Below are 113,867 nucleotides of genomic sequence, written 5' to 3' on the forward strand. Positions count from 1 at the left end.
GTAATGGAGTGTAAGGACTTTAAGCTTGATTTAAGCTTTGGTAAGAGATTTCGCAGGTCTTATTATGAATGTATAGATATGGAGGTAAAGTGAATGAGAGTATTTGTAACAGGGGGAACGGGTTTCGTAGGTAGGTATGTGGTCAGGTATCTGATGGAGAGAGGGCATAAGGTTGTCCTGGGTGTAAGGAGTCCAGAAAAGGCAAGGGCTCTCTTCGGTGATAAGGCTGAAGTGTACAGCGTTGACTTCTCCGATAAAGCTTCTCTGAGAGAAGTCCTGAGCCTTTCAAAGATAGAGGCAGTGGTTCATCTTATAGGGATACTTTTTGAAAACAAGAGAAGGGGTTTAACCTTTGAAAAGGTGCATTACCTTTACTCCTTAAACCTTTACCAGACCATGAAAGAGCTTGGCATAGAGAGAGCCGTTCATATGAGTGCTTTGGGAACTCATGATGAAGCACCCTCTCGTTACCACCAGACTAAGAGGTGGGCTGAAAAGCACCTCATGGAGAGCGGGATTAGATACACAATCTTTAGACCGTCTTTGATACTTGGACCTGAACAGAAGCTCTTTTATGACATGGACAGCATAACCAGAGTGATCCCCATAGTTGCGTTGCCTGGGGGAGGCAACTACAGATTCCAACCAGTTGATGTGAGAGATGTAGCACAGTGTTTCGTTGCTTCCCTTGAGAAGCCGGAAACGGAAAACAGTATATACGAACTGTGTGGAACGAAGCAGGTTAGCTTTAGGGAACTTCTACAAGATATATTCTCCCGCTGGAACAGAAGGGTTCTTATGGTTCCACTGCCCAAGTTTTTGATGTACTATATGGGAAAGGTTGTTGAGCTCTTCGTTCAGCCACCGCCCTTTTCCTCAGACCAGATACTCATGATGTGGAAAGACAACGTGTGTGGAATTCTGGGAGATGCCCAGTCAGATGGGGTCCAGAAGGTGCTTGAAAAGGAACCGGTGCCCTATGAGGAATCCCTATCCTGGGCTCTTGAGGAGTATAAAAAAATTATCTCTTCTTGAGAATCACGTTCTTTATTAGGTAGTTCTGTCCTATGTTCAGTATGTTGTTTACGGTCCAGTAAAGGACAAGTCCGGAGGGGAAGTTGGCAAACAGAAAGGTGAAGGCAACAGCTGATATGTACATTATCAGGTTTTGTTTTGGGTCAGGATTGGGAGTGAACTTCTGCTGTAGTATCATCGTGAGTCCCATAATCACAGGTAGTATATAGAAGGGGTCTTTGTCTGCAAGGGAGTGTATCCACAGCATTCCCGAAAGCTTAAGGTCAACGGTGATTATGAGGACCTTGTAAAGGGCAAAAAATACAGGTATCTGGACAAGTATAGGTAAACAGCCACTCATAGGGTTGAACCCTATTTCTGAGTAGAGTTTCATCATCTCCTGTTGCATCTTTACAGGGTCATCCTTGTATTTCTTCTTTATTTTTTCAAGCTGAGGAGCAGCCTCTTGAAGTTTCATCATAGAGGTTGTGCTCTTGTAGTTTAATGGGAAGAAGACAAGCCTCAGAAGGAAAGTGAGTATAACAATGGACAACACCCAGCTTCCTGTGTGTTCGTATACCCAGTACATAAAGATGAAAAGAGGTTTAACGGCAACCTTGAGCATCCCCCAGTCCAGCAGGTCTGATAGTTCCAGCTCCCTAAGACGGGAGTAATACTTTGCTCCCATATAGAGTGTTAGAGGTTCGTCGTATCCAACGTATGTGAAGGTTATCTCCTTTTCCTTCTCCTCACCCTCAGGTTTGTAGCTCACCTTGTTTATCACAACGTGGCTTATCTTTCCCTTGAAACCCTTAAAGAAGTATCTGCTCTCCTCACCTGCAAACTCAATATTTCCCTCTATAAACTCTCTTGCCTTTATGTCATCCTTGTCAATCCTGAGGACCTCACCACCAAGTTTTAAAACCGGACCCTCATGGGTGTAAAAGGAAGCCTCAAAGGGATGGGTGCCCACAAGGACATAGACCTTCCTATTCAGGTTGCTTTTGACTGTAAGCTTTACGTAAAAGTCTTTGAATTCAAGCTCCTTTGTTAGCTCCTTTCCCCCTTTTTTGAAGGTGAGTATGAGTTTATCCTCTCTTTTTTCTATTTTGTATTCTCCGAAGTTAAGGTCGTAGTCAATATCAGGGTTTCCAGTATAAACCTCAAGGGGGTACACATTGAGCTTCTTCTCAGCTTCAGTTATCAGGTCAAAACCGAACTGCTTGTCCACAAAGCTTACAATTCTCCCTCCTTCGGGAGAAACCTCTATGCTGAAACTTCCTACATCGTATTTTAGTGTCTTTACAGGTTTCTTCTTCTCCCTGGTTGTTCCAAGCATAAGCTGTGGTGCGGAGGCTTTTTCTTCGGGCTCAGTTTTCTTAACCTCCTTTGCTGTTTGCTCTTGTTGAGGTGGAGGCGTTTGTTGAGGGGCGGGTCTTAGGAAGTAAGAGGAGAAAAGTTCATAGCCTAAAAGGAAAAAGGCTATAAGGGTCATGGCTATAAAGATTCTCTTAGGGTCTGGACCCTGCTGTTGCGGCATCAAGGTATATCCACACCTCCTTTAGACCAGGGATTGCACCTTAAAATCCTCCAAAAAGCTTTAAGCGAGCCTTTCAAAGCTCCATGTTTTTCTATAGCAAGGGCTGCGTACTCTGAACAGGTAGGGTGGTATTTACAGCTTGGCGGATAGAGGGGAGACACAAAGAGCTGCCAAAACCTAAGCAGTTTTATCAAAAACCAACTCATCTAAGGTGCCAGCCTCTTTCTCCCCTTTTGCCTTCTCCTCTTGATTACCTTCCTGCCAGCCCTGCTCTTCATCCTGGCGAGGAAACCACTTTTCCTCTTTTTCTTTCTGTTGGAGATGTGCGGCTTTAAAGCCTCAGGCATAGGTTAAACCTCCTCTCTTAGAAGGAAGGCGGAGCCTTCAGAAGCCCGCCTTTCCGGTAAATATACCTGTAAATACGAATACTATAGAGAAAAGTAGAGCGTAAAGAGCAAGAGTTTCAATAAATGCCAAGCCTATGAACATTATGGTTTGGAGCCTTCCACCGACGTTGGGGTTCCTGGCTATGCCTTCCTGAGTTCCCCTGACGGCGTGCCCCATTCCTATACCAGTTCCCAGCGCTGCCAGACCTATGGCTAAACCTGCTGCGAGAGCGAGAAGTCCGTAAAAGAGTGCTCTGTCTGAAGAACCACCTGCAGCTCCTTCTGCGGCAAAGGTGAGTGCCGGTGTAAGGGCAGTTAAAATTGCGAGCGCCTTGCCTTTCATTGCTTACCTCCTTTTACTTTATTATCACAGATGGAATATCTAACTCATCAATAATTCTACACATTAACGGAGTTGGCTGACAGCCCCATAGGACCATATCGGGCTTCTTGTCTTTCACAAACTTTGGCACTTCCTCCTGTAAGTCACCCGCAACACTCTCTATGATAATCTTTGCTTCCTCACTACCTTTTACGTGTTTCCAGGTGTGGGTTACTTTATTCCTTACTCTTTCCTTCGCGTTCTTAACCGTGTCTGGGGGTAGAGGTACTCCAAGGGAGACACTTGCCTTCTCAAGTCTATATAAGTCTTCAAGGACGACAAAAACGCTCACTTCGGCAGAAAATAACTCTTCATACCTCGCAAGCATATCAAGAGCCTTTTTACACTCTGGTGCCCCATCTGTAAGAATTAATACTATTCTCATATCAGTGCTCCTCGTGGGCTACAGCTCCTGCCAAATAAACTACGGAAAGAATCATAAAGACATAGGTCTGTATAAATATGGCCAAGAACTTTATCGCTACTATAAATACCAAGGCTACCGGAGATACAGCCATCGTAAGGGGATTCTTAATGGCTATACCAACCAGGGCTAAGAGGAGTATAGCACCACCTTTCATGTTTGCGAACAACCTCAAGGACAGGGTTATAGGTCTTGCTATGTGGGATATTATCTCCACTACAACGAAAAAAGGTGCTAAAAACTTTATGGGTCCAAGAAAGTGTTTGAAGTAAGCCAGACCGTTAACCCTTATACCTTCAAAGTTATAAAATAGAAACACTGTCAGAGCCATAGCCAGGTTCGTATTCATATTTCCCGTTGGCGCATCAAGTCCGGGCACCATTCCCAAAAGGTTTGAGAAGAAGATAAATAATCCCATAGCGGCTATGAGCGGTGTGTACCTTAGCCCTTCATCCCCTATGTTGTCTTTCAGCATCCCCCTTACGAATCTTAGATAGCCCTCAAGGAGAGCCTGATACTTTGTCGGCTTTATGGAGGGCTTACCACCCAGAAGTATGAGGGTTAGGGATATTCCCATTGCAACGAGACCAAGTATCACGTGATTCAGGCTTACCCCTTCCATTCCTTCAGCTCCTTTCTTTTCGGCTGGAAAATTATATCATAACAGCCTTCTGATTATGGGCTAAAGGTTTATCTCGGCTCTGAGTATGTCATGGAGATGGATTATCCCCTCCGGCTTTCCCTCGCCGTTGACAACTATGAGTACTGTTATCTTGTGTTCTTCCATTCTTCTCAACGCTTCCAGAGCCATCTCCTCCGCCCTTGTAGTTTTTGGATTCGGAGTCATGACATCTCTTGCAAGGCTTGAGTTTAAGTCTCCCCCTCGCTTTACGAACCTTCTTAGGTCACCATCGGTTATTATCCCTGTAAGCCTTCCCGAACTGTCAACTACCGCTGTTGCTCCAAAACCCTTTGAAGTTATCTCAAGGACAACCTCCTTCATAGGGGTATCCTCCCTGACAACGGGGAGTTCCTCCCCTGTGTGGTAAAGGTCTCTTACAAGTCTCAGTTTCCTTCCTAATGTCCCGCCGGGATGTCTGAGGGCAAAATCCCTTTCAGTAAACCCCTTGAGTTCAAGTAGGGTCATCGCAAGGGCATCTCCGAGGACCAGGGTAGCTGTGGATGATGTGGTGGGTGCAAGCTGGAGTGGACAGGCTTCCTTATCCACGTTAAGGTACAGGTGAACATCACTGTACTTGGCTAAGGTTGAATCTCTGCGGTTTGTTATAGCTATAAGGGGGTTGCCAAGCATCTTTATGTAAGGTAAAAGCTGGACGACCTCTGCGGATTCCCCACTGTTGGATATGGCGATAACAACATCTCCTTTGTCTATAACACCGAGGTCTCCGTGAAGAGCTTCGGAAGGGTGGAGGAAGTGGGCTGGCGTCCCAGTACTTGCAAGGGTTGAAGCTATCTTCCGTGCCACATGCCCTGACTTGCCTATACCTGTAACGATAACCTTGCCTTTACAGTTCAGTATAAGTTCAACAGCCCTAACAAAGTTTTCGTCCAGACCTGTTTTTAATCTCTCTAAACCCTCTATCTCCTCTTTTATTACCCTCTTTGCCCTGCTCAGTACATCTTCTGGGTTCATTTCTTCGCCTTATAGTTATCTATACCTTTCTTGATCTCTTCTATGGCGCTCTGGATTCCCTTGAAACTTTCCACCTTAACCCACTTGCCGGGTTCAAGCTCCTTATAGTGTTCAAAGAAGTGTTTTATCTTGTCTCGGAGAACCTGAGGAAGGTCATCAACGGTCTTCACGTTTTCGTACGTCGGGTCAAGCTTTGAGTGGGGTACGGCTATAAGCTTGGTGTCCACACCTTCCTCGTCCCGCATCTCAAGCATACCTACAGGTCTGCACCTTATAACTGAGCCAGGGACAACAGGCTCCCTTGATATTACCAAGACATCAACCGGGTCCCCATCGTCTGCAAGGGTCTGGGGAATGAAACCGTAGTTAAAGGGATAGTACATGGCGGTGAAGAGAAACCTGTCAACGAAGACTGCACCCGTCTCCTTATCCACCTCGTACTTTATACCGCTTCCCTGGGGTATCTCAACGACCACGTATATGTCCTCGGGAGGGTTTTTGCCTGCAGGGATATCCTTCAGTCCCATCTCTTCACACCTCCTTCATCTCATAATCAAACGTAGTATATCGTTTATAACAACGAATGCCATAAGAGATATTATCAAAGCAAATCCTACCTTCTGCCAATACTCCTTGAACTTTTCTGGCAGGGGCTTTCTCCTCAACGTTTCTATGAGGAACAGGAGTATCAACCCTCCGTCTAAGACCGGAAGGGGTAGGAGGTTGAATATCCCCAACTGTAGGGATATGAAAGCCATTGACGATAGGTAGGGGATTATTCCGCTTTCGGCAGCCTGCCCTGCAAACTGGGCTATAGCTATGGGACCCCCAAGGGTCTTTACAGATATAGCTCCGGTAACGAGACCTCCAAGAACTTTGAAGGTTAACACTACAAGCTCTTTGGTTCTTGTAATAGCCAGACTGAGGGATTCACCTAAAGGGTGAGCTTCCTTTAAACTCTCCATATGGGGAGCTATCCCCAAAACGGGTTGCTTTGTCTGGGGATGCATAGCAGGTATAACCTCTTTAGTTAGTATCTTTCCGTCCCTTTCCACCGTGAGTTTTATTGAGTTTCCGTTGCTTTCTCTTATGAGCTTAACAGCCTGATACCAGCTATTTACAGGTATACCGTTAACCTTTAAGATTCTGTCCCCCTCCTTTAGTCCTATCTGCTTGGCAGGAGAAGGTCCTATCCCCGGTAGTTCATCAAACACCCTGCCTATCACCGGTGGAATGTGTGGGTTTATACCAAGACTCTCCTGTCCAGTTTCAATCTCTGGCGCCTTTGCCGTTAGGGTAAGAGTTTTACCGTCTCTCTCAACTACAATTATTAGCTCTTCTTTCTTCCCAAGGGCGTTCTCTACTATGGCTCTCCTTATGTCCTCCCACTTTTCAATCTTTACACTTCCTATCTGGATTATCTTGTCTCCCTGTTTTATACCCGAACTTTGCGCCCATGAGTTCTCCTCAACGTAACCTACCAGTGCCGGCTCTTTCATGTACTTAGGTACGTCAACCCCAACCCAGAATACAACCGTGAACAGGGCTATAGTAAGTATTATGTTGAAGAAGGGACCTCCAAAGGCTATGAGTATCTTCTGCCAGTTGGGTTTTGCGGAGAATGCCCTTTTATCTTCAACCTTTTCCTCTTCACCGTAGAGCTTTACATAACCACCAAGAGGTATAACCGCTATCTGATAAAGGGTTTCTCCAAACCTTTTGGCAAGTATAGGTGGTCCGAAACCAACGGAGAAGACTTCAACTTTAACACCGAACAGCTTAGCCATCAGAAAGTGGCCAAGCTCATGAAACCATATAAGGAATCCAACTAAGACTAAAAAGGCAAGTAAGGTTTCCATTACTCCTCCTTGATTATTTTGAGAACAACCTTTCTCTCACGGGGACCGTCAAATTCTGCAAGGAATATAGCCTCCCATGTACCCAGCGTCAAGCCTCCATCAATTATTGGTATCACCCTTGAATTGCCTATTATCGCACTCCTTATGTGAGCAGCCGAGTTTCCCTCACCGTGTTCATAGTTGGGGTCGTTCCATGGGACTATCCTTTCTAACATGTAGACCATGTCTTTGACCACGTCAGGGTCTGCCCCTTCGTTTATGAGGACGCAGGCTGTTGTGTGGGGAACGTAAACTATACATATACCTTCCCTTACCCCTGAACGCTTCACCGCATCTTTGACCTGCTGGGTTATGTTAACTATGCTGGTATGTTTGGTTGTCCTAACTTTGAATACTTCCGTCATGGAGAGTATTTTAACCTTCTCCCCCAAAATCCTGAAGTCTTTTGCGTATAAACTCCCAGCTCCATGCCTTCTGCTGCGTTAAGGGAAGCTGTTTACCTATGTGTTCCTCATACCCTTCAACCCACACGTATTCTCCATCGGTAAGCAGCTTAAAGTTGTTGGTTCTGCTTGCCCACGTCCAGTAATTGTGGGGTGTTATTCCCATTCCCTTTTTGAAGGTTTCAAGTTCATGGGGGAGAAGGGGTCTTGCCACCTTCTCCTCTTCCTGAGCAACCTCCTGAACCGTCTCCTGTACTTCTTTATCTTCCTTTTGGGAAACCTCTTTCTTCTCCTCTTCTCTCTTTCCAAAGAGTCTTCTTAACTTGTTTAACACGTCTTTATTGTAAGGTTAAACACCACTGCCCGAAAAGGATTTAGCTCATACTTCCAGCGGTTATAATCTTCTTTCATGAAGAACGACCTCCTTTTGAGGGCTATAAGGAAGGAGCCTATAGAGCGTTTTCCTGTTTGGCTGATGCGTCAGGCGGGCAGGTACATGAGAGAGTACAGAGACCTCAGAGCCCGCGAGGAGAACTTCCTAAGCTTCTGCAAGAATGTTGAGCTTGCAGTAAAGGTTTCCCTTTTACCTCTGGAACTCCTCGGAGTTGATGCGATAATAATCTTCTCGGATATACTCGTGCCCTTAGAGTCAATAGGTGTGAAGGTTGATTTTGTTGAGGGGGAGGGTCCAAGGTTAGAGTGGAGCGGGAAGGTCTCAGAGCTTAAAAGGTACAACCCAGAGGATAACGCCTTCGTTTATGAGATTATCAGGAATGTCAAAGAGGCTCAGGATGAGGTTCCCGTTATAGGCTTTGCAGGAGCACCCTTTACCCTTGCAAGTTATGTGATAGAGGGAAGCTCAAGCAGAGATTTCAGAAAAACCAAACTCTTTATGTGGGAGAGGGAGTATGACTTCAAGAAGCTTATGGAGATTCTCAGCGAGACCCTGTACAGGTATATACTAAAGCAGATAGAAGCCGGAGCGGACGTTGTTCAACTATTTGATAGCTGGACGAATTACTTGAGCAGGAACGATTATGAGGAGTATGTATTTCCCTACGTGCGGGAGCTGATAAACAGGATAAAGTCTAAGACGGATACACCACTTATTTACTTTTTTAAGGGCTCATCCTCTTTTATAGACCTTGCGAAGCAGACCCAAGCTGATGTTCTCTCCGTTGACTGGAGTGTTGACCTGTCCTTAGAAGCGGTCAGGAATGATAAAGTTTTGCAGGGCAACCTTGAGCCGAGCGTCCTTTACGCAAAGGAAGAGACCATAAAATTTAAGACTCTTGAACTTCTGAACGGAATCCCCCGTAAGACTGGATACATATTTAACCTTGGACATGGGCTCGCTCCCGATATGGAGTTTGATAAGGTTAAGTTCCTTGTTGATACTGTTAAAGGTTTTAGAATTAATTGAGGTATGCTTAAGCTCAACTTTAACGAGGAAGGTCTTATACCCGTGATAGCCCAGGACTACAGAACCGGAGAGGTACGTATGCTTGCCTGGGCAAACGAGGAGGCGGTCAGGAAAACCCTTGAAACAGGCTACGCCCATTACTATTCAAGGAGCAGAAAGGAGTTGTGGAAGAAGGGTGAGAGTTCCGGGGAGCTCCAAAGGGTATTGGAAATAAGGGTTGATTGTGATGAGGATGCTCTTATATACATAGTAGAGCAGGAAAAGAACAGGGCGTGCCACACCGGTGAAAGGAACTGCTTTTTTAGGAACATTCAAGGTGAAAGGATAGAAAAACCCCTCCCCTTTGAGGCGCTTCCAAGGTTGCAGGAGATTATCCAGAGGCGCCTTGAGGAGAAGCCCGAAGGTTCATACACGGTTAAGCTAGCCAGCGAAGGACTGGACAAAGTCATTCAAAAATTTGGTGAAGAGGCTGTGGAAACTCTGATAGCCCTGAAAAACCGTGAGAAAGGGGAGATACTTTATGAGACGGCGGATATGCTTTACATGCTCTCCTTGGCTCTTACCCTCAACGATATAGATGTGAAGGAAGTAATGGAAGAGCTTATAAAAAGGATGAAGTGACTCTAACCAACCTTTATGGGCTCTCCAATCCTAACGAGACCAGTCTCGGTTATCTCTAAGAAATGGGTTTTTGTATCGTGTCCGCAGAGTCTGCACCCGTCTATCCTGAAAAGCCTTACTATATCGCCTATCGGTCTCTTGTAGAGGGATTCTTGTGCCCTTGTCATTATCAGCTCCTTAGCGAGGACCATAGTGCAGTCAACTATGTGGCTAACAGCGTATCCTCCGGCAGCCTCTGCAGAAAGCTCTTCATGTCCGCTCCTCTTTTGGGAGACAAATAAAGCCGTTTGATACCACTTCTTCATGAAGTTGAATAGCTGCCTAACCACAGTTCTTGCAAGCATCTCCTTGGCTTCGTATAAGCCCGTGACCGAATCTATAACCGTGTGTCTGACTTTGTAGTTCTTTATCGCAAAGGCAAGGGTTGCAAGCAGGTTGGGTATGTTGTCTCTCAAGCTCGTGTGGCTGGCAGCGTCTATCAGAATTATCCTGTCCTGGATGCTATCAAAATCAATGCCCATGGCGGTAGCTCTCTCTTTAAGTCCCATGGTTACAAAGGGAGCGGGACTCTCAACGGTTATGAAGGCAACGACGTCTCCCCTCTCTGCTTGTTTCACTGTGTATTGTTCAGCCATAAGAGACTTTCCTGTGTCTGATACCCCTGTCAAGTTTACTACGGCGTACTCAGGTATCCCTCCGAGGGGCTTCTTTACCACCTTGCCCTTTTCAAGTTCCGTGTGAAAGAAGAGCTCATCAAGCCCCTCTATTCCCGTTGGGATACCTCTGAGCCTGGGAGCCTTCTTTATGGCTTCTCCCGCCACCCATATACCTTCTTCAATAACTCTCGGCTTTTCGTACTCCTCCTCTTTACGAAAACCTTTTTCTTCCTTGTCCATTTTCCCCTCCAACAGGATAAACTATATCATTAAATGTAATTCCGGAGGTCTGAATATGAAAGTCAGCGTTTATAAAGGAGAGCTCAGAGACTTAAAGATAAAATCTGCGGTAGCTTTCGTTTATGAGGACGAGTTACGCACGCTATCCAAGCTTGGCAGGGGTGTATCAACGAAAGTCAAGAAAGCCCTTTCCATAGAAGATTACAAAGGAAAGGAAGGGGAGATTGAGAAGGTCCTTTTACCGGGTCAGAGGATAGAGGTAGTGTATGTGATAGGTCTGGGGAAGAAGTCCGAAGCTGATACAGATACCTTCAGGAGGGCAAGTGCGGTTGCCGTAAAGAGGCTCAAGAAAGATAAGATGGAAGAGTCGGTATTCCTACTGCCCGGTAGGGCTGGTGGCAAACTTTCCCAGGCGGTGGCTGAGGGGATTATCCTTGGTGATTACAGCTTTGATAAGTACAAATCAAAAAAGGAAGAAAACGAGTTTGAAGTAAAGGAGATACGGATTTACGAGGGAGATGAGGAGGCTGTAAAGAAGGGCTTGCTGCTTGCCGAGGCTCAAAACTACGCCAGAAACCTTGTGAACGAGCCCGGGAACGTGATAAATCCCATCACCCTTGCAGAGGAGGCACAGAAACTTGCCAGGGAGCACAACCTAAAATGTAAGGTTTATGACGAAAAGGACATACAGAAAATGGGTATGCTCGCCCTGTGGAGTGTGGGTAAAGGCTCCGCCACACCTCCAAGATTCATACACCTGACCTACGAACCTAAGGGCAAGGCGAAGGACAGGATAGTTATAGTGGGGAAAGGGCTGACCTTTGATAGCGGTGGTCTGAATATAAAAACTGGAGACTATATGAGAACCATGAAGATGGATAAATCGGGAGCCTGCGCAGTGCTCGGTATAATGAAAGCCATAGCTCAGCTTAAGCCAAGCGTTGAGGTACACGGTATAATCGGTGCTGCGGAGAATATGCCCTCTGGGACAGCCTACAGACCAGATGACATAATAAGGGCAAAGAACGGTAAGTATATAGAGATAGACAACACCGATGCGGAGGGTAGGGTGACCCTTGCCGATGCCCTGTCTTATGCCTCGGAACTGAAACCCTCAAAGATAATAGATATGGCTACTCTGACCGGAGCTTGTATGGTAGCCCTTGGCGAGTACACAGCCGGTCTATTTACGAACTCTGGGAGGTTCGCACAGGAGATAAAGGAGGTTGCCAGGGAGACCGGAGAGAGGGTATGGGAACTACCTATGGACGACAAGAGGCTCAGGAAGAAGATAAAGAAGGGACCCGCTGACGTGGTGAATACAGGGGGAAGGTACGGTGGTGCTATAACTGCAGCTATGTTTCTGGAGGAGTTTGTCGGCGAGGGTATAGAATGGGTTCACCTTGATATAGCCGGTCCTGCCTGGTCCAGGGAGAGCTACGGATACTACGTAGAGGGAGGAACAGGTTTTGGAGTCAGAACGTGCCTTGAGTACATCCTGAGGCTTGATAAGAGATGAGAGTCGTAGTGGTTGGAAACGGACCGGCTGCTGCCAGCGCAATTGAGGCTTTCAGAAAAGTAGATAAGGATAGTGAGCTTATAGTCCTTTCCGATGAAGAGTATCCTACGTACGCTCCCAACTGCATGGAGAATGTTATAAGGGACGATATACTCCCGGAGGCTCTCTTTTATAAGGGAGGGGAGAAGTTTTATGAAAGGTACAGGGTGGACTTCAGACCCAAGAAGGAGGTTGTAAGGCTAGACAACAGGAGGAAGGTGGTTGTTACCAAAGATGGAGATGAAATTAGATACGACAGGTGTCTCCTCGCGGCTGGAGCTTACGCCTTTGTTCCTCCCATACAGGGCATTGAACTGGAAGGTATCACAACCGCGAAAACCCTCAAGGATGCTTATCAGATAAGGGAGTGGGTAGTCTCAGGCAGGGTTAAGAGGGCGGTTATAGTGGGTGCCGGTCCCATAGGCATAGAAGATGCTGAGACATTGAGGCATATGGGTGTTGATGTTTCTGTGGTTGAGATTTTTGATAGGGTTCTTCCACGTATGCTTGATAGGGAGATGGGGAAGATTTACGGGGATACCCTCCAGAAGGAAACCGGTATAAAGGTTTACCTTGAGCACCAGGTTGTCGCATTTCACGGAAGCGGATGGGTTGAAGCGGTGGAGATAAAACCTCGTGGCTCAGACAGCAGCCTTTTCATTGAAACCGACATGGTTATAGTGTCAACAGGGGTTAGACCGAGAACCTACCTGGTGGAGGGGACAGACATAGCCATACATATAGATAAAAAGCTCAACCGTCCCATAGGAGGTATTTTAACGAACGAGTATCAGCAATCTTCAGACCCTGACGTGTTCGCCGCGGGGGATATAGCTTCAGGTGTGGACGTCTGGGGTAATCACAGGTGGATAGCTCTCTTCCCTCCTGCCCAACAGGCAGGCTACGTGGCAGGCTTCAACCTTGCGGGGAAAAGGGTGAAGAATCCTGGTCTTGTGGACTACAACGCCGTTAAGACGCGCTCAGTGACTGCTGGTTCAGGGGGACTCTTTGAAGATGCGGAAGAGGAGTTCTTTGTAGAGAGCGGGAATTACCTTGTAAAGGTTTTTCTCCTGGAAGGTAAGGTTAGAGGCTATCAGTTTGTTGGGATTCCGAGAAAACCCACCCTAAACCCCCACAACAAGCTCCTTAAGGCGTTTAACGGGAAAATCAAGACCTGGGAGGAGAAGGTCCTCTCCGATAAGGGTTTCGGTCTTGAAGCTTCTGGAGTTATATTCCACTGCTTTTTGAAGCTTCACAGAGAGCTAAGGGGTTTTACAAAAACCGCTGTTGAGAATATGCTGATAAGGGCTCTGGCTAACCCTGCCCTTGACCTTCCTCTTTATATTTAAAGACAACTACCCTGTCTTTACCTTCCCTCTTTGCCTCGTAGAGTGCTGAGTCCGCCTTCTTTATTAGAGTTTCCAGGTCGTCTCCCTCTTCAAGGATAGATATCCCCAGACTTACCGTTGTCCATATCTCCTTTCCGTTTACCTTCACGCTTGAGTTTCTAAAATCCTTTCTTATTCTCTCAGCAACCATAAAAGCTCCCCTGTCGTCCGTCTTGGGGAGTAAAACTATGAACTCCTCTCCGCCGAACCTTGCGGATATGTCTGAGCTCCTCAGGTTTTTCCTTATAACTTCTGCAAGTTGTTTCAAGACAAGGTCTCCAACGTCATGCCCGTACTCGTCGTTTATCCTCTTGAAGTTGTCTATATCCATCAGTATTAGGGACAGAGGCTCTTTATACCTCTTGCTGAGGTCAATCAAAGCTTTTGCCTCTTCCTCAAAGAATCTCCTGTTATTTAACCCGGTTAACGGGTCTCTGTAAGCGAGCTCTTCAAACTTCTCCTTTTCACTTTTGAGCTGGTTTATGTGGACTTCAAGCTCCTGAGCCATAGTCAAAACTGAGCGCTTAAGGGTAAAGAGCTCGTCCCTCGTCTTCTCCTTCCTGAGATGCTCGTTCAGTTTAGGTATGTCCGAAAAGTCAAGTTCCTTGAACCTATAAGCCATATTCTTGAGCATGGTTATGTCACTTACAAGCCTGTTGAACATAAGGAACAGTACCGTGGAGAGAGCCACTACAAGTATGAAGGTGTAGAACAGGAATACAAGCGGGGTGAATATTAGCTCCCTGAGGGTCTCGGAAAAGTCCTTTACAAACACTACCCTCCCTACGGGTATGGAGTTGTCAACAACTATCGGCACGTCTATAACCAGAGTTTTAAAGCCGTTGATTAACCTATAACCTGTTGAGATTTGTAGGCTCTGTAATACATCAGGGCTGTACTTTCCCTCAATTACAGAATCGTCAAGAACGGTCTTTCCTGCTATGAACCTGTCAAAAAACTCGGGTTCTTTCTCTCCAAGCCTCTCAAGGACGTATCTATCGTAGATTATCAACCAGTTGAGCTCCTTTACGCTTACGGTAAAATCAAGGACTTTTAAAAAGTCGGTACCGTAAAATTTGCAGTTTTCAACCCTTCCCACCAGAAGCCTGTTCCCAAAGAAGGTAATGTAAGTGCTTGCCCTCCTCACACTGCACTCAGGGAGTTCAAAACTTACATCTCCCGCACTCTTTGCAACAGCCTTTTGGGCAAAGGTGTAAGTCTTCAAGACCTCACCGTATATCTGCTCAACGTTTTTATCCATGTGATGTTTCACGATTAGAGTGAAAATCAGTATGGTCACGAGGAAGAGGGAAAGGGATACCGATACGGTCGTAAGTATTAACCTATTTCTCAGAGACATTATCCATATAATATTCAAGCATGTTTATCCTTTTTGGAGGAAGCTTTGACCCTGTCCATATAGGGCACCTTATAGTGGCAAGGGATGTAAGGGAGAAGCTACAGGCTGATAAGGTCGTTTTCCTCCCGGCTTACCGTGCACCCCTGAAGGAGGAACACAGGGCAAGCCCTGAAGACAGACTTAACATGCTCAAGTTAGCTATTGAAGGGGAGGAGGGTTTTGATATAGAGGACTACGAGCTTAAGAAGGGTGGCATATCCTACACAGTTGAAACCCTTGAATACCTGTACCCAAAGGTAGGTGAAAAGCCTTTCCTAATCCTGGGTGCCGATAGCGTCCTGAAGTTCCATCTCTGGAAGGAACCTGAAAGGGTTCTGGAGTTATCAAAGATTATAGTTGTGGACAGAGAAGGTAAGATCGGAGAGGTTAGGGATTACATAGGAGAGAACTTCCCGTGGCTTTCTGAAGGGGAAGACTTCCTCATGCTTAGCGTGAGGAGGATAGACGTGTCCGCTACGGAGATAAGAAGCAGGGTGAGGGAAGGGAAGAGCATATACTGCCTGGTTCCCGATAGGGTCAGGAGATACATAGAGGAAAGGGGTCTGTACAGATAGTTAAAGGGGGAGCTCCCGTATCCTCTTAAATATATCAATTATCAGGGAAACATTCCTCTTTGTGGCTGATTCACCTATGCCAAGCTCCTCTATAATCTCCTCTACCACCTCTCTGCTGACCCCTGTCGCGCCGCTTATGAGGTCTATTAGGTAATTGAGCTGTTTCTCGGTGGGTAGTTCACCTTCTGGGACTTCCTCACCAATATACTTCCTCAACTTCTGGTAAAGCTGGGCTAAAGCTATGCTGTCCTTAAGGTTATAAAGGGCTATGGTATCGTAGTTACCTTTGTAAAACTCCTCCGGGACCTTGCTACCGTCAAGTATATCTTTGGGAGTATATATTCCAAACTTCCTGCAAATGAAATCAAGCTTATACCTCTTCTCCCTTTCCCCGTTTGAGAGGAAACGTAGAAGGTCAAAGTGAAACTCCCTGTCCCTCAGGAATCTCTCAGGTATGTCAATCCCATGTATCATAGACCTTAACTTCAAGACGTAGCCGTCAAAGCTATAACCGTTGAAACTCACAAGTCTATCCGCTGTACTTGCCTCCTCCCAGAACCTTGCTATCAACTCCTCCTCAAGCTCATAAAGCTTACCCTCAACGAAGTCAGCCCTAAAGGGTAAATACCTTACCCTTGTGGAACGTCCCTCGGCATAAAATACCTCTTCCTCTCTCTCCTCCGATGAAAGGTCTGACATGTAAAAAACAAAACTCTCACCGATATCCCCGTCGTGTATGTAAGTTCCCGCAACGGACACTATAAATAGAGTGAAAGGGTTCAGGGAGAACTCCTTTGTTACTTCCTCTTCGCTTCTCTCCCTTGCCCCTCTTGAGCGGAGGTACTGGTAATCTCTGTAGTTCAGCCCATTCAAGTCTGGAACCGTTTCAATATCAAAGGCTAATACCCTCAAAACTACCCCTCCTTTAATATAATTTAACGGGATGCAAGATAGTATTCTGACTATCAATGAAAACTCCTTTATATCAGGAAAGCTATGGCTTATGAGGCTGAAAGCTCCCCAACTTGCCGGCAGGGTTAAAGGTGGTCATTTCGTTATGATTGAGGTCTCCCCAACCTACGACCCGATGGGGCGCAGAGCTTTTGCCATTGGCGACGTACGAGGAGATGAGATTCTGATATTTTACGATGTGGTTGGGAGGGGAACATACCTCTTGTCTACTATGAAGAAGGGTGATAAGGTCAGGGTTTTTGGTCCTCTGGGGAAGAGGCTCTTCAGTTATGAAGGGGAGAAGCACCTGCTTATTGGAGGAGGTGTTGGGCTTGCAGGGCTATCACTTTACGGGAAAGAGCTCAGGGCTATGGGAAAGGAGGTTGTGTTCGTTTACGGAGCGAGGTCTGCGGAGCATCTCGGTATGCTTGACTGGTTAAGGGATGAGAGCTTTGAGTATGTGATATTTACAGACGACGGGAGCGCAGGTAGGAAGGGGCTTGTAACTGATATCTTGCGAGAGTTTGATAGGGAATGGGTAGTTTCAGCCTGCGGACCGAAGCCCATGCTTAAAGCCCTTTCTAAACTTTCTCAGGAGACCGGACATAGAGTCTTCATGTCCCTTGAGGAGCGTATGGCTTGTGGGTGGGGAGTGTGCTTAGGGTGTGTGGTTAAAAACCCACAAGGTGCATATCAGAGGGTGTGTTATGAAGGTCCTGTATTTGAAGCCAGTGAGGTAGTGTTCTGATGTTTACAGGACTGGTTGAAGAGCTTGGTGAGGTCTTTTCCATAAGTAAAGGTCAAAGAGGTGGAGCTCTTGAGGTAAAGAGTTCCTTTACCGATGTCAGGCTTGGAGACAGTGTGGCTGTGAACGGAGCTTGCCTCACGGTTGTCAAGCTTGGAAAGGGCACCCTTACCTTTGAGCTTTCTCCAGAAACCCTTGATAGAACAAACCTGAAATTTTTGAAAAAGGGTGACCTGGTTAATCTGGAGAGAGCGCTTCGGGCAGACTCAAGACTTGGTGGACACTTCGTCTTGGGGCATGTGGACTTTACGGCAAGGGTGTTGAGCTTTAAAAACTTAGGCAGGCACAGGGAACTCTTAGTTGAAGTTCCTCCTCAGCAGAGGAAGTTCTTCGTTGAAAAGGGCTCAGTGGCGATAGACGGGATTAGCCTAACGGTCAATTACGTCGGGGATAGCTCTATATCAATAAACGTCATACCCCACACCTATGAGAACACAAACCTTAAAACCCGAAAACCCGGAGACATTGTGAACGTTGAGGTAGATATACTCGGGAAGTACGTGTTGAACTACCTGGATTTGAACAGGGGAAATATCGGACAGAAGCTGGAGAAGCTTTTTTAAACCATCATCTCTTCCACAAAGCCTATGTGGTGTCTGCCTTCCTTGAATTCCTTAGTTTTCAGAACGCGCTTGTGAAACTCTATGTTTGTCTTTAAGCCTTCACCGGATATTATGAACTCACCCAGTGCCCTGAGCCCACGTTTTATAGCCTCTTCCCTGGTGTTCCCCCAAACTATAACCTTTGCGAGAAGAGAGTCGTAATAGGGAGGAATTTTATAACCTGTGTATATGTGGGTATCAACCCTCACACCTACACCACCCGGCAAGATTAACTCTTCTATCTTTCCTGGCGATGGAAGAAAGCTATCTGGGTCCTCCGCATTTATCCTGAACTCAATGGCGAAGCCGTTCCTTTTTACCTCTGGGAGTTTTAACTTCTGTCCACTTGCAACTCTAAATTGCCACTTTACTATGTCTACGCCCGTCACAACTTCCGTAACTGGATGCTCCACCTGTATCCTGCCGTTCATTTCCATAAAGTAGAAGTTTCCATCCTCGTCCATGAGGAACTCTACCGTTCCTGCGCCCTCGTACCCTATCTCCCTGCAGAACTCAATTACCGCTTCCTCTATCTCCTTTTTCTTACTTTCATCAACGGACACGCTCGGTGCTTCCTCTATGAGCTTCTGATGCCTTCTCTGGATTGAACACTCCCTCTCTCCGAGGACTACAACGTTTCCGTGGGAATCGGCGAGAACCTGGAATTCAATATGTTTTGGGTTTATTATGAACTTCTCAACGTAAACCCTCCCGTCGCCAAAGGAGACTTCAGCCTCTTGAACGGCAACGGGAAACTTCTCCCTTAACTCCTTCTCGTTCATGACAATCCTTATTCCTCTCCCGCCTCCTCCGGCAGATGCCTTCAATACAACCGGATACCCTATCTCGCTGGCTATCTCTAAAGCTTTCTCCAGGTCTGTAGCTCCAGAGCTCCCCGGTACAAGAGGTATCCCTACTTTCCCCGCTATCTCCTTAGTCTTTATCTTGTCTCCTATAAGGTCAAGGGTTACAGGAGAAGGTCCTATAAACTTTACACCGCTCTTTGAGACTATCTCGGCAAACTTTGGGTTCTCTGCGAGGAACCCGTACCCAGGATAGACCGCATCAGCCTTTGATACTTCAACAGCTGACATTATCGTGGGAACGTCAAGGTAGCTCTTGGCAGGTTCCGGAGGTCCTATGCGGATAGCTTCATCCGCAAGCCTTACATGTAGAGAATTTTCATCTGCCTCTGAATACACAGCGACGGTTTTTATCCCGAGTTCTTTACAAGCCCTTATAGCCCTAACAGCTATCTCTCCCCTGTTAGCGATTAATACCTTCTTAAACATCCGTCAGACTATCTTACCAGAAGAAACCGAGTTTAAGAGAGTACCTATGATGAGTTCAACCTCCTGGTCTTTAAGGTATGGGTGAACAGGTATGGAAAACACCTCCCTTCGGAATCTTTCCGCGTTGGGCGTCGGTAAGTGCTCGGCGTTTCTGAGTTCATGGAGTAGGTAGGTGTAATATACCCTTGCGTCTATCTCCCTATTACCTAACTCCTCAACCACTCTCTCCCTTTCAGGATGCATCAAGGTATAGAGATGATATACATGATAGGAGTGGGGTCGCTCCTTTGGGGTTTTGAAGTGCTCAGAGAGAAGCTCCGTATATTTCTTGGCTATAGCCCTACGTCTTTCATTCCTCTCCTTTAACTTTCTCAGCTGCAAGGTTCCTATGGCAGCCTGGAACTCTGTTATCCTCACATTGAAGGCAGGATGCTCTCCGAAATCTATCCACTGCTTTATCTTCCTGGCTATCTCCGGGTCATCGGTAGTGAGCGCTCCACCTTCTCCCATGGGGACGTTCTTGGATGCATAAAAGCTGAAAGCTCCTATGTGTCCCCAGGCTCCTGCTTTCTTATCTTTCAGCTGTGCACCGTGAGCCTGGGCAGAGTCCTCAACCACATAAAAACCGTACCTGTCCGCCAAGAACATTATGTTTTCCATATCAGCCATGCCCCCGTAGAGGTGCACAGGCATAACAACTTTTGGGCTGTATCTCTTCACTGCGTCTTCAAGCTGATTCAGGTCCATTGTAAAGTATTCGTCCACATCAACAACAACAGGCTCACCACACGCTAAGTAAACGGAGTCTATGGTTGCCATAAAGCTCATAGCCGGAACTATAACCCTGTCACCCTTATCAACACCAAGAGCCTTAAGGGCTATAAAGAGGGCTACGGTTCCCGAGCATACTGTAAAGCAGTGCTCTACTCCCAGAAATCTGGCAAACTCTTCCTGAAAAGTTTGGGTCCACCTGCCTCTGGTTATCTGGTGGCTTTCAATTATCTCTAAAACTGCCCTTTTTTCCTCTTCTGAAAATGTGGGTTCTACAATCCTTATCATGGCTATAAGGGAGATATTATATCAGGGAAGTTCACCTCCCTCCTGCTCCACCACCACCAAAACCCCCTCCACCACCGAATCCCCCTCCAGAACCTATACCGCTGGAGGAGGAAGACACGACAACAGCCTTGTAAGCACTTCCAAGGTCTTGGTATACGTTCCCCAACATCAATCTCATGTACCTTCTCTCCCACAACTCCGGTATCTTGACCTTCAGCTTGTCCATAGCTTCCTCAACCTTATCGGCTACACCTAAAGCCACTGCGTATATCAACCATTCCTTCCAAAGGTTAACGTCCTCAGGGGCGTACTTCTGAAGCATTGCCATATCTGAAAGGAAGTTCCTGAAGGCTTCCCACTCAAGCTTCTCTTTATAGTAGTTTTCTTTCCATCTGCCGAAGACCTGAGGTGGCATTAAGACCCACGGAAGGTTAGACACCAAAATCCCCCCGATAGCAAGGATAACAAGGTCATATACGTAAACGCTTTCCTTCCTGAATAGGGTTAAAAGCACAGCCACAAGAAGAGCGAGGAGAAAGGCTGTAGCTATCCCGAGCCTTTTAACTATGCTGTGTCCTCTAGTGCTGAGGAAGGTTTTAACAAATTTCGGACTGCTGAACTCAAACACCTCCTTGAAGTCGCCCATCAGCCTCTGCAATCCGTATTTGTTCTTCTGGTTCTGGTAAGCACTTATAAGCTTCTTCATTTCCTTTGAGGAAAACTCACCGTTGCCGTACACAGAGTATCTTTCTATAAAAGAAAGAAGTTTCATTTCGTAAAGGTCGCTGGATACCTTGCCCAAGTTTTTTATCCTTATGTCATCACCTTCAAACCTTATCTGAAGGAAACCCCTCTTTTCAAGGTCAAGGAGTGTGGCATAGAAAGCGTTCTCGTCCGCATGTGTAGAATTACCGTGGAATAACATGTTAACCAGCCAGGGTTTCCTTTCTGGGTTAGGCACGTAGCTTAGGAACTCTGGAACCGTAAAGTTTTTCTCTGAGCCGAACTTCCAGTAGAGCACCAGTAAGGAGAAAGGGACGCTGAGCACGTAGATAACCAGAAAGGTTTTAAGGGTACCCCTCACGCCATGGAGAAACCCGTAAAGCCTATTCGCTCCTTCCGTTCTCGCTTCCACACCGGTTACATATCTTGGAAACCCTTCTATATCAATAGGCTTTAGGAGCATCTCTACCTCAACGAGTCCATCTGTGGGAGCTTTTCCCTCTATCAGCCAAAGCCCATCAAGCTTTTTGACCGAAAACTCCGGCAGGTGAGGGTATAACCTCTCAACGGCGTTTAACCTATCCTCTACCCTTATCTCAACCCTTTCGTAGTATATGTGTCTGTCTGCGAGTTTCAGGTTCAGGTGCCTTTTGAAACTATCAAACTCAACTGGCGGAAAGAGCTCATACTCAAAAACCGCCGTGTAGGAGCCAGGTTTGAAGGTATTTAGGTTGACTATTCCCGCTTCATTTTTCAGAGCCTTTGACAGGACTATTTCATAAACCTCCGGGTTTTCCTCACTTAGATAAACCTCCCCCTTGTAATCCTTCACGTAGGGCACTCCGTTACCTTTAAAGCTCCTGATTTTTATAAAAGGGTGTTCCAGTTCCCCATCAACCAGAAGTGGGGCTCTCCATACGCGGTAGAGCATCCTAAACCTGCTTTCATCTTTAACCTTGAACACGTACGTTTCTCTAAGGCTCAATCGTTGGGAAATCTCAAGCTCTGCCCTGTAAGTTGCAGTAAGTCCCCCAAATACAGTTCTTAGGTCAAACTCTGACAGAACAACCAGCAGGATGGCAAGCAGGAGAGAGAGAACAATCAGTCTGAAGAGCTTCTTATCCTCGCCCATTAAAGGCTCCAGCTCACGTCAGGCTTCTCCTTCACTTCCTCTTCAAACTCAAGGTATTCCATCTTCTTAAAACCAAAGTTTCTCGCTATCAGGTTGGAGGGAAAGGTATCCGTTTTGGTATTGAACTCCTGAACTATGTTGTTGTATGTATATCTGTGTCTTGCAAGCTCGTCCTCTATAGACTTTATAGAGGAGGTCAACTCCTTTACGACCTCAGAGGTTTTCAGCTCAGGGTAAGCCTCAACCGTAAGAAGGAGGTTTCCAAGGAGGCTTCTTGATTCCCTCTCTATACTGCCCAGTTCGGAGGGTGTTGGGGGTTTGAGTACGGAAGACCTGAGCTCTGTGACCTTTTCAAGGGTTTCTCTTTCAAACTTAGCATAGCTCTTCACAGAGTCAACAAGTTGGGAAATCATGTCAAGACGTTTCTTTAGAGCTACCTGAACCTGTCCAAGGGTGGCTTCGGCCCCGTTCTTTAGAGTCTGGAAACGGTTATAGGTGCTGATTACATAAAAACCTGCAAGAGCAAGAACCACAAGTACGACTATGGTAGCTATCTCCATCTTTCCCTCCTCAGGAGCCCTTCAACTCCTTTAAAATTTCAAATTGCCTCTCCATAATGTAATCGCTGATTATATCCTCCTTCTTTAGGTCAAGCTCATAGCTTATACCAACCCTGAAGACACCTTCCCGTTCCTCTATATGCCTAACTGTTGCCCTGGTTTCAATGTCTCCCTTTGGCAACTTTAGGTAAAGGTCTATGGTATCACCGCTAACCAGTTCCCCTTTATCCTTGAGGTAAACACCGACACCACCCACGGATATGTCCCCCACTATTCCCAGAGTTTCCCAGCTCCCTTTCCTGAGCCTGACCTTCATGGGCTCCCTTGGAGTTACCCTTACGTATCCTCTCCTCTCCTGGGGAAGGTCAACAAAACCGATTAGCTCAACCTCCATGACCTCGTTCCTGTTATCTATATCCCTTATCACTGCGGCAACCGTCTTGGGCAGGTTAGGGTGTTTTATGTATACCTCTTCATCTATATTGAACACCTTTAAGTCACAAAGCTTCACTGTTAGCAATCCCTCCTCCATGTCCAGTATCCTGGAACGACAGACAACGGGGACTTCCTTGTAGAAGGTTATTAACTCTATGCTCCTGTTCTTCCTGTTAAACTGGTTTTCAAAGAACTCAATTATCAGCCCCCGCTCACCCTCAACCTTTGGCTTTTCCCTCCTCTCCGTAATTTTGCCCAGCTCGTTCGCATACTTCGTGTAAGCCCCTTCAACTTCAGACATGTACAGTTCTATCAGGGATAGGAAGACCTTGACACTTTTATGACTTGCGTGTGTGTTTATCACGTGGTCCGTGTAATCCTTTAGCATTTCCAGGAGAGTTTTTGATAATGCGGTTCTTAGGTCTATATCGTAACTTGCGAGCTGATAGGATAGCTCTCCAATCTCCCTTAAGGGATTTCTGTTAAAGGAGAACATCAGTAGGTACAACTTGTCTATAAGCGTGTTCATTCCCTGGGCGCTCAACAGCTTCGGCTCGTCTCTACCGATATTATTGGAGAACACCTCCTGAAACTTCTGCTTGTATCTTACAAAGAACTCCCTGTCTGGAAAGAGTCTCTCAACTATATCTCTGAACTCCCTCTGGGATTCCATTGATTAAATTATATGTTCTCTGAAATTTATGGCTTACCTTATGTAACTCTCAAACTCTTCAGGGGGAACGGGCTTCCCAAAGTAGTAACCCTGGGCGTAATCGCATCCAAGTTCCTTTAAAATCTCAGCCTGCTCTCTCGTTTCAACCCCTTCCGCCACAGTTTTAAGACCAAAGCTCTTCGCGATATTCACGGTGGCTTTCACTATCTCAAGGTTGTCTTCGTCTTGGGGTATACCCTTTACGAACTCCCTGTCTATCTTTAGAGCGTAAACGGGGAGTTTTTTCAGGTACGCGAGGGAGGAGTAACCTGTCCCGAAGTCATCTATGTACGTCCTTATACCCCTCACCGTAAGGATTTTGAGTATCTCTATCATCCTCTCTACGTCCTCCATGACAGCGGATTCTGTTATCTCAACCTCTATACTCCCAGAACCTTCTCCACACCCAAATATGAGCATCATGAAGCTCTCCGCAAAGAGGGGAACCTTCATCTGCAGAGGGGAAACGTTCACGGCTATGGATAGCTCTATTCCCTTTGACCTCCACTCCTGTGCCTGTCTGCAGGCTTCCCTTACCACCCACTCCCCAACCTCATGTATGAGCTCACTCTCCTCCAGGAGAGGTATGAACTTTATGGGGGGGACTATCTCTCCACCTCTGTTCCACCTGAGGAGAGCTTCGGCACCAACCACCTTCTCCGTTCTCAGCTCAACCTTAGGCTGGTAGTAGAGGAGGAACTCCTCCCTCTCCAATGCTCTTCTGAGTTCTGTCCTGAGCTTGACCTTCTCAAAAACCTCCCTCTCAGCGGTTTCTGAGTAGTAAACGGTCCTGTTCCCACCAAACTCCTTAGCCCTCTGGAGTGCTGAGAGGGCTTTTGAATAAAGCTCTTCTATCTCCTCCGGAAAGGAGGATACACCTGCGGAGAGGGTTATAAAGAGCTCGTTTGAGTTTATCTTGAAGGGTTTTCTAAGCCTGTTTCTTATCCTCCTGAGAAGCTTTTCCGCAGCTTCCCCTGCGTCCTCGGCAAGGAGTATTATGCCGAACTCATCAGCACCAACCCTGCCGATAAGGTCAGACCCTCTTATCTCCTTCTTTAACCTGGTGGCTATCTCTTTGAGTAGTCTGTCAACCTTTTTGTGTCCAAAGGCTTCATTAAGCTCCGAAAAGTTATCTATATCAAGGAGAAGGAAGGCAACCTCCTTCTTATCCCTCTTTGCCCTCTCAAGGACTGTTGGTAGCTTGCTCAGGAGTGAGGTTCTGTTCAGGAGACCCGTCAGGGGGTCATAAACTTCAAGGGCTTTGAGTTTCTCTTTAGTCCTTAAATTCCTCAGACTGAAGGATATGTCATGGGCAACCTCTCTGAGGAGCTCAATCTCTTCCTTAGTGAAGTCCTCCTCAAACCACCTTGATATGAGCAGGTAAAGACCGTTCTCCTCCATAGGCACGCAGGCTGAGGTGTCGCTTTCCAGGAACGTCCCCTCCTCCGCTATGGCTTTGTCCTCCCCTTTTCTAAAAATACCCACGTATCTGAAACCTCCCTCCCTAATTATGCTTACGGCTGAGCTAAAAAGCTCCTCCTCTGAACCTGCCGTTGTGGTAATGAAGTTTATCCGGCTGAGGGTCTCATAAAGCCTGTTTAACCGCCTTATAGCTTCTTCTCTCCTTAGTCTCTCCCTTATGTCTCTGAATACTCCCACAACGTAAGTTCTTTCCTCGTGTTCAAAGGTTCCGTAGCCTATCTCAACGGGTATCCATTCTCCCGTTCTCTTGTTCTCTACGTACTCAACTTCGGTAATCCCTGCTCCCTTCTCTATGTACCTACTGAACTTCTCTCCAACGGTGTGCCTTACCTCCTCCGGGTGGACCCAGAGGGCGTCCCTCCCTATAGCTTCCCTTTCGTTCTCAAGACCGAGGAGTTCAAGGGCAGAGGCATTCAGGTCAGCTATCCTACGCGTTTCAAGGTCAACCACTATTATCGCGTCTCTTACAGAGTTCAGTATAACCCTGTACCTCTCAGCCTCAACCTTTATGATCTTTGAAAAGAGGTAAGCGTCAAGGGAGAGGGTCAGGTCAAGGATGACCACCTTAAAGAGCGCAAGGAGTGTGGACAGGAGCTTATCTTTTTCCGTTTTTTCTTCTATTACGGGCAGGACAGACTCAACCCATTTGGCAAAGGCTCCTGTGTAATACTTTGGCTCAACACCGGCTTTCTCATGAACCTGTCCCACCTTCAGCCTTGAGAGGGCGTAGTCAAGGCTGTATTCCCCTTCAAGGAGTTCCCTGAAGTACTTAGCCTGAGCTTTCTTCAGTCTTTCAATGAGGCCCTCCTCCCTCTCAAGTATCTTTCTCATCTCCTCAAAGGATAATAGGTGTCTGTAAAACTCTCCAAAGAGTTCTGCTATCTTCTCCTCACTAACCTTACCAGATAGCTCTCTCAGGAGCCCTATATCTTCCTCGGACAGGCTTACGTAAGAGAGTCTTCTCTTTATTTCCTCTTCACTGAGTTTAAGGAGTTTGGCTATCCTCTCTATCACAACCTCCAATATACAGAATTTTACAGAAAAAACCAACTGGTTTCCGTCATACAGTGAAACTTCTTGAGGAGTAAAGTAAAAGAGGGGTGGTGCAGTTTGAAAAAGAAAACTTACGTATTTGACAACGCCACGCTTGAAGTGCTCCAAACTCTTAGGGAAGAGCTGGGGAAGAAGGAGACGCAGATAATCCGTGAGGCTCTCAGGCTTTACTTAGACAACCACAGAACCAACGGTGAAGTTATGAACTCTCTTAACAAGCTTGTAGAGAGGATAGAAAACGTTGTAGAGCGAGTATCGGAACTTTCCTACAAACTCGGAAGGTGCGAGGAGAGAACAAAAAGGCTTGAAGAGGAGATAAGAAAGCTTAGAGGGGAAAGGTGATATCATAACTCTATGGCGGATATTGAGAAGGTGGTTATCATAGGTGGGGCTCCGGCTGGTCTTACGGCTGCAGTTTACACCTCAAGGGCTATGCTTGAACCCCTCGTCTTCGGTGGTCACATGTTCGGTGGTCAGCTCATGCTCACGACCGATGTTGAGAACTATCCAGGCTTCCCAGAGGGCATTCAGGGTCCAGAGCTTATAGACAGGATGAGACAGCAAGCTGAGAAGTTCGGAGCGAGGATAATTTACGAGAACGTTGTTAAGGTGGATTTCAAGACAAAACCCTTCAGGTTATGGGCTGGGGAGAAGGAATACCTCGCTGAGAGTGTTATAGTGGCAACTGGTGCGAGACCAAGGATGCTGGGACTTGAATCGGAAGCCCTCCTGATGGGGAAGGGAGTATCTTACTGCGCTGTCTGTGACGGAGCCTTTTTCAAGGATATGGACGTCGTTGTGGTTGGTGGAGGGGATTCGGCTATGGAGGAGGCTCTCCACCTTACCCAGCATGCCCGGAGCGTGACGGTTATCCACAGGAGGGACAAGCTGAGAGCTTCAAAGATAATGCAGGATAGGGCTTTTTCTAACCCGAAGATAAAGTTCGTTTGGAACAGCGTTGTGGAGGAGGTATACGACGTCAATAAGGGGAAAGTCACAGGGGTTCTCGTAAAGGACGTAAAGACCAATGAGCTCAGGGAGATTAAGTGTGAGGGTGTTTTCATAGCCATAGGGCACATTCCGAACACTGACATTTTCACAGGGCAGTTAGAGCTGGACTCCCAGGGATACATAAAGACCCACGACTTCGTAAAGACCTCCGTTGAAGGTGTTTTTGCAGCAGGGGACGTTCACGATAAGAGGTACAGGCAGGCTATAACGGCTGCAGCCTTTGGATGCATGGCAGCCCTTGAGTGCGAAAGATACTTAGCTGAGAAAGGTATCATTTAGGCAACGACCTCCCCGTCTTTAAGGCTTACTATCCTGTGGAAGAAAGGTTTTAAGTCTGGGTTATGGGTGGCTACTATGAAGGTGATACCCTCCTCCTCGTTCAATTTCTTGAAGAGTTCAAATATCTTCCTTCCCTCCTCCCAGTCTATGTTTCCCGTCGGCTCGTCGGCAAGTATCAGCGCAGGTTCACTTATCAAAGCCCTCCCTATAGCGACCCTCTGTTGCTCTCCGCCTGAGAGCTGGTAGGGTTTGTGCTTTAGCCTGTGGGAGAGTCTCAGAAAGTCTAAAATCCTAAGAGCTTTCTCCTCTGTGTCCTTTATATCAAGGAGCTCTCCAATTATCAGAAGGTTTTCAAGTACGTTGAAATCCTCCAGAAGATAGTAAAACTGGAAGATGTAGGCTACCTTTCTCTTTCTAAACTGGGCAAGCTCATCCTCTCCCATACCGCTCAGGGATTTCCCGAACAGGAGAACCTCACCCTCTGTGGGTTTGTCCAGTCCACCCACGAGGTGAAGGAGGGTACTCTTTCCCGAGCCCGAAGGACCCATGACACCCACGAACTCGCCCTTGCCTACCGAGAAACTTACCCCTCTCAAAGCTTTAGTGCCATCAGGATAGACCTTCCATAGGTTTTCCGCTCTGACTATCTCTTTCATGTTACTCATTCCTCAGTATATTGACCACATTCTCCTTTGCCGCTCTGAAGGCAGGAAGAAGGGAAGAGAAGAAAGATAGAAGCAAGGTTCCCATAAAGGTTGCAACGAGGTCAAGGGTCTTTATATGAACGGGTATGTAACTCATCATGTAAACCTCTTCAGGCACCCTTATAAGCCTGTATTCGTTTATAAAGTATGCGAGTACAAAGGATACGATAACACCTAATGTGGCGCCTACAAAGCCTATACTCAATCCTACGGAGATGAATATTCTGAGGATACCCCTACTTTCCATACCGAAGGTCTTTAAGACAGCTATGTCCCTTACCTTTTCCTTAGATTTTACAAACAGGAGGCTCGTTATGTTGAAGGAGGCTACCAAAACCATGAGAAGCAGTATCAGGAACAGGGCTAACTTCTCAAGCTGAAGAGCATTGAAGAGGGGTTTATTCAGGTCTATCCAAGAGCGGACAAGCACAAGCTCGTTGCTTATCAGCTTTTCTATGTTCTCTTTAACCTCCTGAGCCCTGTAAGGATCATGTATGTAAATCTCAATTCCTTCAAAACGCATACCCCTCTTAAAGAAAGCTCTGGCTTCCTTTTCATCCATGTAGGCTATGACGAAGTCTTTATCGTAAGCACCGGTCTGGAATATACCACCTATGTAAACTTCCTTAGTCTTGGGTATAAATCCTGTGGGTGTCCTTATACCTGTGGGAAATATAAGGACAGCTGAACCTCCCGGAGATACACCCAGAACATCTGCAATACCCTTTCCTATAACAACGTCTTTAAGCTCACCCCTTATCAGGTGGCTACCTACAAGCTCCCTAAAAGCTTTTTCCCTGTAGTTTACAGCCTTAACTGTAACAGGTTGAAGTCTATCTTCCCTGCCGAGTATGGCGCTGTACAGTGTAAAGGGAAGAGTGTCTTTAACACCGGGTACATTCTCAATTTTCCTCCTTATACCTTCTAAATCTGCCTCTCCTATGACGCTTACGATTACGTGGGGTGCTGTTGAGAGTATCTTTTCCTTTAACGAGTCCTGGAATCCTGTGAACACACCAAGCGTGAGCAATATTGCGCAGACACTCAGGAAGACCCCCAGAAAGGATATCAACGTTATAAGAAGAGTGCTGCCTTTAACTGACAGCAGGTACCTGAGTGCGAGCTTGAATGTGAGACTCATTCAATAAACCTCAGAGCCTGTATTATCTCCTTCTGTCTGTTAATTACGTACCTCCTTATCTTTGTAAGCTCCTCTTTTGGAAAATCAACCTCAAAACCAAGACGGACGTAAATGTCTTTACCCAAGCCAACCACATTCTTCAATCTACCTTTGCCAACTGCGGTACCGTTTTCTGGCAGGTGTATCTTTAGGGGAAACTCTACCGATTCGTCTTCTTTCAGCTCCTCTATACTATCCTGCAAAAACTTTACAAACTCTTTGTTCTCGTCAATTTTCAAGGACAATCCTATGCCCCTTTCACTTATATCCTTTACCGGGAGTTCAAACTTGTGTCCATCAAAGGTCAGCTCAACAATCACAGGTCTGTTGTCGTCAGGTTCAACACGAACGGAGTGTCTTTTGATGAACTCCGGAGGTTCAACGAAGTTTTCCAACGTAAGAACAAGCTCTTTGCCAAGGTTGCTAAAGACCTGTGTTTGAGCGTACTCCTTTGAAGATAGTCTTATGTAAACCGGGTCAAGGGTTGAGAAGGCTGCCCTTATGTGGGTCTTTCCCCAATCAAATCCCAAGAGCCTCCCCTCGTTGTCAACCCATTTTAATCTCAGTTGGACCTTTACAGGAATCTCTTTGTATTTGGTCACTATGTCATACTGGTCCCCAACTTTAAATATCTCCGAAACCTTCAGCTTATCCATAGGATTTCAATAGTATAATCAAGATTTAATATGCTTGACACAAAGAAGCCAGGTGCTTATAATACTCCTCTGTCTTTATAGGCTGCCCCCATCGTCTAGCCTGGCCTAGGACGCCGGCCTTTCACGCCGGAAACGCGGGTTCAAATCCCGCTGGGGGTGCCATTCACTTTCAAATTATGAACTGTCCAACCTTCAAGCTGAAATAAAACTTCCTGTCAGCCCTGAAGGGTATATCTTTATCTTGTATGAAGACCGTCCCCGGAAGATTTGAATTGAAGACCAAGCTCAAGCCTGCAGGAGACCAGCCAAGGGCAATAGAGGAGCTACTGGATAACCTTGAGAGGGGTGTAAGGGAACAGGTTCTCCTTGGAGCCACGGGTACAGGGAAAACATACACTATAGCCAACGTAATAGCTAACTACAATAAGCCTACCCTTGTGGTGGTTCACAACAAGATACTTGCGGCGCAACTTTACAGAGAGTTCAAAGAACTCTTCCCGGACAACGCAGTGGAGTTCTTCATATCCTACTACGACTACTACCAGCCGGAGGCTTACATACCCGAGAAAGACCTGTACATTGAGAAGGATGCAAGCATAAACGAAGTTCTTGAAAGATACAGACACTCAGCAACTATATCTGTCTTAGAGAGAAGGGACGTTATAGTGGTTGCTTCCGTTTCCTGCATATACGGTCTTGGCTCACCAGAACATTATGAGAGTATGAGGATAAGGGTCAGTAAAGGTTCCGCTTTGAATCTTACCAAATTTGTGAGGAAACTTGTAGAGCTGGGGTACGAGAGGAACGATTATGCCTACAAGAGAGCCACCTTCTCTGTTAAGGGCGATGCGGTAGAGGTAATACCCTCGGAGGCTGAGGACTACACGGTCAGAATAGAGCTCTGGGACGATGAGGTTGAGAGGATAGTCCTACTGGACACCCTAAACAGACATCAGATAAAGGAACTTAACGAGGTCTCTTTCTTCCCGGCGTCTCACTATATAGCCCCCAGACCTACGGTTGAGAAAGCCCTTGAGGAGATAGAGAGAGACCTGAGGGAGAGGGTTGACTGGTTCAGGAGACAGGGTAAGCATGTTGAGGCTCAGAGGCTCTATCAGAGAACCATGTACGACATAGAGATGATAAGGGAACTTGGACACTGCAAAGGTATAGAGAACTACTCAAGGTATTTTGACGGACGTCAACCCGGAGAGCCACCCTTTACGCTACTGGATTACTTCCCAGAGGATTTTCTCCTCGTCGTTGATGAGTCCCATATGACTGTACCCCAGATAAGGGCGATGTACAACGGTGACAGGTCTCGTAAGGAAAAGCTTGTTGAGTACGGTTGGAGACTCCCCTCAGCCCTTGACAACAGACCTTTGAAGTTTGAAGAGTTCCTTGAGAGGATAAACCAGGTGATATACGTGTCTGCAACTCCTGGAGACTGGGAGATAGAGAGAAGTCACGGGGTTATAGTTGAGCAGATAGTCCGTCCTACAGGTCTTGTTGACCCAGAGGTTGAAGTGAGACCGACCAAGAACCAGCTGGAAGACCTCGTCAAGGAGATACAGGATAGGGTTAGGAGGAACGAGCGTGCCCTCGTACTCACGACCACAAAAAGGCTCGCCGAGGAAGTGGCTGACTATTTAACCGAAAGAAGAATTAAAGCCACCTATATGCACTCTGAGCTTGACGCTATAGAGAGGGCAAGGATAGTGAAGGAACTTCGGGAGGGCTCCGTTCATGTGGTTGTTGGTGTAAACCTCCTCAGAGAGGGACTTGACCTTCCGGAGGTATCTCTGGTTGCTATACTGGAGGCTGATAAGGAGGGTTTCCTTAGGAGCTACACCTCGCTTATACAGACCATCGGCAGGGCTGCGAGGAATATAAATGGAAAGGCTATCCTTTACGCTGACAGAATTACAAGGTCAATAGAAAAAGCCATAGAGGAAACAAACAGGAGAAGAAGCAAGCAACAGAGATATAACCAGGAGCATGGCATAACCCCCAGGAGCATAGTGAAACCCATAAAGGAGCTGCTTGCTCTTGAGGAACTTGATTACGTCAAGCTTCCCATAAAGCTTCCGAGAGGTATAAAAACTGAAGAAGACCTTATAAAGAGAATTGAGAAACTTGAAAAGGAGATGTGGGAGGCGGCAAAGAACTGGGAGTTTGAAAGGGCTGCAAAACTTAGGGATGAGATAAAGAGTTTACGGGGTTACCTTAACCTCAATTGAGGTTACTCCATAAATATCTGACCTTCTATGGGCTGAACGCTTATACCCCTTTCCTCAATGAACTTTATAGCTTTCTCTATCTCTTCAGCTTCACCGTCCATTTCCACTGTAAGTATGCCTGTATCCTGGGTAACCTTCGCTGTCCTTATGTTTAAAACCACATCAAAGTTTTTACATACCATACAGAGAACGGGCTCCTTAACAAGCTCCTCCGGGTATATCAGCTGAAGCCTTACCATATTCATGATACCTTATGATTATAAGCTATAATACAGCTCTCATGAAAGTCTTGGTTACAGGTAGCGCCGGTTTTATAGGCTGGAAGGTCTGCGAGGTTCTTCTGGATACTGGATACGAGGTTGTGGGTGTTGACAATCTCAATGACTATTATGACCCGAGTGTAAAACTCTGGAGGTTAAGACAGCTTGAGAATAGAGAGGGTTTTAAGTTTTATGAGTTAGACATAGAGGACTACAAAGCGCTTGAAAGACTCTTTTCTTGCGAAAGGTTTGATGCGGTTATAAACGAAGCTGCCAGAGCAGGAGTAAGGTACTCTATGGAAAACCCGCACGTTTACATAAGCACCAACGTTGCAGGCACCCTTAACCTCCTTGAGCTCATGAAAAAACAGGGCATAAAAAAATTTGTTCTCGCTTCAACCTCATCCCTTTATGCGGGACAGCCGATGCCTTTTAAGGAAGAGCTACCCGTAAACACACCCATATCACCTTACGCAGCTTCAAAGAAAGCTGCCGAAGTTCTCTCCTATACCTACCACTACCTCTACGGTATAGATGTGGCTGTACTCAGGTACTTTACCGTTTACGGTCCTGCGGGCAGACCAGATATGAGTCCTTTCAGATTTATATACTGGGTTATGAAAGGGGAACCCATACAACTTTACGGGGACGGTTCACAGGTAAGAGACTTTACCTACGTGGATGACATTGCCAATGGTACTGTAAAAGCTTTAAGCGTAAAGGGCTATGAAATAATAAATCTGGGAAATAATACTCCTCATAAGCTCACGTATATGATAGAGCTTATAGAGAGGTTCACAGGTAGGAAAGCGAAGATAAATTTTGGAGAGTTTCACAAGGCTGACATGAAAGAAACATGGGCGGACATAACAAAAGCGAAAAATATATTGGGCTGGGAGCCAAAAACCTCTTTAGAGGAAGGCATTGAGAGAACGGTAAGGTGGTTTGAGGATAACTGGGACTGGATTGAGAGCATCAGGGTATAGGCGGGACGGGACTTGAACCCGTGACCTCCGCCTTGTAAGGGCGGCGCTCTCCCAACTGAGCTACCCGCCTTAATGGGAGTTCTTAATTATAACCCAATTTATCCTCAACGCTCAACGGCTTACGTATTTGATGGTAATTTTCACATATATGATGCACTTATATATCATATAATTTAAATATAAAGACCTAAATTATAGTTAGAGAGGGGGGTAAGTATATGAGACTAGCCCCAAGAATTCCCTTTAAAAGGGTAATCTATGTAAAATGCAGGAATGGGTGGCTTAAAGCTTCTGGGGAGGACATATCTCTATTTGGTGTTAAGTTCAGCCTTGAGAGATGGGAGGAATGTGAAGATAAAGACTGGGTAAAACTTAGGATAAAGTTTAACGGCAGTGAAGCAACCCTAAACGGGAAGATATATAGGAAAGAGAATAGCATTAGGGGTGTGGTTCTTTTCAATGAGGATGATTCCTTCCTTTCTAAGACGGTCGGACGTATAATAACGACCCGCATAAAGGACAGCAGAACCTGTCCGTACTGTAAATCCCAGGTTAATGATGATGATGATGTAGAGTGCCCAAATTGTCATATGCCTCTTGACTTCACAAAAGTTGACCTTATAAAGGCTCTCCGACGTATAAAGTTAGGGGATATACTGTCCGGTAAAGTTCCAGACCTGATAAAGGGACAGATTTGCCAGGAAGAGAAGGTAGAGTTTATAGGTACCTGCGATTGTATGAAGAAGGTCTTTGATCTGATAAGGAAGTATGCCCTTACGGATTATCCTGTTTTGATACTCGGTGAGACGGGAACAGGGAAAGAGCTTACAGCAAAGGCTATTCACGAGAAGAGCCCTCGCCGGAATGGACCCTTTATAGCTATCAACTGTGCAGCTATACCTAAGGAGCTCCTTGAAGCCGAGCTCTTCGGGTACGAGAAGGGAGCCTTTACAGGAGCTGATAAGCAGAAAAGGGGTAAGATAGAGGTTGCGGACGGAGGCACTCTATTCCTAGACGAGGTGGGAGAGCTTCCCCTTGAGCTCCAAGCCAAACTCCTCAGATTTCTGGAAGACCTATCCTTTGAAAGGGTAGGTGGCACTGACAGGATTAGAGCGAACGTTAGGGTAATAGCTGCTACAAACAGAAACCTTGAAGAGCTTGTTGAGAAAGGTCTGTTTAGAGAAGACCTCTACTACAGGCTGAAGGTGTTGACCATTGAACTTCCACCCCTAAGGGAGCGTGGGGACGATGTGATAGTTATGGCAAAGTACTTTCTTGAAAAATTTACAAGAGAGCAGGGTAAAGAGATATTGGGCTTCACCGATGACGCCCTTGAGCTTATAAAGAGTTATCAATGGCCCGGAAATGTAAGAGAACTCATAAACACCATCAGGAAGGCTATAGTCTTAACTGATAAGAAATACATTGATTCTGGAGACCTTGACATAGATGTAGAAAAGCTCTCAAAGGATATAAGCGGTAAAGGTATATTCAACCTGAAGGAGCACGTTGAAAAACTTGAAAGGGAATTGGTTGAAAAGGCTTTCAGGATCACCGGGGGGAATATAAGCAGGATGGCTTCTATGCTTGGTGTGAGCAGACCCACCATCTACAAACTTATGGAAAAGTACGGTCTCCTTTAGAATCCCCAGTAAAGCTCAACTCCTGCGTAGGCACTGTTTCCCTTAGAGCTATTCTTATAACCGCCTCTCAACCCTAAGGACAGACCATAAAACTTTAACTCTACGATAAGTCCGCTTTGAATGGCGCTGTAGTCCTTGTTCCCCTGACCTATGACCTCTCCACCGATATTTAAGCTTCTGTTAAGTTCCTTTTTCAACCTTGCCCTTGACCACAGGTAAGAGGTGGCGGAGCTGTAGCTTGCTATAAAGTCTGCCCCATAGCCTTTTCCAAGGCTACCGTAAGCTTCTATCTGGGCAAGTAAGCTATCCTTCATACCTTTGACCTCAACCCCTGGTATATTCGGGCTTACATCGGTATCCCTTCTCTCCCAGCCTGCCCATAGGGTAAAACTCCATGCGTTGTACCTTCTCTTTACACCTCCTGATAGTTGAAAGGCAGGTGCTTCAGCTCTCACGTTTGTACCGTTTTGCTCAAACTTATAGACCAGATAGTCTCCCCAAAACTTGGCAAGAAGTGACGTTTTTGAGTTAACTGACTTCTCAGCCATTAAACCAACGTAGGAGTATGACTGCCCTTTTGTATCAGCCTCAGAGCCTGATAAAAAACTGAGAGACTGAGCGTAAGAGCATGAAACTAAGAATGCGGTGACGATTATAAAATTTCTCACGATTTACTCTCCTTATCAGGTTGTTACCTGCATATCCTGTACTCCAAAGTCATAGCTTGGTCTTTGCACCAGAACTACTCCGTATCTGTATGCCTTTATGCCGTAAAAATTTATCTCCTTTGACCAGAGAATTTCTCCGTTCACGAGGCTTTCCTCGCCCTCACTGACGACCTTTAGTGAGATATAACGGCTTTCTATAGGTTTGTAGGTCAGTATCCTTAATCCCTGTTCACTTATATCCTCCGTTGTATAGGGAACAAAATCTCCGTTCACAAACACAAGACCCGGTCTATGGATTTCCAGTCTCTTGGTTCTTCTCTTGGGGCGTTTCTCTTTTAGATAGGAGACGACGAGGGATATCGGAGTGTTTGAGGGCTTATCATGTTTTTCCATATACTTCTTAAGCAGAAAGCGGAAGTTAAAGAGATTTATAACCTTTTCCTCCTCTGGGGTTATGTTGTTAAATCTGACACCAAGCTTAAAGAGTCCTGACTCCTCTATCTTCTTTGAATACAGAACCTCCCCTTTGAGATTAAGCTTCCTGTCCTTGAAACTAATTTGTACCTCTATATTCTCACCCCTTTCAAAGCCTATCTGAGATAGGAGCGCTGTGCCTCTTTCGTGGAGGTCCTCAACGGTGACGGCTGTATGAGTGTTCTTGATTCTCGCTATGGCAGGAAAGTTCGCCGGAAACCTGAACCTCTCCCTTTGGTGTCTTTTGTGTAAGGTCCAGAACAGACATGCCCCGGCTATTCCAGTATTCAAAGAAGCCCAGAACATATTTGCCACGTAAAGGTCCTTGTTTGGAAGAACTTTAAAGTTCACGAGGGCGTAGAGAATACCCACTGCTCCAGCGCTGAGAACCCCAAGCTGTGGCAGAACTTCCCTTAAAGGTACTTCCCTTCCGTTTTCCTTACTGGTTACCCTGAATCCTGTCTTCCTTTTTAGGAAGCTAAAGACCGATTTTATAAAGGTAAAGAACCTTGCCATGTTGTACTGTTCAAGGAGCAGAAACTTTCCATGACCCCTTGACATCTCATCAAAAGCCCACAGGGATAGGAGTATGTGGGGCAGGAATACAGGTAGAAACTCTTTCAAGCCGACACTTATGGGAAATATCCCAGTAAGTAAGACGACTGCGGGAGCCGTGTAATATATCGCCTTCTGAAAACCGTCAAAGTAAGTTGTCATAGAGGCAAGGTAGCTTATCCTCTGAGGCAGACTCAATCCCCTTCTAAAAATTGGGTTTTCTTTGCTGAAAAGAATTTGCATAGCACCTTTTCCCCACCTCTCTCTCTGAGTTCTATAGGGAGAGAAAGTTGAGGGTGCCACTCCGTAAGCGAGGGTTTCTGGGTGGTACACCGACTTCCACCCTTTTGCATGAAGCCTTATGGCTGTGTGGATATCCTCCGTCACGGTTCCTGTGGCAAAACCGCCTATGCTTTTAAGAGCCTCTCTCCTTATGACTGCGCAGCTACCGCAAAAGAAGGCTGAATTTATCCTGTCTTTACCCCTAAGTATCACCTTATAGAAGAGCGACTCCTCGTGCCATAACTTTCCTTTTGCAACCCTGTGCTCATAGGAATCTATATTGTAAAAATCCTGAGGGGTTTGAACGAAAGCTACCTTTTCATCCTCAAAGTATCCGAGGGTCTTGTGCAGGAAGTCCGGTTCAGGGACATGGTCGGCATCAAAGATAGCTATGAAGTCTCCTTCAGTGCTCTGAAGTGCGTTGTTAAGGTTGCCGGCTTTCCCTTCCGTATTCTTATCCCTGGCTATGTATTCACATCCCAGCTCCGCGCACAACCTTCTTATCTCCGGTCTGTTCTTGTCATCAAGGACGTAGGTCTTATGAGGGTACTCTATGGCGAGGGCTCCCTGTATGGTCTTTTTGAGTATATCAGGACTTTCGTTGTAGGTTGGTATGTAAACGTCAACCTTTAAACCAGCCTTTGGTGACTTTGGTTCTCTTTTTGGAAACTTCCAAACCATGAAGAAGAACATCAAGCCTGCTAAGAATCCGTAAACCTCAGCTCCGTAAACAAGAAGGGAAAAGAACATGGCATCCTTGTTCAAGGTACCGAGTCTCCAGATAAGGTAGTAAAGGGAAACTCCTACCGATACAACAACTAAGGCTCTTCTCAGGCTATCTATATCCATGCGCATATGTTTTACCTCCTGGTGTTATATGTGCAATTTTCATGCCAGTAGCAAACTGTTGCTAATAAAGGCTTTTCTTTTAGGGCTATTTTTATCATGTGTATAGGATGTTTACACTATTCCGCAAGTGTATGTGTCTGCTTAACGAATCCTGTGTAAACACTCTTTACAGAATGTAAGTCTTCTTTACACAAAGTCAAAACTTTATAGGTATCCTTAGCTCAACCATATAGTCAGGTGCATCCTCTGTAAGTCCTATGTAAACTGCAAAACTTACTGGAACTGAAGGTGACACAGCCATGCCTGCCCCAAACTTGAAGAGAGCCGAGTTTAGCGTTGAGTTCTGAACCCTCTTTTTCCCCGTACCGTTGTCTATGTATGTTGAGAGGGTGTAGTTCTGTATAAACTGGGTTGAGAGGGAGAAGGTGTAGCTTATGGCATAAGCCATACCAAGGCTTAGGTTTATCGTATCCCCTGGGTAAACGTACTTAAGGAAACCGGTTTCCCCTTCATCTTCGGTATCACCGTCACCGTTTAGATCTGATTTAACAGTTTTGTTCACCTTCTCTTTAATGTTGTATATGTATCCTAACCCCCCGAACACCACAACTGGGTCAACGCCCTTTATGAGATTTATACCTGCTCTGACCGAGTAATAACCTGTTCCCGTTGGAACGTCGTTATTCGGGTCTATATCAAAGGGGCTTTTACCGGTCTTCGTCTTTACCCCGAGGTTCAGTATTACCGCCGGTCTGCTTACGGTTTCCTTCACTGGTTGAAAGCTCACACCAAGGGCTACGTCTCCAAACCCGAACCTCTCCATGTGTTTGTCTCCCGTTGACTGCCCTGTACCTGTTGGGACACCTACCATGTCATATCTGTAAACTATCGGCAAACTGACCTCAGCCTGGAAGTTATCCCTTATCCCGTATCTGAGCATGAAGGTGTTTATGAAGATGTTCCTCTTAGCGGTCTGTATACCAAACTTCCCCAGCGTAAGGAAAACGGGGTCAAGTATGGCGAAGCTCTCCAGGAAAATCTGGTTTGCCGAATAGTAAGTGTAGGTGAAGTTTTCTTCAAACTCAAACTGTCCACCCTTTAAAAGTACGTAGTCTCTCTCAAACTGTGTGAGTGCCTGTTCCGGCTTCTGGTTTGCAGTCTCCTGGGTAAAGGAAAACCCTGTCAAAAACAGGGTAAAAAACAATATTCCCCATACTCTTTTCATATCAACCTCCCCCTAAATTTTATAGAACTTTAAAAGTCTGTGCTGTATCTGTAAGTTGGAAGCATCTGATGAACAAGCTCACCTCTCAGATAACCTGCGCTTACCGTCTGCATATCCTTTTCTGTTATTGCGAGTTTGTTGTCAGTTTTCCCCTCTTTAGGCTCTATCACAAGGGCTATGTTTTTGTACCAGATTCTCTCAAATTCTTCTGGTGTGAGAATGGTGTTCCCGAAGGCTGGGTCTGCTATGAACACCCTACCCTTATAGACACCTCTGAACACGACAAAGTGTTTGTAGTTCCCTATGACAACGGTGACAATCGCGGGCTTGTTCAATTTTACAAGTCCCTTTATATCCGTTTTTATGCCGTAAGCCTTAAATCTATAGCTCTCTGCGAATCTTTTCATATCAAGCAGTGAAAAACCTTTCCTTTGAGCTATCTTCTCCTTGTCCCCTATCTCAAACATCCTGTGGGTAACCTTCTCCTCTTCTACGGGGACTCCCAGGTAGTAGTTGAAAATAGTTGCAACCGTGGCAGAACCGCAACTGTAGTCAAGCTTTTGTCTGACAACATTTGTAAACTTAAGCTCCTGCGCAGTTTTTACCTTCACCTTCACAGAAGTGGCTACACCTGTATATGTTCCCAGTGGTAAGTACATACCCGACTTTGGGTCCATGTGGGAGCATCCTATAACAAAAAGAAAGAGAAAGGGGAGCCACCTCATGGCAGCGTGCTCCCGTTTATAGCGTTGAGAACTGTGTTTACGTTGAAGGTTGGGTTGGTCAGTGAGGATTCAATGATTATGAATATGTTGTAGGAGTTGTTTACCGCTGAGTTTGAAGCATTTACCGGATTCCAGGCGTTTGACTGGGCGTTGTCCGATATAAGCACGGAACCGCTCATATCAATGTAGTCTTTTATGTTTATGTTCTGTACAAGGTTCCCCAGCGTGCTGTTGATTATGTCTCCTACAGCGCCGTTTATTATATTAAGCCCCTGGGCATGTACCTCATCAAGCTCTCTGTCGGACAGATACTGAATCTCACCCGCCTTCGGGAAGGATAAAAGCAAGACTGTCAGGAGAGCCGAAAGTAACATCAACTGTCTCATTTTATTTCCTCCTCACGACATCTCCGCAGACCTGATAGATAATCAGCTCCTTCCCAGCAATCTGCCAAGATATCCTCATGTTTATAAGCGCGTTTCCTTTCTTGCTGTACTGCCTCTGGGCGTTTATGGCACTGGACACTATAAGGTCGTTCATAATTTTGGGGAGTCTCTTCTCCTCCTTGGGGTACTTCACCGTATAGACGTAGCAAGTGCTGTCAATGAGCTCGTAAGATTTGAAGCCTCCGTCCCCAAAGGAGACAATAAACTTCTCCTGCGCTGAAGAAATGCCCAAAAATGTCGTTAGTACCAGAAGCAGTGTCGCTGTTGTAATTCTCATCTTCTCCTCCGTTTGAAAAAAAAGGGGGAAGGGGCACCCCCCATGCAAGTATTCAGAATCCTATGGGTATAAAGAGTGACCCTATCTCAGCATTTCCAGCTATAGCTGTGTTGCCCGATGCCTGGTTGGAGAAGTTCACAGATGTCTGGACGTTGGTCTGGGTTACGGAGGAACCTGAGACTACACCGTTCACTACCGCAAGGTTGGTTCCACTGTTGACCGCAGAGGTTGCGGCGTTCACTATCATCCATCCTGAGGCATAGGACTGAGCGTTATCGTTCAGCTGGACAGAGTTCATGTTGTTGTCCTGGTCCGTCTGGGAAAGGTCCGAACAGAAACAGTTCTCAATTATCTGTCTCTGCTTGTTCAAGTTAATTGCAACTGCAAGGGCGTTAGCCGTTGCATAGTTGTTGTGGTTGCTGGCAAACTGCTCGTTGGTTTGGGAAACCGTGCTGTCATCTACATTTCCGTCAACAAATAGAAGGTTGAGACCTGAGTTAACAGCCGACTGAGCCATGTTGGTCATGAAAAGAGCACTTGCTGATGACTGAGCATCATCGTTGAGCTGGACTGAGTTGTTGTTGTTATTTTGATCCCCAATAGTGGCATGGACCGTGTGTACGTACTGACCGGGCTCACCCGCAATCTCAGCGTTGGTGGCAACCGCTATATCTTCTGACTCAGGGTTTCCATTGTAGGTTCTCGCTTCGTTGTCAAAGTTCCTTGCACTCTGATAGTTACCCTGATGAATCTCGGATGTTGACACGGTCGTTGCGGCCATTACGTTCATACCAGTGTTTCCGGCTGAGACCGCCGAGTTGGTCATATCAAGGGCGCTTGCACCGGACTGGGCGCTGTCGTTGAGCTGCACTGAGTTGTTGTTGTTGTCCTGCTCCTCTATGACTCCCAAGCCAACGAAATCGTCAGCTACCGCGTTATGTACGTTCTGAGTCTGCTTGTTGAGGTTGCCTGCCAGAGCTACACCGTTATCAGCTTCCGCACTCGCAACGTTTACATGGCTCTCCGCAGTTTGGGAGTTGTTCTGAGTCATTAGGGAGTTGGAAAGGTTAGCCATAGCCATTACGTTTAGCCCGCTGTTGTAGGCTGAGTTTGCAACATTCAGCATTGAAACGGCGCTTGCACCGGACTGGGCGCTGTCGTTGAGCTGCACTGAGTTGTTGTTGTTGTCCTGGTCGTATATATTGTTGGGCTCGCCTTCTGACTGGTACTGGTTGTTTATGTTCTGGGTAACACCAAGCTCCGCATTACCAGCTACTGCAATGGGTTGATCACCTGCTTGTGCCTCAGCATAGTTGCCCATGTTCTTAGCAACTTGGGTGTTGGTCTGATGTCCTTCCGTTGAATCCACATCACCCGCAACGAAGATGTTCATACCTGTGTTCACCGCAGATATGGCTGCGTTCTCTATCATGAGCCCTGAAGCACCGGACTGAGCGCTGTCGTTGAGCTGCACTGAGTTGTTGTTGTTGTCCTGTTCCCTGATATTTCCGTTGTTATCTATGGACTGGGTTTCCTTGTTGAGGTTTCCTGCTATAGCAAGCTCTTCCTCAGCATCTGCGTTGTTAGCCGTGTTTACGTGATTCATAGCAACCTGAACGTTTGTCTGAGAGAAGTAATAGTTGAAGTATTTGGTATCTCCGTTCTGGGGTGGTGGTTTGGGTCCAGGCTCGGGTCCATCGGCAAGCAAGTTTACTGCTGCGTTAAGGGCTGTCTTGGCAACGTTTATTATTCCTCCAGCCTGAGCCTCAAGCTGAGCATTGTCATTCAGCTGGACAGAGTCAAGGTTGTTATTCTGTCCGTTTATTTCTGCAAATTGCCTGTTGTCGTTTTCAATTACCTGAAGACCCTGTGCTGATACGTCCTCAAGCTCTTCCTCGTTGAGGACCTGCATGTCTCCTGCCAGCGCTCCGGCGCTGAGTACTCCCGCTGAGAATACTGCTGAAAGTAAAAACTTCTTACTCATGATTGACACCTCCTTAAAGTGCTCTTAAATTTTTTTGGTAGAAAGGCTCTCTTAGGCGCTCCGGCGCCTCTTTTATTCTTTTTTTCGTTAGCTACTCGGGTGCCATGTGTTTGCCTCCTCTCCTCATATCTACACCTCCTTAAGGCTTGATTTCAATCTCAATCCTGTCTACCGTCCCTCCTCTCATGCTGTGGTTCTTTGCTTCGTCCCACAGGATTATCTTTGAGTCAGATACGGTATAAACCCTCTGCTCGTACCCTGCAAATACCTCATCAAGTATCGGGTCTCTTACACCTTGCAGGTTTGAGCCTTCACTCGTCCCCTCACCATCGGAACCGAAGGTGATACCAGCTATCAGAAACAGGCTGAGTAGAAAGGCTCTCCTTATCATGCTGAAAATATATGTGCAATTTTTGTGCCAAAACTCTAAGTTATTGGCAGATATAACATTTTAAGCTTTATGGGTTTTTTAAAAACACCCCAGGTTTGTAAAAAATTTTTACATTCGGATACAGGTTTAAAAGAGAAAAGTGCTGAAATTGAACGGTTTGAAGGTAATGTTAAAAAACTTTACACAGTGTCAAAAAAATTTACAGCTCTACAATTAAATTACCGAATTTATCCACCTCAGCGCTTGAACCGGGAGGAAGCACAGTTGTTGAAGAATACTCCACAACTATAGCTGGTCCAAAAATCCTGTTGCCCCACCTGAGGCTTTCCCTTTTGTAAACTTCCGTTTTCACCGTATTGCCTTCAAAGAAGCTGTTAGTACTACCGAGCAGGGCTTCCGGATTCCTTTCTGGAGCTTTCTCCTCAAAACTTGGAATAACAGGCTTTGGGGTAGAAACCTGTGCCCTTAATCTTATGTTCACTATTTCTGTGTCCCTATCGTGGCTGTATCCGTAAAACCTCCTGTGCTCTCTGTGAAAAGTCTCCTCATACCCTTCACTGAAGGGTACAGTGAGCTCATAGGATTGTCCTGTGTACCTCATGTCAAGGTATCTATCAAGGAGCACATCGTTTGCTGTGAAGCCTTCCTTTTCCATATCCTCAATTGCCCTTTCAATTAGGGGCTGAAATAGTTCTTCCAGAGAGAGGTAATTCGTTTCTGAGCCTTTGAGCATAACTGTGAGGGAGTAATCTTTAACGCTGTCTGCCAGAAGCATGCCCATAGCGGAGAATATACCTGGATTGGGCGGTACGATAACCCTCGGTATCCCGAGCAACTTAGCAAGGAAAACCGCGTGCAGTCCTCCGGCTCCTCCAAAACTTACAAGAGAGAAGTTTTCAGGGTTGTAACCCCTCTCAACGGAGACCTTCCTGAGAGCCCTTTCCATGTTTGAGTTTGCAACTTCAATTATTGCATGGGCAAGCTCTATGGGAGAAGTATTTAACATCCCCGCCAAACCCCTTAAAGGCTCATTAACTCTCTCAGGGTGCAGTTTCATCCTACCTCCCAGGAAATAGTCCGGCACAAGCCTTCCTAAAAAGAGGTTTGCGTCCGTGACGGTTATATCCCTCCCTCCTCTTCCGTAGCATACCGGTCCTGGCTCAGCTCCAGCGCTTACGGGTCCAACTCTCAGCAACCCGCCTTCATCTATCCAGGCTATGGAACCCCCGCCCGCTCCTATCGTATGTATATCTATCATTGGAACCTTTACGGGAAGCCCGTTTATCTTTGTCTCCGTGGTTACGGTTGGGGCTTTGTCTATGAGAGAAACGTCCGTTGATGTTCCTCCCATATCAAAGGTTATCAGTCTCTCAAAGCCCGTGAGCTTTCCTATATGAAGCGCACTTATAACCCCTCCTGCCGGACCGGAGAGGACCGTTCTCACGGCTTCTCTTTTTGCAACCTCAGAGGAGATTATCCCTCCGTTGGACTGCATTATGTTCAGGCTGTCCTTTTCCTTCAGGTTCTTCTCTAGGTAAGATATGTATCCTTCCATCTTCGGGGAAACGTAAGCGTTTACCACGGTTGTTGAAGTCCTCTCAAACTCCCTAAACTCAGGGAGTATTTCATGGGATAGGGAGACGTGTATGCCAAGCTCTTCTCTGATAACTCTACCCACTTCCATTTCATGCACTGGGTTCGTATAAGAGTGGAGCAGGCAGACCGCAACGGACTCAGCTCCGGAACTCTTTAACTTTTCCACTATACTTCTTACCTCTGCTTCCTCAAGGTCCTCTAAAATTTCACCCCTGTAATTTATCCTTCCCCCCACCCCAAAACGTAACTCTCTGGGAACGAGGGTTTCAGGCTTCCTGTAATGTAGATCGTATAGTCTTTCCCTGTTCTGCCTCCCTATCTCAATTACATCTTCAAAGCCCTTGTTAGTTATCAGGGCTGTCTTTGCTCCCTTTCTTTCTAAGAGGGCGTTGGTGGCAACGGTAGAGCCGTGAACTATCCTTCTGCCCTCGCCTCCTATCTCTTCAAGACCAATGAGAACAGCCTCTGCTGGGTTCTTAGGTGTGGAAGAGACCTTAAGGACTTTAAACTTCCCCTCTCTGAAGAATATAAAGTCCGTGAAAGTTCCTCCTGTATCCACACCGATAAAGAGCATGGGAATATTTTAAAGGTGGAAGAAGCTGCTCACTATCTCAACACCTTTATAAAAGCTTTAGCCCCCCAGGGGAATAGAAGGGAGGAGAGGGCGGCTCCAAGGAAGAGAACCACTCCCGTTCTCTCGTCTATCAGTCCAGAAAGTCTCGCTATTTCAATACCGGCTATCATCAGGGTGAAAGGATAGGAAAGGAGAACGGAGGAGAGGAAAGCTTCCTTCAGGGAAAAACCTCCCGGTATGAGTAAAAGGGAGGGGAGTAACCTTATAAGGAGCATAACCAGAAGAACCTGTCCAACCTCTTTGAGGAGGTCAAGGTCAAGGTTTGTAAGGTTCATTCCCATGCCTGTTTTTATGAAGAAGATCGGAATCAGGAACCCGTATCCTATGGAAGACAGCTTCTCTTCAAGGTCATGCTTCTTCCTTATGAAGTAGGAAAATACCATGCCTGCTAAAAATGCTCCCAGGACACTTTCAACACCCGCTATGTGGGCAAGAACTGCGGCTGTAAACATAAGGGCAAGGCTCAACCTTATCCCTATGGCACTTGGGTCTTCCTCGTAGGTTAGCTTCCTGACTATCTCGGGAAACCACCATATAAGGAGTCCTACGAGACGAAAAGCCAGGAAGAAGAGCAGGAAGAAAAGGGCTACCACTCCAAGTTCTTTGAAGATGGCAATCCACCCTGAGAAGTGCCCTACCTTTTCCATTAAGGTGAGGGCAAAGAGGCTAACTACTTCCCCTATCACGCCCAGAATGAGAACCCTCTTGGCTAAGGGTGTTTCCAGCATCTTCATATCTTTTAAAGTTGCTACCATCAATCCTACGGAGATGAGAGAAAGTATTATTGCTGTGGGTATTCCCGTCCCCAGTATGTAAGCAAGTATGAGAGCTACAATGAAAATAGAAAACACATAACCTGAATATATAAAAAGGAGTTTAGTTTCTATCCTCTCAATAAGGTTAAAATCCACCTCAAGTCCTGCGAGGAACATAAGGATAAGGAAGCCGAATTCCGAGAGGAACATTAGTATCTCTGGGAGTTCCTGACCAGAGCCCAGGATGTGTCCGAGCAGGAGACCGAATATCAACTCCCCTACAGGAACGGGCATCTTCAGAATGCGGGAAAATAGGGGTGCCGTGAATGCAGCGGCGAATACGGTCAGCAGAAGCATTTCAGCGCTCAAGATACACCTCCGGTATCAACAGGGTTGAAAGTTTTGTCTTCCTTGCAAGAACATGAGGTGTATAGGGAGAAAAGAAGCCTGACTTTCTTCCAGGGGTGTAACCTACAGCAAGAAGGTTAAAGTTACCTTTCAGAAGCTTTAAGGTTTCTCTTACCGGGTTTCCCTCCTTCCTCATAAGTTTTATCTCCACGTTTTCAGTTGCCCGCATCCTCTCAACGAAGTTTTTGAGGCTTTCAAGGAGTTCCTTTTCTTCTTTTGTCATCATCTTTTCAATGCTTGTTACGAAAAGTATGAAAACCTTACTCCCAAAAAGCCTTGCGAAATCAACAGCGTTTGGTAAGAGGAATCCAAGGGCGTCGGTGTTTGCCGATACAAGGATGTTCTCGTAAGGATGTGAACCCCTGAGTATCAACGATGGAGACCTCAGCTCTGTAAACACCCTGTCCACTGTGGACCCACCAAAGAAACTCCTTTCATCCTGCAGGAGGTAAAGACCAACCTCTTCTGAAGCCTTCAACTGGGAGCAATCCTCTTCAATCCATTCCCTTACCTTAACCCTCTCCTTTACATAATCAAACTCTTCGCCCGAAACGCCGCAGGCTATGCCTTTCACACCCCACTTGAGTGGGAAGTTTGGAACACCTTTAGTGACCATATTTATGAAGAGTTCTATCTGAGAGGGTTCGCCTACTATCAAAAGTCTATCGTTGGGTTGAACCCTCAGGTCGGTTCTTGGGAGTATTATGCTACCCTCTCTGTAAATCAGAGCTACCCTCACGTTCCTTAGTCTGAGCTCGCTAAGCCTCATGTATGTCGCAGGTGAGCTTTCTGTTATCAGAACTTCTGCAACCTCCCCCTTCCTCAAACCTATACCTACCGGATACTTTACGACTCCCTGCCCTTTGAGTAGGTTCTTAAGAATATTCCCGAGCACGTCTGGAACGGATACAAGCTCTATCTTCAGCTCCTTGAATTCTTTGCCTTCAGGTCTTTCCTTAGCAACAAATATGAACGTCCCCTTAAAGCCGAAGGCTTTCCTGAGAACCCTTGCAATTGTAAGGGTGTCTTCCTCATTTAAAAAGGATATGACCGCTTCAAGCTCTTCAAGGTTTATCTTATCTTTCCACAGCTCAAGGTCTGTTGCGCTTCCAGGAACAACGCTCAGGTTTTCAATGCCCTTTTCCTTCTCAAGGAAGTTCCTGAGTTTCTCTCCTTCCTTTTCAACCACGATAACGTCTGAAAACTGGGACACTATCTCTGTTATCTCCTCCACATATCTACCCAAACCAAGAAGTGCAATGCTCATATTCCAAGCCTCCTTCCAAGTTCTACCGAAACCTCCCTGAGCTGGTTTACTCCCTCTATATCCTTCTCCTTCATGGGAATCTCAACTATAGGAAACTCTTTGAACTTTTCCCTAATCTCTTTCATATACTCCTTCTCCTGTTCTTTCCTCATGGTAAAGAACTCATCCCTTGTGGCGGGAGGAAGCACCTTGTTAACTATGATAGCCCCCACGTTTACCCTTAATTTCTTAAGGGAGTTTACCATTCTGTAAGTTTCCTCTATCGGCAATCTTTCAGGGTTTAGAACCGGGAAAAAGATGGTTTTCCTGGAAAGGAGGAGCTCAGAGAAGGCAAGGAACCTCTTCCTCCTCTCCTCAAGGATATGAATGGCTCTGTCTTCCTTCTCTTTACCGCTTGCAGACCAGAGCTTTTGGGCTGTTCTCTTCCTTTTAAGCAACTCTTCAAGCCATCTACCGATCCTGCTTGCAGTTTTTAACATTTGGAGGGTATGTCCCGTTGGAGCCGTATCTATGACGAAGTGTTCGTAGTCCCCGAAATGTCCCAGTATTAATTTGGTCAGCTCTTCAAGAGTTGCAGCTTCTTCCGTTCCTGGTGTCTCCTCAATACTATGAAAAGCTTCCTTTATCTGGTCAAACACCTCTGCATTGACCAGAGGCTCTATACTCTCAAGGGCTTTCTTCATATAACCTCTAACAGCCTCATAGGGGTCAATTTCACAAACGTATAGATTGGGTAACGCTTGAAAGATTCCTTCACCTTTAACCCCAAGGATATCCGATAGGGAGTGAGCCGGGTCTGTTGATATAATGAGGGTTTTTCTCCCTCTATCCGCAAGTGCAAGGGCTAAGGCAGAGGAAAGGGTTGTTTTCCCTACGCCCCCCTTTCCACCAAAGAAGAAGAGCTTTCTATCAAGCATTTCTAAAAGTTTAAACGCAGGCATGGAAGCCGGTAAAGGCTTTTATCCTTTCAGTATCCGAACATACTTCCCATATAGGCAAAGACCAGGAACCTCGGCAATCTGCCAATGAAGGCGGCTAATAAAAAGGGAATTCTGGGCATCTCAAATATCCCTGCGAGCCAGCATATAGCTTTGAAAGGAACCGGGGTCAAAGCTCCCAGAAGGACAGCGAAAACGCCGTATCTGTTCATGAAGGCTTCCCCTTTCAGGAAGTTTTTTTCACCTAAAAGCTTTTTAGTGAGAGGTTCTCCAAATATTAACCCCAGTGTATGGGCTGTAAGTCCCCCAAGAACGCTTCCCAGGGTTGCCACTAAGGAGGCGATAAGCGGGTTGAGCCCCAGGGCAGTTCCCCCAGCTATGAAAGGGTCAGGGGGGACCGGCTGAACGATGCTTTCAGAAAAAGATATAAGGAATATACCTATATAACCGTAATGCTCAACGAGGTTCTTTGCCCACAGCTCTAAAGATTCAAACATTTAGGCTAAAATATTAAACCATGTCAGCGATAGTTGGGATTCACGGAAGAGAGGTTCTTGATTCAAGGGGAAATCCAACAGTTGAGGCTGAGGTTGTTTTGGAAAGTGGAGCTGTCGGAAGGGCTATAGTTCCCAGTGGGGCTTCAACAGGAGAAAGAGAAGCTCTTGAGCTAAGGGACGGTGATCCCAAGAGGTTTCACGGGAAGGGCGTTCTTAAGGCTGTTGACAACATAAACAGCGAGATAGCCAAGAGACTGTGCGGTATGGAGTCTCTGGACCAGAGGGAGATAGACCTAACACTGATAGAGCTGGACGGAACGGAGAACAAGAGCAGGCTTGGTGCGAATGCGATTCTGGCTGTTAGTATGGCTGTTGCAAGGGCGAGTGCCCAGGAGCTGGGCGTATCCCTCTATGAATACCTCGGAGGAAAGTTTGGGAGTAGGCTCCCCGTCCCTCTTATGAACGTTATAAACGGTGGGGCTCACGCTGATAACCCTCTTGATATTCAGGAGTTCATGATAGCACCTGTATGCGGAGGCTCTTTTAAGGAGGCTCTCAGGGCTGGAGTTGAGGTGTTTCACACCTTAAAGAAGGTTCTCAAGGATAAAGGATTCTCAACTAACGTGGGTGACGAGGGGGGTTTTGCCCCAAATTTGAGCTCAACGACAGAGGTCCTTGATACTCTCCTACTTGCGATAGAAAAATCCGGTTACAAACCTGGAGAGGACATACTTTTAGCCCTTGACTGTGCCTCTTCGGAGTTCTATGAGAGGGGCAAATACACACTGGAGGGTAAGGAGCTCACCTCCGAAGAACTCATTGACTTTTATGAGGAGCTTATAGATAAGTACCCGATAATTTCCATTGAAGACCCTCTATCGGAAAACGACTGGGACGGGTGGAAGGAGATAACAGAAAGGCTTGGCAGAAGAGTTCAACTGGTTGGGGATGACCTCTTCACCACAAACCCAAAAATACTTAAAGAGGGCATAGGTAGAGGTATAGCCAACTCCATTTTGGTGAAGCTTAATCAGATAGGGACTCTTTCAGAGACACTGGATACTATAATCCTCGCTAAGGAGAACGGTTATACAGCTGTTATATCCCACCGCTCCGGTGAGTCAGAAGACGCTTTCATATCACACCTTGCCGTTGCGACGAACGCAGGACAGATAAAGACTGGTTCTGCTTCTCGTTCGGATAGAATTGCAAAGTATAACGAGCTTCTTAGAATAGAAGAAGAGCTTGGTTATGGAGCAAGGTTCTGGGGTAAAGAGGAATTCAGGAGATTCCTTACTAATTAAGCGTTTAGCTTACGGTTTTCTTATCCTATCTTTGGTTAATACGCTTACAAATCTTGTGTTTTCAGACCTTAACTTGAAGAGGGTGGTCCAGTTAAAGCTCGCCTCCAACAGGCTTACCGAGCTTATTGAGGTGGAGAGGGGCAGAAACCTAATCCTGAATGCTGTCCACTCAAGGGTTAAAAGAAATCCAAAGTTTTACAAGGAAAAATTTGTAAGGGAATATCTCCTTATGTTTAAGGAGGGGGAGAAGGTAGTGCCTCTTCCAAAAGAGCTATGGTACAGGTGATTACCTTTTGACCTCTTCAAGTTTCCTGGCAGCAGCGTAAAGAACTGCCTCGGCAACAACTTGACCATCAACGGTGGCTGTTCCCTTCATCTTGGAGAGGGTTTTCTTTAAAGACAGGGTTTCAAGCTCCATAACGAGCTGGTCTCCAGGGAAAACAGGCCTTTTAAACCTGGCATCATCTATACCTGCGAAAACAACCGCATACTTGCCTATCTCTAAATTGAGAGACTTTATCATAAGTATCCCTCCGACCTGAGCCATGGCTTCAAGGACGTAAACCCCGGGAAAGAGAGGGAATCCTGGGAAGTGTCCCTGAAACACAGGCTCGTTCACCGAAACGTTCTTAATCCCTACTATCCTCTTCCCCTCTTCGTATTCGGTGATTCTGTCAACAAGCAGCAGGGGATACCTGTGGGGCAGTATGTCCATTATCTCAAGTATGTCCATGCAGGTATTATATATCAAAGATTACCTCTGCAACGTATCTCTCTCCTTCTTTGGCTACCTTTAATCTATGGTATGTGGCAGCTTTTATCACAAGTTTGGATGGGTGTTTTTGAGGGTCAAACTTTTCTCCCCTAAGTCTTACCTTTACACTGTCATCTTCCAGCTTCAAAACCTCGCATTCGGAGGCAACAAAACCTTTGCTTTCGTGTAGGACAATCGCTTCATTTATAAGGTCCGCAAGGAGGAAGGGTAGCGGAGAACGGACTTGTATTTCATAGCTTTCCTTTTTCTCAACCGTAGCTATATCCGTCATCTCGTTAAAGGTCGCAAGGAGCGCTTTGCAGAAAACATCCTCCAGTGAGTTCCCCCAGACTCTTATTCCAGCGTCTGCAGTTATATCGTCTATGGTTTCGTAGAACATAGTTTTTATTTAAAACCATCTTCTGTAATCAAGTCTTAAGTTTGTTAGTGTTTCCTTTACGCCACCGGCGTTCTGATTAACATTAAATCCGATTGTAAAGTGATCTCTATCTATCAGGCTTCCGCCCAAACCACCCTCAAGTCCGGCGAGGATTCCGTACCGGCTGTTTACTCCCAGATCTACGCCCAAGAAAGGTCTCCAAACCCTCGTGTAAGTTTCCTTGTTTATGTAACCTATATAGACGCCAACACCGGCTGCCAGATAGTCTTCAGGGAGAACCTGATAAGAAGGGTCAGGTAATACGGAAACGGTATCTCCCAATTTTCCACTCGAGGAGTAGTTTGCTAACTGACCGTATCCCTGTATCCTAATGTCCGGATAGTTAAGCCTTAGCCAGCGTTCCAGATATAAGGTGAAGGAAGCCCCCTTACCGAGCTCCGTTCTATCAGAGGAGAGAAATTTACTCCCCTCCAGTTCCAGAGATAGACCCACCCTGTTCGTGATGTTATGGAAAGCGGACAACCGCAGGAAGTCCTTTACACCCCCAAGGTAAAGATATATGGTCTCGTATGTCTCAGTATTGATACCTGTAGTGAAGGTCACGGAAGTCCTCTTAAGCCAGTTAGTTTCGTAACTACCAATCACAAAGGGATTAGCTTTCAATCTTTTGAACACACCTAATTGCAGGTCAAACCGGCTACGTTCAAACCTCTTTGTAAATTTTGCACTTACCTTAAAACCTTCGGGTGCGTATTTCACCACATCGCTGTCTTTACTGAGGGGAAACATCACATCTGCACCCAATTCTGCTCCCCACCCGAGCTGTAGGTCTCTGAGTATCAGGTGGAACGTCTCTCTTGTTTCCGAATAACCTTTTCTGCTGAGAAAGCCTGCAGAGACTCCCATGTTATTGCCATGTTCCATAGTTAGATCTCTGAGCTGTTTGTAGAGACGATAATCGTAGGGGCTGTGTTCAAGGCTCGCAAAGGCGGTGTTCAACGCTCCCTCATACGCAAACAACCTTCTGTACGCCTCAACCTTATCCCTTCTCGGCAGGATGTCCTTCTTCTCCGAAAGCAAATTTTTAATCCCATACCTTTCCTCGTAGTGAAGCATCCTGTTGAGCTTCATCCACGCCTTTTCTTTATAGCCCCTGAATCTTACCAGCCGGCGTTCCTTATCGTACCTTCCTTTACTCAGAAGGTAGGAGAGGTAGACCTCTCTCCATACATCGGAGGGCAGGGTTCTCTGGGAAGCAAACAGAAGCCTCTCATAAGCGGGTGACTTCAGGAACTCGGAAGCCAGATACAGATAATCCCGCATGAAATCGGAATCTTCAGCAACGACCGGGGATTTTTTTAATACTTCAGTCCTTTTGAGGAACTCTTTATGTCTGATCTTTCTTGCTTCGTCTTCCTTACCGACAGCAGTTAAAATCTCTGCAAGAACAAGCTTGTCGTCCATACCTGCCCTTCTATAGAGATCCATAGCTTTTTTACCGTATTGAAGTTTGATGTAAGCAAATATAAAGGGTTCCGGCAGTAGGGTTGAATACCGCTCAAATTTACGAATGGCGGTCTTCAGTTTCTCAGGGTTATCCATATCAAGAAGGGTGTACAGGTAGAAGGTGAGCAGGTCTGGAGAGAAGCCCTTTTCTAATCTGTCTTCCATAATTTCAAAAGCGGTATCTCTCCTGCCGGTTTTTAATAAGGCGCTCACGTAATAGATCAAAAGGTAATCCTTACTCAGCATTAGTTCTCTTTCACTATCCCCTTCAGCTAAGCTAAGTATGGTGTCCCACATCTCGCTCTTATAGGCTATGTTCAGGGCTGTCTCCAGCAGTGAAGGGATTTTAAACTTTTTCCATCCTTCAAGGCTCAGCCGGAGAGCCCTCTCCGGATCTCTGCGGGAAAGCACGAGGGAAGCTCTTTCGTAATCTTCCGCCCTCCCCTCACCTGTGCTTATAAGATTTAAGGAGGCTTTTAAAGCATCCTCATACTCCTCAAGCATCCATGCGAGGTCCGAGAAGGTTTCCCAAAATTCTCCCTCTTTAGGTTCCTTCTGCGCATGGGCTTTCAAAGTTTTATAGGCCTCCCAGTGTCTTTTTTCGGAGTAAAGGATATTTGCTTTTAGCAAAACGAGCGCTGTATCAACACCGTACCTGTTCTCAATTTCTTCGATAACTTCCAGAGCCTCTTTCTTTTGACCCGTATAAAAAAGTATCTCAGCAAGAAGATGCTTTGCCTCTTTATCCTCCTGTGCTCTTAAGAGCTTTATTATCTTTTCAACTTCACCGAGCCCTTTGTATACTTCAAGGGCTAACTTGTACGAAGGTTTCACCTCATCTATCAACTTTTCAGCTATATCGTATCTCTCCAGAGAAAGGGCTAAGGAAAAGGCTCTTTCCGCATACTTCTTATCTCCCGTCAGATTATAAGCCTTTAGAGTTGGTTCTAGAGCCTCCTTACTCCTGTTATTCCATATAAGTAACGTGGCGTACCTATCCCACCAAAAGGGATCCTGGGGGAAGAGCTGTGTTCCTTTCTTTGCCAGTTTGATTGCCTCTTCCTGCTTTCCAGAGCCTATCAGGGCGGACAGGAGCAGCTTCATAAGATCGTTCATATCACCACCCTTTCCGTAAAGAACTATCCTCTCCGGTTTATAAAGGCATGTTCTCAAGAAGGAATCGCGGAACTCTTTGAAGCGACGGATCTCCTTTAGGAGAGTCCCTGCCCTCTCTTTAGTGTTGAAAAATCCGACCCTTATAGTGTACTTACCCTTTATCAGTTCTATCCTCGCATCGGGGTAGTTTTCCACGAGGGGGAAGACGCTCTTCAGGTCATTAAGGTGTTCAGAGCTGGCGAGCTGAAGGCAGTAATACACCTCTCCGAAAGATACGGTCACCAGTATAAGCACAAGTATCAGCAACCTAACCATTCAACAACCCCATCTTCTTGGCTACTTTTTCGGCTATGTTCCCCGCAAAAGCGGAATCTCCTGTGGCAAGCGCCGACTTGACCATAAAACTGGTGAATTCAATGTCCTCAACGTAAGCGGTCGCATATTTCTTTATGATCCTCTTTGCCAGATTCACATTCTTTCTTCCGAGAGCATAGTTCACTGCCAGTTTTATAAGGGCTTTTCTTTTCTCACCTCTCGCCTCTTCTATTAAAGAAAGCAGTAGAAAACCCACATCCCTCTTAACTTTTACAGATAACCACAGAATGTCGTTTATGTACTTATCCCGCAGATCGGGATACTTCTGTAAAAGCTTTGTAAGAACACCCAGCGCCTCCCCGTAATTTTCTGTCTCTAATAGGGTTCTATACTTGAGCAGAGCCCCTTTCTTACTCTCCTCTCCAAGAATGTCTATAAAGGGAAGTGCTACTGAATACTCACCCATACTGACCGCGAGTTCTACCACTTTTTCTACCCAATTACTATCTCCAGTTTTCTTTGCTATCTTCTGAGCCGCATAGAGGGAAACGCCTGGCAAGTTCATGGAAATACCTTCTCTGTAAACGAACTTAAGTATCTCTATATCTTCACTTTTATTCGCCAAAGTATAGAGGGTTTTCCTTATATCACTCAGGACGGCTCTCCTTTCTTCATCTTCTTTAAGTGCAAAAAAGCTGGTCTTTTTTATTCTGTATATCAGCATAATGGCTTCTATCTCTTTATTTTTGTAGTTTGAAAGTGTTTCAGCTACCCGTATGGCTTTATAATATTCCCCTTTCATCAAGTAACTCTCCGCTAACACCCTGAGAAGATCCGGCTCCTTACTGAACTCTGTAACCCTTTCAAGGTACTTTATACGAAGATCTACGTTCGTTATAGTATCGCTGGAAAGGATTTCTTTCATACGCCACCCCGGAAAGAGAGCCAGCATTACACCTATGAAAACAATCAAAAAAGCTATAAACTCCCTAAAAGGGAATATTTCAGTAATGACAGACCGCTTCAATCTCAGCTCTGTAACCTCCTTTATAGGTTTGCAAGCCCGAGGGTAGCCTCTTCCCATTTATACTTACGTTGCAGGGACCCGTATCCAGTTTGACCTCTAACGGAACGTATGCCCTAATAGCGAGGTGTATCCTTCCGTTCTCTCTCTTTGCGGACTCAACCTGCCCGTTGGTTTCCTCAAGATTGAACCAGTTCACCTTCTCCTTTGTAAACTCCAGATAGTAATTTCCGGTGCCGTCAAGGTTTACGTATATATCGTTGCCCCTTTCATAAAAGCCTATTACGCCTTTACTCTTCCTGAGATCCGGATAGCCCATACTCCTGTCAACCCTGAGCGTCCTCAAATGACCGGAGTTTTTTATCCTGAATCCATTCCCCTCCTTAAGTAAAGCGGTCTCTCTGAAGTCTAAGACCTGAGCGGCAAATTCCGAAAGGAACATCGGATTCGTCCTTTCCGAAAGAGCATACTCGTAAACTCTCTTGAGAGCATTCAGGGAAGCTTGTTTTTGAGCGGAGTAGAAGTGGTAATAAATGGATATGGGCTTAAGCCTGTAAGGTTTATCCGTGAGTTTAAAGGTCTGTATAACGTTCATGTAGCCCCAGAAAGGTCCCGTCCAGAGGTTCGTGTACACGTTCTCGTTCTGAATAGGAGCGTAAACCTGAAAGTAAGGTCCGAAGTTAACTCCCATAGGAGATATGTTTCTAAGGAAAGGCTCGGCTTCGGTTACTGTTGTATCTCCCCCGTTTACGTTGAAAATACCGAGTTTGTAAGTAAGCTCCACTTCCTCCCCATCAGGGTCACAAGACCCGGTCCACTGGAACACTTTTACCTTCTTTCCTGTTTCCTCTAAAAGCTGATTTATAAACTCAACCGAACCTTTTATCTCCCTGACAGGATCAAAACTGTAACCCTTTACAGGCAGGTTATAACCGTATTGGAGCTTCTTTTCCGAATACCTGTCCGTTTGCCACGTGAAGGGATGGGAGAAGGAGTGAGAGGCGGGCTCCACATTGGGTAGGGAGAATATACTTTTAGCTATAGCCCGGAGCTTTTCCGATCTGTCGGGATACAATCCGTAAGGAGCCACATCCGCCTCTATTAGGGAAACGGTGTGAGGAATTCCGTAAGCCTTTATCACTTCATCCCTTATTACCTCACCTAAATTTCTGTTGGGCGAGAACTCCGCGTTGCCAAAGAAGGCATCTCCGTCTATGTGGGCTGTAAGTATCCTCCTGCCGTTCTCCGTCGTAACATCCAGTGCCGGGAAAGGATCCTTTAAAAACACCATCCTGAAAATCTCAAAGGGGTTATAAACCCAGAGCTCTTCATCGTTGAGTAAGGAGCCGTCCACTGCATAACCTCCCCAGTTGGTAAGGGCAAAGGGGACGTGCTCCTGTCCTAAAGAGTTCTGAGCCACCACAAGAGCTTTCCCCGCAATAGGTTTAATCAACCTGTCCGTATACCTGAGTATCAGCGGTACTTCAAATCCTGCACCTTCGTAGAAACTTTTTACCCTGAAACCGGAAGGATCTACGTCCCTGTTTCTCTCAACCTTTAAACCGAAACTCTTAAAAACCTCATCATTAGAAAAGGGAAAGTCCTCTATGAAGAATAACCTGAGACCTTCCTCCTTCGCCTTTAAAAGCCACCTGTCAAGATTAACACTTCTGTGGCTTATACCCATAGATACGACTCCTAAATAGCCCGCTTCGGGATAAACCTCCGGAAGCTCTTCGTTCACATCGTAAATTTCAGGGATAAAGCCGAGATACTCCAAGGGCATTTGAATTAACCTATTAACGTCGGCAACCTGTCTTACTTTAAAAACACTTGAGTCGTAAAGAAGTATCACCCTCCGTGGAATCAAATCACACTCCGAGTGACCTATACGGGATAGCTCTCTATCAGCAACGTACGGGATAAAGCCGAGAGCCTTTATCTTAGAAACCAGCTCCTTAGCGAGTTTTCTATCCTTAGGGTCAGCGTAGTCTATAACAACAACAGGTAGCCCGTAACTCTTTGCCCTGCTTAGATATTTAAGCAGATAACCCCTTTCCTCCTCGGTTACCTCCCCGTATTCCCTTTCCTTACCCAAACCCCGGAAGAGACTCTCCGCCACAACGCCATTTATAAGGTTGTGTACCCTTTCAAGTATCTCTTCACCTCTGTTCAGTATTATCAACTTGTCCGGATACCTTGCCCTCAGATTCTTTATAAGTTCTACTTCCGCTCTCTCAAATTCCACATACTCTTCGGGCTTTACCGCGAGTTTATATGAGTCAAGAGTATCCAAGAAAAAGCCGTCAAACCCGCTATCCGCTATGCGCTTAGCAACAACGTCAAGAATATAGTTCACATAACCTTCTTTACGTAAATCGGCGATGTAGGAATCCCACACGGGATTTTTTCCTATTGCGTACTTCTTAATATCCTCGTAGTAATTCCTGAACTTTTCAATCTCACCAACGCTTATGTAACCTATCAACTTGGAATTTCTCCTTAAATAAAAGCTCTTGTTTTTTATAACTTCCATAATTGGCGAATCGGCATCCAAGATTATCCAGTCGTATGTATGTAGGATCTCCTCCGGAAAAATCTTGTGGTGATATAAGAACAGAACACATTTAGGAGAGTTAGCAAAGCTCAGTGTAAAACTAATCAGCAAGCATAAAAGTCCTGTAATGTACCTCACTTAAGAACCTCCTCACGAGAATCATACCGATTACCGACGAGATCAAAAGGGATAGAGCGTATCCGTAGCCGTAAAAGTAAGGACCGAGAATCTGGCTCAGCACACTGAGTAGAAGGTTACCAGAGGCAAATACACCGCTTATTATGAGGATATCCTTTCTCCTATCAAAGTAGGATAGCAAGGCGAATAGAACCATAAAGGAAAGCTGGAGCAAAGCACCTATAAGAAGGATATTGAACATCGGTATGTAGACCAGAGACAGCTTGAAAAGTTTAAAGACCGCTTCCTCTAAGAGCAGAATTAGAATAACGGCTATGCCTTGTGCCCTGAGAGTCTCATAAAAAGTCGCCTTTGCTCCCTCAATCATCTTATTACCGAGCCTGTAAAGATCTTCAAGTCTGCCCCACTCTCTTACAGCCCGGTAATAGTTGTCATACTCGGCGAAGAATTCAGCCTCGATCTTTAGGAAGAATATAGCAAGTCCGGGTACGAGGGATACGTAAGCAAATATGACAGGAATATCGTAAACCACAGATGATCTTATGTTTGCAAACACAGGGTCTCCTGTGTAGGGACTGAACCAGAAAACTAACTTGTCAGCCCATATACCAAAGTTATAAAAAAAGCCGGAGAGCAGAAGGGAATAATGAGACCTCCCTTTTTTCAAAAAGTCCAATTCAAACAACCTGTCGGAGGTGTAATCCCTCACCACCCTGTAGGTAAGCAGAAACAGCAACAGACACTGACCCAGATAAAAAGATACAAAGGTAGCGAAGAGACTTATTCTTGCGGTAAATATCAACGCCAAACCTGTGAGCAGATAGGATACTGCGAAGGAAATCAGAATATGCTTATAGCTCTTAAGCCCTGTAAGGAGGGCGTTTGTTATCCACAATCCTCCAAGGACCGATACGGTAAAGCTGAAAACGAGATGATAGTAGTAAGGTTCTCCTTTGAACAAGTAAAGGGAAGCCAGCATTGCCATAACCAGTGAGATAAACATGCCCAGGGAGAGAGCACCAAAATAGTTAGGTAGAACTCTATCTACCTCCTTTTCAAACAACCTGTCCGCTACATACCGGGTGAACATCAATTGAATCGGTCCGGAAATTATAAGGCTCAGAGCGACAGTATAAGTTATATAAACCTGATAGATTATCGGTATACTTGGGTCCCGGGCAACCGTACTTGCGATTAAGGAAAATATAAATATGGATGCAACTGCAATTACCCAGTTCCCGGCACTCAGAACCGCAGAGTATCCGGTCGCAGCCAGAAGATTTAAGAGACTTTCCCTCTGTAAAATTTTTTTAAGCTCAATGGAAATCCCTGCCACTTCCTACCCCCAAAAAACTTTCATACACGTTCTGGTAGTTTTTTAAAAAGGTTTCCATAGAGTAGAAGTTTTCAACTCTTCTCACCGCAGCTTCCTGACATCTGAACCACAATTCCTTATCTGTGAGCAATCGCTCATAGGCTTCCGCAAGTTTGCTCACATTACCAACGGAAACGACCTCACCTGCTTTACCTATTCTCTTATCCTCTTCGTTGAGTCCCCCGTATATAAGCTGTCTACACGAACCGACGTCTGTGGTAACACACGGAACACCCGCCGCAAAGGATTCAAGAACCACTATGGGCATACCTTCACTAACGGAGGTCAGGGTGGTCAAACCTATCGTGGGGAAGACCTCTTCAAGCTTTCTGAAACCGAGGAACTTAACCTTACCTTCAAGCCCAAGGGCTTTTACCAGCATACGACACTCTTGGGCATATGAAGGATCTTCGTCTTCCGGTCCCACTATCCATCCCTCCGCTTGAGGAAGCTTATCGGTTAGGAGTTTCATAGCCTTTATAAAGGTTTTCACATCTTTGATTGGTGTAACCCTTCCTATCAGAGCTACTCTTTGAGGAACATCTTCGTCAGGTTTCCTGCGCAAAGGTCTGTACTTTGCTATGTCAACTCCGTTCGGTATAACCTCCGTCTTTTCAGGAGGGCATCCCAGTTCTGTCTGAATGTTGCGGGCTCTTTCAAAAAGAGAGTAAACACGGTCGGCAGATCTGTAAGATATGTAGCCCAGGTTGATAAAGAAGTCTATCCATATCTTTCGAACGATATCTATATCGTATTTGTCCATCAGGAAGTCTCGGGCAGATCTAATTTGTGCGGAACTTAATATGTCTATCTTCCTCTCCCGTGTATATATGCCGTGTTCGGTAACGATATAGGGTATTCCCTTGCTTATCCTCAAGAGAGCTCCGAGGAAACCGGCGTATCCCGTTGAAGGGCTGTGGACAACTCCTATATCTTTATCCCTTAACTTATCAAGGGCATTAACGACCACCCAGAGAGGGGTCAAAATGTTCCTTACCGTCCAGAAAAAGTCTATGAAGGGAATATCTGGATCTAAGTTCTCGTAGAGCTCCTCAAGCATATACCATGTTTCCTTCCCGTAAAGAAAGTCGGAAAAAGAAACCTCCTCCCTGTAAAAGTCGGGATCAGCCAGTTTGGGAGACGGGCTCTTAGAAAAGAGTGTAATCAGTTCCCTTACCTGAGGTTTACCTCTCCTCTCTTCGGGAGGGGGGAGACTCAGCTTTGAAAATAGGAAGAAGCTTTTTAGAAATACGAGGTTATCCGGCAGGTCGTATTTTATACCCTCGTAATCCTCCTCTCTGGAACCCAAAAACAGAACACCGAACTTTATGTCCTGCATTCCGGTTATCAGCTGGTGTATCCAGGTTGACACTCCTCCTCTTATATAGGGATAGGTACCCTCCGCTATGAATAGAACGTCTATCCTCTCACCCTTGTCTATCATAGCTTCACATCCAAACCCTTATAATAGAAGCGGCTTTGGGTTCCGAGGGCATTATTCCCCTGAACTTGTTAACCACCTCAAACATCCTCTTAAAATCACCCCGCTTGTAAAGGACCTCAAGCAGGTAAGGTATCAACCTTTCCTTAGGGAAACCTAATCTTTCGGCTCTTTCTAAATGTTCCGCTGCATTATCATAATCTCCTTTATGCAGGTATATTCTTACAAGCAGGAACTCCATTCGGGGATCTTCCTTAAGCTCCAGAGCCTGAAGGGCATACTTCTCGGCTTCCGCGAGGTAAAACTCCTGCAACTCCCTATCGGCGATATTCAAGTAAACGATCTCCCAGTAAAGCTCAGCTAAGGAAAACAATACGGCGAACCGCTCCCTTTTCCCCTTTACCTTTTCCAAATCTTTCTTAAATAGGTTTATCCTCTCCACTATCTCCGATTCTATACGGGACAGGGTGGCAAAGGCTGTGAGCCTCACCTCATCCTCTTCATCCGCCACGGATTCCTTGAGATAACTTATGGCAACAGGGTTATATGTCTTGCTCATATACAGAACCATAACGGGATTCCTTATCTGTCCCAAAGACTCGCCCAGCTTTCTGCCTCTAAACTCAACCTCGGGGAGTAACTCCGGGCTCACATTATCGTATATCACAGGGCTAACTCTCCTCTTAAGCATCAGGGTTATATAAAGCATTAGTCCTAAAACGTATCCTGCCGGTCCCGACAGAAATATCAGGAAGCTAAACGTCCTGATTGACCCTTTTCTAAACTCTTGCTTAATCAGCAACCTTAAGGCAATTGCTATTAACCATGAAGCCAGCCCGTGAAAAACAAGATAAAGTAATACACTCTGTATATTATGGAATTTTAAGACCAAAAGAAGCCCGGTTATTTCCGTAACTGTAGCTATCGGTATATTTTTAAACATTGTTTCTTACCTCTGTAAGTATGCTTTCAAGAGAGGGCTCTTTTACTTCATGGACCAGAACGAGTTCAAGATTGGTGTGTTTGTCCTGAATCCTTTTAGCAAAGCTCTTAGCGTTTAGGGGAGCTGTGAAGGGCAATAAGAAAATCACCAAGCCTTTAGTAGGGATATAGCACACCAAATCCAGCGAACGTACGGAGTGCTCAATCTCATACAGGTCCTCTTCCGTCAGATTTTGAGAGCTAAAGACCACTATACTGCTTAATACACCGAGCTTTCTTTTCAACTCCGCCATCTTGTAGAGCTCTTTTACAAACTCGTAATCACAGTATCTGCTTTCCTTCTTGTACAGAGGGGCTATATTCTTAGCGAAGGTGATATCCTCCACAATATACTGCATAAGTATTTGGATGTAGGTAAGTACTTCTTCGTTGAGATTGACAAAGAGCATGTCCTTGATCACAAGTAAATACCTATCCCTTTCTGAAGAAGCAACAATAACTGCAAGGTATCTTGATTCTGTATCATCCTCTCCTTCAAGTACCTTTTTAAGGGCTTTAGGAGGAAGATAGTAGCTTTCTTCCGATTCAATAGCCTCCTTTATTGGCGGACTTTCAAGATCAAGGTTTTTTTCCATACCGCCTATACCGGCGATGTAATCTACCTTATCGTCTACGAGTTTAAATACACCCGCTTTGTATACCTGAAAGTTATAACTCAGTATAGATAGGAAAAACTCCACGAGGGCTTTATCCTCTTTATTTATCAACATCTTCTCCCTTAACTCCTTTATCATTCTTCTAAGACTGTAAGGTTTTACTATGTAGTTAAACTCCAGCTGGTCGTGGGACAACTTAAGTAAGAAGAGCTCTTTTTTGAGCCTGTCAATATGCTCCTGTAGATAATCCCTTTCAAACTCGGCAGTTTTTATCCGTCTTGACCAGTAGTACCTGAACTCAGAAGCTATCAGGACTACGATAGTATTCCAAAGTAGTTCCGGAATGGGGAACTTCTCATAAAGTAGTACGGACGCTAAAGAGAGCAAGCCAACAAAAGGCAACCCTCCCCTGAAACCATAGTAAAGAGACAGAACCATAGATATGAGAATTGATGGAGAGAGAAGAGTATTGAAAAAGAAAGGATCTTCCCTTCTCAGAAGGAAGCCAATTATCGTATAAGCGACAGCGAATCCGAGAACTTCCAGAAGTATAAGAAAATTTACCATCCTTTACTGGAAAACTCCTCTTAAAAGTTTCTGTGTTACGGTGCCGAGGGACTCGTGTGCCCATCCCGTTGATGAAAGAGAAGCCCCATAAACCACCTTATCCGTAGAGGTCTCGATAACATATACTGTTATGCTGACTGCCGGTTCTCCGTCTATCCCCGTCTTATACCTGTATTCATTTACGGTTCCGTATATAACATAATCTGCATTATCTTTAGCCTTCTTTAGTATCTCTGAAAGCTCCTCCGATGTTGGGTCTGTAGATTTGTAATTCCATACTCTTTCAGAAACTCTGAATCCTTTGGCTCTTAAGATTCCTTCCACTATGGAGGCAACGCTGTAGCCTGCCAACGGAGTATCGCTGTAGTTTTCAAAGGGCACGACCGCATACGTCTTTGAGCTATCAAAACTACGCCTGCCCGTATCAACAACTTTTGCACACGACAGGATAATTAAGGAGAAAAGAAAGAGAATATAGACACTTCTTCTCATTTAACCTACCCCCCTTTAATCAAAGTATTAAATAATAAACTTGCTTACCCACTCGCCGTGCCCCAAAATTATATACTATGGGTAAGAAATACTTTATAAAGACCTTCGGGTGCCAGATGAACTTCAACGACTCCGAGAGGATAAGGGGGATACTCCGTACACTTGGGTACGAGCCCACCGATAACTGGGAGGAAGCGGATCTTATACTTTTAAACACCTGTACCATAAGGGAGAAGCCTGACCAAAAGGTTCTCTCCCATATAGGGGAATACAGGAAGGTTAAGGAGAAGAATCCCAATGCCCTGATAGCGGTCTCAGGATGTCTTGCCCAGAGGGCTGGATGGGAGCTCGTCCAAAAGGCTCCCGCTATAGACCTGATGTTTTCCTCCTTCAATATGCACCAGTTGCCTGAACTTATAAACCAGGCGCAAGCTGGTTACAAGGCTATTGCTATACTTGACGCACCTCCGGAGGACGAGGATGCTCTTTGGGAATTCCCCACTGAGAGAGATAACCCCTACTGTGCTTACGTAACCGTGATAAAGGGATGTGATAAAAACTGTACCTATTGCGTCGTACCAAGAACACGTGGAAGGGAGCGCTCCAGGTCCCTTGAGAGCATACTTGATGAGGTTAAGAAACTTGTTGATGAAGGTGTCAGGGAGATGCATCTGCTGGGGCAGAACGTAACTGCTTGGGGAAAAGACTTTGAAAATCCACTTCCCTTCTCCGAGCTTCTTTACCAGGTCTCAAAGATAGAGGGTGTTGAGAGGATCCGATTTACCACAGGACACCCGAGAGATTTGACTGACGACATCATAGAAGCCATTGCCGATATACCTCAGGTCTGCAACGCTCTTCATCTGCCTTTTCAAGCTGGTTCTAACAGGATACTTGAGCTTATGGACAGGAAGTACACGAAGGAATTTTATCTTGAAAGAATAAACAGACTGAAGGAGGCTGTACCTGACATAGCCTTGTCTACAGATATAATCGTGGGTTTTCCCTCCGAAACCGATGAGGATTTTGAGCACACCCTTGATGTGGTTAGAGAGGTTGAGTTTGAGCAGATATTCTCCTTCAAGTACTCTCCAAGACCTGGAACACCCGCAGCCGATATGGGTGGGCAGATTCCCGACGAGGTCAAGACGGAAAGGATGGGCAGGTTACTTGAACTCCAGAAGGCTATAATGTCAAGGCTTGCAAAAAGATACGAGGGAACCGTTCAGGAAGTCCTCGTTGAGGAGGAAAAACAGGAAGGCTTGCTTATAGGCAGGACTACTACGAATAAGTGGTCAACCTTCCGAGGAGGAAGGGAGCTTTTAGGAAAGGTTGTCAGGGTGAAGGTGGCAAACGCCTCCCCTTTTAACCTTGAGTGTGAGTTTATGGAGGTGGTGAGATGATAGAGATGGTGGTTCACGGAGTGACTTTAGACCCTGTGTCCCAGATGCCCATAGTTGTCCTAAAGGCAAAGGATAACGAGGAAGTTATACTGCCCATATGGATAGGAGCCTTTGAAGCAAACGGTATAGCGATGAAGCTTCAGGACGTTGAACCTCCCAGACCTATGACCTACGACCTGCTGAGGACGGTGATAACTGAGATGGGAGGGAACGTTGAAAGAATTGTAATAAATGATTTGAAGGATAGCACCTACTACGCTGAGATACATATAGTCCATGGGAACAACACTCTAATAATAGATTCAAGACCGAGTGATGCGATAAATGTTGCCCTCAGGTTTGGAGCTCCTATATTCGTTGCGGAGGAAGTGTTAGAAAAATCTCGTGTTCCTGAACCCGAAGAGGAGGACGAGAAGCAGAGGTTGAGAGAGTGGTTAGAAAATATAAGACCGGAAGACTTTGAGATAGGAGGAGGACACAGTTAAAGGCACTTTCCGCAGAACCTTTCTATTGGGCATATATCACACCTGGGTTTGAGGGGTGTGCATATCCTCTGACCAAAGGCTACGAGTAGCCTGTTTATTACTATCCAGTATTTCTTGGGTAAAACCTTCATAAGCTCCTTCTCCGTTTCTTCCGGTGTTTTGGTTTTTATCAGACACCAGCGGTTCGTTATTCTGTGAACATGCGTATCTACGCAGACCGCGGGTATGCCGTAGCCATCTGCCAGCACCAGGTTTGCCACCTTTCTTCCAACTCCGGGGAGCCTTAGCAGGTCCTCAAGCCTGTCGGGAACGTTTCCACCGAACTCCTCTATCAGAGTTTTTGCAAGTTTTTTGAGCTGCTTTGCCTTATTCCTATAAAAACCTACCGGGTATATGAGCTCCTCAATCTCTCCGATTGGGATGCTGAGTATGTCCTCCGGTTTCTTTACACGTTCAAAGAGCTTTTTACATACCTTCGCCGTTGTCTCATCTCTGGTCCGTGTTGATAGAAGGGCACATATGAGAACCTTGAAGGGGTCATGGGTGTGCTGTGCCACTAAGGTAACCACCGGAGCTTCCCATCTTTCATAGTTGTCTTTAAGTATTTCTATTACCTTTGGAATATCAGACCTTTTCATGAAGGAAGATTTTAAAATACTCCTCATGAGAACACCCTTCTATGAAATCCATAAAGAGCTGGGAGCTCGCTTCACAGACTTTAACGGTTGGGAGATGCCACTTCAGTATTCAGGTATAGTAGAGGAGGTTAGAGCTGTACGTGAAGAGGCAGGGGTTTTTGATATATCCCATATGGGTAGACTCTTGATATCCTCCGGGGACGCGTTTAACGTTCTCCAGCAGCTGACTACGAACAACTTGGAAAAACTTAAACCGGGGAAGGTTCAGTATAACCTGCTGACCAATGAGAGGGGAGGTGTTAAGGACGACATAACCCTTTACATGCTTTCCCAGGATAAGTTCTTTATATGCGTGAACGCCGGCAACAGGGATAAGGTCAAGGAATGGCTCGGAAGATACTTACCTGTTGAAGACCTATCTCAGCAAACGGTTCAGATAGCCCTTCAGGGAAGGCAGAGCCAGAAGCTTCTCAGCGAGTTTTACGAGGTCTCCAATCTTAGGTATTACCACTTTAAAACCTTTGGAGACACGATAATTTCAAGGACAGGTTACACAGGAGAGGACGGCTTTGAGATATACGCACCTGTGGAGGAGGGGCTTAAATTATTCAGGGAACTCGTTCAGAAAGCGAAACCCTGTGGTCTGGGTGCGAGGGACGTTCTTAGGATAGAGGCGGGCTTTCCCCTTTACGGACACGAGATTTCAGAAGACATAACACCCCTTGAAGCTAATCTGGACCGGTTTGTGGACCTTTCCAAGAACTTCGTGGGAAAGGAAGCTATGCTTAAAAGGGATTTAAGAAGGAAACTCTTCGGTCTTGAACTCCTGGAAAGGGGGGTTCCGAGAGAAGGCTATGAGATACTGAAGGACGGAAAAGTCGTAGGTGTGGTCTCAAGCGGAACCTTCTCCCCTACCCTGGATAAGGGTATAGCCCTGTGTTTCGTGGAACTTGATGAGAGGAGAGAGGGTAACGGGGTGCTTCTGAGAGTGAGGAACAGGTCTCTTAGAGGGGTTCTCAGGAACTACCCCTTTATTAAGCGCCCGAAAGGATAAACTATTCCCATGCGTATAGCTACCATAGATATAGGTTCTTACTCGGTCCGTTTAACGGTTGCGGAGCTTGTAAACGGTCAGATAAACTTAATCCGCGAGAAGGGTTACATCACCTCCCTCGGTAGCGGAGTTAAGGACACCGGCAGACTGCAGAGGGATAGGATTGAAGAAACCATACGCGTCCTTGAGGAATACAGTAAAGAGATAAAAGAGCTTGGTGTTGATAAGGTTGTGGCTGTCGCGACAGAAGCTTTAAGGCGGGCTAAAAATTCAGAAGACTTCATAAAATTGGTGAGGGATAGAACAGGTATTGATATAAGGGTTATATCACCTCAGGAGGAAGGGGAGCTCTCCTTCCTTGCAACTGCCTACTCTCTAAAACCAGAGGGGGAATTTCTGGTCGTTGACCAGGGGGGAGGTTCAACGGAGTTCATATTTGGGAAGGGTAGGGAACTAAAGGACATAATCTCCCTCCCTATCGGGATAGTCAGTCTGACTGAGGATTTCCTCAAACATGACCCACCAACTGAAGAGGAGATAAACCGCCTTATGGCTTTCCTTGAAAGGGAAATAACACCCCTTAGAAGGGAGGTTAACGAGGTTGTTGGGCTCGGTGGAACCATAACAACGGTGGCTGCTCTGGAGAAAGATATATACCCCTACGACCCCAAAAAGATTCACGGTACTGAGCTTACCCTTGAAGCCCTGAAGAGGTGGTTCAACACCCTTGCCTCTATACCCTACAAAGAGAGGAGCGTTAGATATAAACAGATAGAGGATAAGAGGGCGGAAGTTATACTTCCAGGAATAGCCATGTTTATAAAGGTCCTTGAGGTTTTTGGGAAGGACAAACTCAGGGTTGGAGACTGGGGAGTTAAGCATGGGCTCATTGTTAAGGAAATGCTTTCCAGCAACTCTTAGCTCTTATAATATTTAGCGGGAATGAGAAACACGACTTACAACCTTATCGGTTTCCTTGTGCTACTCCTTCTGTCTATCTCTGTGGCTGTTTATAAACCCGTAAACCTTGGTCTTGACCTGAAAGGTGGTATCTCCATGGTCCTTGAGCCTGATTACTCCAGGGCTGTTGAGCACGAGTACGAGAGGACAGCCCGATTCATTGATAAAACCCTCAGGGAGAAAAATTTCAGGATTCTTGATGTAACAGCCCACAAAGACAGTATAGAAGTTGAGTATCTGGAGGAGAGGGAACTCCCTTCAATTGCTAATACCCTCAGAGAAACCTTGAAGGAAATCACAGTGGAACAGATGGGAGAGGGGATACTCTCGGTAAAGTTCACCGGTGTTTACCTTGAACAGTTAAAGAAGGATATAGTTGACCAAACCATAGAAGTTCTGCGCAACAGGATAGACAAACTCGGTGTAGCCCAGCCTGTGGTTACAAGACTCGGTAAGGAGAGAATAGTTGTTGAGCTTCCTGGTTTCCTGGATATTGAGAGGGCTAAAAGGATAATTGGTAGCACCGCCTCTCTGGAGCTGAAGCTGGTTGTGGATAGCTCCCCTTTAAGAGAGGAGCTGGAGAAGAAACTAACCAAAAACACGGAGATACTCCCTTCAAGGGATGGAAAAGAGTGGTTTCTGGTTGATAAAGTCCCTGTAGTATCAGGTTCGGACTTAAAAACGGCATATATAACTAAGGACGAGTTTGGGGCACCTGCGGTAGGTTTTGAGCTCAAAAGCGAAGCTGCAAGTAAATTCGGAGAGTTCACCTCCCAGAATATAGGCAAGAGGCTTGCTATCGTGCTTGAGGACAGGGTGGTCTCGGCTCCTGTTATAAGAAGCCGTATATCCGACAGGGGGCAGATAACGGGAAACTTCACCCCTGATGAAGTCAGAGACCTATCCCTTATCCTAAGGACGGGGGCGCTACCTACCAGCCTCAACATACTTCAGGAGAAGGTTGTGGGTCCGTCCCTGGGTAAGGATGCTATAGAGCAGGGGATAAAGGCGGGCATCCTTGGTTTTATACTCCTCCTTGTGATAGTCATAGCCCGCTATAAGAGTGCAGGGGTTTCGGCAACCGTTTCAATTCTCATGAACGGGCTTCTCCTCTGGGCAGGTCTTGCAGGTCTGGGTGCTACTTTAACCCTTCCCGGAATAGCAGGGATAATCCTTAACATGGGTATAGCCGTTGACTCTAACGTCCTGATTTTTGAAAGGGTGAAGGAGGAGCTTAGACTTGGGAACACCCTTAGAAAAGCTATAGAGCTTGGGTACAGGAGGACCCTCAGTGCTGTCTGGGATACCCACATAACCCTACTTGTGGCTTCTCTTATACTATTCCAGTTTGGAAGCGGACCTGTGAAGGGGTTTGCCACTACCCTTGCCATAGGTACAATCGCCAGTTTCCTTTCAAACGTTTATTACGCTAAGGTGTTTCTGGACTTTCTGGCAAAGAGAGGCTGGTTGAAGGTTTAGAACTGTCTACCTATCTGGGATATGAGGTCGTATATCGGTAGAAGCAAGCTTATCATTATTATCGCCATGAAGAGACCAACGGTGATTATTATTACCGGCTCTATAATTTTGGCTATGTTTTGTGTTATGTAATCAAGCTTGTTGTAATAATATCTCGCCAGGTAATTTAACTGCTCGTCTAACCCACCCGCCTCTTCACCGACAGCTATCATCCTTATCATCAAGGAAGGGAAGAGCTTTGTCTCCCTCATGCTGTCACTTATAGAGCTACCGCCCGATATCTTTTCCTTCATAAAGGACATAGCCTTCTTGAACACCCTGTTGTTGAAGGATTCCTGAAGGACAAGCAGTGTATCATACAGGGATACCCCTGCAGAGACCATGAGCCTCATGTATTCAGAAAAGAAAGCGTAGTTGAAGTTGTAAAGAATCATGTTTACTATGGGAAAGTATAAGAGAAGTTTGTCCGTAACGTATCTGAATCTTTCGTTCTTCCTTCTAAAGAACAGGAATAAGAAGGATAGGATAGCTATAAGGACAACTATAAAGACTATGTAGCTCTTAACGAATTCGGATACGGTGAGCACGGCAACGGTTATACCTGGCAGCTCAACGTTTAAACCCTTGAATAATTCTGCCAGCTTGGGAAGCACGTAAACCAGCCAGAACACAAGGGCTATCGTTATGGTCACAAGGGCAAAGGCAGGGTATATGAGAGCCTGTTTCACCTTGCTGACAAAATCTTCAATCCTCGCGTAGTGTTCAGATATGTCCTTGAAGACCCTGTCCAGGCTACCCGTTTCCTCCCCTATCCTTATAAGATTCACGGCTATCGGACCAAGGACGTTTTCATAACGAGCCATGGCATCGGAGATGGAGAGACCTGACTGTATTCTGTAAGCGACGTCCTGAAGCATGGCTTTTATAGCCGGGTTGTCCATATCCTCCGCCAGGTCCCAGAGACCGGCTCCCAAGGGAACCCCTGACTGGGCAAGGAGGTGTAGGTTCTCAAAGAGGTCTACAAGGTCTTTCCTCTTCACCTGACGGAAGTGAAGAGCCTTCTGGACTTTACCCAGCAATTCGGGTCTGGGGGAGACCTTTACAGGAGTGAGTCTCAGAAAATCAAGGAATGATAGTAGCTGAACTTCATTGTCGGCTTCTATGGTACGGGTTACGATCCTTCCAGAGTTGTCAACAGCCCTTACGGAGTAGTACGGCATCAGCCTACCACCCTCTTTACCTCTTCGGGAGTAGTTATACCCTTCAAGACCTTAAGCAGCCCGTCCTCCTTTAAAGTTCTCATACCCTTCTCCTTAGCCCTCTGAAGTATGGCAAGGGGCGGGTATCCTCTAACTATCATGTCTCCTATCTCCTCGTCAATCTTGAGAAGCTCAACCACAGAAAGCCTCCCTAAGTATCCGGTTCCCCTGCAGTGTTCACAGCCTCTCCCTCTGTGGAGGGTGACCTCATCACCTTCTAAGTATTTATCAAGGGATTCTTCCGAAAAACCGAACCTCTTCAGCTCTTCCCTTGTGGTCCTGTATTCTTCTTTACAGAACATACATATCTTTCTTATAAGCCTCTGGGCAGATATGGCGAGCACTCCGGAGGCTACCATGTACTCCTTGACCTTCAGGTCTATGAGCCTGGGTATGGTGCTTACGGCGTCGTTTGTGTGGAGGGTTGACAGAACAAGATGTCCTGTTATAGCAGCCCTGACTGCCATCTCAGCTGTCTCTTCATCCCTTATCTCACCTATCAGTATCACGTCCGGGTCCTGCCTGAGAAAGTGCCTGACAGCCCTTGCGAAGGTGTAACCCGCCTTCTCGTTCACCTGAGTCTGTTTTATGAATGGGAACCTGTACTCTATCGGGTCTTCAACGGTGAGTATATTCTTTCTCAGAGAATTTATCCTCCTGAGAGAAGCATAGAGTGTGGTTGTTTTACCCGAACCTGTGGGACCGGTAACCAGTATCATACCGTAGGGTTTTGATATGACCTCCTCAAACTCCTGGAGTATATCCTCCTCAAAGCCAAGATTCCTTAGGTTGAAGAGGGAGAGATTCTTGGGGAGGAGCCTCATGACCACGTTTTCCCCGTAGGCTGTTGGGAGGGTTGATGACCTTACATCGTAGCTCTCACCTAAAAAGGTGTAGGAGAAACCTCCGTCCTGAGGCAGACGTTGCTCGGATATGTCCATGCCGCTCATGATTTTCACCCTTGAAACTATGGAGGGGTGTATGTCTCTCGGAAGGGAGAAGTAATGGTGGAGGACACCGTCTATCCTGTAAAAAACGTGGGATGCTGAGGTTTCGGGAGATATGTGAACGTCCGTTGCCCTCTCAATAATTCCCTCATTGAGTATCAGGTCAACGAGTTTAGGTATATCTGCTTCGCCCGCTGAGGCTTTCTTAATGATATCCTCTATCTGCTCCTCAAGAGGTTTTTCAAGCTGCTCGTAGTAAATTTCAATACTTCTGAGTATGCTTTCCTTGTCAGAAACGTATATCTCAACATCAAGACCGGTCCTTCTCCTAACAAGGTCAACGATGTTAACGTTGAAGGGGTCTGATACTGCAAGTTTTAACTTCCTTTCCTCCACTGAAAGGGGAAGAACCTCCAGTTGCTTTGCGGTCAGCCTGTCTATTAGCTTCAGAGCTTCTAAGGAGGGAGAGTATAAGGAGAGGTCTATAAACTCCTTCCCAGCCTGATAGGCTATTGCCTGGGCGAGCTCGGAGGGTGAAACGAAGGACAGGTCAATCAGGATGTTTCCAAGACTCTTTCCGTTTAATTTCTGAACATCAAGGGCAACTTCAAGCTGGTCACCCGTCAGATATCCCAGCTCCTCTAAAAGCTCTCCAAGCCTTTTACGCGCCATTGGCTACCTATCTTAGAATATGTTTCCTCTGAGGATATAAAGCTATAAACCCGACTATAAAGATACCCATAATAAAGGTAACTAAGCTGGATATGGACACAAGAAAGTCAAAACTCATATGCAAGCCTCCTGAATGTATAAAAATCGTATATTTTTCCCATCACTTAAACTTGAAGTACAGGGTAGTAGTGCCCTCAGTGGAAGTGTAGTCATTTTCCGACCTTATCCATCCCGAATTGAAGAGCCCATCGTCATACTTTAGGTCAACATCCCGGGCTATGTCCGTTGGAATCCCCTGAAAACCTATCCAGTGGTAGGTAAGCCCCTGAAAGGTTATGTAACCAACGGCAATGGGACCTCCAAAGGTATGGGTTGGGTTCTCCCTGCCTATTCCGGCTATGAACTCGCCAAGCCTGAGATGCTGCCACACCTTGCACTCTTCCGTATTCGTGGCGTCCGTACACTTGAAATCTAAGATTCCTAAGTTCGCGGTCTCTATCTTACCGTCCCCGTCTCCGTTGAAGAGCGTATCCACTCCCCACCTCTGGGAAACCTTATCGTCGTCCCCTGGTAGCTTTCCGTACCTGTCGTAGTATGAGTAGAAAACAGCGACAAGCTCAAGGTAAGTCCTGTGAACACCCTTAATTTGCGCGTTCCTTATAAGCTCCTGCCCCTTGAGTATGAAACCCAGGAGTATCCCTATGATTATCAGAACTATGGCAAGCTCTATAAGGGTAAAGCCTTTTGATCTACTCATTTCTCTTACCTCTGTAATAATCTACCATTACCTTTACCGCCTTTGCCACAATCGTACTCTTAACTTCCTTTAGCTCAATGTAATTTGGATACAATCTCAATCCCTCCTCTACTACCTTCATAGATTCGTCCATAAGAGTAAGATTTTTATTCCTTTCCCCAAGGAAAGAAAGCGCCAGCGCTTCAAGATAGAACACTTCCTTTAAGGGTCTTCTGATTTTCTCTTTCTCTGCCCAGAGAATAAAACTCTCTACCGCGTGGGTGCCCTTCTCTTTCAAAGCAACTTTTACCTTCTCTATCCAGTAAATAGCGTTAGCCCAGTTCTTTAAATAGGTATTCTTTCTTGCCCCTTCTATTAGCTCAGGACGGAATTTACCCTTTTCGGCTTCTACGGTAAAGAGGGTCATTCTCATATAGTCCACAAAGGTCTTGGAGAACCAGAATATACCAATTAAAAGAAGAACCGTTGCCACAGCAACCGCAGATACCCTGGTCTTAGAGCCAATCTTCAATTCCTTCACGGTGCAACCGTGGGAGCTTATAAAAGAGAGCAGGACGATAAAGGTAAAGTAATGAACAACGGAAAGTTCCATGGGATACTCAACAAGAGCGTGAACTAAAAAGGGCATGAGGAGAGACGCATAGAGTCCACCTTTCTGAATGCCTAAGCTCAAAATTTTTCTGAAAAAAGAGATGAAAACTAAAGAGAAGCCCAGCAGTCCCATGACTCCGCTCTGGACAGCTATAAAGGCTATCTCGTTGTGAGGGTGGCTGACAAACCCGCCCACATACTTGGAGTATTCCTTTTCCTTCTCTATTACCTTCGCCTGATAATACATGTATAGACTTTCAAAGTTTCCAAACCCGTGACCGAAAAGAGGTTTTTCTTTGAACATCTCCCAGGAGGTCTTCAACATAAGCACTCTCTGGGCGTTAGAAGACTCTCTCTGAAGTAAAGCCTTCTCATAGTCTTTCGAACCCCCGTAAAGAACTATCCCTAAAACCGCTCCTGTTAAAACCACCAAAGCCCAAAGAGCCAGCCTGTTTAGGAACACTCTATAAATTCTGTACCTCGCAAGAAGCATCAAAAAAGCCCCGAAAATGAAACCCAGCCAAGCCGCTCTTGAGTTGGCAAAGACAAGGTTCATGGAGAGGGAAAACCCTATCACAAAGAGCGAACCTCGGAGAAATCTTCCCAAGGACGGTAATGTTATAAGATACAGAGAAACAAGCAAACCAAGAGCTACAAAGGTTCCAAAGAGGTTTTTCTGCTGGAAGACTCCCCACACTATACCCTCCTGAAACACAGGTGTTATAGGCAGGAATCTGAAGAACTCAGAAATCTGGAAGAGACCTATTACCGATTCGATTCCGGCAGATAAGAAAATTAGGAAAAGTATTCTGTCCTTTAGGGATTTATTCAATCCGAATTGATGGAGAGCTATCCATATGAAGAATATGGCAAAGGTGTGGACGGACTGTATCAGGAAGAGTTCCTTGTTAAGGAGAGGATTAAACAGTATTGAGGATATGGAGAGAAGTATAAAAAGAAGGAACGGAATCCTACCGTCCGGGAGCGTTAGCCTTCCGGATTTTAAAACACTTAAAAGGGCAAGCCATAAGATAACGAGTATAAGTATCCAGATGAAGTACTCACGGGGATGGAGGATAGTTCCTCCGAGGTTGGGAAGGAACAGGTGGACAAAGAGTATGTATATAAAGGAAAGGGGCAGGAGAAGGAACAGCCCCATACATTAAGGTTTGCGGTCAAAGTAGTAGAGGGCACCTTTAGTAGTTGAGGTCCAATCTCCTGAAGTTGCAGCGGTAGCACTGGTTATAATGCCGCTGCCGCTATTTGCAGTCCCCCCACTTAGAGCTCTAACAACACCCGCTGTAGCACTGACCTCTCCATCAAAGGCTATGTCAAGGTTTCTGAGATAGTCTGCGTACGTTTCATCACCAGTTACAGTACCGCAATTGCTATCTCCACAAACCGCAATAACGTTCCTGTTGCTCGTGTCACTACCAGGATATATGTAGAACGTATAAGAGCCGAGCTGAACGGTGTTGCTTGTAGGAGCTTGTGCGAGATTGGTCCAGCAGGAATCACTACCACCTTTGGGGTCACTATCTATTATTCCGTCATTATTACTATCTCCAGGAAACTTACCTTTCCTGTCAAAGCATGTCCACAGCGCAACTTCCCACTTTCTTACCTCATTCACTAGCTTCTTCATTCTCGCGTTCTGTATAAGGTCCTGACCCTTTAGGACCATTCCGATGATTATCCCGATTATGACGAGAACTATGGCAAGCTCTATAAGGGTGAAACCCCTTTCCCTTCTCATGTCCATACCTCCTATTTCAGCTTCGTACTGGATATTATCGGATAGTCCGTTATTTATTTCAAGGAGATTATAATCCTTTGTTAAGGATGGGGAAGGTAGCGAGCTTTTTGATTTCGGGGACTTACCAGAGGGTTGCGGTTCTCAAAGGGAAAGCTGGTAAGTTCAAGGTTGAGCTTGTTGATAAAGGTCCGTCCCTTTTGGAGGAACACGCAGATAAGGAGATGTTCCTCTCCGTTCTTTACCCGGAGCTTGTATCCGAAACTGTAGAGATACCCCCCGTCGGGGATGAAGATACAAAGCTTGTTCTTATAAAGAAACAGCTCCTTGAACGTGGAGGCATATCTGATGACCTCTTCCTGGTTTACAGGGAAGTTGAAAGCACACCCCAGAAGAAAGTCCTCAAGGTTTTTGCCATACCAAAAACTGTTGTTATTGAGGGGGGTTTGCTCTCCGAAGAAACGTTAAAGGAATCTCAATTCTTCACCGTATGTCAGTTTTCCCTTTCTGGCGTATCAAAGCTAATTTCTCCTGAGCTCTCTATTTTCCATGTTTTCTCCGATGGGGAAACACTCACCATGACCGTAAGCTCAGGAGATGATGTTCTCTATACGAGGTCGGTGAGTATCCCTCCCTACGCAAGGGAGTTAGGTTTTGAGGATTTTGTCCATGAGAATGTGAACATGACCTACATGTTCGTTGCCCAGAGGAGTGGCATACCTGTTGACCTTCTCCTGTTGAGTGGAAACCTTGTGGAATCCGAAGAGCTTACGCGCACCCTTGCGGAGGTTGTTGGCTCTGGTATAGCGACTCCGCTTCCTACAGGCACGTTCAGTGGGATAGACGGAAAGACCTTCAACGAGTTCCTCCCCTGTTTCGGCACGCTCCATCTTAATGGGAGTTACGATTTCTCACCTGAAGAGATAAAGGAGAGGAGATGGTTTAAGAGGCTGGTGGGTGGAGCCGTGCTCTTTCTGACACTGCTGTTTGTGTCATTCTTGCCGCTCTTTGGAATGAGGCTTTATGAGATTTCCCTGACTTCTAAGAGCATCAGCGATGTAACACACCTCCTGAAAACCCAGACCAGCGGAATATTGAAGGACCCCATCTTAGAGAGAGATACCTTCAATTACTATCTAAACTACCTTAACACCCTTGACAAAGTAAGAGCGGGAAATCCCCTGACTCTTCTAAAGGATATGGAAGGATTGCTCAGACTGGTAGATGCAAAAACTTACGCCTTGGGCAGGCAGAAGGATACCTTAACCCTATATATGGAGTTTGAAAAGCGCTTCCCTAAACTGATTGACATGACCCTTTACAGGGAAGAGCTCATTAAGGAGCTTGAGGCGCTGAAGGCTAAAGGATACAGTTACAGGGTGGAGTCGGAGGTCAAGGACCTTAAAGAGAGCCGACTTTCCATGAAACTGAGGGTGGAGAAGAAACTATGAGGCTGAGGTACGTTCTTTACATAATGCTCCTCCTTCTTCTTTCCCTTCTCCTGTTCTTATATATGAAGTTAGGCGATACGAAGGCTCGCCTTGAAAGCAGAGAGAGGGAGCTTATGAAGCTGAAAGCAGAGCTAAGTATAAGGAAGGCTAATATTGAAGAGTTTAAAAGGAGGATAAGAGAGGAAGGGATAAAACCCCTCTCAGAGAGGGAAGCCCTTGACAGGCTCTTCAACTTCCTTGATAGCTTAAAGGGGTCGTACGATATGAAGGTTACCAGGGACATAAGAAAGGAGGGAAGTGTGTGGGTAGTTGACGTTAAGCTCAGTTTCAGACCTGTAAGCGGTGAGGAGATAGCCGATAGGTTAAGGAGTCTTTCGGGGGGTAGTTCTCCCCTTGTAGACCTCAAGGGTGTCCTTGTTCACACCCAGCCGGAACCGTATGTTGAGATAGAGGCTGTCCTCATGCAACCATTTTTTGGGAGTTAATATGAAGTTGACCAAGTATAAACTCATGCTTTTTCTGCCCGTGCCACTCAGTGCGATAGCAGGGTACTACCTTGCCGGCATACTTGCTCTATTTATGGAAGCGAGTATAACTCCCAGAACCGATAAAGATTTTGCCCAACTTCCCGATTTTCAACTTATGAAGGTTGACTTTGACCCGGAGGTTGCTAATTTGCTGTCTTACATAAAGGTTAAGAGGATTAAAGAGGAAAAGATACCTCAGACGGTGGAGGCGCAGGCTGAACAACCTCCCCAGTATACCCTTAGCTTTACTTACGTTGGGGAGAAAAAGAAGTATGCGATAATCAACGATACGTTAGTAAAGGAAGGCGATATGCTTTCTATGGAGGAAAGGGTTGTAAAAATCACGAGAGAGGGTGTTCTTCTCTCGGGAAAGTGGGGTAAGAGATGGTTAAGAGTCTCGGAATAACTCTGGCACTTTTGTCGGTTCTTATGTTATCCTGCGCTCAGAAAGTGGAACCCAAGACCGAAGCGGTGGCGAAGGAGATAGACCAGAAGGAGAGAGAAATTAAAAGAGAGGCGATGATACCGTTGCCCCCTCCAAAGGCACCCCCGCCTGTAATTCCTTCAACCTACCAGGAGATAGACCCTTTTGAGGGAAAGACCTTCACCATGTCTGCGCTGTCAGCCCCTATCACAAAGGTTCTCTACGCGATAGCTGACGGTGCGGGTCTCAACCTCATACTTTCTCCAGAGGTTGACACCAAGAAAACAGTGACAGCAACCTTTGACAGGGTTCCGATGAGGGAAGCTCTGAACATAATTATGGACATGACGGGTCTTTACTATGAGGTGAGGGGGAACGTCCTCTACGTGAAAGAGCTTATGACAAAAACCTTTAAGATTCCTTACATTCATACTACGACGAGCTTTACCAGCTCTCTTGGAGGGGATGTTCTCGGAGGAGCTCTGACCGCTGGGACTGTGGGTACAACCACAACAACCACAGCAGGTGTAGGTGGAACGGGTCTCAGAGGGAACTTTGTCCTTGACTATAAAAATCCGGAGGGAGCCAACGACCTTTACAAACAGCTTGAAGAGAATATAAAAACTATGCTCTCTGAGAGGGGTAAATACGTTCTCAACAGGTTCACCGGAACGCTCATAGTTACAGATAACCGCAGAAACGTTGAAGAGATTGAAAGGTTTATAAAACAGTTCGTCAGGAAAATAGGAAGGCAGGTTCTTATAGAAGCTAAGATTGTGGAGATAGCCCTATCCGACACCTTCCAGTACGGGATAGACTGGGGTGCCTTCTTCAGAGACGTCTTTGGAACAGGTGCAAACCTCAGCCTTTCTCAGACCTTAGCTATACCTACGGGAGGCTACTTCAGTTTGAACGTTGTCTCTTCTGACTTTACAACCCTGCTCAACGCGCTCGCCACGTATGGAAAGGTTTACACCCTTTCAAACCCAAGGATAATGGTTTCCAACGCACAGACAGCCCTTATAGCTACAGGCGTAGTTACCCCCTTCTTTGAAAGGCAGGCTATTACATTTACAGGCACAACAACAACCCAGCTTCAGGAAAATATCATAAGAACTAACGTTCTTGAAGGAGTCCTCTTAGGCGTTACTCCCTATATAGATGAGAACGGAGAGATAGTTATGAATATAATCCCTGTGTCAACACGCCTTGAGGGTACTAAGACCCTAGAGAACAACGGGCAAGTTCTTGCGGAAGCTCCGATACTTAATGTTAAGGAGACGGGCACGATAGTGAAAGTTAGAGACGGTGAGCTCGTGGTAATAGGCGGTTTGATAGGAGACGTGAAAAGCTTTCAGGAAAGAAAGGTACCGGGACTGGGGGACATACCTATAGTGGGATACCTATTCAAGAGCAGGAGCATAGTGAAAGAGAAGAGAGAGCTGATAATATTTCTGAGACCAAGGATAATTGATAGCGTAGAATTCTGATATGAGCCTCATTATAGATGTTCTCAAGAAGTTCAAGGGAGGAGAGAGAAAGACATCCGTTTATCCCCTTTTAACAAAAAGTAAAAGGGAAAGGAATCCCTTAAATAGGAAGGCTCTCTTTTTGTTGGTTCCTATAACGCTTATAAGTTTCGTTGCAGCCTATTTTATAACCCAGCTCTTTATAGGAGAGCCGGTTCCCCCAATACCTGAAGTTAAAAGAACAGCTATGCAGGTTTCAGAAGTATCCAAACCACCTGTTCCAGAAAGTCCTCAACTGCCGCAGGGTCAGCCTATAAAGCAGGAGCAAGAGCATGACAGGAAGGAGGAGATAGTCCGGGAGCCCGTGCGCTCAAATCTGGAGGAGAAGGTGCAGGTTGAGAAATTGACGGAGGATATAAACCAGAAAGAGAAAACACCTCCTCTCAAGCGCTCTACAGAGGTGGATTTCAATACGTTACTTTACGCAGCCGATAGGTACTTCAAGGAAGGGGACCTTCGCAGAAGTGCGGATTTATACGAAAAAGCGTTGGGTATGAGGGTTACGGATGGCCTTGTAAATAACTTACTCGTGGTTTACGCAAGGCTTGGTGAGTATGAGAAGGCTGAAGAATTGCTCATGAGGTACCCCAAGGAGAGGTTTGCCTACTCCTATCTCATGGAGCTCGCACAGGGTGGGCATTTAAAAAAGGTCCTGAAAAGCTCTGAAAAGTTCCTATACCTTGATAAGGGTGGTTACATACACTTTGTGAGAAGCTATGCATACGAGGGATTGGGAGACATGGGCAACGCCTTGGAAGAGATGGGTAAAGCTTACGAAAAAAACCCAAGAAACCCTTACTTTGCCTATAACTATGCTCGCCTTCTGGAAACTTTCAGGAAGTACAAGGAAGCTTACAATATATATGTGAATCTTAATACAGAGCAGCTTGATCCGAATTTAAGAAGTATAGTGAAGGAAAGGTTGAAATATATTGAGTATTATGGGCTTGTAAGATGAAGAAGGATAAGGGGCTTACCCTTATAGAGCTCGCAATAGTCCTTATAGTTCTTGGAATACTTCTGGGTATAGGAGCGGGGATAATAGGCGTTCTGATAAAGCGGGTTAAATACAACGAGAGCAAAGAGATAGTGAATGCAGCTGTGGAAGGCATAATTGGGTATGCTACCTCTTCAAGGAGACTGCCCAACAGCTCAGAACTGAACTCCGCTGTTAGGTCTACGAAAGATGCCTATGGAAAGGACATAGCTTACGTCTATGACAGTAACCTGGCGAGCACTCCTGCTCCTATATATGGTTTCTGTGGTCTCACATCAACTAACATAACTGTGAAAGTTTGTTCTGATACAGCCTGCACCACACCCATTCAAACTATAAACAATGTCGCCTTTGTTGTTATAAGTGGTGATGGAAACTACAACAACCAAACGGCTGGAACTCAAGGGGTTAACTCTGCTACGGAAATAAAAGTTTACGAGTACGGCGTTCAGGTTGATGATTTTCAACAGCCTGGTGATGATGACCCTGACAGGGTGGAACCCTACGATGATATCGTTAAGTGGGTTTCATTGAACGAGCTTCAGAGAGCCCAAGGGTGTGAATCCTTAACTATAGCAAGCCCAACCACCTTGCCTGCTGCGATTGAAGATAACGCTTATACCTACACACTGACAGCTAATGGAGGGAGACCTCCCTACACCTGGAGTGGAACTATAGGGAACGGTCTTACTTTAAGCTCCGATGGGACGATAAGCGGAACGGTAAATACAAATACGGCTACGAGTACGGGGGAGGTGCCCAGTTGCTCAACCTCCATAAGTTTCACAGCAACGGTTACCGACAGTGCTGGGCAATCTGTATCTCAGAACTTTACCATCCCCGTGCAGGCAAGACCTGTTGAGATAATAACTAACACCCTTCCAGACGCTTACGAAGGCTCACCCTATTCGGCGGATATAGATGCGATTGGAGGAGATGGTAGTTACACCTTTTCAGGGAACAGCTTGCCCTCCTGGTTGACGTTAAACACAAGCACGGGCGTTCTTTCAGGTACACCCCCTACGGATTCGGATTGCTCGGAAGGTGTTTCAAACTTTTCTGTGACGGCATCCTCCTGTTCAAATACATACACTAAGGGCTACTCCATAACAGTGAGAGACCCCGACTGCACTTCAGGTAGCGGTGGTGTATGTCCCTCCATGAGTCTATCCCCTCCAAGTGGAACTGATTTTCCTGCTTCCGTTGGAAACCCTTTCAGCCAGACCATAACCCTGTCAGGAGGACAGCCACCGATTACCTGCACTCCCACCTCACCTACGAATTGTAATAACCTTAGCTTTTCATGCTCTTCTTCCGGAGCCACCATATCTGGAACTCCGAACGCTCCCGGAACCTGCACTTTTTCAGCCCAGTGGCAGGATAGCTGCTCCCCAACGCCTCAGAGCATAACTGGAGTATATACAGTAACCATTACAGGAAGTAGTACGTCAAGCATTGTATTAGACACAACAAATAATCCCCCTACTACGGGGAATAATGGCACATCTGGACAAACATACCCAGCAGGGGACTTTCATAATGATAGCAAGAACCTTTATGTGAGTTTGTTATGTGGTGCAGGGTGTCCAGGATATACATTTACAGCTTTTTCTCTATCCTGCTCTCCTTCTTGCCCCGATTTAGATAAATTCTCCTACAGTATAGAATCTCCTATTTATTCCTATACCTGGACTGTGCAAGATGAGACCGTTTACAAAGCTAAAGATGACCCATCTTGTAGTGGGAACGGTTGCCCGTTGCCTATAACAAATAAATCTTTTTCTGCTGATGGAAAGCCCCCAGATCAAATAACTATGAACTCAAATGAAAGGCTGGCTTTGGAGATAAGATTTAAAAATCCTTTAACGGCAGGGCAAAACTATAACTTTACACTGACACTTTACGATAATACTAATACACCTTACACATTCAGCTTTTCAGTTACACCCTAACCTTACCTCACATACTTCCCGTTCACCCAGCCTTCAATATCAATATCTCCTGAGGAGTATAGGACTTTTATCCAGTTTTCCTCACCCCTTTCTATCACCCTGAGCTCGTCCCCTTCCCTCAGGACATAAACGACGGGAGACTCTGGGTCTGGCTTTTCCCTCATGTTGAGCATTGGGACGTTTACAACTACTCTATCACCCAACTGAACCTTTTGTTTCTCCGGTTGCCTGTCAACTGCCTTTGCAGAGAGGTAGGATGTTTCCTGAGCGCTCTTGAGATTTATATAGTCTATGAGTTTCTGAGCTCCAAGCAGAAGGAGCCCTGCAACTACCAGTCCACCAATACCAGTGTACAGTAAGGTTTTTAAAGGGTTTCTTTTACTTACTCTTATACCTATACTCTCGGCGGCTCTCTCCACATGTTCCGGTTTTATCTCGTGGGAAGTGTCCACAAAGGCAGCCATAAGAGCCCTTTCCATGAGTATGTTTATCAGTCTTGGTATTCCAAGGGAATACCTGTAAACCAGACTGTAAGTTTTCGGGTGTATCCTCACGTTTCCCCTTCCCGCCTTGACTATCCTGTAGTCTATGTAGGATTTGGTTTCATCTTCCGTAAAGTTCCTGAGCTTCACAAAGACCGTTATCCTTTGCTTTAGCTGTCTCAACTCTTTGGAGTTCAGCTTCTCTTCAAGCTCCGGCTGTCCAAGGAGTATTATCTGAAGGAGCTTGAGGTCGCTCGTCTCAAGGTTTGATAGGATTCTCAGCTCCTCAAGGGTTTCTGTAGGAAGGTTCTGAGCTTCGTCAATTATTATTATTACCTTCTTTCCTGCCTCCCTTTCCCTTACGAGAAAATCCCGCATCTTGGCGAAGAGCCTGTTCTTGGTTTCCCCCTCACTCTTTATGCCGAAGTCCTCAAGTATGGCTTCAAAGAGCTCTTCGGGAGATAGGTTTGGAAATAGAACGTAGGCGAACTTCACCTTTTCCTGGGGCAGTTCGTCTATGAACTTCCTTACCGTTAGGGTTTTACCGGTCCCTGGCTCTCCTATAACTACGGCAAATCCCTCTTCACTTTCTGCCAGGTATCTTAAAGAGGATAGCGCTTCCTGATGTGATTCCGAGAGGAAGAAGTAACTCGCGTCGGGTGTTATTTTAAAGGGGTCGTCCCTAAGGGCAAAAAACTCAAGGTAATCTCTCATCTATCTAATTTTATAATTAACTAACGCAGTGTAAAATCAGGAGGTTTTATCATGAATGAAGTTCAGAGTATGGAAGACAGGGTCGTTGTTATAGTGGAAGAGTTTTTTAAGGATATAGATAAAAAAGAGCCCTTTGAGACAGAGCTTATGGACTTCAGGCTCAGGCTCAGGGCAAAGCTCCTTGAGGTAATAACAGCCTTCCCAACCGAACCGGATGTAGCCAACAGAAGTCTTGACTATGCCCTTGACGGTATAGAAAGGGTTATAAAGAAGGAGATAGACCAAATAAACCTTGAATCGGAGGAGGTCCTGTACCGCACCATAAAAACCTTCCAGATAATGAATGAAGTATTAAAGGAGTTCATGCAGGAGGATAGGGTAAAGGACAAAAGGAGATTATCTTCAATAACGGGTTTCATAGGTAACACGGTGGAAAAGCTCAAGAGCGAGTATAAAAAGCGTTTCAGCGGCTTCCTTACCAGTCTTAAGAGATTGTTCGGTCTTGGCAGAAGCCTGTGATACCCAGCGTTCCTGACTTTCTGGTTTTCTTCCTTGCCTGGTTCTTTCAGGCTTTTACGGGATTCGGGGCAGGTATATTCATAGTTGGTACACTCTCCCTGCTTTACGACCCCCGTACCGTGATAGTGACTTCTGCGGTTGTGAACCTCTTCGGAACCCTGCTCATGTCAGGCATCCTCATCAGAAGGGTGAAGCCCCGCTTTGATATACTCTTTCCGCTTATGCTTGGCTCTGTCCCGGGTATATTCTTGGGAGCAGAGATTCTCCTTTACCTTGACAGAGATACCTTACGCCTAGTTATAGGGGTATTTATCTTCTTGCTCGGGATTTACGACCTCCTGGTCCAGCGCAGACTCCTCAAGAAGTTCTCAATGAGAGAGAGTCTTTTAAATAGCCTTACGGCTGGATTTGTTGGCGGTTTCTTTGCCGGTCTCATAGGTATGGGTGGTCCTCCTCCCGTTGTTTACCTTAACCAAATCCTTGAAGATATTGACGAGTTTAAAACAACACTAACCCTGTTCTTCACCTCAAACATACTTTTCCGTGTGGTCTCCTATGGTATTCAAGGAGGGATTGAATACTTTGATAAGGGCTTGATATACGCTGGTCTGCTCTCCATACCTCTCGGAGTATATATAGGGTTATTACTTTCAAGGAAAGTCCAACCTTCCGGTCTTAAAGTGTTTATATCAACGAGTGTTATGTTTTTAGGAATTGTACTTGTAATTCAGAGGTGAATCAGGTAAAATGTTAACAAATGTTTACTAAGGAGCTTTTCCTGTGGCTTCACGTTATTCTTGCAACCTTCTGGGTTGGTGGAATGATCTTCCTGTCCCTGGTTATAGCCCCTTACATAAAGGATAAACCCTTTAGGAATGAAGCTTTTCAGGAAGTTGGCAAGCGTTTCAGCCTGTATGGAACTATGATTACCCTGTCCCTACTCCTGGCAACAGGACTGGTTAACGCTTACCTATTACACGGGGGACTTACGAAACGTTCAATAATGGAGAAGCTGGGGCTCTTTGCTCTCATAGTTTTTATATCCCTGGTTCATGACCTCTGGGCTGGCAAGAGGGCTTTAAACTCAAAAAAGCACGCTCTCTGGGCTCGTTGGCTTGGACTCATAAACCTTCTTCTTGGCTTTGCAGCCGTCTATATGGGTGTGAGGATAAGGCTGGGGATGTAACTGCCACCAAACTCCTCTTATAAGATATATTTCTTTAATAGACTGGAGGTTAAGGATGATTGAAAAACCCATGCTCATCGGTGGTGAGTGGAAGGACAGCCCCCAGAAGATAGAGGTCGTCTATCCATACACAGGCGAGGTGGTTGGCAGGGTAGCTCAGGGGACTGAGGAGGACGTGAACAGGGCTATAGAAGCCGCAAAGGAAGGTTTTAATGAGGTTTCCTCCCTAACAGCCTACCAGAGATACGAGATACTCATGAAGGCGGCAGAACTTCTCAAAAAGAGAGCGGAGGAGTTTGCAAAAACCCTCGTTTTAGAGGTTGGGAAAACGATAAGGGAAGCCAGGACGGAAGTAGCCAGGGCGATCCAGACCCTGATATTCTCAGCTGAGGAGGCGAAGAGGATAAACGGCGAGACCTTCCCGATTGATGCCCACCCGAACGGTGCAGGTAAAGTCGGTTTTTATATAAGAGTCCCCGTGGGTATAGTCTCAGCCATAACACCCTTTAACTTCCCCCTCAACCTATCTATGCACAAGGTAGCCCCCGCCTTAGCCTGTGGGAACGCAGTTATACTCAAACCCTCGGAGAGAACTCCCTTAACCCCCCTAATGCTTGGGGAGGTGCTCTTAGAGGCTGGTCTTCCCCCTAAAGCACTATCCATAATCCCCGGATACGGAGACGTAGGAAAGGCTATGACAACCCATCCCGATGTTAGGGTTGTCTCCTTCACCGGTAGCAAAAAGGTCGGGGAGATAATAACCCGTCAAGTTGGGATAAAGAAAGTGGTTCTTGAGCTCGGCTCCAACTCCGCTATTGTAGTTCACAAGGACGGGAACATAGATAAGGCGGTGGAGAAGGCGGTTCTTGGAGGTTACGCCATAGCCGGTCAGGTATGCATTTCCGTTCAGAGGGTTTTCGTCCACGAAGATATATTTGAAGAGTTCGTGGAAAAGCTCAAGGAGAGGGTCAAGAGCCTCAAGGTCGGAGACCCTATGGACGAGAGTACGGACGTGGGACCTCTCATATCCGAGGGAGACGTTCTCAGGATAAGGGAGTGGATAGATGAGGCTCTGCAGAAAGGGGCAAGAGTTGAAGTGGGCGGTACAACCCCTTCAGGAAAAACTGCTCTCTTTGAACCTACAGTTGTATCCCTTGTTCCCCCTGAGACTAAACTTTTCAGAGAGGAAGCCTTTGCTCCTGTTGTTGTGGTTGACCCCTACAGAGAGCTTGAAGAGGCTATAAACATGGTTAACGATTCGGAATACGGTCTCCAATTGGGAGTGTTTACCAACGATATAAAGGTTGCTTGGGAGTTTATAAGGAAGGCGGAAGTTGGAGGAGTACTGATAAACGAGGGACCCACCTTCAGGGTAGACCACCAACCCTACGGCGGCTTTAAGAACTCCGGAATAGGAAGAGAAGGACCCAAGTTCGCCGTTGAGGACTACACCGAGATAAAGACGGTTATATTGGATCTGACATCATAAGAGGAATAAAAGACTCTGAAGAAAGCCTTCTTCACCTCCTTGATGATCTTCCTCCTTTCTTTGATCTTTGAGTTCGTGTATAAGAAGATAACAAGGCGGAGTTTCTCGGGAAGATCGGTAGGGTAAGATATTAACTTGGTTAAGGAGGTTCGTCAATGAGCGTAAGGCATCAGATGAGGATGAAGGTGGAAGAATTATTCAAGCTTATGATAGAGGACGCAGACTTCCCTGGAGGTGAGGAAGTTAACGTTTACGTGGTTTTTGTTCCTCATGGAGGGGAGTTTGAGGAGGAGGACATAGAGGTTTCCGAGCAGACTGTTGATACTGAGGATAGAGAGAGTGTTAAGAAGTTTCTTGATAGGACGACAAGGGAATCTTTAGAGGCAGACGTAAAGGGACTCAGGCTCTACGGCTACGTTTTTGAAACCGGTAAAGGTCTTAAAATAATTACCCAGGATAATCAGGACTTTTCAGGGCTTATATTGACCAGAATTGAGCGTATGAGAGAGGAGGTATGAAAGCCTGCGTTATACTTGCGGCGGGAGAAGGTAAGAGGCTCGGACTGAGGAAGCAGTTTATAGAGATTCACGGCAAACCCCTGTTTATGTATTCGGTGGAGAAAGCTCTAAAGCTCTTTGATGAGGTTATCCTCGTCCTTCCAAAGGATGTTCTCCAAAGGGTCTCCCTTCCGGAGGGTGTAAAGAAGGTGGAGGGCGGGAAAGAACGGCAGGACTCCGTCCTGAACGGGATACTGGAAACCGAGGCGGAAATCGTAGTGATTCACGATGCGGCGAGACCCTTAGCCACCGAGGAGATGTTCAGGGAAGTCTCCAGCTTAGGGGATTACGACGGGAAGATAGTGGCGGTTCCCTCAAGGGACACCTTAAAGGAGGTCTCCCACGAGACAGTTTTGAGAACCATAGACCGCTCCCATATATGGCTTGCTCAGACCCCTCAGGGCTTTAAAAGGAAGGTTCTTTTGGAGTGCCACTTCAGGGCAAGGAACGAAGGCTTCTACGGCACGGACGATGCGAGTCTCTTAGAGAGATACGGCTACAAAGTGGGGGTTGTTATGGGCTCTTACTGGAACGTGAAGCTCACCTACAGGGAAGACATACCAATAATAGAGAGGCTCCTTTCCAAGGAGGTGTGAGATGAAAAGCTACGCCCCGAAGGCGGTTCTGTTCCTGCACGCCTTTCCTCTGAACAAGGATATGTTCGTCCATCAGTTCTCCGCTCTTGAGAGGGAGAAAATCCCCTACATAGCTCTTGACTACCCTGGCTTCGGAGAGGAACCACCCCCGAGGGGAGAGGTAAGCGTTGAGAGGCTCACGGACTTCGTGGTCAGCAGACTGGACTCCCTCGGAGTGGAAAAGGTCGTGCCCGTCGGCGACAGCATGGGCGGATACATAATGTTTGACCTCTGGAGGAGGTACAGGAAGCTGGTGGAAGGCTTTGTCTTCGTTGCAACCCGTGCGGAGGGAGAGACGGAGGAGGGAAAGAAGGCGAGGTATAACCTTATCGGGAGGGTGAAAAAGGAGGGGAAAGAATTCCTGATAGATATGATGCTTGAGAACCAGACCTCACCCCTTACTAAAAAAGACCCACAGAAGATGAACGCTCTCAGGTGCATGATGGAGAAGGCAACGGTTGAGGGGATAGTGAAGACCCTCAGGGCTCTTGCGGAAAGACCTGATAGCACGAACCTCCTTAAGGAGATAAACGTTCCTACCCTCGTGGTTGCCGGGAAGGACGACGATAAGGTAACCCCTCCGGAGATAGTAAGGAAGATAGCTGAGGGAATAGAGGGGAGCATTTATGTTGAACTTGAAAACTCCGCCCATCTCCCTCCCTTTGAAAACCCGGAAGGGTTCAACAGGGTTCTTCTGGATTTCCTGAAAGATACAGCCCTGTGAAGATTATATTAATAGAGTGGGGAAGGGAACTCTAAACTTTCTCGCCGGTGTTTACGTTCATGAGAATGAAAGGGAGCGGGAGTTAGTAGAGAAGATAAAGGAGGAGTTTGAGCGGGCACTCGGAAAGAGGATTAATCTTTTGATTCCCAAGAGTTACAGAGAAGAACTCACCCTCCACGAGACCGAGGATATAGACCTGTACTACGCAAACTCCCTTATGGCTTTTAAGCAGTTCAGAGAAGGGTACGTTCCCTTCCGGGTGAGAGGTAAGGAGACAGAGGTTTTTGCCTTGGCGGGTCGGTTAAAAGAGGACTTTGTTGTAGTGTCGGCTCCCTACCTTGAGGGTTACTTAGTCACTCTGTTCTTGATAAAGGAGCTTGACCTCCTCAGGCCGGAGATAATTTACACAGAACTTGAGGAGGAGGCTTACAGGGAAGTCCTTGAGGGCACCGCAGACCTATGTCTCATCCACAGAGAATCTTACGAGCTTTTCCGCCGCAAACACGGAGAGATACCTCTCTTAAAGGAGATTGAAACCAGCCTTTCCAACTACCTGACGGTGAAAGGGGAACTTTACAGGGAAGAGGAGGAAAAACTCTCGGGACTTGGGACCTGTGTAAAACTGGAACCCGAGGAGTTTAAGAGAGCACTGAGTTTCGGTTTCAGCATGGAGGAGCTGGCTAAGCTTAAGCTCTTCTTTGACGTTTCAAAGGCGCTCTACCAGAACGAATACACAGGAACGGTGATATACAGAGACAGGATACTTTACGCCAGCAAGAATGTGGAGAAGATAACGGGTTACTCTTTAAGAGAGCTTCAGGAAATGAGCATCCTTGATTTCATTGAGGAGAGCGATGAGGTTAAGAGAGCGATGCTCAGAACTATTGAGGAGAGGAAGAGAGGGGGATACTTCCTTAAGCTGTATCCGACCCTTAAGATAAGAACGAGGCGAGGGGAGGCAAGATACATAAGGGTCTTTTCCAAGACGGTTATATACAACTACCAGCACTGCGGTATGCTCATTTTCCACGAGATTACTCCCGAAGTTATGCGCCAGAAGGTTTACAGAGCTCTGAGGAATATAAACAAAGCCATAACCACCGTCCTCACCCAGAAAGAACTCTATCAGACGGTGTGTGAAACCCTCGTTAGGGAGTTTGATATAAAGTTTGCTTGGATAGGAAGGGTGGACGAGGAGGGAAATCTTGAGGAGCTCCACAGCTGTGGAGAGGGACTTGACTACTTAAAGCATGTAAATTTCAGCAAGGCTGCGCTTCTTTCTTCCAACTACCCCACGTGCGTAGCTTACAGGGAGGGAAGGGTGGTTATAAACCCCTCAACGGAGGAGAACCCGTCGGCGGAGACCTACAGGGAGGAGATGTTGAAGAGAGGGTTCCTTTCCTCCGCAGCCATACCCATAAAGCTGAAAGACAGGGTGGTTGCCGTTCTCAACGTGTACGCATCCGTTCCTAACTTCTTTGCAGAGGATGTTAGGGACCTCCTTGAGGAGATTCAGCGCGACCTCAGCTTCGCCCTTGAAAAGATACACACGATAAGGGACAGCATACTCCTGAAACAGGCTGTAGAGAAGGCGAGGGAGGGAGTTCTTATAACCGATGGTGAGGGGAATATCCTTTATGTGAACGACTTCATATGCGAGCTGACGGGCTACAGCAGAGAGGAGCTGATAAGAAAGAACCCGAGGATTTTCAAGTCCGGATACCATCCGAAGGAGTTTTACCAGCACCTATGGGAAACGATACTCTCCGGTAAGGAGTTTAACGCCGTATTCGTAAACAGGAAGAAGAACGGAGAGCTTTTTTACGTTGAGCAGAAGATAGTGCCCGTTGAACTGCCCGGCGGACACAGGAGGTTCGTAGCCCTTTGGAGGGACATAACCAAGGAGACGCTCCTCTCGGAGGAGAACGAGAGACTCAGGTATTACGACATTCTGACCGGACTTTTAAACTTCGGCGGTTTTAAAGTCAACGCTGAAAATCTTATAAGTGAGGGTGTGGGAACATCCGCCCTGCTCCTCATAGACCTTGCCAACTTCTCATACATAAACAAGACCTACGGGAGCGAGGCAGGGGACAGGGTCCTGAAAGAGGTCGGTGAAAGGTTGAGGGCGAGGGTGAAGGAGAGGGACCTTGTAGGAAGGATAGGAGGGGATGAGTTTGGGCTTTTCCTTACAGAGCTAAAGGATGTGAAGGACATTTTTTCCATAATGGAGAGGATAAAAGCTGTTCTGAGGGATGAGATTAAGATTAACGGAGCTTCACTAACCCTAAACTTCCACGGAGGGGTGGCTATATTCCCTCAGGACGGAGAGGACTTCAAAACCCTGATTGAGAACGCCAGCGTAGCTTTAAGATTCTCAAAGGAAGAGGGTATAAACAACATCAAGCTCTTCAACAGGGAGCTTGAAGAGGAAGCAAAGAAGTTCCTTTACAGGGAAAGCCTCTTAGAGAGAGCCTTAAGGGAGAAACTTTTTGTTTTCCACTACCAGCCCTACTTTGATACAAGGAACGGCAGGCTTGCCGGTTTTGAAGCCCTTCTCAGGATAAGGGAGAGGGACGGTACCCTTCACTACCCTGCCGAGTTCATAGACTACCTTGAGAAGTTCCAGCACCTGAGCGGTTATATAGATTGGGCTTTAAAGGAAGTTTCCTTAAAGATAAAGAGCTGGAACGTTCCCATAAGTCTGAACGTCTCTGCCAGAGCCTTCAAAGAACCCTCCTTCCCGGAGAAGGTCCTGAGCCATGCACGGGAATTGTCCCAACCCCTTATCGTTGAGATAACCGAAAGGCTCTACATGGAGGATATGGAGAGGTCAAGGAAGATAATAGGCAGACTGAAAGAGAGCGAAAAGGTCAGGATAGCGATAGACGATTTCGGGACAGGCTACTCCTCCCTGTCCTACATAAAGGATATAAATGCGGACATACTCAAGATAGACATGTCCTTCACGAAGGCTATGGTTGAGGACGAGAAGGCGAGAGCTGTAGTTGAGGCTATAGTCCACCTTGCAAGACTCCTCGGCATGAAGACCCTCGCTGAAGGTGTTGAGACTAAGGAGCAGTATGAACTTGTGAGAGATATGGGCATAGATTACGCTCAGGGCTTTTACCTCGCCAAACCTTTACCCGAGGAGGAAGCCGAGAAACTCCTGTAAAGTAATATCTAATGAAGAAGTTCATATACTCACTGAGCGAGGAAGAACTCGGAGAGCTCCTCGCACGCAAACCCCTCGCCCTTGAAGTTCTTCAGAGGGAAGGGAACACCTTGGTGGTAGCCTCCTATGAACCTTTAGAGGGTCTCTCACCCGAAAGGGTGGAGGAGGTCGGCGAGGACTGGAAGGACTGGAAGAAGGGTTTCGGACCCGTTGATGTGGATGACTTCGTGATAATGCCTCCATGGAAGAAGCCTGTCTTCATAAATCCGGGGATGGCTTTCGGAACGGGGCTACATCCCACAACGAGGCTCTGTATAAAGCTTATGAAAGAGTATATAGGTAAGGGAGATAGCGTTCTTGACGTTGGAACGGGGAGTGGGGTTCTTGGTATAGTCGCCAAGCTTTTGGGTGCAGGCAGGGTAGTGGGTATAGACGTAAGTGAAGATGCGGTCAGGGAGTGTAAAGAGAACGCTAAGCTGAACAAAGTGGACATAGAGTGCAGGCTTGCCACACCTTCCCAAATAATAAATGGGTTTGACCTCATAGTTGCTAACCTTGAACTTCCTATATTCAGGGAGGAACTGGACAAACTCCTTTCGCTCTTCAAAAAGAGTGCTATCTTTTCTGGAATATACAGGGAAGAGGAACTTGATGAGTTTCTACGCATGCTCAGACACAGAGGTGTTAAAGTGGATAAAATATTAGAGGAGCAAGAGTGGTTCTGTGTAGGGGTGGGAGATGCAGGGAATTAAGAAATTTGTAAGGACGGTGGTTTTTGTTGCCCTGCTGGGCATAATCGGTTTTACCCTCTATAATCTATTCTTCTTAAAACCTAAAGTGTATAACCTGCAGCAACTTGAAAAGCTGCCAAAGGAGAAGGTGGTCAATCTTGTGGTATCCCCTCGTGCCTATGTGGATAGGGTAAGCGTGGTTGCGATTCAGGGAAACAAAGAAATCCTGCTCTTTGAGGGAAAGCTTCCTAAAGAGGTGAACGAGGTAACCTTTACCGTTAAACCTGAGAGTTCAGGCTTAAAGGAAGGTGAGGCGAGAGTAGTGGTCAAGTTGAGAAGGTTCTATATCTTTGAGAAGAGCTTTGAGGTCAGAGCTATCGTTGATACGCAACCTCCGAGAATACATATCCTTTACGCTCCCTACACGGTGCTTCAGGGGGGTTCGGGGGGAATAAAGGTAAAGCTGAGTGAGCCTGCCCAGCTGTACGTTGAGGTTGGAGGTAGGAAATTCAAATCTTATAAGGTTAAGGAGGACCTCTACATATCTCTCTTTGGCGTGCCTGTTGACACCTCTCCCAGAGATGTCATAAAGGTTGTTGCCATTGACGAGGTTGGAAATGAGACTGTGATACCTCTCGGGACGGGCATAAAGAGGAATAACTTTCAGAGTTTAAGGATAGAGTTGAGCGGTAAAGAGAAGGTTATGTTGCCAAAATTGGGGACTATACTTGGGGGAAACTATGAGGGCTCAAACTTCGTTGAGCTGTTCAAAAAGGTAAACGAAGAGGTCAGAGCCGAAAATGAAAGGAAAATCGCCGAGGTAGGAGGAAACTCCGCCCCACAGAGGTACTGGAGGGGCAATTTTATTCAGCTTAAGAATAGCAAGGTTATATCAAGGTATGGAGAGAAGAGGACATACACTTACAGGGGTAAACCCATAAGCAGTAGCAGACATATGGGCTATGACCTTGCCTCCGTTAAGAATTCAAGGGTTCCGGCGGCAAACCATGGAGTTGTGGTGTTCGCTGGAGACTTAGGTATATACGGCAATACCGTCATAATAGACCACGGATACGGACTGATGAGCCTTTACGCCCATTTGGCTGACTTTAGAGTCAGTAAGGGGGATATGGTTAAGAAGGGACAGGTGATAGGCTATACGGATATGACAGGACTTGCCTTCGGAGATCACCTTCACTTCGGTATACTCATAGACGGCTATGAGGTTACCCCCTTAGAGTGGTGGGACAGCAAGTGGATACGGACAAGGATTGAACCTGTATTCTCATACTAAGTGGCACAGGTTGTTGAGATATATGAGCCTGAAGCCCTCTCCATCAAATTCCAGAAGGCTTACTCCGGTGTTGTCCATGTGGACACTCCACAGGTTTTCAAGCCCAAGGCCAAGGGAAAGACAGACTATACCGTGTAAAGTTCCGCCGTGACCTACAACCACGAGGTTGTCTTCCTCCCTCTTCTTCAGGTCTTCTAAAAAGCTGAGGATTCTCTTCTCAAAGTTCTCCATGGGTTCTTGAGTTGGAAGGGGATTCCTGACAGGGTTTTTGAGCCAGCCCAGCATCATCTCTCTCTCCTGGTCAAAGAGTTCCCAGAAGTTTCTCCCCTCCAGAAAACCGAAGGACATCTCCCGTATCCTCTCATCTATCTCCGGCTCAAGTCCGAGAACGTCCCCTATCGTCAGGGCTGTTTTGTATGCCCTCCTCTGGGGAGAACTTATAAGTGCCTGTATACCTTCTTTTGACAGAAACATAGCTACCATCCTCGCCTGGACAAAACCAAGGGGTGTCAGGTCGCTGTCCAGTCTGCCTTGAAATATACCCTTCTCGTTGAACTCACTCTGGGCGTGCCTTACGAGGTAAATTCTCTTCATATCTGCTCAAAGAGAACGTCTAAAATCTGTGCCTGTATATCAACTTCCCAGTTTTGGTAATGCTCATCCTTGTTAACTATGAGAATTATTCCCAAGCTCTCAAGGTAAAGCACCATCTTAGCAAGGTTTACCAAACCGCACTCCCTTGCAGACTTCAAGTCTCTGAGCTTAACCCTCGGTATAGGTTTCTCTGAGTCACGAAAAAGCTCCAAAAGCTCCTGCTTCAGGTTATAGTAAAGCGTTTCAAAATCACAGGACATACGGACCTCCTCTAAATATATTTTTTAACCACCTGGGCATCACTGAAGGGATATTTTATCCCCTTAACTTCCTGATAGTCTTCGTGCCCCTTTCCGAGTATGGCTACTATGTCACCCTTGTCTGCTAGCTCTACGGCTCTCTTTATGGCTTTTTCCCTATCCGGTTCAACGATAACCTTTTCATAGTTTCTTATACCCTTCAGGATATCCTTTATTATCATCTCTGGTTCTTCATCTCTGGGGTTGTCGGAGGTGACCACAACTATATCACTCAATCTGTCGGCTACCTCACCCATGAGAGGGCGCTTTGTCCTGTCCCTGTTCCCTCCAGCACCGAACACCGTTATGACCTTATTTAACGCCAGGTTCCTTATCGTTTTCAGGACATTCTCAATAGCGTCCGGTGTGTGGGCGTAATCCACAACGGCTATAAAACCTCTATCAGAGCGGTAAACCTCAAATCTTCCTGGAACATTCACCCCCTGAAGCGCTCTCTGGATAATGCCCGGCTCTATACCTGTCTTTAAGGCGTACCCTATCGCAGCCGATAAATTGTACGCCTGGAAACCGCCTATCAGGTTTGTGGAGAATTTATAATTCTTCCCCTCAAAGGACAGCTCCAGTACGGAACCTTCAAAATCCGTTCTGAAAGAGCTTATTCTCAGAATCCCTTCCCTGCCGTAGGTTATGATATTCCCCTTTATCTCCTCAGCGAGTCTTCTCCCGTAAGTGTCGTCCAGGTTTATAACCGCAAACCCGTAGCTGTATAAATCAAAGAGTTTCTTCTTTGCTCTGTAGTAGCTTTCCATATCTCCATGGTAATCAAGGTGGTCTTGGGTAAGGTTGGTAAACACAACAGCTTCAAACTTGGTTCCCCATACCCTGTGTTGGTCAAGGGCGTGGGAAGACACCTCAGCCACAACGTGGGTAGCTCCGTTATCAAACATCTCTTTGAGAGTTCTGTGCCAGGTTACAGGGTCCGGCGTGGTTCTGCCTGAGCCAAAGACTCTACTCCCCAGTCTGTACTGGATAGTTCCCATAAGCCCGGTCTTATAACCCGACTCTACAAGAATTCTTTCAATTAGGTAGGTGGTGGTTGTCTTGCCGTTGGTTCCTGTTACTCCTATTACCTTGAGCTTTTCTGAGGGTTTACCATAAAACAGGCTGGCAAACTCAGCGAGAGCCTTACGTGAGTCTTCAACCTTTATTATCCTAGGGTCTTTAAAGCCCGGCTCCCTTTCAACCACAACTGCGAGTGCCTTCTTCTGGAGGGCTTCTCTTACGAAATCATGCCCGTCAAACCTCGTCCCCCTTACAGCGAAGAACACAAATCCCTCTTTAACCTCTCTGGAATCTGAGCTTACACCCTTAACCCTTGGTAGGAGACTCTTGAGTTCTTCCGATAATTCCATGTGAGATTAATATTAAATCTACTCAAGTCTGTAAACAATAGGCAATACCACGAAGACTTTTCTCTCCGGCTTTGGGAACTCCTTAGCCGCCAGCCTAACAGCCCTAAGGGCATTACTGTCCAGAATTTCAAAACCTGAGCTCTTCTCCACCAGGAGTTCTTCAATCTCACCCTCAGGCGTAAAAAGGAACCTGACCAGCACCGTTCCCTCCCATCCCATCCTGCGAGCTATGGGGGGATAGACCAAGTAACTCCTCACAACCTCCCTTATCAGGGACAGGTTCTCCTTAACGAAACTCTCTCCGTAGTCCCTTTCACTGGCTTTTGGTGAAGGTTCTTCTACAGGCTTTTCGGCAGGCTTGTTATCCGTATCTTGAGTGAGAACCTCCTGAATTTTATCCTCCTGCACCGTCTCCTTCTTACCTTCATCTTGGTTGGTGAGCTTAGAGTTTTTCATCGTGACATCGGTTTCTGGGGTTGCCTCCTTTGGTACCGGAGATTTAAGAGCACTCTTTTCTACTCTAGTAGGTTTCGCTACAACCACCCGCTTTGGGGTTTTCTTCTTCCTTTTGGGGGTCTTCTTTTTTACAGCCCTCACCCGAGTATTTTGGGGTACGCTTGGTGGTTTTTCCCTTTCAACTTTCAGGTTGTTAAGGCTTACCGATATCGTATTTCTTTCCTCGTACTTTGGCTCCGGGACGAAAGAGAGGAAGGCAAAAATCACAAAGCTGTGCAGTATCACGGATAGCAGAAAGGCAACTTTAAATCTCATCCTTCTTCACCAGCATGTTTATCTTCCTGAATCCCAGCCTGTTCAGAATGTCCATGACGCTCACAAGATTCTGAATTCTTGCTTCCCTGTCAGCCCTTATGTTGACTCCTATCTCCCTGTCAAGGGACTTCAACTCCTCCTTCAACTGGGCAAGGTGCACTTCTTTCTCCTCAAGGAACAGCTTCCCGTTTTCTTTTATGGTTATGTTTATTGCACCGTGGGTTTTTCCGGTTTCCCCGCTCTGGGCGGAAGGAAGGTTCACTGGTATCTCACCTTGGACTATAAAGGTGGCTGTAGTTAAGACTATGGTCAGGAGAACAAGCATTATATCTACGAGAGGTATAACGTTGATGTAATCAAACTCTCTCTCTTCCATTCTCCGCCTCCCATAGGGCTAAAAGAACCTTCACCTTCCTCAAGAGGAGGTTGTAGAAAACCACCGAAGGAATCGCAACTAAAAGACCCACGGCGGTGGCTTTAAGGGCTAAGGCAAGACCAACCATTATCTCCTTCGTATTTACAAAGCCCTGAGAACCAATTGTGTAGAAGGTGAGCATTATCCCTAAAACCGTTCCCAAAAGCCCCACGTAAGGTGCGTTGGAACCTACTGTGGCTATTATGTGAAGACTCTTTGTAAGGGCTACTTCAAGCTCCTGTTTTGTCCTAAACTCCTTTATCCGAACACTTCTGAGGAACAGCCACCTCTCAATGGCTATCGCCACGGAGACAACGCTCATAAAAACCAGAACCCCTATTATCCCGTAGTCCACCAGCTCCTTTATTCCTTCCATATTGTTAATTTTATGATAAATTTCACGTTAAATTAATGTTATAATCAACACAAATTTAACAGGAGGTCTGAGGTGAAAAAACTTCCTCCCGAGGCTCGTCCCTCCTCCCCCCTCCCCAGCGGAGGGGTTTCTTTCAGGTGCTATCTGATTCCTCTGCTAGTGGTACTCCTGATCGCTTATATGAGCTCCTGTTCTAAAAAGGAAGAGTTCAACGGTGTTCTCTATGACAAACCTGCGGAGAACTTCTGTCTTACAGGTTGGAGTGGCTCAGAGAAGGAGCTATGTCTTGGAGACTTTAAAGGTAAGGTGATCCTTCTATTTTTTGGTTACACTCGCTGTCCCGATGTATGCCCCCAGTCCCTTCAGGTGTTAAGCGAAGCCTTCAACGAGCTAACGCCTGAGGAAAGGAAGATGGTCAGGGTCATCTTTGTTAGTCTTGACTCTGAAAGGGATACACCCGAATACACCCAGAGATATGTTGAGTTCTTCAACGAAAACTTTATAGGACTTGCGGGAAGCCGAGAAGAACTCAGGAGGATTTCAAAGAGTTACAAGATATTCTTCAAGAAGGTGGATATTACGCCTCACGGCGGTTACCTCATAGACCATACAGCCCTTATCTATCTGATAGACAAGGGCGGCAAGCTTAAACTTCTGTATCCAGTTACAAGGCAGAAACCCCAGCTCATAACTCAGGACATAAAGAGACTTCTATAAAGGAGGTGAAGAAATGAGAAGGACCCTCGTGTTGCTGGTGGCTCCCCTGTCAGTCTCCTTTTCTCAGGAGCTCTTCCTTGAAAAGGTTGAGGTAAAGGCAAAGAGTGAGGTCTTTACTGAAATGGAGGTAAGGGAGAGCTTTGCTAAAGACCCTGGAGAAGCTCTTTCTGAATCAGAGGGTGTGTGGAAGCTCAGGAAGGGAGGCATAGCCAACGACGTGGTGATAAGGGGTTTTTCTGGAAGGAACCTGAACGTCCTCTTTGACGGAGCAAGAATATACAATGCCTGCCCCAACAGGATGGACCCTCCCCTATTCCACGTAGACTTCGCAGAGGTGAAAAGTATAGAGGTTATCAAAGGTGCCTTTGATGTCAGAAACTACGGAAGCCTCGGAGGAACTATAAACATAAAGACCTTGGAACCTAAAAGGGGATTTCACGGAAAATTCAATATAGGTGTTGGCTCGTTCTCTTACTTCAACCCATCGCTTAACCTCTCCTACGCTACCGATAAAGTTTACGGACTTGCGGGATACTCATACAGGTATTCAAAACCTTACAAGACTGGAGAGGGGAAGAGGTTTACCGAGTATCCGACGGGAATGAACGCCTACAAAGACTCTGAGAAGGACTCAACCGCCTTCAGTATAAACACAGCCTGGGCAAAATTAGGCTTCAAACCAGCAAAAGACTCGGCTGTAGAGCTCTCTTACACAGCCCAGAGGGCGAGGGATGTCCTGTATCCATATCTGATGATGGACTCACCCAAGGATGATTCCGATAGGTTGAACCTAAGACTGAAATGGGCTTCACTGAAAGTTACAGCTTACTATTCATATGTTGACCACCTTATGAACAATGAAAAACGGGTTAACACAATGTTTATGGAAACGAGCGCTAAATCCATGACTTATGGAACTAAGGTAGAGTACGAGTTAAATAACCTTGCGGTGGGTCTTGAGGCGTTCCTTTGGAACTGGAAGTCTGTAACTGAAATGAGGGGGATGATGACTTCTATACAGAGCACGATACCCGATGTTGATACGACGGACCTTGGTATCTTTGGAGAGTATAGGAAGAAGGTAAACGACAAGACCAAGCTTGTGGCAGGTCTGAGATTGGACACGACCGAAACGAAGGCAGATAAAGGTAAGGCTAACACAAGCCTCTACTACGCTTACCATAACACCAGAGATACCTCTGAGAGAGACACCTACCCTTCTGGAAATCTTCAGCTCACTTACAGCTTAGGAAAGGAAACAGAGCTGTTCGCAGGTATTGGATACTCTGTCAGAGTTCCCGACGCTCAGGAGAGATACTTTGCCCTTGACAGGATGGGAAGCCAGTCCGACTGGGTGGGTAACCCCAACCTGAAACCTTCCAAAAACACAGAGATAGATTTAGGAGTTAAGGTAAAAAACCCAAAACTGAACCTTACTGCAACCCTCTTTTACAGCTTCGTAAAGGATTACATAACCGTATATAACCAGGACAAGGTTAATCCTGTAACTCTCATAGGGACGGGAACCCAAGCCCGTTCTTACGCAAACGTTGATGCCCAGCTCTATGGAGGGGAAGCAAAAGCCACCTTTGCAGTTACCGAAACCCTCTTCCTCAAAGGGGGTGTTTCTTACGTTAAAGGTAAGAAGGATACGGACCCTGCTAAGAACATAACCGATGAAGATATAGCTGAGATACCGCCCCTCAAGGGAAGACTCGCTCTTAGGTACGATACGGGAGTTTACTTTGGAGAGGTTGAGACCGTAGCCCAGGCGACCCAGAATAAGGTGGACAGCGACCTTAATGAGACAAAGACCTCTGGCTGGGCTATCGTAAACTTGAAGACTGGTGGAGAGTATAAAAACTACAGGATTACAGCTGGCGTGCAAAACCTCTTTGACAAGTTCTACTACGAGCACCTCTCCTATCTGAGAGACCCCTTCTCAAGCGGAGTAAAGATTCCCGGACCTGGGAGGAGTTTTTACCTTAACCTGAGTTATGTCTTTTGATGTTAAAAATACCGCCCCTCTGGGCGGTCCTTCCTTATATTTAAGAAGCATGAGATACGCTTTACTCTTGATAGTACCTCTCTTTTTGCTCTCCTGTGCTCAGAGAGTGTTAGTCCCTGTTGGTAACGGAATAAAAGCTGACCCTAAGACTTACACAGCCCTTTATGAGGATGGGAACGTAGAAGTGGTTGTGAAAGCCAACGCATGGAAAGGTTACCCTTCTGACCTCAGCTCCTACGTGGTACCCCTTTACGTTGAGGTGGTAAACAAGTCAGACAGAGAGGTATGGATAGACTTCAAAGACATGCTCCTTACCGATGAGAGGGGAAACCAGTACAACGCTCTCAGTCCTAAAGATGCGGCAGAGATAGCGAAGAGAGGAGGAAGGGTAGGGGTGTCCTTCGGGCTGTCCTATGGAACTCCCTGGTGGGGTCTCGGATGGTGGGCTCCCGCCTACACAGGAGATGAAGGAAGCGATGTGGTCAAGTACGCCTTGATTCCGGGGAGGATAGAGCCGGGTTCAAAACTCAGGGGTTTCGTGTACTTCCAGCCTCTGCCCGACGAGGTGGAGGGTGTCACCTTCAAGCTAACCTACTGGATTGAAGGAAGACCTGTGAGTGTAAAATTCCCCTATAAGGTAGTGAAGGATGGAAAAGGTAGCTCTAGTAACGGGAGTAAGGAGGATAGGGCAGAGAATAGCCTTTGAGCTTCTCAAAAGCGGTTACGACCTATCTATTGTTTACAGAAGTTCCGAGGACTCGGTTAAAGAGGTTTTAAAGGAAGGAGATAGGAGAGGCAGGAGAGTCCTGGCGATAAGGGCAGACCTCGGAGACCCTCAAAGTTACGAAAGGGTTGTAAAGGAAACTGTGAACAGCCTATCAAGGATTGATGCCTTCCTCCATCTTGCTTCACCCTATAGGAGAACTCCCATAGAAGAACTTACCAGGGGGGACCTTTATGAGCACTTCACTCCCATAGCCGAAGCCTTCCTGTTTCTCTCAAAGCTGTGCTACAGAGAGATGCTCAGGAATGAGGGAGAGATAAAGGGCAGGATAGTAGCTTTCGGGGACTGGGCTGTAGAGCATACCCCATACAGAGGTTACAGTTCCTACTTTATAGCCAAAGGAGCTCTGCACACCGCCGTAAAGGTTCTTGCAAAGGAGTTTGCCCCCCACGTCCTCGTGAACGGCATTGCACCAGGACCTGTTATGAAACCGGAGGATATGGACTCGGGTAGTTGGAAGAGGATTCTGAGCAAAACCCCGTTAAAACGTGAGGTTTCTCTAAGGGATGTCCTCTCCATAACCCTCTTTTTTCTTACCACCGAAAGCGTGACAGGAGAAATCGTTAAGGTTGACTCTGGTAGGCACTTAGCCGGTTCTGGATTAGGGAGCGTAGAGGGTTGAAGAAAATAGCGGTTCTTTACAGCTCAGGAGTTGAGAGTGCATCTCTGACAGTCCATTACCTTGATGAGGGTTTTTTAGTTTACCCCGTTTATGTTCGCTGTGGACTTCCTTGGGAGAAGGTGGAAGTGAAGTGGGCTTCAAGGCTCTGGTCTTACCTCAGGGGTAGATATAAGAGAGTTATGCCTTTCAGGACCGTATTTTTAAGAGGTCTGGGAGTATCCAGAGGTATAGAGATACCTCTGAGGAACCTTGTTCTCACTACCCACGCAGCCATTGAAGCTATCAAAAGGAACGTAAAGAGTGTGGCGGTTGGAAGCCTTGGCATATACCCCTTTCCAGACAACAACAGGGAATACTTTGATGCTCTTCAAAACCTTATAAGAAAAGGGTCTAAGGAGGAGTTCAGGATAGAGACCCCCTTTATGGGCATGGAGAAGTGGGAGGTTATAAGAAAGTTCTATGGGAGACTCAGATACGAACTTACATTCTCCTGTGTCAGACCTGTGAAGGGAATGCACTGTGGAAGATGCTTAAAGTGTATAGAGAGGAAGGAAGGTTTCAAGCTAGCCGGCGTGAAAGACCCTACTTTTTATCTTTCATGACCTCCTGTATCCTTTTTTCCATAAGGTCCTTGTAGTAAAGCTTCTCCTTCTTCAACTTCTCTATCTCAAGTTCAAGGTCATGGGTCATAGGGCGGTGTCTTTCAAGTTTAGCTATATCCTTATCAAGCTCATCGTGCCTGTCCTTCCATTCCTTAAACTTTGGGTCTTCTTCATAGAGCTTCTTTATAACTTCCTCCCTATTCATATCACATCTCCCTTTCTGGGTCTGAAAACTATTAAACCACATAAAGAAAGAAAGAATCCAAGTAACAGAGCAGAAAAGCTCCCTGCAAATATAAAGAACACAAAGGCTACCGCAAACGGTACGCATATAAGGACGTAGCTCCAGAAGTACCTTCTTACCGCGGTGTAGCTCCAGTACTCCTCCGAAGTTTTCACGGGAAAAAGTTTCCTTCGCACGATAAAGGCTACCGTATAACCTAAAACAGCGGTAAAAATTTCAATTCCATAAACGTATAGTATCAACTTTGCCGAAACAGGCATTGAAAAGAACCTGTATAAGGCTAAACAAACCACAAACAGGACTGTTATTGATGCTATAAACGCCAAATTAAACTGTTTTGCTCTCTTTATAAAGAGCTCACTTTTATCTGAGGCAGTTCCTTGAGCCATATAAATTCTTCCCTCTTAGGTCCAGTGGAGAGCATTATAACAGGCACACCGGTGAAATCTTCTATAAACCTTATGTATTCTATAGCCTGCGCTGGTAAGTCCTTTATGTCCTTTGCCCCCTTGGTGTCTCTCTTCCAGCCCTTTAAGGTTTTGTAGACTGGTTTCGCAGACTCTAAAACTTTTAGGGACGCAGGGAAGGTTTCTATCCTATCGCCTTCGTACTCGTAAGCCACGCACACCCTGACTTCATCAAAGCTGTCTAATACGTCCAGCTTGGTGAGTATGAGCCCATCAAAATGGTTTAGTTCAACCGCATACTTGAGGGCTACGAGGTCCAACCACCCACACCTTCTCGGTCTTCCTGTGGTTGAGCCATACTCTCCCCCTATGTCCCTTAGCTTATCACCCTCTTCGTTCTTTAGCTCGGTTGGGAAAGGTCCACCTCCAACCCTTGTAGTGTAAGCTTTTGCAACACCAATAAGGTAAGCGTCCGAAAAGAACTTAGGGGATAATCCTGTCCCGTTTGACAACCCCAGGGCGGACGAGTTTGAGGAGGTAACGTATGGGTAGGTTCCGATATCAACATCAAGCATAGTTCCCTGAGCGCCCTCAAAGAGGAGGGTCTTTTCGGTCTTTAGGAGATACTGGCACACATCCGTTACAAACTCTTTGTACTTTGAGTATCTTTCAAGGGTTCTTTCAAAGATAAGTTCTACTTCAAGGTCATGGTTCTCACAAAACACCTTTTCACATATATCCCTCACAAAGGCAACGTTCTCCTCTATTAGGGAGTAAAACCTCTTCTCATCATCAAGGTCAGCGAGTCTTATTCCCTTCCTACCAAACTTGAACATGTAGGCAGGACCTATACCTCTCAGGGTGGTTCCTATCCCCCCCTTCTTTTCAAAGAGCCTGTCAAGGAGCTTATGATAGGGCATAACCAGGTGTGCTCTATCACTTATGAGAAGCCTACCTTCGTAATCTATTCCCCTTTCCTTTAACCCTTCCAACTCCTGGTCAAGGACATCAAGGTCAACCACCATGCCCTGAGCTATGACACCAACCACGTGGGGGTGCAGTATCCCAGTCGGAAGAAGGTGTAGTATGAATTTTTCACCGTTAGCTATGACGGTATGACCTGCATTGCTGCCACCCTGGTATCTTACAGTTATATCGTAACCCTCTGACAGCAAGTCCACTATCTTGCCCTTTCCTTCGTCACCCCACTGGGCACCCAAAATTACGAGCTTTCTCTCCATAGACTTAACTCCGAACTTCTAATTGTATAATATGAGGCGTAAAGATGCATAGAGATAAAAGTTTTTATGTCATACAGAACGTAGATTACGCTTTACGTATACTCCTCCTTATAGAGAAGGAACCAAGAACGATGGAAGACCTCCAGCGGGAAACTGGTCTTAAACCAGACAGGATAGAGAGGATACTTGCCACTTTCGTTGATAGGGAATGGCTCAGCTACCACGAAGAATCCGGCAGGTACATGCTGGGTGTGAGGTGTTTTGAACTGGGAAGAGCTTACTTTCAGCACCTTGATGTTAGGAATTTAGCCAAGCCTGTTCTGAGAGACGTTGTTGAGAAACTTAAGGAAAACGCCTACCTTACTACACGCATAGGTTACGAGGTTCTTTATATAGAAAAGTATGAGGTTGAGAAAGAGGTCGGCATCCTTTCAAGGTTTGGAAGGGTTCTCCCGATGTACGCTTCCGCTTCAGGAAAGATATTCCTTGCCTTCTTTGACGAGAGGGAGATAGAAGATTACTTCAAGAAGGTCAAGTGGGTGAGATACACCCAGAACACAAAGGAACCGGAAGAGGTGAAGAGGGAATTAAAGGAGATAAGGGAAAGGGGGTTCTCGGTGAACCTTGGTGAGTATGAAGAGGATGTGGTTAGTATAGCTGCACCGGTTTTTGATTACGCCGGTAAAGTGAGTTATACCGTCAGTGTTGTGGCACCTGCCTACAGGGTTCCTAAGGAATAGCTCTTTTCAAAGTTCAAAGATATAACCATGTCCGCAGCCGAGGAGTTGTCCAAAAGACTTGGGAAGCTCTAATCCCAGTAACCCAGCTTCAGAGATATATCCAGAGCTGCGTCCTCAAGGAGGGGTTTTATCTCCCTGTCTATGACGTCCAGAGGCATCCTGTAAGTTGGAGCCAGAACTTCAACAGCTCCTATGGGTCTGCCCTTGTAGTCTCTTATCACGCAGGCTCCACCTGCTATTCCGTTCTTCTCATCGTACTCGTGGTCAAATGCGAAACCCATTTCCCCCCTGAGGGCTCTCCTTATCGCCTTTGCCGAGCTGACAGGGCTGTTTATCCTGTATCTCCTGCCTTCCCTCGGTTTAACCTTCACAGGCTTTATAGTTTCTTCAGAGGCAACGTAGATTATATACTGTTGTTTATCATCCAGCATGGCAAGGTTTACACTTTCCCCCAGCCTGAACCTGAGACCTTTAAGTACAGGCATTGAGAGCCTGGTTAGAGGATGTTTATGGATAAAGCCGTAACCCAAGACCACACAACCGGTGGAGAGTTTATACTTCTCTGTTTCCTCTTCCTTCTCAACAAGCTTGTGTTCCTCTAAAGTAACCAGTATCCTGAAAACGTTGTTCTTGTTGAGGTTTAACTCATTGCTTATCTCGGTAACGCCTGCTGTGCCCTTATTCATTAAAAAGTCAAGTACGTCAAGGGTCTTTTTGAGAGCCTTCATCAAAACAGTATTTTACTCCTTAGCAAGGTACGGTATATGGTAAAGTTTACCTGCGGGAGCGGTGTAATAAGGTCTTTCTAACAGACCTAAAACGATGTTTTAAAAATCCTTGACAGTGCACTCAGGCTCACATAAAATTTTTAACACTTTTCTCAGGAGGAGATAATGGAAGTTGTTAGGGCGGAAAATGTGTACCCATGGGAAGGAAAAGCCCAGAAACCCAAGGAAGGAGAGTTCATAAAACTCAACCCTGACAAGACCATAGAGGTTCCTGACAAACCCATAATCCCCTACATAGAGGGGGACGGAATAGGAGCAGAAATCACCCCGGCGATGATACATGTGGTGAACGCTGCTGTAGAGAAAACCTACGGCGGTTCCAAGAGGATAATCTGGGTTGAGGTTCTTGCCGGAGATAAGGCTGAAGAGAAAGCGGGAGATAGACTCCCCCAGGAAACCCTTGAGTTTTTGAAGGAAGCTGTCGTTGGTATAAAGGGACCCCTGGGAACTCCAGTAGGTAAGGGTGTCCGCTCCATAAACTCCGCCCTTAGGCGTGCCTTTGACTTTTACTCTGCGGTTCGCCCAGTTTACTGGATGGGTCAGCCTACCCCCATACCTGATCCTCAGAGGGTTGACGTAGTCGTGTTCAGAGAGAATACCGATGACGTTTACGCAGGGGTTGAGTTCTTTTCAGGAACTGATGAAGCAAAGAAGGTCAGGGAGTTCCTCATAAAAGAGATGGGAGCTAAAGAGGAGGGTTTTCCGGAGGATGTTGGTATAACCGTGAAGCCCATGAGCGAATTCAAAACCAAGAGACACGTAAGAAAGGCTCTCAGATACGCCCTTGAGAACGGAAGGAAGAACGTTGCCGTTATAGGTAAGGGGAACATAATGAAGGCTACCGAGGGAGCCTTTATAAACTGGGCTTTTGAAGTTGCCCAAGAACCTGAGTTCGCCGATAAGGTTTTAACAGACCCGGAAGCCCAGCCCAATGAAGGACAGGTAAAGTTAAGCAAGGTTATAACCGACCAAATGCTCATGCAACTTGTCCTGAAACCGGACGCCTGGGACGTGGTGATAGCGCAGAATCTGAATGGGGACTACGTTTCTGACCTCGCTGCAGCCCTCATAGGCGGTCCAGGTTTTGTTCCGAGTGGAAATATAGGAGACGGATACGCCCTCTTTGAGAGTACCCATGGAACCGCCTGGGACATAGCGGGTAAGGGTATAGCCAACCCCCTATCCTTAACCCTGTCCGGAGCCATGATGCTTGAATACATCGGCTGGAGGGAAGCTGCCCAAAAGATATACGAAGCTGTCAAGAAGACCTTTGAGGATAAGGTTGGGACTCCGGACATAGCCGCTGGCTTTAAGAAGCTTGGTATTGAGGCTAAGGCTGTTTCAACCTATGAGTACGCCCAGGAGATAGCAAAGAGGATTCAGTAATACTATAGGAGGACTATCATGAAGATAAGGGTAAAGCAGAAAGAGGACTTTCACTTTGTAGGTGTGGGACCCTCTGGAAGGGAAGTGCCCATAGACGCTGCCGATTACGTTGGCGGTAAGGGAAGAGGCATAAGACCTCCAGAGCTTCTCTTTCACTCAATAGCTGGATGTGTAGGTATACACCTTTACGAAGCCCTATACAAGGAGGGAAAGCACGTTGAAGACATAGAGATAGAGACGGACGCTGACAGGAAAACCGAAGGCTACCCAAAGGTTTTTCTTAAGATATACTTGAACGTTAAGGTTAAGGGGAACGTGACAGAAGAGGACGTAAAGAAAGCCCTTGACAAGACCATATATGATCCGGGCACATGCTCCATAGCTTACATGTTCAACAAGATAGCACCAATTGAGTATAAGGTTGAACTCGTCTGACGGAGGAGAGACATGTTTAAGAAACTCCTTGTAGCCAACAGGGGTGAGATAGCCTGTAGGATAATCAGAGCTGCCAAAGAGCTTGGGATACAGACGGTAGCCATATTTAACGAGATAGAGTCAACCGCAAGACACGTCAAGATGGCAGATGAAGCCTATATGATAGGTGTAGACCCCTTGGATACCTACCTTAACAAGCAGAGGATAATAGACCTCGCCTTAGAGGTTGGTGCGGACGCCATACACCCCGGATACGGTTTCCTTGCAGAGAACGCCGAGTTCGCTAAAATGTGCGAGGAAGCGGGTATAACCTTTGTGGGACCTTCGTGGCAGGTCATAGAACTCATGGGGGACAAGGCACGCTCCAAGGAGGTAATGAAGAAAGCCGGGGTTCCTGTAGTTCCGGGTTCTGATGGGATTTTGAAGGATGTGGAGGAGGCGAAGGCTCTTGCAAGGGAGATAGGATACCCTGTCCTTCTTAAAGCGACCGCCGGAGGCGGTGGTAGGGGAATAAGGATATGCAGGAACGAGGAGGAACTGGTTAAAAACTATGAGAGCGCTTACAACGAAGCTCAGAAAGCCTTTGGATGCGGAGACCTGCTCTTAGAGAAGTTCATAGAGAATCCCAAGCACATAGAGTTTCAGGTTCTCGGGGATAAGTACGGGAACGTGATACACCTCGGAGAAAGGGATTGCTCCATACAGAGGAGAAACCAGAAGCTTGTTGAGATAGCCCCGTCTCTGCTCCTGACGCCAGAGAAGAGGGAGTACTACGGAAACATAGTTGCAAAGGCGGCAAGGGAAATAGGCTACTATAACGCTGGGACTATGGAGTTCATAGCGGACCAGGAAGGCAATCTTTACTTTATAGAGATGAACACCCGTGTTCAGGTTGAGCATCCCGTTACCGAAATGGTCACAGGAATAGACATAGTGAAGTGGCAGCTGAGAATCGCCGCAGGAGAGAAGCTAAAGTACAAGCAGGAGGATGTAAACTTCAAGGGATACTCAATAGAGTGCAGAATAAACGCCGAAGACCCCAGGAACAACTTCGCTCCCTCCGTTGGAATGATAGAGAGGTACTACGTCCCTGGTGGTTTTGGAATAAGGGTAGAGCATGCTGCGGCGAGAGGGTTTGAGGTGACACCTTACTATGACTCCATGATAGCCAAGCTTATAGTCTGGGCTCCGGAGTGGGAGATAGCGGTGGATAGAATGAAAGCTGCTCTGGAGACCTATGAGATAACCGGAGTAAAAACCACGATACCTCTTCTGATAGAGATAATGAAGGAGCCGGACTTCAGAGCTGGAAAGTTCACCACCAAGTATCTTGAGGAGCATCCGCAGGTGTTTGATTACAAAGAGCACAGAGACAAGGAGGATTTTGTGGCTTTCCTTTCGGCTGTAATAGCTTCTTACCATGGTTTATAAAATTTGCAGGAGGTGATTTAAATGGTTGAGGTTGTAGAAGAAATCAGGGAGAAGATGAAAGAGCTGGAGAAAAAAGGAGTTAAGAAAAAGATACATATAACAGACCTCACCCCAAGAGACGGACAGCAATGTAAGCTTGCAACGAGAGTGAGAACCGATGACCTGTTGCCTCTCTGCGAAAAGCTGGACAAGTGTGGTTTTTACGCCGTTGAGGTTTGGGGAGGAGCAACCTACGATGTTTGCCTGAGGTATCTGAAGGAAGACCCATGGGAGAGGCTCAGACGCATAAAGGAGGTAATGCCCAACACCAAACTCCAGATGCTCTTCAGGGGGCAGAACATCGTCGGGTACAGACCCCGCTCCGACAAGACCGTCAAGAAGTTCGTGGAGAGGTGTATAGCCAACGGTATGACCGTTTTCAGGGTTTTTGACTCCCTTAACGACAACAGGAATATAGAGGTTGCTGTGAAGGCTATAAAGGAGCTTGGCGGAGAGGTTCACGCCGAGATAAGCTACACCCGCTCTCCGGTTCACACTTACGAGAAGTGGATGGAATACGCTCAGGAGCTTGCTGAGATGGAGCCCGACTGGATATCCTTCAAGGACGCTACCGGCATAATGCCTCCCTTTGAGTGCTACCAGATAATAAAGGGGATAAAGGAAGCAACCGGTGGACAGATACCGGTTCTGCTTCACAACCATGATATGAGCGGTATGGCAACCATAAATCATATGATGGCGGTTCTCGCCGGTGTGGACATGCTTGACACCGTCCTCTCACCCTTAGCCTTTGGTTCCTCACACCCAGCAACCGAGACCATAGTTGCAGCTCTTCAGGATACGCCCTTTGACACTGGACTTGACCTAACCAAGATAGCTGAAGCTGCAGAAGAAGCCAAGAAGATGAAGAAGAAGTACAAGAAGTATGAGACCGAATACGCCGGAGTTAACGCTCAGGTTCTCATTCACAAGATACCCGGCGGTATGATTTCCAATATGGTCGCTCAGCTCATGGAGGCAAATGCACTTGATAAGATAGAGGAAGCTCTCGCAGAGGTTCCTAACGTTGAGAAAGACCTCGGATACCCGCCTCTGCTTACGCCCTCCTCTCAGATAGTTGGTGTTCAGGCTGTTCTGAACGTTATAACCGGGGAGAGGTACAAGACCATAACCAAAGAGGTAAGGGACTACGTTGAGGGTAAATACGGAAAGCCACCGGGACCTCTCTCCAAAGAGCTCGTTGAGAAGATACTTGGACCGGGCAAAGAGCCTGACTTCTCCATAAGACCCGGAGACCTCGCCGACCAGCAAGAATGGGACAGGGCAAGGAGCGAGGTTGAAAAGATTATCGGAAGGGAGCCCACCGATGAAGAGATACTCCTGTACATACTCTTCCCGATGCAGGCTAAGGAGTTCTTAACTCTAAGGGAGAAAGGCGAGTTACACCCCGAACCGGTTGGTGAGCTTCCAGAGATTGCTGAAACCGAAGCAGGAAAGGTTGTTGGTGCTGCACCTGTTGAGTTTGAAGTTGTTTACCACGGAGACAAGTTTAAGGTCAAAGTAGAAGGTGTATCCCTTGAAGATCAACCAGGCAAACCGAGAAAGTACTACGTCAGAGTTGACGGAAGGCTTGAAGAGATACAGCTCTTCCCACAGAGGGAAGCGATTCCTGCAGGCGGTGGGGCTGTATCAACAACGACTACAACAGAAGGTGGCATACCCAAGGCAACAGAACCTGGTGACGTCACCGCTCCTATGCCTGGTAAGGTTGCGAAGATACTCGTTGAAGAGGGTCAACCTGTGGAGGAAGGACAGACGGTTGCTATAGTTGAAGCCATGAAGATGGAAAATGAAATACACGCTCCGATAGATGGGATAGTAAAGCAGATATTTGCCAAGGTGGGAGACCAGGTGAATCCTGATGAGGCAATTCTCAGAATATCCCCCCACAAGGAGGACAAAAGCTACCAGTAAAATAGTTCCTGTGGAAGAGAGCCTTATAAACAGTCCCGAGGAAATGGAAGCCCTCGGGGCTTCTCTTGCTAAAGAGCTTAAAGGTAACGAAGTTATATGCCTGAAAGGGGAGCTCGGGGCTGGCAAAACCACCTTTGTCCGAGGTTTGGCAAGGGGTTTGGGCATCGGAGAGGAATATCAAGTCCGGAGCCCCACCTTCACCATAGTGAACGAGTATCCAACCCAGAAAGGGAAGCTGATACACGTTGACCTCTACAGGGTAAAGGATTTTGACTTTTCAGAGTTCATAGGTCAAGGTGTAGTGGTTGTTGAGTGGAAGGAGGAAAGGGAGGATTGTGATATTTTTATTGAGATTGAGGTGGTCAGAGAGAACGTAAGAAGGGTTTTGCTTTTCAGAAGGGGTTGAGCCAGTTTTTAACTCTTTCTGTTATACTCTCCCTCTTCTCTATACCTTCCTCACCCAGCTCCTTTGCAAGTTTTTCAAGGAGTTTTTTCTGTTTGTTGTTCAGGCTCTTGGGAACCTCTATCCTGAAGGTAATTATCATGTTTCCCCGCTTACCATCGTAAGGGAAGCCCTTTCCGGGAATTGTTTTGGTTGAACCACACTCAGTTCCCGGCTGAACAAAGACCTCAAGCTCTTCCCCTTCAAGGGTGGGAACCCTTGTAGCACCTCCGAGGACTGCAAGGGGGTAACTTATCAGCCTTTCCATGAACAGGTCGTTGTTTACCTTCTTGAAAACAGGATGCTCCTTAAGGAACACTCTCAGGTAAAGGTCTCCCGGCTTTCCACCGTATACTCCGAAGTGCCCTTTCTCTGGGACTTTCAAAACTTCTCCCTCATCTGTTGCCGGAGGAACGTTTATCTTTATCTTGGCTTGGGTTGTAACCCTTCCCCTTCCAAAGCAGGTAGGACAAGGGTTCTTGACTATAAATCCCTTTCCTCTGCAAACGGAACAGGGTCTTGGGAAGCTGAATATACCGCTTACTCTCCTTCCCTTTCCCTCACAGGCGTGGCAGACCACCGTCTCGGCTTTTCCTTTCACCCCGATACCTTCGCAGTCCGGGCAGTCTATCCATCTCTCGTACTCCACTTCCTTCTGAGTTCCGAAGGCAGCTTCCTCAAGGGTAAGGTAGAGCTTTAGCCTTATGTCCTGTCCTCTCTTGGGTTTCTTTGCCTTTTCCCTCTCTCCCTTTATGATGCTCTCTATAAACTCCTGAATGTACTCCATAAAGTCCCTGAACTTGTTCTCATCACCGCTCCTGAGTATCCTGTCATACTCTTCTCTCTTTTCATCGTCCGAAAGGACGTGGTAAGCCTCGTTTATCTCTTTGAACTTCTCCTCAGCCTCAGGGTCAGGATTCCTGTCGGGGTGGTAAAGACGGGCTAACCTCCTGTAGGCTTTCTTTATCTCCTCCTTAGTGGCGTTCTTTTCAACGCCGAGTATCCTGTAATAATCCTTTATAGCCGACCTCATCTTCTATATCTTAAGGCAAAAGACACCGGCTGTCAGTCGGGAAGAGAATAAAGCCCTTATTTCTTTAGGGCATTGCAAGAGACAATTAGGGTAAATACCAAGTCTAATACGATTGTCGTGTCGCAATCCCTCTCTTTCTTCAGGGCATTGCAAGGGGTCCGATTAAAGTCCTTGATTTTCAAGGGGGACAGAGTGAGAATTGTTCTCAATTAGAGTTGACGTCATGATTTTACAGAAATATCAATGAGTTTCCGATTTAGACTGTCCCCCAAGGGTTTGATCTAATTTTCCCCTATTCCGTTGCCAAGGAGCCGTGAAGGCTATCCTAACCCTCTCCTACTTACACAAGAATTTAAGCAAATATCCCGAAAATGCAAATATGATGTTCGTCAGCTTTAAAAATTTTTAAGAATTATCAAAAACTTAAAAACCGGCAATTTTTACCATAGCCCTGTGGAGTATCAGGGGGTCGTAAACCCCGAGGTCCTCAAAGAGCCACCCGTCCCCGCCGGTTATGAGCACTTTAAAGGTCTTGCCAAACCTAATACTCCAGTCCTCAACGGTCTTCTCTATGAAGGAGCGGGACTCTCTGTAAACACCTCCCACCACGCAGTCTCTTGTTGACCTGCCTATATCAAGCTTTATGGCTTCCGGTTCAAAGGGAGGTATCCCTTCGGTGCGCTCACTCAGCGATGAGAGCTTTAATCTCACTCCCGCAGTTATGAAACCGCCCTTGAAAGTTCCTTCAAGGAGGAGGTCAAGGACGAGAGCTGTTCCAGCCATAACGAGCACCGCATCCGGGGAATAAAACTCCCTGACTCCGTAAGCGAAGAGAACCCTGTCCACTCCGAGGGTTTCGGGAGTCTCATAATCAACCTCTATGGGAATGTCCTTCAGAGAGAGGAGTTTGAGTTTA

114 protein-coding genes and 2 tRNA genes (2 of these 116 cut by a window edge) are annotated in these 113,867 nt (G+C 46.3%); 49 read left to right on the forward strand and 67 right to left on the reverse strand.

The features are described 5' to 3' along the window. Both BCF55_RS01555 and BCF55_RS01560 read left to right on the forward strand, forming a co-directional pair. Positions 1-93 carry the 3' portion of a Dph6-related ATP pyrophosphatase gene (locus BCF55_RS01555; protein WP_170144722.1) on the forward strand. Its footprint begins 552 nt before the window's first position, so only the last 93 of its 645 coding nucleotides appear in the window; its start codon lies beyond the left edge, outside the window; its stop codon occupies positions 91-93. Beyond that, complete coding sequence (locus BCF55_RS01560; RefSeq protein ID WP_121009129.1) at positions 94-1,035, forward strand: SDR family oxidoreductase; 942 nt, start codon at positions 94-96, stop codon at positions 1,033-1,035. Here the strand turns inward: BCF55_RS01560 and yidC are convergent. From yidC to BCF55_RS01615, 11 genes are read right to left on the reverse strand one after another with little or no spacing between them, the layout of a single operon-like run. Continuing rightward, entirely contained in the window at positions 1,022-2,554 is a 1,533-nt protein-coding gene (yidC, locus tag BCF55_RS01565; RefSeq protein WP_170144723.1) for a membrane protein insertase YidC, read from the reverse strand. The two genes, BCF55_RS01560 and yidC, sit on opposite strands and share 14 nt — an antisense overlap. Further along, complete coding sequence (yidD, locus tag BCF55_RS01570) at positions 2,554-2,760, reverse strand: membrane protein insertion efficiency factor YidD (protein ID WP_121009132.1); 207 nt, start codon at positions 2,758-2,760, stop codon at positions 2,554-2,556. Before yidD ends, yidC begins: the two co-directional genes overlap by 1 nt. Further along, positions 2,761-2,901 (reverse strand): 50S ribosomal protein L34, encoded by a 141-nt coding sequence (rpmH, locus tag BCF55_RS01575; protein WP_121009134.1) that lies wholly within the window; start codon positions 2,899-2,901, stop codon positions 2,761-2,763. A 37-nt stretch (positions 2,902-2,938) separates the two neighbouring features. Continuing rightward, entirely contained in the window at positions 2,939-3,283 is a 345-nt protein-coding gene (atpE, locus tag BCF55_RS01580) for an ATP synthase F0 subunit C (RefSeq protein WP_121009136.1), read from the reverse strand. 13 nt (positions 3,284-3,296) lie between these two features. Continuing rightward, entirely contained in the window at positions 3,297-3,707 is a 411-nt protein-coding gene (locus BCF55_RS01585) for a universal stress protein (protein ID WP_121009138.1), read from the reverse strand. Between the two features lies 1 nt (position 3,708). Then, the gene (gene atpB / locus BCF55_RS01590) at positions 3,709-4,368 is read right to left on the reverse strand and encodes a F0F1 ATP synthase subunit A (protein ID WP_121009140.1); all 660 of its coding nucleotides are present in this window, start codon (positions 4,366-4,368) and stop codon (positions 3,709-3,711) included. A 60-nt stretch (positions 4,369-4,428) separates the two neighbouring features. Continuing rightward, positions 4,429-5,400 (reverse strand): KpsF/GutQ family sugar-phosphate isomerase, encoded by a 972-nt coding sequence (locus tag BCF55_RS01595; protein ID WP_121009142.1) that lies wholly within the window; start codon positions 5,398-5,400, stop codon positions 4,429-4,431. After that, entirely contained in the window at positions 5,397-5,927 is a 531-nt protein-coding gene (gene ppa, locus BCF55_RS01600) for an inorganic diphosphatase (RefSeq protein WP_121009144.1), read from the reverse strand. Before ppa ends, BCF55_RS01595 begins: the two co-directional genes overlap by 4 nt. Before the next feature lie 15 nt (positions 5,928-5,942). Beyond that, entirely contained in the window at positions 5,943-7,259 is a 1,317-nt protein-coding gene (gene rseP, locus BCF55_RS01605; RefSeq protein WP_121009146.1) for an RIP metalloprotease RseP, read from the reverse strand. Next, positions 7,259-7,663 (reverse strand): secondary thiamine-phosphate synthase enzyme YjbQ, encoded by a 405-nt coding sequence (locus tag BCF55_RS01610; protein ID WP_121013115.1) that lies wholly within the window; start codon positions 7,661-7,663, stop codon positions 7,259-7,261. The genes rseP and BCF55_RS01610 overlap by 1 nt, the downstream gene beginning before the upstream one ends. Positions 7,664-7,673: 10 nt before the next feature. Then, positions 7,674-8,036, reverse strand: coding sequence for a hypothetical protein (locus BCF55_RS01615; protein WP_121009148.1), 363 nt, complete (start codon positions 8,034-8,036; stop codon positions 7,674-7,676). A gap of 75 nt (positions 8,037-8,111) precedes the next feature. Here BCF55_RS01615 and hemE point away from each other — a divergent pair, with 75 nt between their 5' ends. Next, positions 8,112-9,125, forward strand: a complete 1,014-nt coding sequence (gene hemE, locus BCF55_RS01620; RefSeq protein WP_121009150.1) for a uroporphyrinogen decarboxylase — start codon at positions 8,112-8,114, stop codon at positions 9,123-9,125. 3 nt (positions 9,126-9,128) lie between these two features. Next, positions 9,129-9,746 carry a bifunctional phosphoribosyl-AMP cyclohydrolase/phosphoribosyl-ATP diphosphatase HisIE gene (gene hisIE, locus BCF55_RS01625; RefSeq protein ID WP_121009152.1) on the forward strand — a complete coding sequence of 206 codons (618 nt, stop codon included), beginning with the start codon at positions 9,129-9,131 and terminating at the stop codon, positions 9,744-9,746. A 2-nt stretch (positions 9,747-9,748) separates the two neighbouring features. Here the strand turns inward: hisIE and BCF55_RS01630 are convergent, their stop codons facing one another. Beyond that, entirely contained in the window at positions 9,749-10,642 is an 894-nt protein-coding gene (locus BCF55_RS01630) for a KaiC domain-containing protein (RefSeq protein WP_121009154.1), read from the reverse strand. 55 nt (positions 10,643-10,697) lie between these two features. Between BCF55_RS01630 and BCF55_RS01635 the strand changes: the two genes are divergently transcribed. Both BCF55_RS01635 and BCF55_RS01640 read left to right on the forward strand, forming a co-directional pair. Then, a complete protein-coding gene (locus tag BCF55_RS01635) occupies positions 10,698-12,161 on the forward strand; it encodes a leucyl aminopeptidase (RefSeq protein ID WP_121009156.1) in 1,464 nt (487 codons plus the stop codon). Beyond that, the gene (locus tag BCF55_RS01640; RefSeq protein WP_121009158.1) at positions 12,158-13,549 is read left to right on the forward strand and encodes an NAD(P)/FAD-dependent oxidoreductase; all 1,392 of its coding nucleotides are present in this window, start codon (positions 12,158-12,160) and stop codon (positions 13,547-13,549) included. The genes BCF55_RS01635 and BCF55_RS01640 overlap by 4 nt, the downstream gene beginning before the upstream one ends. Here BCF55_RS01640 and BCF55_RS01645 read toward each other — a convergent pair. Beyond that, positions 13,515-14,966 carry a GGDEF domain-containing protein gene (locus BCF55_RS01645; RefSeq protein WP_147424996.1) on the reverse strand — a complete coding sequence of 484 codons (1,452 nt, stop codon included), beginning with the start codon at positions 14,964-14,966 and terminating at the stop codon, positions 13,515-13,517. The two genes, BCF55_RS01640 and BCF55_RS01645, sit on opposite strands and share 35 nt — an antisense overlap. 2 nt (positions 14,967-14,968) lie before the next feature. Here BCF55_RS01645 and nadD point away from each other — a divergent pair, with 2 nt between their 5' ends. Continuing rightward, positions 14,969-15,562 carry a nicotinate (nicotinamide) nucleotide adenylyltransferase gene (nadD, locus tag BCF55_RS01650; RefSeq protein WP_121009162.1) on the forward strand — a complete coding sequence of 198 codons (594 nt, stop codon included), beginning with the start codon at positions 14,969-14,971 and terminating at the stop codon, positions 15,560-15,562. On the opposite strand, the gene BCF55_RS01655 is transcribed toward nadD, so the two are convergent. Next, on the reverse strand, positions 15,563-16,474 hold the full coding sequence (locus BCF55_RS01655) for a ribonuclease H-like domain-containing protein (RefSeq protein ID WP_121009164.1): 912 nt from the start codon (positions 16,472-16,474) through the stop codon (positions 15,563-15,565). Positions 16,475-16,505: 31 nt separating this feature from the next. Here BCF55_RS01655 and BCF55_RS01660 point away from each other — a divergent pair, with 31 nt between their 5' ends. Both BCF55_RS01660 and BCF55_RS01665 read left to right on the forward strand, forming a co-directional pair. Continuing rightward, on the forward strand, positions 16,506-17,261 hold the full coding sequence (locus BCF55_RS01660) for a dihydroorotate dehydrogenase electron transfer subunit (RefSeq protein WP_121009166.1): 756 nt from the start codon (positions 16,506-16,508) through the stop codon (positions 17,259-17,261). Further along, positions 17,261-17,881, forward strand: coding sequence for a riboflavin synthase (locus BCF55_RS01665; RefSeq protein ID WP_121009168.1), 621 nt, complete (start codon positions 17,261-17,263; stop codon positions 17,879-17,881). The genes BCF55_RS01660 and BCF55_RS01665 overlap by 1 nt, the downstream gene beginning before the upstream one ends. Here the strand turns inward: BCF55_RS01665 and accC (BCF55_RS01670) are convergent. Genes accC (BCF55_RS01670) through BCF55_RS01695 form a run of 6 tightly spaced genes read right to left on the reverse strand, consistent with a single transcriptional unit; the run spans position 17,878 to position 26,329 of the window. Continuing rightward, the gene (gene accC, locus BCF55_RS01670; protein WP_121009170.1) at positions 17,878-19,212 is read right to left on the reverse strand and encodes an acetyl-CoA carboxylase biotin carboxylase subunit; all 1,335 of its coding nucleotides are present in this window, start codon (positions 19,210-19,212) and stop codon (positions 17,878-17,880) included. The genes BCF55_RS01665 and accC (BCF55_RS01670) overlap by 4 nt on opposite strands. A gap of 3 nt (positions 19,213-19,215) precedes the next feature. Further along, the gene (locus tag BCF55_RS01675) at positions 19,216-20,271 is read right to left on the reverse strand and encodes a DegT/DnrJ/EryC1/StrS family aminotransferase (RefSeq protein ID WP_121009172.1); all 1,056 of its coding nucleotides are present in this window, start codon (positions 20,269-20,271) and stop codon (positions 19,216-19,218) included. A gap of 31 nt (positions 20,272-20,302) precedes the next feature. Continuing rightward, on the reverse strand, positions 20,303-22,126 hold the full coding sequence (locus BCF55_RS09725; protein ID WP_211322878.1) for a DUF2207 family protein: 1,824 nt from the start codon (positions 22,124-22,126) through the stop codon (positions 20,303-20,305). Next, on the reverse strand, positions 22,126-22,686 hold the full coding sequence (locus BCF55_RS01685; RefSeq protein ID WP_121009174.1) for a LemA family protein: 561 nt from the start codon (positions 22,684-22,686) through the stop codon (positions 22,126-22,128). Before BCF55_RS01685 ends, BCF55_RS09725 begins: the two co-directional genes overlap by 1 nt. Positions 22,687-22,696: 10 nt before the next feature. Next, positions 22,697-23,794 (reverse strand): PilZ domain-containing protein, encoded by a 1,098-nt coding sequence (locus BCF55_RS01690; protein WP_121009176.1) that lies wholly within the window; start codon positions 23,792-23,794, stop codon positions 22,697-22,699. Between the two features lie 33 nt (positions 23,795-23,827). Continuing rightward, on the reverse strand, positions 23,828-26,329 hold the full coding sequence (locus BCF55_RS01695) for an EAL domain-containing protein (RefSeq protein ID WP_245960430.1): 2,502 nt from the start codon (positions 26,327-26,329) through the stop codon (positions 23,828-23,830). 96 nt (positions 26,330-26,425) lie between these two features. Between BCF55_RS01695 and BCF55_RS01700 the strand changes: the two genes are divergently transcribed. Further along, the gene (locus BCF55_RS01700; protein WP_121009180.1) at positions 26,426-26,710 is read left to right on the forward strand and encodes a hypothetical protein; all 285 of its coding nucleotides are present in this window, start codon (positions 26,426-26,428) and stop codon (positions 26,708-26,710) included. A 12-nt stretch (positions 26,711-26,722) separates the two neighbouring features. Then, positions 26,723-27,658: a thioredoxin-disulfide reductase gene (gene trxB / locus BCF55_RS01705; RefSeq protein ID WP_121009182.1), complete on the forward strand. Its 936-nt coding sequence runs from the start codon at positions 26,723-26,725 to the stop codon at positions 27,656-27,658. Here the strand turns inward: trxB and BCF55_RS01710 are convergent. Genes BCF55_RS01710 through BCF55_RS01720 form a run of 3 tightly spaced genes read right to left on the reverse strand, consistent with a single transcriptional unit; the run spans position 27,655 to position 30,198 of the window. Next, positions 27,655-28,314: an ABC transporter ATP-binding protein gene (locus BCF55_RS01710; protein WP_121009183.1), complete on the reverse strand. Its 660-nt coding sequence runs from the start codon at positions 28,312-28,314 to the stop codon at positions 27,655-27,657. The two genes, trxB and BCF55_RS01710, sit on opposite strands and share 4 nt — an antisense overlap. A gap of 1 nt (position 28,315) precedes the next feature. Next, a complete protein-coding gene (locus BCF55_RS01715; protein WP_121009185.1) occupies positions 28,316-29,503 on the reverse strand; it encodes an ABC transporter permease in 1,188 nt (395 codons plus the stop codon). Then, positions 29,500-30,198, reverse strand: coding sequence for a PilZ domain-containing protein (locus tag BCF55_RS01720; protein ID WP_121009187.1), 699 nt, complete (start codon positions 30,196-30,198; stop codon positions 29,500-29,502). The genes BCF55_RS01715 and BCF55_RS01720 overlap by 4 nt, the downstream gene beginning before the upstream one ends. Before the next feature lie 84 nt (positions 30,199-30,282). Here BCF55_RS01720 and BCF55_RS01725 point away from each other — a divergent pair. Both BCF55_RS01725 and uvrB read left to right on the forward strand, forming a co-directional pair. Beyond that, positions 30,283-30,360: transfer RNA gene (locus BCF55_RS01725), tRNA-Glu, on the forward strand. A gap of 83 nt (positions 30,361-30,443) precedes the next feature. After that, a complete protein-coding gene (uvrB, locus tag BCF55_RS01730; RefSeq protein WP_121009189.1) occupies positions 30,444-32,438 on the forward strand; it encodes an excinuclease ABC subunit UvrB in 1,995 nt (664 codons plus the stop codon). Positions 32,439-32,440: 2 nt separating this feature from the next. Here uvrB and BCF55_RS01735 read toward each other — a convergent pair whose 3' ends face one another. Then, positions 32,441-32,683 carry an NIL domain-containing protein gene (locus tag BCF55_RS01735; protein ID WP_121009191.1) on the reverse strand — a complete coding sequence of 81 codons (243 nt, stop codon included), beginning with the start codon at positions 32,681-32,683 and terminating at the stop codon, positions 32,441-32,443. A gap of 35 nt (positions 32,684-32,718) precedes the next feature. On the opposite strand from BCF55_RS01735, the gene BCF55_RS01740 reads away from it, so the two are divergent. Then, on the forward strand, positions 32,719-33,684 hold the full coding sequence (locus tag BCF55_RS01740) for an SDR family NAD(P)-dependent oxidoreductase (protein ID WP_121013116.1): 966 nt from the start codon (positions 32,719-32,721) through the stop codon (positions 33,682-33,684). On the opposite strand, the gene BCF55_RS01745 is transcribed toward BCF55_RS01740, so the two are convergent. Beyond that, positions 33,682-33,754, reverse strand: a tRNA-Val gene (locus BCF55_RS01745). The genes BCF55_RS01740 and BCF55_RS01745 overlap by 3 nt on opposite strands. Before the next feature lie 148 nt (positions 33,755-33,902). Here BCF55_RS01745 and BCF55_RS01750 point away from each other — a divergent pair. Further along, entirely contained in the window at positions 33,903-35,327 is a 1,425-nt protein-coding gene (locus tag BCF55_RS01750) for a sigma 54-interacting transcriptional regulator (protein ID WP_121009193.1), read from the forward strand. Here the strand turns inward: BCF55_RS01750 and bcsS are convergent. The 13 genes from bcsS to BCF55_RS01815 all read right to left on the reverse strand — a co-directional run bounded on the left by bcsS (position 35,324) and on the right by BCF55_RS01815 (position 49,298). Next, the gene (bcsS, locus tag BCF55_RS01755) at positions 35,324-35,995 is read right to left on the reverse strand and encodes a cellulose biosynthesis protein BcsS (protein WP_147424998.1); all 672 of its coding nucleotides are present in this window, start codon (positions 35,993-35,995) and stop codon (positions 35,324-35,326) included. The two genes, BCF55_RS01750 and bcsS, sit on opposite strands and share 4 nt — an antisense overlap. Before the next feature lie 15 nt (positions 35,996-36,010). Continuing rightward, on the reverse strand, positions 36,011-38,161 hold the full coding sequence (locus BCF55_RS01760) for a glycosyltransferase (RefSeq protein ID WP_121009197.1): 2,151 nt from the start codon (positions 38,159-38,161) through the stop codon (positions 36,011-36,013). 190 nt (positions 38,162-38,351) lie between these two features. Then, positions 38,352-39,380 carry a transporter gene (locus BCF55_RS01765; RefSeq protein WP_121009199.1) on the reverse strand — a complete coding sequence of 343 codons (1,029 nt, stop codon included), beginning with the start codon at positions 39,378-39,380 and terminating at the stop codon, positions 38,352-38,354. 29 nt (positions 39,381-39,409) lie between these two features. Continuing rightward, positions 39,410-40,057 carry a C39 family peptidase gene (locus tag BCF55_RS01770; protein WP_170144725.1) on the reverse strand — a complete coding sequence of 216 codons (648 nt, stop codon included), beginning with the start codon at positions 40,055-40,057 and terminating at the stop codon, positions 39,410-39,412. Between the two features lie 44 nt (positions 40,058-40,101). Next, a complete protein-coding gene (locus BCF55_RS01775) occupies positions 40,102-40,491 on the reverse strand; it encodes a hypothetical protein (RefSeq protein WP_121009203.1) in 390 nt (129 codons plus the stop codon). Between the two features lies 1 nt (position 40,492). Then, positions 40,493-40,828, reverse strand: coding sequence for a hypothetical protein (locus BCF55_RS01780; RefSeq protein ID WP_245960371.1), 336 nt, complete (start codon positions 40,826-40,828; stop codon positions 40,493-40,495). A gap of 52 nt (positions 40,829-40,880) precedes the next feature. Beyond that, on the reverse strand, positions 40,881-42,812 hold the full coding sequence (locus BCF55_RS01785) for an autotransporter outer membrane beta-barrel domain-containing protein (RefSeq protein ID WP_121009205.1): 1,932 nt from the start codon (positions 42,810-42,812) through the stop codon (positions 40,881-40,883). A 139-nt stretch (positions 42,813-42,951) separates the two neighbouring features. Then, on the reverse strand, positions 42,952-43,203 hold the full coding sequence (locus tag BCF55_RS01790) for a hypothetical protein (protein ID WP_121009207.1): 252 nt from the start codon (positions 43,201-43,203) through the stop codon (positions 42,952-42,954). 199 nt (positions 43,204-43,402) lie between these two features. Further along, positions 43,403-45,373: a hydantoinase/oxoprolinase family protein gene (locus tag BCF55_RS01795; protein WP_121009209.1), complete on the reverse strand. Its 1,971-nt coding sequence runs from the start codon at positions 45,371-45,373 to the stop codon at positions 43,403-43,405. Between the two features lie 32 nt (positions 45,374-45,405). After that, the gene (locus BCF55_RS01800) at positions 45,406-46,557 is read right to left on the reverse strand and encodes a cation:proton antiporter domain-containing protein (protein ID WP_121009211.1); all 1,152 of its coding nucleotides are present in this window, start codon (positions 46,555-46,557) and stop codon (positions 45,406-45,408) included. After that, on the reverse strand, positions 46,547-47,863 hold the full coding sequence (locus BCF55_RS01805) for a TrkA C-terminal domain-containing protein (protein WP_121009213.1): 1,317 nt from the start codon (positions 47,861-47,863) through the stop codon (positions 46,547-46,549). Before BCF55_RS01805 ends, BCF55_RS01800 begins: the two co-directional genes overlap by 11 nt. Next, entirely contained in the window at positions 47,860-48,804 is a 945-nt protein-coding gene (locus BCF55_RS01810) for an ArsA family ATPase (protein WP_121009215.1), read from the reverse strand. The genes BCF55_RS01805 and BCF55_RS01810 overlap by 4 nt, the downstream gene beginning before the upstream one ends. 26 nt (positions 48,805-48,830) lie before the next feature. Then, positions 48,831-49,298, reverse strand: a complete 468-nt coding sequence (locus BCF55_RS01815) for a YqaA family protein (protein ID WP_121009217.1) — start codon at positions 49,296-49,298, stop codon at positions 48,831-48,833. A 20-nt stretch (positions 49,299-49,318) separates the two neighbouring features. On the opposite strand from BCF55_RS01815, the gene eno reads away from it, so the two are divergent. Then, positions 49,319-50,602, forward strand: coding sequence for a phosphopyruvate hydratase (gene eno / locus BCF55_RS01820; protein WP_121009219.1), 1,284 nt, complete (start codon positions 49,319-49,321; stop codon positions 50,600-50,602). 73 nt (positions 50,603-50,675) lie between these two features. After that, positions 50,676-50,888 carry a hypothetical protein gene (locus BCF55_RS09640; RefSeq protein ID WP_147424999.1) on the forward strand — a complete coding sequence of 71 codons (213 nt, stop codon included), beginning with the start codon at positions 50,676-50,678 and terminating at the stop codon, positions 50,886-50,888. On the opposite strand, the gene fabZ is transcribed toward BCF55_RS09640, so the two are convergent. The 10 genes from fabZ to BCF55_RS01875 all read right to left on the reverse strand — a co-directional run bounded on the left by fabZ (position 50,889) and on the right by BCF55_RS01875 (position 63,885). Beyond that, a complete protein-coding gene (gene fabZ, locus BCF55_RS01830; RefSeq protein ID WP_121009223.1) occupies positions 50,889-51,335 on the reverse strand; it encodes a 3-hydroxyacyl-ACP dehydratase FabZ in 447 nt (148 codons plus the stop codon). 7 nt (positions 51,336-51,342) lie between these two features. After that, a complete protein-coding gene (locus tag BCF55_RS01835) occupies positions 51,343-51,756 on the reverse strand; it encodes an archease (RefSeq protein WP_121009225.1) in 414 nt (137 codons plus the stop codon). 9 nt (positions 51,757-51,765) lie between these two features. Then, positions 51,766-54,693 (reverse strand): tetratricopeptide repeat protein, encoded by a 2,928-nt coding sequence (locus BCF55_RS01840; protein ID WP_121009227.1) that lies wholly within the window; start codon positions 54,691-54,693, stop codon positions 51,766-51,768. Beyond that, on the reverse strand, positions 54,686-55,618 hold the full coding sequence (locus BCF55_RS01845; RefSeq protein WP_147425000.1) for a hypothetical protein: 933 nt from the start codon (positions 55,616-55,618) through the stop codon (positions 54,686-54,688). Before BCF55_RS01845 ends, BCF55_RS01840 begins: the two co-directional genes overlap by 8 nt. Positions 55,619-55,697: 79 nt before the next feature. Beyond that, a complete protein-coding gene (locus BCF55_RS01850; protein WP_121009231.1) occupies positions 55,698-58,253 on the reverse strand; it encodes an endo alpha-1,4 polygalactosaminidase in 2,556 nt (851 codons plus the stop codon). Between the two features lie 121 nt (positions 58,254-58,374). Further along, positions 58,375-59,748, reverse strand: a complete 1,374-nt coding sequence (gene pelG, locus BCF55_RS01855; protein ID WP_121009233.1) for an exopolysaccharide Pel transporter PelG — start codon at positions 59,746-59,748, stop codon at positions 58,375-58,377. Next, positions 59,729-61,231 (reverse strand): GT4 family glycosyltransferase PelF, encoded by a 1,503-nt coding sequence (pelF, locus tag BCF55_RS01860; RefSeq protein WP_121009235.1) that lies wholly within the window; start codon positions 61,229-61,231, stop codon positions 59,729-59,731. Before pelF ends, pelG begins: the two co-directional genes overlap by 20 nt. A 4-nt stretch (positions 61,232-61,235) precedes the next feature. Continuing rightward, the gene (locus BCF55_RS01865) at positions 61,236-61,919 is read right to left on the reverse strand and encodes a tetratricopeptide repeat protein (RefSeq protein ID WP_147425001.1); all 684 of its coding nucleotides are present in this window, start codon (positions 61,917-61,919) and stop codon (positions 61,236-61,238) included. Between the two features lie 244 nt (positions 61,920-62,163). Further along, positions 62,164-63,393 carry a PelD GGDEF domain-containing protein gene (locus tag BCF55_RS01870; RefSeq protein WP_121009239.1) on the reverse strand — a complete coding sequence of 410 codons (1,230 nt, stop codon included), beginning with the start codon at positions 63,391-63,393 and terminating at the stop codon, positions 62,164-62,166. Between the two features lie 3 nt (positions 63,394-63,396). Then, on the reverse strand, positions 63,397-63,885 hold the full coding sequence (locus tag BCF55_RS01875) for a DUF4136 domain-containing protein (RefSeq protein ID WP_121009241.1): 489 nt from the start codon (positions 63,883-63,885) through the stop codon (positions 63,397-63,399). Between the two features lie 77 nt (positions 63,886-63,962). Here BCF55_RS01875 and miaB point away from each other — a divergent pair, with 77 nt between their 5' ends. Both miaB and BCF55_RS01885 read left to right on the forward strand, forming a co-directional pair. After that, complete coding sequence (gene miaB, locus BCF55_RS01880) at positions 63,963-65,288, forward strand: tRNA (N6-isopentenyl adenosine(37)-C2)-methylthiotransferase MiaB (protein ID WP_121009243.1); 1,326 nt, start codon at positions 63,963-63,965, stop codon at positions 65,286-65,288. After that, positions 65,285-65,773, forward strand: coding sequence for a bifunctional nuclease family protein (locus BCF55_RS01885; protein WP_121009245.1), 489 nt, complete (start codon positions 65,285-65,287; stop codon positions 65,771-65,773). The genes miaB and BCF55_RS01885 overlap by 4 nt, the downstream gene beginning before the upstream one ends. Here the strand turns inward: BCF55_RS01885 and BCF55_RS01890 are convergent. After that, positions 65,770-66,411, reverse strand: a complete 642-nt coding sequence (locus BCF55_RS01890; RefSeq protein ID WP_121009247.1) for an endonuclease III domain-containing protein — start codon at positions 66,409-66,411, stop codon at positions 65,770-65,772. The two genes, BCF55_RS01885 and BCF55_RS01890, sit on opposite strands and share 4 nt — an antisense overlap. Between BCF55_RS01890 and gcvT the strand changes: the two genes are divergently transcribed. Genes gcvT through secD form a run of 3 tightly spaced genes read left to right on the forward strand, consistent with a single transcriptional unit; the run spans position 66,410 to position 69,904 of the window. Next, positions 66,410-67,465: a glycine cleavage system aminomethyltransferase GcvT gene (gcvT, locus tag BCF55_RS01895; RefSeq protein ID WP_211322879.1), complete on the forward strand. Its 1,056-nt coding sequence runs from the start codon at positions 66,410-66,412 to the stop codon at positions 67,463-67,465. The genes BCF55_RS01890 and gcvT overlap by 2 nt on opposite strands. Before the next feature lie 9 nt (positions 67,466-67,474). Then, on the forward strand, positions 67,475-68,386 hold the full coding sequence (locus BCF55_RS01900) for a Ppx/GppA phosphatase family protein (RefSeq protein ID WP_121009249.1): 912 nt from the start codon (positions 67,475-67,477) through the stop codon (positions 68,384-68,386). 21 nt (positions 68,387-68,407) lie between these two features. Next, complete coding sequence (gene secD / locus BCF55_RS01905; RefSeq protein WP_121009251.1) at positions 68,408-69,904, forward strand: protein translocase subunit SecD; 1,497 nt, start codon at positions 68,408-68,410, stop codon at positions 69,902-69,904. Here secD and BCF55_RS01910 read toward each other — a convergent pair. From BCF55_RS01910 to BCF55_RS01930, 5 genes are all read right to left on the reverse strand, one after another. After that, positions 69,901-71,124 carry a type II secretion system F family protein gene (locus tag BCF55_RS01910; protein ID WP_121009253.1) on the reverse strand — a complete coding sequence of 408 codons (1,224 nt, stop codon included), beginning with the start codon at positions 71,122-71,124 and terminating at the stop codon, positions 69,901-69,903. The two genes, secD and BCF55_RS01910, sit on opposite strands and share 4 nt — an antisense overlap. Beyond that, on the reverse strand, positions 71,124-72,782 hold the full coding sequence (locus tag BCF55_RS01915) for a GspE/PulE family protein (RefSeq protein WP_121009255.1): 1,659 nt from the start codon (positions 72,780-72,782) through the stop codon (positions 71,124-71,126). Before BCF55_RS01915 ends, BCF55_RS01910 begins: the two co-directional genes overlap by 1 nt. Before the next feature lie 160 nt (positions 72,783-72,942). Next, positions 72,943-73,539: a prepilin-type N-terminal cleavage/methylation domain-containing protein gene (locus BCF55_RS01920; RefSeq protein ID WP_121009257.1), complete on the reverse strand. Its 597-nt coding sequence runs from the start codon at positions 73,537-73,539 to the stop codon at positions 72,943-72,945. Continuing rightward, positions 73,532-75,289 carry an O-antigen ligase family protein gene (locus BCF55_RS01925; RefSeq protein ID WP_121009259.1) on the reverse strand — a complete coding sequence of 586 codons (1,758 nt, stop codon included), beginning with the start codon at positions 75,287-75,289 and terminating at the stop codon, positions 73,532-73,534. The genes BCF55_RS01920 and BCF55_RS01925 overlap by 8 nt, the downstream gene beginning before the upstream one ends. 3 nt (positions 75,290-75,292) lie before the next feature. Continuing rightward, a complete protein-coding gene (locus BCF55_RS01930) occupies positions 75,293-75,886 on the reverse strand; it encodes a prepilin-type N-terminal cleavage/methylation domain-containing protein (protein ID WP_121009261.1) in 594 nt (197 codons plus the stop codon). Between the two features lie 86 nt (positions 75,887-75,972). On the opposite strand from BCF55_RS01930, the gene BCF55_RS01935 reads away from it, so the two are divergent. The 6 genes from BCF55_RS01935 to BCF55_RS01960 are packed head-to-tail and all read left to right on the forward strand — an operon-like array spanning position 75,973 to position 82,763. After that, the gene (locus BCF55_RS01935) at positions 75,973-77,334 is read left to right on the forward strand and encodes a hypothetical protein (RefSeq protein ID WP_121009263.1); all 1,362 of its coding nucleotides are present in this window, start codon (positions 75,973-75,975) and stop codon (positions 77,332-77,334) included. Next, positions 77,331-77,819 (forward strand): hypothetical protein, encoded by a 489-nt coding sequence (locus tag BCF55_RS01940; protein WP_121009265.1) that lies wholly within the window; start codon positions 77,331-77,333, stop codon positions 77,817-77,819. Before BCF55_RS01935 ends, BCF55_RS01940 begins: the two co-directional genes overlap by 4 nt. Position 77,820: 1 nt before the next feature. Beyond that, positions 77,821-78,267, forward strand: a complete 447-nt coding sequence (locus BCF55_RS01945; RefSeq protein WP_121009267.1) for a hypothetical protein — start codon at positions 77,821-77,823, stop codon at positions 78,265-78,267. Next, complete coding sequence (locus BCF55_RS01950) at positions 78,246-79,775, forward strand: secretin and TonB N-terminal domain-containing protein (protein WP_121009269.1); 1,530 nt, start codon at positions 78,246-78,248, stop codon at positions 79,773-79,775. The genes BCF55_RS01945 and BCF55_RS01950 overlap by 22 nt, the downstream gene beginning before the upstream one ends. A 1-nt stretch (position 79,776) precedes the next feature. After that, positions 79,777-80,772 carry a tetratricopeptide repeat protein gene (locus BCF55_RS01955; protein ID WP_121009271.1) on the forward strand — a complete coding sequence of 332 codons (996 nt, stop codon included), beginning with the start codon at positions 79,777-79,779 and terminating at the stop codon, positions 80,770-80,772. Then, positions 80,769-82,763 (forward strand): putative Ig domain-containing protein, encoded by a 1,995-nt coding sequence (locus BCF55_RS01960; protein WP_121013119.1) that lies wholly within the window; start codon positions 80,769-80,771, stop codon positions 82,761-82,763. The genes BCF55_RS01955 and BCF55_RS01960 overlap by 4 nt, the downstream gene beginning before the upstream one ends. Positions 82,764-82,765: 2 nt before the next feature. Here BCF55_RS01960 and BCF55_RS01965 read toward each other — a convergent pair whose 3' ends face one another. Continuing rightward, entirely contained in the window at positions 82,766-83,959 is a 1,194-nt protein-coding gene (locus BCF55_RS01965) for an AAA family ATPase (protein ID WP_121009273.1), read from the reverse strand. A 51-nt stretch (positions 83,960-84,010) separates the two neighbouring features. Here BCF55_RS01965 and BCF55_RS01970 point away from each other — a divergent pair, with 51 nt between their 5' ends. From BCF55_RS01970 to BCF55_RS02015, 10 genes are all read left to right on the forward strand, one after another. Continuing rightward, positions 84,011-84,478: a hypothetical protein gene (locus BCF55_RS01970; protein WP_121009275.1), complete on the forward strand. Its 468-nt coding sequence runs from the start codon at positions 84,011-84,013 to the stop codon at positions 84,476-84,478. After that, positions 84,475-85,215, forward strand: coding sequence for a sulfite exporter TauE/SafE family protein (locus tag BCF55_RS01975; protein ID WP_121009277.1), 741 nt, complete (start codon positions 84,475-84,477; stop codon positions 85,213-85,215). Before BCF55_RS01970 ends, BCF55_RS01975 begins: the two co-directional genes overlap by 4 nt. A gap of 20 nt (positions 85,216-85,235) precedes the next feature. Then, complete coding sequence (locus BCF55_RS01980) at positions 85,236-85,664, forward strand: DUF4149 domain-containing protein (protein ID WP_121009279.1); 429 nt, start codon at positions 85,236-85,238, stop codon at positions 85,662-85,664. A gap of 55 nt (positions 85,665-85,719) precedes the next feature. Next, positions 85,720-87,153, forward strand: coding sequence for an aldehyde dehydrogenase family protein (locus BCF55_RS01985; RefSeq protein ID WP_121009281.1), 1,434 nt, complete (start codon positions 85,720-85,722; stop codon positions 87,151-87,153). A 155-nt stretch (positions 87,154-87,308) separates the two neighbouring features. Continuing rightward, positions 87,309-87,671: a hypothetical protein gene (locus BCF55_RS01990; RefSeq protein WP_121009283.1), complete on the forward strand. Its 363-nt coding sequence runs from the start codon at positions 87,309-87,311 to the stop codon at positions 87,669-87,671. Continuing rightward, positions 87,668-88,306, forward strand: coding sequence for a 2-C-methyl-D-erythritol 4-phosphate cytidylyltransferase (ispD, locus tag BCF55_RS01995; RefSeq protein WP_121009285.1), 639 nt, complete (start codon positions 87,668-87,670; stop codon positions 88,304-88,306). The genes BCF55_RS01990 and ispD overlap by 4 nt, the downstream gene beginning before the upstream one ends. Position 88,307: 1 nt before the next feature. After that, positions 88,308-89,069 (forward strand): alpha/beta fold hydrolase, encoded by a 762-nt coding sequence (locus BCF55_RS02000; protein WP_121009287.1) that lies wholly within the window; start codon positions 88,308-88,310, stop codon positions 89,067-89,069. Positions 89,070-89,085: 16 nt separating this feature from the next. After that, positions 89,086-92,244: a bifunctional diguanylate cyclase/phosphodiesterase gene (locus tag BCF55_RS02005; RefSeq protein ID WP_121009289.1), complete on the forward strand. Its 3,159-nt coding sequence runs from the start codon at positions 89,086-89,088 to the stop codon at positions 92,242-92,244. An 11-nt stretch (positions 92,245-92,255) separates the two neighbouring features. Next, complete coding sequence (locus BCF55_RS02010; RefSeq protein ID WP_121009291.1) at positions 92,256-92,996, forward strand: 50S ribosomal protein L11 methyltransferase; 741 nt, start codon at positions 92,256-92,258, stop codon at positions 92,994-92,996. Continuing rightward, positions 92,983-94,269 (forward strand): M23 family metallopeptidase, encoded by a 1,287-nt coding sequence (locus BCF55_RS02015; RefSeq protein ID WP_121009293.1) that lies wholly within the window; start codon positions 92,983-92,985, stop codon positions 94,267-94,269. Before BCF55_RS02010 ends, BCF55_RS02015 begins: the two co-directional genes overlap by 14 nt. Here the strand turns inward: BCF55_RS02015 and BCF55_RS02020 are convergent. Genes BCF55_RS02020 through exbB form a run of 6 tightly spaced genes read right to left on the reverse strand, consistent with a single transcriptional unit; the run spans position 94,261 to position 98,097 of the window. Further along, the gene (locus tag BCF55_RS02020) at positions 94,261-94,863 is read right to left on the reverse strand and encodes a histidine phosphatase family protein (RefSeq protein WP_121009295.1); all 603 of its coding nucleotides are present in this window, start codon (positions 94,861-94,863) and stop codon (positions 94,261-94,263) included. The genes BCF55_RS02015 and BCF55_RS02020 overlap by 9 nt on opposite strands. Further along, a complete protein-coding gene (locus BCF55_RS02025) occupies positions 94,860-95,123 on the reverse strand; it encodes a hypothetical protein (protein ID WP_121009297.1) in 264 nt (87 codons plus the stop codon). The genes BCF55_RS02020 and BCF55_RS02025 overlap by 4 nt, the downstream gene beginning before the upstream one ends. Before the next feature lie 11 nt (positions 95,124-95,134). Beyond that, complete coding sequence (locus BCF55_RS02030; protein ID WP_121009299.1) at positions 95,135-96,535, reverse strand: UDP-N-acetylmuramoyl-L-alanyl-D-glutamate--2,6-diaminopimelate ligase; 1,401 nt, start codon at positions 96,533-96,535, stop codon at positions 95,135-95,137. A gap of 18 nt (positions 96,536-96,553) precedes the next feature. Beyond that, positions 96,554-97,306 (reverse strand): energy transducer TonB, encoded by a 753-nt coding sequence (locus BCF55_RS02035; protein WP_121009301.1) that lies wholly within the window; start codon positions 97,304-97,306, stop codon positions 96,554-96,556. Further along, positions 97,296-97,682, reverse strand: coding sequence for an ExbD/TolR family protein (locus BCF55_RS02040; RefSeq protein ID WP_121009303.1), 387 nt, complete (start codon positions 97,680-97,682; stop codon positions 97,296-97,298). The genes BCF55_RS02035 and BCF55_RS02040 overlap by 11 nt, the downstream gene beginning before the upstream one ends. Continuing rightward, positions 97,663-98,097 (reverse strand): TonB-system energizer ExbB, encoded by a 435-nt coding sequence (exbB, locus tag BCF55_RS02045; protein ID WP_121009305.1) that lies wholly within the window; start codon positions 98,095-98,097, stop codon positions 97,663-97,665. The genes BCF55_RS02040 and exbB overlap by 20 nt, the downstream gene beginning before the upstream one ends. Before the next feature lie 159 nt (positions 98,098-98,256). Between exbB and BCF55_RS02050 the strand changes: the two genes are divergently transcribed. Genes BCF55_RS02050 through BCF55_RS02070 form a run of 5 tightly spaced genes read left to right on the forward strand, consistent with a single transcriptional unit; the run spans position 98,257 to position 102,830 of the window. After that, positions 98,257-98,814, forward strand: coding sequence for an SCO family protein (locus BCF55_RS02050; protein WP_245960372.1), 558 nt, complete (start codon positions 98,257-98,259; stop codon positions 98,812-98,814). A gap of 13 nt (positions 98,815-98,827) precedes the next feature. Further along, positions 98,828-100,822, forward strand: coding sequence for a TonB-dependent receptor domain-containing protein (locus tag BCF55_RS02055; RefSeq protein ID WP_121009307.1), 1,995 nt, complete (start codon positions 98,828-98,830; stop codon positions 100,820-100,822). 49 nt (positions 100,823-100,871) lie between these two features. Beyond that, the gene (locus tag BCF55_RS02060) at positions 100,872-101,528 is read left to right on the forward strand and encodes a hypothetical protein (protein WP_147425002.1); all 657 of its coding nucleotides are present in this window, start codon (positions 100,872-100,874) and stop codon (positions 101,526-101,528) included. Further along, positions 101,470-102,228, forward strand: coding sequence for an SDR family oxidoreductase (locus BCF55_RS02065; protein WP_121009311.1), 759 nt, complete (start codon positions 101,470-101,472; stop codon positions 102,226-102,228). The genes BCF55_RS02060 and BCF55_RS02065 overlap by 59 nt, the downstream gene beginning before the upstream one ends. Then, positions 102,225-102,830, forward strand: coding sequence for a 7-cyano-7-deazaguanine synthase (locus tag BCF55_RS02070; RefSeq protein WP_121009313.1), 606 nt, complete (start codon positions 102,225-102,227; stop codon positions 102,828-102,830). Before BCF55_RS02065 ends, BCF55_RS02070 begins: the two co-directional genes overlap by 4 nt. Here the strand turns inward: BCF55_RS02070 and BCF55_RS02075 are convergent. The 3 genes from BCF55_RS02075 to BCF55_RS02085 are packed head-to-tail and all read right to left on the reverse strand — an operon-like array spanning position 102,811 to position 104,722. Beyond that, on the reverse strand, positions 102,811-103,035 hold the full coding sequence (locus tag BCF55_RS02075) for a DUF465 domain-containing protein (RefSeq protein ID WP_121009315.1): 225 nt from the start codon (positions 103,033-103,035) through the stop codon (positions 102,811-102,813). The two genes, BCF55_RS02070 and BCF55_RS02075, sit on opposite strands and share 20 nt — an antisense overlap. Then, complete coding sequence (locus BCF55_RS02080; RefSeq protein WP_121009317.1) at positions 103,032-103,463, reverse strand: hypothetical protein; 432 nt, start codon at positions 103,461-103,463, stop codon at positions 103,032-103,034. Before BCF55_RS02080 ends, BCF55_RS02075 begins: the two co-directional genes overlap by 4 nt. Further along, entirely contained in the window at positions 103,421-104,722 is a 1,302-nt protein-coding gene (locus BCF55_RS02085; protein ID WP_121009319.1) for an adenylosuccinate synthase, read from the reverse strand. The genes BCF55_RS02080 and BCF55_RS02085 overlap by 43 nt, the downstream gene beginning before the upstream one ends. 44 nt (positions 104,723-104,766) lie before the next feature. On the opposite strand from BCF55_RS02085, the gene BCF55_RS02090 reads away from it, so the two are divergent. Continuing rightward, complete coding sequence (locus BCF55_RS02090; RefSeq protein WP_245960373.1) at positions 104,767-105,462, forward strand: IclR family transcriptional regulator; 696 nt, start codon at positions 104,767-104,769, stop codon at positions 105,460-105,462. A 68-nt stretch (positions 105,463-105,530) separates the two neighbouring features. Here the strand turns inward: BCF55_RS02090 and BCF55_RS02095 are convergent, their stop codons facing one another. Beyond that, complete coding sequence (locus BCF55_RS02095) at positions 105,531-106,190, reverse strand: IclR family transcriptional regulator (RefSeq protein WP_121009321.1); 660 nt, start codon at positions 106,188-106,190, stop codon at positions 105,531-105,533. 165 nt (positions 106,191-106,355) lie between these two features. Here BCF55_RS02095 and BCF55_RS02100 point away from each other — a divergent pair, with 165 nt between their 5' ends. The 5 genes from BCF55_RS02100 to tsaE are packed head-to-tail and all read left to right on the forward strand — an operon-like array spanning position 106,356 to position 111,882. After that, positions 106,356-107,636 carry an NADP-dependent isocitrate dehydrogenase gene (locus BCF55_RS02100; RefSeq protein ID WP_121009323.1) on the forward strand — a complete coding sequence of 427 codons (1,281 nt, stop codon included), beginning with the start codon at positions 106,356-106,358 and terminating at the stop codon, positions 107,634-107,636. An 18-nt stretch (positions 107,637-107,654) separates the two neighbouring features. After that, positions 107,655-108,071 (forward strand): OsmC family protein, encoded by a 417-nt coding sequence (locus tag BCF55_RS02105; RefSeq protein WP_121009325.1) that lies wholly within the window; start codon positions 107,655-107,657, stop codon positions 108,069-108,071. Positions 108,072-108,083: 12 nt separating this feature from the next. After that, positions 108,084-109,502: an acetyl-CoA carboxylase biotin carboxylase subunit gene (gene accC, locus BCF55_RS02110; RefSeq protein ID WP_121009327.1), complete on the forward strand. Its 1,419-nt coding sequence runs from the start codon at positions 108,084-108,086 to the stop codon at positions 109,500-109,502. Positions 109,503-109,523: 21 nt separating this feature from the next. Then, a complete protein-coding gene (locus tag BCF55_RS02115) occupies positions 109,524-111,476 on the forward strand; it encodes a pyruvate/oxaloacetate carboxyltransferase (RefSeq protein WP_121009329.1) in 1,953 nt (650 codons plus the stop codon). Positions 111,477-111,486: 10 nt separating this feature from the next. After that, positions 111,487-111,882: a tRNA (adenosine(37)-N6)-threonylcarbamoyltransferase complex ATPase subunit type 1 TsaE gene (gene tsaE / locus BCF55_RS02120; RefSeq protein WP_245960374.1), complete on the forward strand. Its 396-nt coding sequence runs from the start codon at positions 111,487-111,489 to the stop codon at positions 111,880-111,882. Here the strand turns inward: tsaE and BCF55_RS02125 are convergent. Both BCF55_RS02125 and BCF55_RS02130 read right to left on the reverse strand, forming a co-directional pair. After that, a complete protein-coding gene (locus tag BCF55_RS02125) occupies positions 111,869-112,951 on the reverse strand; it encodes a J domain-containing protein (protein ID WP_121009331.1) in 1,083 nt (360 codons plus the stop codon). The two genes, tsaE and BCF55_RS02125, sit on opposite strands and share 14 nt — an antisense overlap. Positions 112,952-113,374: 423 nt before the next feature. After that, positions 113,375-113,867, reverse strand: the 3' portion of a protein-coding gene (locus tag BCF55_RS02130) for a type III pantothenate kinase (RefSeq protein WP_170144727.1). The gene runs 188 nt beyond the window's last position; 493 of the gene's 681 nt are visible here — the last part of the coding sequence; its start codon lies off the right edge, out of view; it ends in the stop codon at positions 113,375-113,377.

This window comes from Hydrogenivirga caldilitoris (assembly GCF_003664005.1).
GTDB classification, from domain to species: domain Bacteria; phylum Aquificota; class Aquificia; order Aquificales; family Aquificaceae; genus Hydrogenivirga; species Hydrogenivirga caldilitoris.

Coding starts and splice junctions, on each gene's coding strand:
- BCF55_RS01560 (WP_121009129.1), top strand. CDS start 94: ATGAGAGTATTTGTAACAGGGGGAACGGGTTTCGTAGGTAGGTATGTG.
- yidC (WP_170144723.1), bottom strand. CDS start 2,554: ATGCCGCAACAGCAGGGTCCAGACCCTAAGAGAATCTTTATAGCCATG.
- yidD (WP_121009132.1), bottom strand. CDS start 2,760: ATGAGTTGGTTTTTGATAAAACTGCTTAGGTTTTGGCAGCTCTTTGTG.
- rpmH (WP_121009134.1), bottom strand. CDS start 2,901: ATGCCTGAGGCTTTAAAGCCGCACATCTCCAACAGAAAGAAAAAGAGG.
- atpE (WP_121009136.1), bottom strand. CDS start 3,283: ATGAAAGGCAAGGCGCTCGCAATTTTAACTGCCCTTACACCGGCACTC.
- BCF55_RS01585 (WP_121009138.1), bottom strand. CDS start 3,707: ATGAGAATAGTATTAATTCTTACAGATGGGGCACCAGAGTGTAAAAAG.
- atpB (WP_121009140.1), bottom strand. CDS start 4,368: ATGGAAGGGGTAAGCCTGAATCACGTGATACTTGGTCTCGTTGCAATG.
- BCF55_RS01595 (WP_121009142.1), bottom strand. CDS start 5,400: ATGAACCCAGAAGATGTACTGAGCAGGGCAAAGAGGGTAATAAAAGAG.
- ppa (WP_121009144.1), bottom strand. CDS start 5,927: ATGGGACTGAAGGATATCCCTGCAGGCAAAAACCCTCCCGAGGACATA.
- rseP (WP_121009146.1), bottom strand. CDS start 7,259: ATGGAAACCTTACTTGCCTTTTTAGTCTTAGTTGGATTCCTTATATGG.
- BCF55_RS01610 (WP_121013115.1), bottom strand. CDS start 7,663: ATGACGGAAGTATTCAAAGTTAGGACAACCAAACATACCAGCATAGTT.
- hemE (WP_121009150.1), top strand. CDS start 8,112: ATGAAGAACGACCTCCTTTTGAGGGCTATAAGGAAGGAGCCTATAGAG.
- hisIE (WP_121009152.1), top strand. CDS start 9,129: ATGCTTAAGCTCAACTTTAACGAGGAAGGTCTTATACCCGTGATAGCC.
- BCF55_RS01630 (WP_121009154.1), bottom strand. CDS start 10,642: ATGGACAAGGAAGAAAAAGGTTTTCGTAAAGAGGAGGAGTACGAAAAG.
- BCF55_RS01635 (WP_121009156.1), top strand. CDS start 10,698: ATGAAAGTCAGCGTTTATAAAGGAGAGCTCAGAGACTTAAAGATAAAA.
- BCF55_RS01640 (WP_121009158.1), top strand. CDS start 12,158: ATGAGAGTCGTAGTGGTTGGAAACGGACCGGCTGCTGCCAGCGCAATT.
- nadD (WP_121009162.1), top strand. CDS start 14,969: ATGTTTATCCTTTTTGGAGGAAGCTTTGACCCTGTCCATATAGGGCAC.
- BCF55_RS01660 (WP_121009166.1), top strand. CDS start 16,506: ATGCAAGATAGTATTCTGACTATCAATGAAAACTCCTTTATATCAGGA.
- BCF55_RS01665 (WP_121009168.1), top strand. CDS start 17,261: ATGTTTACAGGACTGGTTGAAGAGCTTGGTGAGGTCTTTTCCATAAGT.
- accC (WP_121009170.1), bottom strand. CDS start 19,212: ATGTTTAAGAAGGTATTAATCGCTAACAGGGGAGAGATAGCTGTTAGG.
- BCF55_RS01675 (WP_121009172.1), bottom strand. CDS start 20,271: ATGATAAGGATTGTAGAACCCACATTTTCAGAAGAGGAAAAAAGGGCA.
- BCF55_RS09725 (WP_211322878.1), bottom strand. CDS start 22,126: ATGGGCGAGGATAAGAAGCTCTTCAGACTGATTGTTCTCTCTCTCCTG.
- BCF55_RS01685 (WP_121009174.1), bottom strand. CDS start 22,686: ATGGAGATAGCTACCATAGTCGTACTTGTGGTTCTTGCTCTTGCAGGT.
- BCF55_RS01690 (WP_121009176.1), bottom strand. CDS start 23,794: ATGGAATCCCAGAGGGAGTTCAGAGATATAGTTGAGAGACTCTTTCCA.
- trxB (WP_121009182.1), top strand. CDS start 26,723: ATGGCGGATATTGAGAAGGTGGTTATCATAGGTGGGGCTCCGGCTGGT.
- BCF55_RS01710 (WP_121009183.1), bottom strand. CDS start 28,314: ATGAAAGAGATAGTCAGAGCGGAAAACCTATGGAAGGTCTATCCTGAT.
- BCF55_RS01715 (WP_121009185.1), bottom strand. CDS start 29,503: ATGAGTCTCACATTCAAGCTCGCACTCAGGTACCTGCTGTCAGTTAAA.
- BCF55_RS01720 (WP_121009187.1), bottom strand. CDS start 30,198: ATGGATAAGCTGAAGGTTTCGGAGATATTTAAAGTTGGGGACCAGTAT.
- uvrB (WP_121009189.1), top strand. CDS start 30,444: ATGAAGACCGTCCCCGGAAGATTTGAATTGAAGACCAAGCTCAAGCCT.
- BCF55_RS01735 (WP_121009191.1), bottom strand. CDS start 32,683: ATGAATATGGTAAGGCTTCAGCTGATATACCCGGAGGAGCTTGTTAAG.
- BCF55_RS01740 (WP_121013116.1), top strand. CDS start 32,719: ATGAAAGTCTTGGTTACAGGTAGCGCCGGTTTTATAGGCTGGAAGGTC.
- BCF55_RS01750 (WP_121009193.1), top strand. CDS start 33,903: ATGAGACTAGCCCCAAGAATTCCCTTTAAAAGGGTAATCTATGTAAAA.
- BCF55_RS01760 (WP_121009197.1), bottom strand. CDS start 38,161: ATGCGCATGGATATAGATAGCCTGAGAAGAGCCTTAGTTGTTGTATCG.
- BCF55_RS01765 (WP_121009199.1), bottom strand. CDS start 39,380: ATGAAAAGAGTATGGGGAATATTGTTTTTTACCCTGTTTTTGACAGGG.
- BCF55_RS01770 (WP_170144725.1), bottom strand. CDS start 40,057: ATGGACCCAAAGTCGGGTATGTACTTACCACTGGGAACATATACAGGT.
- BCF55_RS01775 (WP_121009203.1), bottom strand. CDS start 40,491: ATGAGACAGTTGATGTTACTTTCGGCTCTCCTGACAGTCTTGCTTTTA.
- BCF55_RS01780 (WP_245960371.1), bottom strand. CDS start 40,828: ATGAGAATTACAACAGCGACACTGCTTCTGGTACTAACGACATTTTTG.
- BCF55_RS01785 (WP_121009205.1), bottom strand. CDS start 42,812: ATGAGTAAGAAGTTTTTACTTTCAGCAGTATTCTCAGCGGGAGTACTC.
- BCF55_RS01790 (WP_121009207.1), bottom strand. CDS start 43,203: ATGATAAGGAGAGCCTTTCTACTCAGCCTGTTTCTGATAGCTGGTATC.
- BCF55_RS01795 (WP_121009209.1), bottom strand. CDS start 45,373: ATGCTCTTTATCGGTGTGGATACAGGAGGAACTTTCACGGACTTTATA.
- BCF55_RS01805 (WP_121009213.1), bottom strand. CDS start 47,863: ATGAGCATTGCACTTCTTGGTTTGGGTAGATATGTGGAGGAGATAACA.
- BCF55_RS01810 (WP_121009215.1), bottom strand. CDS start 48,804: ATGCCTGCGTTTAAACTTTTAGAAATGCTTGATAGAAAGCTCTTCTTC.
- BCF55_RS01815 (WP_121009217.1), bottom strand. CDS start 49,298: ATGTTTGAATCTTTAGAGCTGTGGGCAAAGAACCTCGTTGAGCATTAC.
- eno (WP_121009219.1), top strand. CDS start 49,319: ATGTCAGCGATAGTTGGGATTCACGGAAGAGAGGTTCTTGATTCAAGG.
- fabZ (WP_121009223.1), bottom strand. CDS start 51,335: ATGGACATACTTGAGATAATGGACATACTGCCCCACAGGTATCCCCTG.
- BCF55_RS01835 (WP_121009225.1), bottom strand. CDS start 51,756: ATGTTCTACGAAACCATAGACGATATAACTGCAGACGCTGGAATAAGA.
- BCF55_RS01840 (WP_121009227.1), bottom strand. CDS start 54,693: ATGGTTAGGTTGCTGATACTTGTGCTTATACTGGTGACCGTATCTTTC.
- BCF55_RS01845 (WP_147425000.1), bottom strand. CDS start 55,618: ATGAAAGAAATCCTTTCCAGCGATACTATAACGAACGTAGATCTTCGT.
- BCF55_RS01850 (WP_121009231.1), bottom strand. CDS start 58,253: ATGGAAGTTATAAAAAACAAGAGCTTTTATTTAAGGAGAAATTCCAAG.
- pelF (WP_121009235.1), bottom strand. CDS start 61,231: ATGATAGACAAGGGTGAGAGGATAGACGTTCTATTCATAGCGGAGGGT.
- BCF55_RS01865 (WP_147425001.1), bottom strand. CDS start 61,919: ATGCTTAAGAGGAGAGTTAGCCCTGTGATATACGATAATGTGAGCCCG.
- BCF55_RS01870 (WP_121009239.1), bottom strand. CDS start 63,393: ATGGTAAATTTTCTTATACTTCTGGAAGTTCTCGGATTCGCTGTCGCT.
- BCF55_RS01875 (WP_121009241.1), bottom strand. CDS start 63,885: ATGAGAAGAAGTGTCTATATTCTCTTTCTTTTCTCCTTAATTATCCTG.
- miaB (WP_121009243.1), top strand. CDS start 63,963: ATGGGTAAGAAATACTTTATAAAGACCTTCGGGTGCCAGATGAACTTC.
- BCF55_RS01885 (WP_121009245.1), top strand. CDS start 65,285: ATGATAGAGATGGTGGTTCACGGAGTGACTTTAGACCCTGTGTCCCAG.
- gcvT (WP_211322879.1), top strand. CDS start 66,410: ATGAAGGAAGATTTTAAAATACTCCTCATGAGAACACCCTTCTATGAA.
- BCF55_RS01890 (WP_121009247.1), bottom strand. CDS start 66,411: ATGAAAAGGTCTGATATTCCAAAGGTAATAGAAATACTTAAAGACAAC.
- BCF55_RS01900 (WP_121009249.1), top strand. CDS start 67,475: ATGCGTATAGCTACCATAGATATAGGTTCTTACTCGGTCCGTTTAACG.
- secD (WP_121009251.1), top strand. CDS start 68,408: ATGAGAAACACGACTTACAACCTTATCGGTTTCCTTGTGCTACTCCTT.
- BCF55_RS01910 (WP_121009253.1), bottom strand. CDS start 71,124: ATGCCGTACTACTCCGTAAGGGCTGTTGACAACTCTGGAAGGATCGTA.
- BCF55_RS01915 (WP_121009255.1), bottom strand. CDS start 72,782: ATGGCGCGTAAAAGGCTTGGAGAGCTTTTAGAGGAGCTGGGATATCTG.
- BCF55_RS01920 (WP_121009257.1), bottom strand. CDS start 73,539: ATGAGTAGATCAAAAGGCTTTACCCTTATAGAGCTTGCCATAGTTCTG.
- BCF55_RS01925 (WP_121009259.1), bottom strand. CDS start 75,289: ATGGGGCTGTTCCTTCTCCTGCCCCTTTCCTTTATATACATACTCTTT.
- BCF55_RS01930 (WP_121009261.1), bottom strand. CDS start 75,886: ATGAGAAGGGAAAGGGGTTTCACCCTTATAGAGCTTGCCATAGTTCTC.
- BCF55_RS01935 (WP_121009263.1), top strand. CDS start 75,973: ATGGGGAAGGTAGCGAGCTTTTTGATTTCGGGGACTTACCAGAGGGTT.
- BCF55_RS01940 (WP_121009265.1), top strand. CDS start 77,331: ATGAGGCTGAGGTACGTTCTTTACATAATGCTCCTCCTTCTTCTTTCC.
- BCF55_RS01945 (WP_121009267.1), top strand. CDS start 77,821: ATGAAGTTGACCAAGTATAAACTCATGCTTTTTCTGCCCGTGCCACTC.
- BCF55_RS01950 (WP_121009269.1), top strand. CDS start 78,246: ATGGTTAAGAGTCTCGGAATAACTCTGGCACTTTTGTCGGTTCTTATG.
- BCF55_RS01955 (WP_121009271.1), top strand. CDS start 79,777: ATGAGCCTCATTATAGATGTTCTCAAGAAGTTCAAGGGAGGAGAGAGA.
- BCF55_RS01960 (WP_121013119.1), top strand. CDS start 80,769: ATGAAGAAGGATAAGGGGCTTACCCTTATAGAGCTCGCAATAGTCCTT.
- BCF55_RS01965 (WP_121009273.1), bottom strand. CDS start 83,959: ATGAGAGATTACCTTGAGTTTTTTGCCCTTAGGGACGACCCCTTTAAA.
- BCF55_RS01970 (WP_121009275.1), top strand. CDS start 84,011: ATGAATGAAGTTCAGAGTATGGAAGACAGGGTCGTTGTTATAGTGGAA.
- BCF55_RS01980 (WP_121009279.1), top strand. CDS start 85,236: ATGTTTACTAAGGAGCTTTTCCTGTGGCTTCACGTTATTCTTGCAACC.
- BCF55_RS01985 (WP_121009281.1), top strand. CDS start 85,720: ATGATTGAAAAACCCATGCTCATCGGTGGTGAGTGGAAGGACAGCCCC.
- BCF55_RS01990 (WP_121009283.1), top strand. CDS start 87,309: ATGAGCGTAAGGCATCAGATGAGGATGAAGGTGGAAGAATTATTCAAG.
- ispD (WP_121009285.1), top strand. CDS start 87,668: ATGAAAGCCTGCGTTATACTTGCGGCGGGAGAAGGTAAGAGGCTCGGA.
- BCF55_RS02000 (WP_121009287.1), top strand. CDS start 88,308: ATGAAAAGCTACGCCCCGAAGGCGGTTCTGTTCCTGCACGCCTTTCCT.
- BCF55_RS02010 (WP_121009291.1), top strand. CDS start 92,256: ATGAAGAAGTTCATATACTCACTGAGCGAGGAAGAACTCGGAGAGCTC.
- BCF55_RS02015 (WP_121009293.1), top strand. CDS start 92,983: ATGCAGGGAATTAAGAAATTTGTAAGGACGGTGGTTTTTGTTGCCCTG.
- BCF55_RS02020 (WP_121009295.1), bottom strand. CDS start 94,863: ATGAAGAGAATTTACCTCGTAAGGCACGCCCAGAGTGAGTTCAACGAG.
- BCF55_RS02025 (WP_121009297.1), bottom strand. CDS start 95,123: ATGTCCTGTGATTTTGAAACGCTTTACTATAACCTGAAGCAGGAGCTT.
- BCF55_RS02030 (WP_121009299.1), bottom strand. CDS start 96,535: ATGGAATTATCGGAAGAACTCAAGAGTCTCCTACCAAGGGTTAAGGGT.
- BCF55_RS02035 (WP_121009301.1), bottom strand. CDS start 97,306: ATGAGATTTAAAGTTGCCTTTCTGCTATCCGTGATACTGCACAGCTTT.
- BCF55_RS02040 (WP_121009303.1), bottom strand. CDS start 97,682: ATGGAAGAGAGAGAGTTTGATTACATCAACGTTATACCTCTCGTAGAT.
- exbB (WP_121009305.1), bottom strand. CDS start 98,097: ATGGAAGGAATAAAGGAGCTGGTGGACTACGGGATAATAGGGGTTCTG.
- BCF55_RS02055 (WP_121009307.1), top strand. CDS start 98,828: ATGAGAAGGACCCTCGTGTTGCTGGTGGCTCCCCTGTCAGTCTCCTTT.
- BCF55_RS02060 (WP_147425002.1), top strand. CDS start 100,872: ATGAGATACGCTTTACTCTTGATAGTACCTCTCTTTTTGCTCTCCTGT.
- BCF55_RS02065 (WP_121009311.1), top strand. CDS start 101,470: ATGGAAAAGGTAGCTCTAGTAACGGGAGTAAGGAGGATAGGGCAGAGA.
- BCF55_RS02075 (WP_121009315.1), bottom strand. CDS start 103,035: ATGAATAGGGAGGAAGTTATAAAGAAGCTCTATGAAGAAGACCCAAAG.
- BCF55_RS02080 (WP_121009317.1), bottom strand. CDS start 103,463: ATGGCTCAAGGAACTGCCTCAGATAAAAGTGAGCTCTTTATAAAGAGA.
- BCF55_RS02085 (WP_121009319.1), bottom strand. CDS start 104,722: ATGGAGAGAAAGCTCGTAATTTTGGGTGCCCAGTGGGGTGACGAAGGA.
- BCF55_RS02090 (WP_245960373.1), top strand. CDS start 104,767: ATGCATAGAGATAAAAGTTTTTATGTCATACAGAACGTAGATTACGCT.
- BCF55_RS02095 (WP_121009321.1), bottom strand. CDS start 106,190: ATGAAGGCTCTCAAAAAGACCCTTGACGTACTTGACTTTTTAATGAAT.
- BCF55_RS02100 (WP_121009323.1), top strand. CDS start 106,356: ATGGAAGTTGTTAGGGCGGAAAATGTGTACCCATGGGAAGGAAAAGCC.
- BCF55_RS02105 (WP_121009325.1), top strand. CDS start 107,655: ATGAAGATAAGGGTAAAGCAGAAAGAGGACTTTCACTTTGTAGGTGTG.
- accC (WP_121009327.1), top strand. CDS start 108,084: ATGTTTAAGAAACTCCTTGTAGCCAACAGGGGTGAGATAGCCTGTAGG.
- BCF55_RS02115 (WP_121009329.1), top strand. CDS start 109,524: ATGGTTGAGGTTGTAGAAGAAATCAGGGAGAAGATGAAAGAGCTGGAG.
- BCF55_RS02125 (WP_121009331.1), bottom strand. CDS start 112,951: ATGAGGTCGGCTATAAAGGATTATTACAGGATACTCGGCGTTGAAAAG.